Source organism: Kingella sp. (in: b-proteobacteria) (assembly GCF_030527935.1).
Lineage (GTDB): Bacteria > Pseudomonadota > Gammaproteobacteria > Burkholderiales > Neisseriaceae > Kingella_B.
The window spans coordinates 1-80,815 of sequence record NZ_JAUMZV010000003.1 but is presented as its reverse complement, the minus strand read 5'-3'; the positions used below and the strand labels follow the sequence as shown (position 1 = coordinate 80,815).

87 protein-coding genes, 2 tRNA genes and 1 pseudogene are annotated in these 80,815 nt (G+C 52.6%); 42 read left to right on the top strand and 48 right to left on the bottom strand.

The window, feature by feature from the left end; genetic code table 11:
* Window positions 1-83 precede the first annotated feature (83 nt).
* The 6 genes from Q4A85_RS01860 to Q4A85_RS01835 all read left to right on the top strand — a co-directional run bounded on the left by Q4A85_RS01860 (window position 84) and on the right by Q4A85_RS01835 (window position 5,127).
* Window positions 84-1,106: a siderophore ABC transporter substrate-binding protein gene (locus Q4A85_RS01860; protein WP_303107392.1), complete on the top strand. Its 1,023-nt coding sequence runs from the start codon at window positions 84-86 to the stop codon at window positions 1,104-1,106.
* Window positions 1,107-1,344: 238 nt separating this feature from the next.
* Window positions 1,345-1,527, top strand: coding sequence for a hypothetical protein (locus Q4A85_RS01855; protein ID WP_303107390.1), 183 nt, complete (start codon window positions 1,345-1,347; stop codon window positions 1,525-1,527).
* Window positions 1,524-1,973, top strand: coding sequence for a hypothetical protein (locus tag Q4A85_RS01850; protein WP_303107389.1), 450 nt, complete (start codon window positions 1,524-1,526; stop codon window positions 1,971-1,973). The genes Q4A85_RS01855 and Q4A85_RS01850 overlap by 4 nt, the downstream gene beginning before the upstream one ends.
* A 173-nt stretch (window positions 1,974-2,146) precedes the next feature.
* Entirely contained in the window at window positions 2,147-3,124 is a 978-nt protein-coding gene (locus tag Q4A85_RS01845) for an ABC transporter permease (protein ID WP_303107388.1), read from the top strand.
* A gap of 260 nt (window positions 3,125-3,384) precedes the next feature.
* Window positions 3,385-4,338 carry an iron chelate uptake ABC transporter family permease subunit gene (locus Q4A85_RS01840; RefSeq protein ID WP_303107387.1) on the top strand — a complete coding sequence of 318 codons (954 nt, stop codon included), beginning with the start codon at window positions 3,385-3,387 and terminating at the stop codon, window positions 4,336-4,338.
* A 30-nt stretch (window positions 4,339-4,368) separates the two neighbouring features.
* Window positions 4,369-5,127: an ABC transporter ATP-binding protein gene (locus Q4A85_RS01835; protein WP_303107386.1), complete on the top strand. Its 759-nt coding sequence runs from the start codon at window positions 4,369-4,371 to the stop codon at window positions 5,125-5,127.
* 119 nt (window positions 5,128-5,246) lie between these two features.
* On the opposite strand, the gene Q4A85_RS01830 is transcribed toward Q4A85_RS01835, so the two are convergent.
* The 14 genes from Q4A85_RS01830 to Q4A85_RS01765 all read right to left on the bottom strand — a co-directional run bounded on the left by Q4A85_RS01830 (window position 5,247) and on the right by Q4A85_RS01765 (window position 13,861).
* The gene (locus Q4A85_RS01830; RefSeq protein ID WP_303107385.1) at window positions 5,247-5,651 is read right to left on the bottom strand and encodes a hypothetical protein; all 405 of its coding nucleotides are present in this window, start codon (window positions 5,649-5,651) and stop codon (window positions 5,247-5,249) included.
* The gene (locus Q4A85_RS01825) at window positions 5,629-5,988 is read right to left on the bottom strand and encodes a hypothetical protein (protein WP_303107384.1); all 360 of its coding nucleotides are present in this window, start codon (window positions 5,986-5,988) and stop codon (window positions 5,629-5,631) included. Before Q4A85_RS01825 ends, Q4A85_RS01830 begins: the two co-directional genes overlap by 23 nt.
* Before the next feature lie 181 nt (window positions 5,989-6,169).
* A complete protein-coding gene (gene galE, locus Q4A85_RS01820; RefSeq protein ID WP_303107401.1) occupies window positions 6,170-7,186 on the bottom strand; it encodes a UDP-glucose 4-epimerase GalE in 1,017 nt (338 codons plus the stop codon).
* Between the two features lie 299 nt (window positions 7,187-7,485).
* Window positions 7,486-8,718: a sugar transferase gene (locus Q4A85_RS01815; protein ID WP_303107383.1), complete on the bottom strand. Its 1,233-nt coding sequence runs from the start codon at window positions 8,716-8,718 to the stop codon at window positions 7,486-7,488.
* Between the two features lie 85 nt (window positions 8,719-8,803).
* Window positions 8,804-8,944 carry a hypothetical protein gene (locus Q4A85_RS01810; protein ID WP_303107382.1) on the bottom strand — a complete coding sequence of 47 codons (141 nt, stop codon included), beginning with the start codon at window positions 8,942-8,944 and terminating at the stop codon, window positions 8,804-8,806.
* A gap of 210 nt (window positions 8,945-9,154) precedes the next feature.
* A complete protein-coding gene (locus Q4A85_RS01805; protein ID WP_303107381.1) occupies window positions 9,155-9,280 on the bottom strand; it encodes a hypothetical protein in 126 nt (41 codons plus the stop codon).
* The gene (locus Q4A85_RS01800) at window positions 9,261-10,100 is read right to left on the bottom strand and encodes a glycosyltransferase (protein ID WP_303107379.1); all 840 of its coding nucleotides are present in this window, start codon (window positions 10,098-10,100) and stop codon (window positions 9,261-9,263) included. The genes Q4A85_RS01805 and Q4A85_RS01800 overlap by 20 nt, the downstream gene beginning before the upstream one ends.
* A gap of 220 nt (window positions 10,101-10,320) precedes the next feature.
* Window positions 10,321-10,476: a hypothetical protein gene (locus tag Q4A85_RS01795; protein ID WP_303107378.1), complete on the bottom strand. Its 156-nt coding sequence runs from the start codon at window positions 10,474-10,476 to the stop codon at window positions 10,321-10,323.
* A gap of 22 nt (window positions 10,477-10,498) precedes the next feature.
* Window positions 10,499-11,311: a beta-1,6-N-acetylglucosaminyltransferase gene (locus Q4A85_RS01790; protein WP_303107376.1), complete on the bottom strand. Its 813-nt coding sequence runs from the start codon at window positions 11,309-11,311 to the stop codon at window positions 10,499-10,501.
* Window positions 11,308-11,439: a hypothetical protein gene (locus Q4A85_RS01785; RefSeq protein ID WP_303107375.1), complete on the bottom strand. Its 132-nt coding sequence runs from the start codon at window positions 11,437-11,439 to the stop codon at window positions 11,308-11,310. Before Q4A85_RS01785 ends, Q4A85_RS01790 begins: the two co-directional genes overlap by 4 nt.
* Before the next feature lie 171 nt (window positions 11,440-11,610).
* Window positions 11,611-12,594 carry a glycosyltransferase family 2 protein gene (locus Q4A85_RS01780; protein ID WP_303107374.1) on the bottom strand — a complete coding sequence of 328 codons (984 nt, stop codon included), beginning with the start codon at window positions 12,592-12,594 and terminating at the stop codon, window positions 11,611-11,613.
* Entirely contained in the window at window positions 12,591-13,157 is a 567-nt protein-coding gene (gene gmhB / locus Q4A85_RS01775; RefSeq protein ID WP_303107372.1) for a D-glycero-beta-D-manno-heptose 1,7-bisphosphate 7-phosphatase, read from the bottom strand. Before gmhB ends, Q4A85_RS01780 begins: the two co-directional genes overlap by 4 nt.
* A 27-nt stretch (window positions 13,158-13,184) precedes the next feature.
* Window positions 13,185-13,415, bottom strand: coding sequence for a hypothetical protein (locus tag Q4A85_RS01770; protein WP_303107370.1), 231 nt, complete (start codon window positions 13,413-13,415; stop codon window positions 13,185-13,187).
* Between the two features lie 5 nt (window positions 13,416-13,420).
* Complete coding sequence (locus Q4A85_RS01765) at window positions 13,421-13,861, bottom strand: hypothetical protein (protein ID WP_303107399.1); 441 nt, start codon at window positions 13,859-13,861, stop codon at window positions 13,421-13,423.
* Window positions 13,862-14,131: 270 nt separating this feature from the next.
* On the opposite strand from Q4A85_RS01765, the gene Q4A85_RS01760 reads away from it, so the two are divergent.
* Both Q4A85_RS01760 and Q4A85_RS01755 read left to right on the top strand, forming a co-directional pair.
* The gene (locus Q4A85_RS01760) at window positions 14,132-14,260 is read left to right on the top strand and encodes a hypothetical protein (RefSeq protein ID WP_303107369.1); all 129 of its coding nucleotides are present in this window, start codon (window positions 14,132-14,134) and stop codon (window positions 14,258-14,260) included.
* 23 nt (window positions 14,261-14,283) lie between these two features.
* Window positions 14,284-14,697: a thermonuclease family protein gene (locus Q4A85_RS01755; RefSeq protein ID WP_368500163.1), complete on the top strand. Its 414-nt coding sequence runs from the start codon at window positions 14,284-14,286 to the stop codon at window positions 14,695-14,697.
* Window positions 14,698-15,116: 419 nt separating this feature from the next.
* On the opposite strand, the gene glyS is transcribed toward Q4A85_RS01755, so the two are convergent.
* From glyS to glyQ, 4 genes are all read right to left on the bottom strand, one after another.
* The gene (gene glyS / locus Q4A85_RS01750) at window positions 15,117-17,177 is read right to left on the bottom strand and encodes a glycine--tRNA ligase subunit beta (RefSeq protein ID WP_303107368.1); all 2,061 of its coding nucleotides are present in this window, start codon (window positions 17,175-17,177) and stop codon (window positions 15,117-15,119) included.
* Between the two features lie 98 nt (window positions 17,178-17,275).
* A complete protein-coding gene (locus tag Q4A85_RS01745) occupies window positions 17,276-20,905 on the bottom strand; it encodes a glycosyltransferase (protein ID WP_303107365.1) in 3,630 nt (1,209 codons plus the stop codon).
* Between the two features lie 22 nt (window positions 20,906-20,927).
* Window positions 20,928-22,778, bottom strand: coding sequence for a lipid A export permease/ATP-binding protein MsbA (msbA, locus tag Q4A85_RS01740; RefSeq protein ID WP_303107364.1), 1,851 nt, complete (start codon window positions 22,776-22,778; stop codon window positions 20,928-20,930).
* A gap of 237 nt (window positions 22,779-23,015) precedes the next feature.
* On the bottom strand, window positions 23,016-23,918 hold the full coding sequence (gene glyQ / locus Q4A85_RS01735) for a glycine--tRNA ligase subunit alpha (protein ID WP_303107362.1): 903 nt from the start codon (window positions 23,916-23,918) through the stop codon (window positions 23,016-23,018).
* Window positions 23,919-24,099: 181 nt separating this feature from the next.
* On the opposite strand from glyQ, the gene Q4A85_RS01730 reads away from it, so the two are divergent.
* From Q4A85_RS01730 to Q4A85_RS01715, 4 genes are all read left to right on the top strand, one after another.
* Window positions 24,100-24,513 (top strand): hypothetical protein, encoded by a 414-nt coding sequence (locus tag Q4A85_RS01730; protein WP_303107361.1) that lies wholly within the window; start codon window positions 24,100-24,102, stop codon window positions 24,511-24,513.
* A gap of 97 nt (window positions 24,514-24,610) precedes the next feature.
* Window positions 24,611-25,486, top strand: a complete 876-nt coding sequence (locus Q4A85_RS01725) for a basic amino acid ABC transporter substrate-binding protein (RefSeq protein ID WP_303107360.1) — start codon at window positions 24,611-24,613, stop codon at window positions 25,484-25,486.
* A 121-nt stretch (window positions 25,487-25,607) separates the two neighbouring features.
* Window positions 25,608-26,978 carry an adenylosuccinate lyase gene (purB, locus tag Q4A85_RS01720; protein ID WP_303107358.1) on the top strand — a complete coding sequence of 457 codons (1,371 nt, stop codon included), beginning with the start codon at window positions 25,608-25,610 and terminating at the stop codon, window positions 26,976-26,978.
* A gap of 228 nt (window positions 26,979-27,206) precedes the next feature.
* Window positions 27,207-28,742: a DUF4178 domain-containing protein gene (locus tag Q4A85_RS01715; protein WP_303107357.1), complete on the top strand. Its 1,536-nt coding sequence runs from the start codon at window positions 27,207-27,209 to the stop codon at window positions 28,740-28,742.
* A 50-nt stretch (window positions 28,743-28,792) separates the two neighbouring features.
* On the opposite strand, the gene Q4A85_RS01710 is transcribed toward Q4A85_RS01715, so the two are convergent.
* The 3 genes from Q4A85_RS01710 to hda form a co-directional block, all read right to left on the bottom strand.
* Window positions 28,793-28,990 carry a hypothetical protein gene (locus tag Q4A85_RS01710; protein WP_303107355.1) on the bottom strand — a complete coding sequence of 66 codons (198 nt, stop codon included), beginning with the start codon at window positions 28,988-28,990 and terminating at the stop codon, window positions 28,793-28,795.
* 94 nt (window positions 28,991-29,084) lie between these two features.
* Window positions 29,085-29,765 (bottom strand): HAD family phosphatase, encoded by a 681-nt coding sequence (locus tag Q4A85_RS01705; protein ID WP_303107354.1) that lies wholly within the window; start codon window positions 29,763-29,765, stop codon window positions 29,085-29,087.
* Window positions 29,762-30,433, bottom strand: a complete 672-nt coding sequence (hda, locus tag Q4A85_RS01700) for a DnaA regulatory inactivator Hda (protein ID WP_303107352.1) — start codon at window positions 30,431-30,433, stop codon at window positions 29,762-29,764. Before hda ends, Q4A85_RS01705 begins: the two co-directional genes overlap by 4 nt.
* A 123-nt stretch (window positions 30,434-30,556) precedes the next feature.
* Here hda and Q4A85_RS01695 point away from each other — a divergent pair, with 123 nt between their 5' ends.
* Window positions 30,557-30,694: a hypothetical protein gene (locus Q4A85_RS01695; protein WP_303107350.1), complete on the top strand. Its 138-nt coding sequence runs from the start codon at window positions 30,557-30,559 to the stop codon at window positions 30,692-30,694.
* Window positions 30,695-30,701: 7 nt separating this feature from the next.
* Here Q4A85_RS01695 and Q4A85_RS01690 read toward each other — a convergent pair whose 3' ends face one another.
* The 10 genes from Q4A85_RS01690 to tgt all read right to left on the bottom strand — a co-directional run bounded on the left by Q4A85_RS01690 (window position 30,702) and on the right by tgt (window position 39,830).
* On the bottom strand, window positions 30,702-32,039 hold the full coding sequence (locus Q4A85_RS01690) for a sodium-dependent transporter (RefSeq protein WP_303107348.1): 1,338 nt from the start codon (window positions 32,037-32,039) through the stop codon (window positions 30,702-30,704).
* 98 nt (window positions 32,040-32,137) lie between these two features.
* Window positions 32,138-33,799: a hypothetical protein gene (locus tag Q4A85_RS01685; protein WP_303107346.1), complete on the bottom strand. Its 1,662-nt coding sequence runs from the start codon at window positions 33,797-33,799 to the stop codon at window positions 32,138-32,140.
* Between the two features lie 157 nt (window positions 33,800-33,956).
* Window positions 33,957-34,235: a hypothetical protein gene (locus tag Q4A85_RS01680; protein ID WP_303107344.1), complete on the bottom strand. Its 279-nt coding sequence runs from the start codon at window positions 34,233-34,235 to the stop codon at window positions 33,957-33,959.
* Window positions 34,229-34,570, bottom strand: coding sequence for a DUF5713 family protein (locus Q4A85_RS01675; RefSeq protein ID WP_303107343.1), 342 nt, complete (start codon window positions 34,568-34,570; stop codon window positions 34,229-34,231). The genes Q4A85_RS01680 and Q4A85_RS01675 overlap by 7 nt, the downstream gene beginning before the upstream one ends.
* A 101-nt stretch (window positions 34,571-34,671) precedes the next feature.
* A complete protein-coding gene (locus Q4A85_RS01670) occupies window positions 34,672-35,040 on the bottom strand; it encodes a hypothetical protein (protein WP_303107342.1) in 369 nt (122 codons plus the stop codon).
* A 117-nt stretch (window positions 35,041-35,157) separates the two neighbouring features.
* Entirely contained in the window at window positions 35,158-35,634 is a 477-nt protein-coding gene (locus Q4A85_RS01665) for a hypothetical protein (protein ID WP_303107341.1), read from the bottom strand.
* An 82-nt stretch (window positions 35,635-35,716) separates the two neighbouring features.
* On the bottom strand, window positions 35,717-36,967 hold the full coding sequence (glyA, locus tag Q4A85_RS01660) for a serine hydroxymethyltransferase (protein WP_303107340.1): 1,251 nt from the start codon (window positions 36,965-36,967) through the stop codon (window positions 35,717-35,719).
* Between the two features lie 124 nt (window positions 36,968-37,091).
* Window positions 37,092-37,700, bottom strand: coding sequence for a DNA glycosylase (locus Q4A85_RS01655; RefSeq protein WP_303107339.1), 609 nt, complete (start codon window positions 37,698-37,700; stop codon window positions 37,092-37,094).
* A gap of 84 nt (window positions 37,701-37,784) precedes the next feature.
* Window positions 37,785-38,561 carry a cyclopropane-fatty-acyl-phospholipid synthase family protein gene (locus Q4A85_RS01650; RefSeq protein WP_303107338.1) on the bottom strand — a complete coding sequence of 259 codons (777 nt, stop codon included), beginning with the start codon at window positions 38,559-38,561 and terminating at the stop codon, window positions 37,785-37,787.
* Window positions 38,562-38,714: 153 nt separating this feature from the next.
* Window positions 38,715-39,830, bottom strand: a complete 1,116-nt coding sequence (gene tgt / locus Q4A85_RS01645; protein WP_303107337.1) for a tRNA guanosine(34) transglycosylase Tgt — start codon at window positions 39,828-39,830, stop codon at window positions 38,715-38,717.
* A gap of 191 nt (window positions 39,831-40,021) precedes the next feature.
* Between tgt and Q4A85_RS01640 the strand changes: the two genes are divergently transcribed.
* The 11 genes from Q4A85_RS01640 (at window position 40,022) to Q4A85_RS01590 (ending at window position 47,574) form a co-directional block, all read left to right on the top strand.
* Entirely contained in the window at window positions 40,022-40,261 is a 240-nt protein-coding gene (locus tag Q4A85_RS01640) for a hypothetical protein (protein WP_303107335.1), read from the top strand.
* Window positions 40,262-40,429: 168 nt separating this feature from the next.
* Window positions 40,430-41,014, top strand: a complete 585-nt coding sequence (locus Q4A85_RS01635; protein WP_303107333.1) for a sigma-70 family RNA polymerase sigma factor — start codon at window positions 40,430-40,432, stop codon at window positions 41,012-41,014.
* Entirely contained in the window at window positions 41,011-41,181 is a 171-nt protein-coding gene (locus tag Q4A85_RS01630) for a zf-HC2 domain-containing protein (RefSeq protein ID WP_303107332.1), read from the top strand. The genes Q4A85_RS01635 and Q4A85_RS01630 overlap by 4 nt, the downstream gene beginning before the upstream one ends.
* 372 nt (window positions 41,182-41,553) lie before the next feature.
* Window positions 41,554-43,467 (top strand): threonine--tRNA ligase, encoded by a 1,914-nt coding sequence (thrS, locus tag Q4A85_RS01625; RefSeq protein ID WP_303107330.1) that lies wholly within the window; start codon window positions 41,554-41,556, stop codon window positions 43,465-43,467.
* A gap of 64 nt (window positions 43,468-43,531) precedes the next feature.
* Entirely contained in the window at window positions 43,532-44,131 is a 600-nt protein-coding gene (locus tag Q4A85_RS01620) for a hypothetical protein (protein WP_303107328.1), read from the top strand.
* 178 nt (window positions 44,132-44,309) lie between these two features.
* Window positions 44,310-44,831, top strand: coding sequence for a translation initiation factor IF-3 (gene infC, locus Q4A85_RS01615; protein ID WP_368500162.1), 522 nt, complete (start codon window positions 44,310-44,312; stop codon window positions 44,829-44,831).
* 142 nt (window positions 44,832-44,973) lie between these two features.
* Complete coding sequence (rpmI, locus tag Q4A85_RS01610; protein WP_200521663.1) at window positions 44,974-45,171, top strand: 50S ribosomal protein L35; 198 nt, start codon at window positions 44,974-44,976, stop codon at window positions 45,169-45,171.
* 12 nt (window positions 45,172-45,183) lie between these two features.
* Window positions 45,184-45,540, top strand: coding sequence for a 50S ribosomal protein L20 (rplT, locus tag Q4A85_RS01605; protein ID WP_003794776.1), 357 nt, complete (start codon window positions 45,184-45,186; stop codon window positions 45,538-45,540).
* Window positions 45,541-45,605: 65 nt separating this feature from the next.
* A complete protein-coding gene (tadA, locus tag Q4A85_RS01600) occupies window positions 45,606-46,322 on the top strand; it encodes a tRNA adenosine(34) deaminase TadA (protein WP_303107325.1) in 717 nt (238 codons plus the stop codon).
* Window positions 46,323-46,457: 135 nt separating this feature from the next.
* Window positions 46,458-47,330, top strand: a complete 873-nt coding sequence (gene rpoH, locus Q4A85_RS01595; RefSeq protein WP_303107324.1) for an RNA polymerase sigma factor RpoH — start codon at window positions 46,458-46,460, stop codon at window positions 47,328-47,330.
* 121 nt (window positions 47,331-47,451) lie between these two features.
* Entirely contained in the window at window positions 47,452-47,574 is a 123-nt protein-coding gene (locus Q4A85_RS01590; protein ID WP_303107323.1) for a hypothetical protein, read from the top strand.
* Here Q4A85_RS01590 and Q4A85_RS01585 read toward each other — a convergent pair.
* From Q4A85_RS01585 to Q4A85_RS01565, 5 genes are all read right to left on the bottom strand, one after another.
* A complete protein-coding gene (locus tag Q4A85_RS01585) occupies window positions 47,563-49,203 on the bottom strand; it encodes a sigma-54 dependent transcriptional regulator (RefSeq protein WP_303107322.1) in 1,641 nt (546 codons plus the stop codon). The two genes, Q4A85_RS01590 and Q4A85_RS01585, sit on opposite strands and share 12 nt — an antisense overlap.
* On the bottom strand, window positions 49,200-50,837 hold the full coding sequence (locus Q4A85_RS01580; RefSeq protein ID WP_303107321.1) for a sensor histidine kinase KdpD: 1,638 nt from the start codon (window positions 50,835-50,837) through the stop codon (window positions 49,200-49,202). Before Q4A85_RS01580 ends, Q4A85_RS01585 begins: the two co-directional genes overlap by 4 nt.
* A 191-nt stretch (window positions 50,838-51,028) precedes the next feature.
* Complete coding sequence (gene parC / locus Q4A85_RS01575) at window positions 51,029-53,311, bottom strand: DNA topoisomerase IV subunit A (RefSeq protein WP_303107320.1); 2,283 nt, start codon at window positions 53,309-53,311, stop codon at window positions 51,029-51,031.
* Window positions 53,312-53,341: 30 nt separating this feature from the next.
* Window positions 53,342-53,509 (bottom strand): hypothetical protein, encoded by a 168-nt coding sequence (locus Q4A85_RS01570; RefSeq protein WP_303107318.1) that lies wholly within the window; start codon window positions 53,507-53,509, stop codon window positions 53,342-53,344.
* Between the two features lie 220 nt (window positions 53,510-53,729).
* Window positions 53,730-54,491, bottom strand: coding sequence for a class I SAM-dependent methyltransferase (locus tag Q4A85_RS01565; RefSeq protein ID WP_303107317.1), 762 nt, complete (start codon window positions 54,489-54,491; stop codon window positions 53,730-53,732).
* Between the two features lie 24 nt (window positions 54,492-54,515).
* Here Q4A85_RS01565 and Q4A85_RS01560 point away from each other — a divergent pair, with 24 nt between their 5' ends.
* Both Q4A85_RS01560 and Q4A85_RS01555 read left to right on the top strand, forming a co-directional pair.
* Window positions 54,516-54,854 (top strand): hypothetical protein, encoded by a 339-nt coding sequence (locus tag Q4A85_RS01560; protein ID WP_303107316.1) that lies wholly within the window; start codon window positions 54,516-54,518, stop codon window positions 54,852-54,854.
* Complete coding sequence (locus tag Q4A85_RS01555; protein WP_303107314.1) at window positions 54,761-55,561, top strand: RNA methyltransferase; 801 nt, start codon at window positions 54,761-54,763, stop codon at window positions 55,559-55,561. Before Q4A85_RS01560 ends, Q4A85_RS01555 begins: the two co-directional genes overlap by 94 nt.
* Here the strand turns inward: Q4A85_RS01555 and Q4A85_RS01550 are convergent, their stop codons facing one another.
* Entirely contained in the window at window positions 55,562-55,702 is a 141-nt protein-coding gene (locus Q4A85_RS01550; RefSeq protein ID WP_303107313.1) for a hypothetical protein, read from the bottom strand.
* A 38-nt stretch (window positions 55,703-55,740) separates the two neighbouring features.
* Here Q4A85_RS01550 and era point away from each other — a divergent pair, with 38 nt between their 5' ends.
* Window positions 55,741-56,667 (top strand): GTPase Era, encoded by a 927-nt coding sequence (gene era, locus Q4A85_RS01545; protein ID WP_303107311.1) that lies wholly within the window; start codon window positions 55,741-55,743, stop codon window positions 56,665-56,667.
* 50 nt (window positions 56,668-56,717) lie between these two features.
* Entirely contained in the window at window positions 56,718-57,815 is a 1,098-nt protein-coding gene (locus Q4A85_RS01540) for an acyltransferase (protein WP_303107309.1), read from the top strand.
* Window positions 57,816-57,898: 83 nt separating this feature from the next.
* Here Q4A85_RS01540 and Q4A85_RS01535 read toward each other — a convergent pair whose 3' ends face one another.
* The gene (locus Q4A85_RS01535) at window positions 57,899-58,639 is read right to left on the bottom strand and encodes an SDR family oxidoreductase (protein WP_303107308.1); all 741 of its coding nucleotides are present in this window, start codon (window positions 58,637-58,639) and stop codon (window positions 57,899-57,901) included.
* Window positions 58,640-58,780: 141 nt separating this feature from the next.
* On the opposite strand from Q4A85_RS01535, the gene Q4A85_RS01530 reads away from it, so the two are divergent.
* From Q4A85_RS01530 to Q4A85_RS01515, 4 genes are read left to right on the top strand one after another with little or no spacing between them, the layout of a single operon-like run.
* Window positions 58,781-58,957 carry a hypothetical protein gene (locus Q4A85_RS01530; RefSeq protein WP_303107307.1) on the top strand — a complete coding sequence of 59 codons (177 nt, stop codon included), beginning with the start codon at window positions 58,781-58,783 and terminating at the stop codon, window positions 58,955-58,957.
* A 59-nt stretch (window positions 58,958-59,016) separates the two neighbouring features.
* The gene (locus Q4A85_RS01525; RefSeq protein ID WP_303107306.1) at window positions 59,017-59,745 is read left to right on the top strand and encodes a uroporphyrinogen-III synthase; all 729 of its coding nucleotides are present in this window, start codon (window positions 59,017-59,019) and stop codon (window positions 59,743-59,745) included.
* A complete protein-coding gene (locus tag Q4A85_RS01520; protein ID WP_303107305.1) occupies window positions 59,742-61,160 on the top strand; it encodes a uroporphyrinogen-III C-methyltransferase in 1,419 nt (472 codons plus the stop codon). Before Q4A85_RS01525 ends, Q4A85_RS01520 begins: the two co-directional genes overlap by 4 nt.
* Entirely contained in the window at window positions 61,157-62,350 is a 1,194-nt protein-coding gene (locus Q4A85_RS01515) for a heme biosynthesis HemY N-terminal domain-containing protein (protein ID WP_303107304.1), read from the top strand. Before Q4A85_RS01520 ends, Q4A85_RS01515 begins: the two co-directional genes overlap by 4 nt.
* Here Q4A85_RS01515 and Q4A85_RS01510 read toward each other — a convergent pair.
* Window positions 62,337-62,480 (bottom strand): hypothetical protein, encoded by a 144-nt coding sequence (locus Q4A85_RS01510; RefSeq protein WP_303107303.1) that lies wholly within the window; start codon window positions 62,478-62,480, stop codon window positions 62,337-62,339. The genes Q4A85_RS01515 and Q4A85_RS01510 overlap by 14 nt on opposite strands.
* A 128-nt stretch (window positions 62,481-62,608) precedes the next feature.
* Between Q4A85_RS01510 and Q4A85_RS01505 the strand changes: the two genes are divergently transcribed.
* Both Q4A85_RS01505 and Q4A85_RS01500 read left to right on the top strand, forming a co-directional pair.
* Window positions 62,609-63,340, top strand: a complete 732-nt coding sequence (locus Q4A85_RS01505) for a pseudouridine synthase (protein ID WP_303107302.1) — start codon at window positions 62,609-62,611, stop codon at window positions 63,338-63,340.
* An 82-nt stretch (window positions 63,341-63,422) separates the two neighbouring features.
* A tRNA-Leu gene (locus tag Q4A85_RS01500) sits at window positions 63,423-63,507 on the top strand.
* Window positions 63,508-63,629: 122 nt separating this feature from the next.
* Here the strand turns inward: Q4A85_RS01500 and Q4A85_RS01495 are convergent.
* Entirely contained in the window at window positions 63,630-64,592 is a 963-nt protein-coding gene (locus Q4A85_RS01495) for a tRNA-dihydrouridine synthase (protein WP_303107300.1), read from the bottom strand.
* A gap of 8 nt (window positions 64,593-64,600) precedes the next feature.
* Between Q4A85_RS01495 and Q4A85_RS01490 the strand changes: the two are divergent.
* Window positions 64,601-65,014, top strand: a pseudogene (locus Q4A85_RS01490) (aspartate carbamoyltransferase); the annotation flags it as partial.
* An 11-nt stretch (window positions 65,015-65,025) separates the two neighbouring features.
* On the opposite strand, the gene Q4A85_RS01485 reads toward Q4A85_RS01490, so the two are convergent.
* Window positions 65,026-65,178, bottom strand: a complete 153-nt coding sequence (locus tag Q4A85_RS01485; protein ID WP_303107298.1) for a hypothetical protein — start codon at window positions 65,176-65,178, stop codon at window positions 65,026-65,028.
* A gap of 316 nt (window positions 65,179-65,494) precedes the next feature.
* On the opposite strand from Q4A85_RS01485, the gene Q4A85_RS01480 reads away from it, so the two are divergent.
* Window positions 65,495-66,394, top strand: a complete 900-nt coding sequence (locus tag Q4A85_RS01480) for a hypothetical protein (protein ID WP_303107297.1) — start codon at window positions 65,495-65,497, stop codon at window positions 66,392-66,394.
* Window positions 66,395-66,807: 413 nt separating this feature from the next.
* The gene (locus tag Q4A85_RS01475) at window positions 66,808-67,053 is read left to right on the top strand and encodes a hypothetical protein (RefSeq protein WP_303107294.1); all 246 of its coding nucleotides are present in this window, start codon (window positions 66,808-66,810) and stop codon (window positions 67,051-67,053) included.
* Here Q4A85_RS01475 and Q4A85_RS01470 read toward each other — a convergent pair.
* The 3 genes from Q4A85_RS01470 to Q4A85_RS01460 all read right to left on the bottom strand — a co-directional run bounded on the left by Q4A85_RS01470 (window position 67,001) and on the right by Q4A85_RS01460 (window position 73,021).
* Window positions 67,001-68,470 (bottom strand): efflux transporter outer membrane subunit, encoded by a 1,470-nt coding sequence (locus Q4A85_RS01470; RefSeq protein WP_303107393.1) that lies wholly within the window; start codon window positions 68,468-68,470, stop codon window positions 67,001-67,003. The two genes, Q4A85_RS01475 and Q4A85_RS01470, sit on opposite strands and share 53 nt — an antisense overlap.
* A gap of 65 nt (window positions 68,471-68,535) precedes the next feature.
* On the bottom strand, window positions 68,536-71,727 hold the full coding sequence (locus tag Q4A85_RS01465) for an efflux RND transporter permease subunit (RefSeq protein WP_303107292.1): 3,192 nt from the start codon (window positions 71,725-71,727) through the stop codon (window positions 68,536-68,538).
* Between the two features lie 10 nt (window positions 71,728-71,737).
* Entirely contained in the window at window positions 71,738-73,021 is a 1,284-nt protein-coding gene (locus Q4A85_RS01460; protein ID WP_303107290.1) for an efflux RND transporter periplasmic adaptor subunit, read from the bottom strand.
* Window positions 73,022-73,200: 179 nt separating this feature from the next.
* Between Q4A85_RS01460 and Q4A85_RS01455 the strand changes: the two genes are divergently transcribed.
* The 4 genes from Q4A85_RS01455 to Q4A85_RS01440 all read left to right on the top strand — a co-directional run bounded on the left by Q4A85_RS01455 (window position 73,201) and on the right by Q4A85_RS01440 (window position 78,038).
* Entirely contained in the window at window positions 73,201-73,824 is a 624-nt protein-coding gene (locus tag Q4A85_RS01455) for a TetR family transcriptional regulator (protein WP_303107288.1), read from the top strand.
* A 414-nt stretch (window positions 73,825-74,238) separates the two neighbouring features.
* On the top strand, window positions 74,239-75,630 hold the full coding sequence (locus tag Q4A85_RS01450) for an amino acid permease (protein WP_303107287.1): 1,392 nt from the start codon (window positions 74,239-74,241) through the stop codon (window positions 75,628-75,630).
* A 509-nt stretch (window positions 75,631-76,139) separates the two neighbouring features.
* Window positions 76,140-77,381, top strand: a complete 1,242-nt coding sequence (locus Q4A85_RS01445; RefSeq protein WP_303107286.1) for a multifunctional CCA addition/repair protein — start codon at window positions 76,140-76,142, stop codon at window positions 77,379-77,381.
* Between the two features lie 162 nt (window positions 77,382-77,543).
* Window positions 77,544-78,038, top strand: coding sequence for a copper chaperone PCu(A)C (locus tag Q4A85_RS01440; RefSeq protein WP_303107285.1), 495 nt, complete (start codon window positions 77,544-77,546; stop codon window positions 78,036-78,038).
* A gap of 185 nt (window positions 78,039-78,223) precedes the next feature.
* Here the strand turns inward: Q4A85_RS01440 and Q4A85_RS01435 are convergent, their stop codons facing one another.
* The 3 genes from Q4A85_RS01435 to Q4A85_RS01425 form a co-directional block, all read right to left on the bottom strand.
* The gene (locus tag Q4A85_RS01435; RefSeq protein WP_303107283.1) at window positions 78,224-78,346 is read right to left on the bottom strand and encodes a hypothetical protein; all 123 of its coding nucleotides are present in this window, start codon (window positions 78,344-78,346) and stop codon (window positions 78,224-78,226) included.
* Window positions 78,330-78,668, bottom strand: coding sequence for an ISC system 2Fe-2S type ferredoxin (gene fdx / locus Q4A85_RS01430; protein ID WP_303107281.1), 339 nt, complete (start codon window positions 78,666-78,668; stop codon window positions 78,330-78,332). Before fdx ends, Q4A85_RS01435 begins: the two co-directional genes overlap by 17 nt.
* A 276-nt stretch (window positions 78,669-78,944) precedes the next feature.
* Window positions 78,945-79,511 (bottom strand): cytochrome c5 family protein, encoded by a 567-nt coding sequence (locus tag Q4A85_RS01425; protein WP_303107280.1) that lies wholly within the window; start codon window positions 79,509-79,511, stop codon window positions 78,945-78,947.
* Between the two features lie 163 nt (window positions 79,512-79,674).
* On the opposite strand from Q4A85_RS01425, the gene Q4A85_RS01420 reads away from it, so the two are divergent.
* Window positions 79,675-79,747 (top strand) — tRNA-Arg (locus Q4A85_RS01420).
* Window positions 79,748-80,086: 339 nt separating this feature from the next.
* Here Q4A85_RS01420 and Q4A85_RS01415 read toward each other — a convergent pair.
* On the bottom strand, window positions 80,087-80,587 hold the full coding sequence (locus Q4A85_RS01415; RefSeq protein WP_303107279.1) for a cytochrome b: 501 nt from the start codon (window positions 80,585-80,587) through the stop codon (window positions 80,087-80,089).
* Window positions 80,588-80,815: the final 228 nt, after the last annotated feature.

Sequence of the window (80,815 nt, the reverse complement as noted above, 5' to 3'; positions counted from 1 at the left end):
TCTCCCGCCAGCGGGGGAAGGAACAGCAGTGCAGCATACTTTTTAGGACACTACCTAATTTTTATCATCACAAGGAAATCCCCATGAAACACTCTTTAATCGCATTGCTCACGTTTGCCGCGCTCACCGCGTGCAATCCATCGCAACAACAAAGCAACCAAGCCGCCAGCCAAGCCAACTCCGCTTCTGCCGCATCGCAAGCGCAAGGCGGGCAAGCCGAGAAAGACAAACACGCACCGCTCAAAGCGCACGATATTCAAGGCGAAAAAGTAACCGTGAAAACCGCGCGTGGCGATACCGTTGTGCCGAAAAATCCGCAAAATGTAGCGGTTTACGATTTGGGCGCATTGGATACGCTGACCGCATTGGGCGTGCCCGTGGGCGCAACCATTGATAAATCCATGCTGCCTTATCTGCAAGGCGCATTTGATAAAGCCCAACACGTTGGCACGCTGTTTGAGCCGAACTACGAAGCCTTGGGCGCGTTTAAACCGCAGCTCATCATCATCGGCAGCCGCACCAGCAAAGCCGCGCAGCAGCTCAACGAAATCGCCCCCACCATTGACATGACCGCCGACACCCAAAACCTGCGCACCAGCGCGGAAGAGCGCATTGATGCCTACGCCCAAATCTTTGGCAAACAAGCCGAAGCAGACAAGCTCAAAGCCGACATCAACCAAGCCTTTGACGCAGCCCGCACCGCCGCACAAGGCAAGGGCAAAGGGCTGGTGATTATTGTGAGCGGCGGCAAATTATCCGCGCAAAGCCCCACTTCGCGCCTAGGCGGCTGGCTACACCAAGACATCGGGCTGCCCCCCGTGGATGCCAACATGAAAGAAGGCGTGCACGGCATGCCGATTTCGTTTGAATACATCAAAGAGAAAAACCCCGATTGGCTGTTTGTGCTAGACCGCAGCGCAGCGATTGGCGAAGAAGGCAAAGCCGCCAAAGATGTGCTGGATAACCCGCTGGTTGCCGAAAGCACCGCATGGAAAAAAGGGCAAGTGGTGTATCTGGACAGCAACGCGTATCTAGCCGCAGGTGGCGCGAAACAACTGCAAACCGTTGCCAACCAAGCGGCAGAAGCGTTTAAAAAGGCGAAATAAGGTTTCAGGCTGAGACCTTTGCAAAACCCTAGCGGCAGCCTGAAATTCAAGAAATACCGTCATTTCCGCGTAGGCGGGAATCCTGCCTGATATTCAGAAATGTATGAAAAACAATCTATTGTGTGAGTTCAATCAAGATTCCCGCCTGCGCGGGAATGACGGATGTGGATATTTCTCTTAGTGTTTTAGGTTTTGTAAAGATTTCAGGCTGCCTGAACATGAAAAGGCAGCCTGAAAAATGATTATTGCGGATGTATTCAACCATTCGCATGGCGTTGCGCCGCCATACCCACGCTTCGGTGCGCGAACAGCCACCATCCGCAGCTTGAAATCCCTTTTCAGGCTGCCTTTTGATTGCAGCACACCGCACAACCCGCCATCTTCCGCACAACACAGGCAGCCTGAAAAAGCCCCACCATGAAACCTTTACTCCCCCTACTGCTTGCGCTGTTGATACCCTTTGCCACCGCCCAAGCCCCGAAAAAACATACCATGCCCCAAGACACCCTGCCCACCGCCATTTTGATTGACGACAGCCCCATCGCCGCAGACGGCGGCAGTATGCTGCTGCAAACCCAAACCGCATCAGGCGCAAAACGCAGCTACCTGCGCCTGCTCAGCCTAGACGTGCAAGGCACGCCCGACTACAACCGCCTAACCAACGATAGCGGACACATGCTTACTGCTGCCGAAAAAGCCGCCCTGTTCGCCCGCCTGCGCGAACTGCGCGCCAAGCTAGACGACAGCGGCAAACGTTACCTAGACGATTTTTTAGACGAAACGCCACGCCGATGCCACCGTTTATCCTGCTTTTCAGGCTGCCTTGTAGCGCGTGGCAGCCTATTTTTAGAACATCATCCAATTTGATTTCAGCTTGCTCTAAAACCTACCCCCCATCCTAACCTCCCCTCGCCAGCGGGAGAAGAAACAGATTGCAGAATTTTTAATCTATGCTGCTTGTGTTCAACAGCCACCAACCAGCATCCTTATTAGACCCCACTAAGAACCCCACCCCCATAGGCAGCCTGAAAACAGAAAATATGCTCAACCACAAAATAACCCCCCAATTGCTTTATTCCCTATCCCTGCTCTTCGTAGCCCTGTTGTTTATCGCCAGCCTATCCGTGGGCGTGGCGGATTTTCATTGGGCAAATTTACTTTCAGGCAGCCTGAACGACAGCAGCCAAGTGCTCATCATCAGCCGCTTGCCGCGCACCTTTGCCATTGTGTTGGTGGGGGCTTCTATGGCGGTGGCGGGCACGATTATGCAAATCTTGTTAAAAAACAGGTTTGTAGAGCCGTCTATGGTGGGCGCAAGCCAATCGGCGGCGTTGGGCTTGCTGCTGATGGCATTGTTTGCGCCTGCGGCAGCATTGTTGGTGAAAATGAGCGTGGCAGCGGCGGCGGCGTTGCTGGGGATGCTGCTGTTTATGGCGTTGTCGCGGCGGTTGCCACCATCGGCGCAGTTGCTGGTGCCGCTGGTGGGCATTATTTTTGGCGGCGTGATTGATGCGGTGGCAACGTTTATCGCGTATGAAACCGAGATGATGCAAATGCTCAGCGTGTGGCAAAGCGGCGATTTTTCGGGCGTGCTGCTGGGGCGATATGAATTGCTGTGGGCAACGGGCGCGCTGGCGGCGTTTGCCTACATCATCGCCGACCAGCTCACGATTATGGGCTTGGGCGACAGCGTGGCGGCAAATTTGGGGCTAAACCGCGATGCGGTGCTGTGGGTGGGGCTGCTGATTGTGTCGCTGATAACGGCGTTGGTGGTGGTTACGGTGGGCGGCATTCCGTTTATTGGCTTGGTGGTGCCGAATATCGCCAGCCGTTTGCTGGGCGATAAGCTGCGGGCGAGCTTGCCTGCGGTGGCGTTGCTGGGCGCGGCGTTGGTGCTGATGTGCGATTTGATTGGGCGGCTGATTGTGTTTCCGTTTGAAATCCCTGTGGCAACGGTGTTTGGCGTGGTGGGTACGGTGCTGTTTTTGCTGCTGCTGCGCGCGCCACAACGGGGTTAGGCAGCCTGAAACCTTTGCAAAACCTAAAACGCCACAAAAAATAGTAACGTCCATCATGCCCGCGTAGGCGGAAATCTTGGTTAAACTTAAACAACAGTTTGTTTTTACAATTATTTCTGAAAATTAAACAAGATTTCCGCCTACGCGGGAATGACGACATTTCTTATTTTTCAGGCTGCTGTTAGGGGTTTACAAAGGTCTCAGCCTGAAACGCTGTTATCCGCCCCGCCTGAATAAACAAAAAAATCTATCTGAATATCATGTCTCAATCCACCAAAACCCTTTTGATTTTATCCGCCACGCTTATCCTGTCTGCCGCGCTGTTTTTAACGTGGAACGCGCAAGGTGCGTGGGATTTTGTGTTGCCGCTGCGGGCGAAAAAGCTGGCGGCATTGCTGCTGGTTGCCTATGCGGTGGGCGTGTCCACGCTGCTGTTCCAAACCATCACCAACAATCCGATTTTAACGCCGTCTATTTTGGGCTTTGACGCGCTGTATGTGTTTTTGCAAACCGCGCTGGTGGCTGCGCTGGGCGGCTTGGGCTATGCGCAGCTTGCGCCGTTGGGCAAATTTTCGTTGGAATTGGCGGCGATGCTGGGCGGCTCGCTGCTGCTGTTTAGCCTGCTGCTCAAACAAGGCGGGCGCGATTTGGCGCGGATGATTTTAATCGGTGTGGTGTTTGGCGTGCTGTTTCGCAGCTTATCCAGCCTGCTGCAACGGATGATAGACCCCGAAGAATTTATGGCTGCCCAAGCCGCCACCTTTGCCAATTTCAACAGCGTGAACACAAAAATGCTGGCGTATTGCGGCGTGTTGATGCTGGTGAGCATGCCGTTTTTATGGCGCGAGCGGCATCGGCTGGACGTGCATTTGCTCGGGCGCGACCAAGTCATCAATTTGGGCATTCATTACCAACGCCATACGCTGTGGATATTGTTTTGGATTGCGCTGTTGGTGGCTTCGGCAACGGCAACCGTGGGCGTGGTGAGCTTTTTTGGGCTGCTGGTGTGCGCGCTCACCAACGCCTTTTCAGGCAGCCTGAAACACAGCGTGCGCCTGCCGATGGCGTTTTTAATCGCAGCGGTGATGCTGGTGTTGGGGCAAACCGTGTTTGAACACCTGCTGGGCATGAAAGCCGTGTTGAGCGTGGTGATTGAATTTGTGGGCGGCTTGGTGTTCTTGTGGTTGGTGTTGAAAAAGAAACAGGCAGCCTGAAATTAACCCTTTCTATTGAAACAGCTTAATATGATTACCATCCAAAACGTATCGCATCAAATCAACCAGCAAACCATTCTGAACAACGTGAGCCTAGACATTCCGCAAGGCGGCATCACCGCGCTCATCGGCGCAAACGGCGCGGGTAAATCCACGCTGCTGTCGTTTATGGCGCGGCTGCGACCGCTGGTTTCAGGCAGCATCGCCTACAACGGGCGCGACCTTGCCAGCACGCCCACCGCCGAAGTCGCCAAAATGCTGGCGATTCTCACGCAAGAAAACAGCATCCACAGCCGCATTGCCGTGCGCGATTTGCTGCTGTTTGGGCGTTATCCGTATCACCAAGGGCAGCCCACCGCCGAAGACCAAGCCATTGTGGACAACGCGCTGGTGGAGTTTCAACTGCAAGAGCTGTCGCACCGCTATTTAACCGAGCTATCGGGTGGGCAACGCCAGCGCGCGCTGATTGCGATGGTGTTTTGCCAATCCACCGAATATGTGCTGCTGGATGAGCCGCTGAACAATTTGGATATGTATTACGCGCGCAACCTGATGCAACTGCTGCGCCGCTTGGCGCACAGCCAACAGCGCACCATTATCGTGGTGCTGCACGACATCAACATGGCAGCGGCTTATGCCGACCATGTGGTTGCCATGAAACAAGGACAAGTGCTGTTTGCGGGCAGCCCCGATGAAGTGTTTACCGTGCCCAATATTCAGGCGGCGTTTAATATGACGGTGGATGTGTTGGATTACAAAGGGAAAAAATTGATTGTGCATCATTGTTGATGATGTGGATTAGAGATAGCGCGTTGGCGGATGGTTTGTTTAACGCGCCATGATGAATTTCAGGCTGCCTTGTGTGTTTTAGGCAGCCTGAAAATGTTTGGGATGGGTTAAAGCGGGTTTCAGGCTGCCTTATCCAGCTCGGCATCAATGAATGCTTGGATTGGGTGGATTAAATCTTGCCGCTCGGTGCGGGTTAAGCCGCGAATGGTGTTGAGTGTGTCGTTTAGCAACGCGGGTGCGCCGCCGTGGCGCGGGGCGATGGCGAGAAATTTGTTGCGATAGCGGATAAGATTGGGACGGTCGGCGAAGGTAATTTGCTGTGGTACGCCGTTGATGCTGGCGGTGTAGCCGAAGGTAATTTGCTTGTATTTATTGCTCATCCAAGCCACGTCTGCCCACGGCGCAATCAGTTTCCACGGCTGGGCATCGGCGCGGTTTGGCGTGTGCAAAATGGCGCGGTTGCGCTGATATTGGCGCAGCAGGTGGGCAAAATAGCCTAGGCTAAACGCGGCTACCGCCAACATCAGGATAATGCCGTGCTTGTAATCGCTTGCTGGGTCGTTGAACAGGAAGGATAACTGCGCCTGCGATGCTGGCGGCGGCAATCAGCAACAGGGTGGGCAAAACGATAATAAGCAGGCTGGGGTGTGTGCCTTCTATTTTGCTGATAGTGAGCCGTTTGGCGGGGAAGTGGATGGGGAGTTCTTCGGATTGCATGGTGGGTGTTGGGGGGATTAAGGGGGTGGGCAGCCTGAAAATAGTGAATACAGGTTCTAAAATGGAGCGGCGATGGTTTGTTGCCAAATGGTGTATTGAATAGGCTTGGCTGGTTGGCAAGATGTCGGCAAGCCGCTGTTGCATGGGTTGCGGGTTTGGAAAAGGTTTTCAGGCCGCCGTGTAAACCGCGTGCGCAGCGAAGCTGCACACCCTACGGCTGGTTTGGTTTTAGCTTCGCTATTCTGCTTTGTTTTAGCTTCGCAACTCCGCTTTGTTTTTCAGGCTGCCTTAATACGATTAGGCAGCCTGAAAGTGTGTTTGGGGTTTAGTCGTCATAGCCGTTGGGGTTTTGGCTTTGCCAACGCCATGCGTCTTGCATCATGGTGTGTAGGTCGCGTTGGGCTTGCCAGCCTAGCTCGGCTTGGGCTTTGGCGGGGTTGGCGTAGCAGGTGGCGATGTCGCCTGCGCGGCGGGGTTGGATGGTGTAGGGGATGGTGTGCCCTGATGCGGCTTCAAAGGCGTGGACGATGTCTAGCACGGAGTAGCCTTGTCCTGTGCCTAGGTTGTAGATGTGGGTGCCTGCGGTTTGGGATTTTTGTTCTATGGCTTTTAGGTGTCCGATGGCTAAATCGACGACGTGGATGTAGTCGCGCACGCCTGTGCCGTCTGAGGTGGGGTAGTCGTTGCCGAATACGGCGAGTTGTTTGAGTTTGCCTGCGGCGACTTGGCAGACGTAGGGCAGTAGGTTGTTGGGGATGCCGTTGGGTTGTTCGCCGATTTTGCCGCTGGGGTGTGCGCCGATGGGGTTGAAGTAGCGCAGTAGGATGACGCTCCAATCGGGTTCGGCGTGTTGGTGGTCTTGCATCATGCGTTCCATCATGTGTTTGGATGTGCCGTAGGGGTTGGTGGTTGCGCCTGTGGGGCTGGTTTCGTTGATGGGGACGGTGGCAGGGTCGCCGTAAACGGTGGCGGATGAGCTGAACACGATGCTGTGCACGCCTGCTGTTTGCATTTCTTCTAGCAGGATTAGGCTGCCTGTGATGTTGTTGTTGTAGTAGCGCAGGGGTTGGCGCACGCTTTCGCCCACGGCTTTGAGCGCGGCGCAGTGGAGTACGCTGTGGATTTTGTGTTCGGCGAAGATGCGTTGCAGGATGCTGCGGTCGCGGATGTCGCCTTGATAGAAGATGGGGGCGGTGCTTGTGATTTCCTGGATACGTTGCAGCACTTTGGGCGATGAGTTGTCAAAGTTGTCTAGGATGATGGCGGTGTGCCCTGCTTGGATGAGTTCTACTGCGGTGTGGCTGCCGATGTAGCCTGCGCCGCCTGTGATTAGGATGTTCATGGGGAGTCCTTGTGGTTGGGTTGGGAGGATGGGCAGCCTGAAACGTTTTGGGGTTTCAGGCTGCCTTAATGATTGCCAAGCGTGGAGTGATGCCAAGGCGCATTTGGCGATGAGCCGTCGCCGCTCCATTTGGGGCAGCCTGAAACTTTTGCAAAACCTAAGTAGGTCGGGCATTGATGCCCGACGTTTTGAGTTGTGGCGTATCAAGATAAATAGAGCGGTGTGTGTCGGGCATGGATGCCCAACCTACTGCTACGGTTGTTTTTCAGGCTGCCTAATGGTTTCAGGCTGCCTACTGCCTATCTTGCGCCAAAGCCTGTCAAAATGGTTTTGATGGTTTTGAAGATGATAAGAATATCCAGCGAGAGCGAAAAATGTTTGATGTAGTAAAAATCGTGTTCCAGCTTGATTTGGGTTTCATCTTCGTTGCCTGCGTAGCCTTGGGTTACTTGCGCCCAGCCTGATAACCCCGGTTTAACGATGTGGCGATAGTTGTAAAACGGGATGCTGTCGTTGAACTGTTCCACAAACACGCGCTGCTCGGGGCGCGGCCCGATTAGGCTCATGTCGCCGCGCAGGATGTTCCAAAATTGCGGCAGCTCGTCTAGCCGTGTTTTGCGGATAAATTTGCCCACGCGCGTTACGCGTGCGTCGCCGATTTGGGCAAGCTGCGCGCCGTGTGCTTCGGAATTTTTTGCCATGCTGCGAAATTTGTAGACGGTGAACTCGCGCCCGCCTTGTCCGATGCGTTTTTGCGTGAACAATGCGCCGCCACGGCTTTCTAGCACCACGGCAAGCGCGGTGATGCCCATCAGCGGCAGGGTGATGGGCAGGCTGATGGTGATTAGGACGATGTCCATGATGCGTTTGATGAGCATATAGGCGGGCGGGGGCAGCAGCGAGCCTAAGTCGTTTTCGTAGAGATGGCGGATTCTCACGCGCCCTGTGAGCGATTCTTCTATTTGGCGGATGTTGTAAACGGGGATGTTGTGCAGGGTGCAATCGGCAAGAAAGCGTTGCCATGTTGCGCCTAAATCGGGGCTGTGCAAATCGGCAACGATGGCTTGCACGGGGTTGTGTGGGCGTTGGGCTTGGTCTAGGCGCAGCCAGTTGGCATGGGGGATTTGGTCGGCATCGCGGGCGCGCCCGAGCGGGATATACGCCATCAGCGGGGTGCGGCGGCTGTGGCGGCGATAATCGGCAAGGAAAAACAACGCGGCAAGGATGCCGTTGGCGAGCACGAAGCTGTTGGAAAAGGTAACAAAAAACAGCGCGGCGATGCCAAACACGCTGCTGTATGCGATGCCTACGGTGGGCAGGATGTTGAGCCAGCTTTGGCGGCCGGGAAAATAGAGCAGCTTGTTGATGGATAGCGCGGATAGGGCGTAGCCCGCCAGGCTGATGGCGGCGCTGTTGATGATTTTGATGTCGGCAAGCGGCAGGGGTTTTTGCCAGCGATACAGCGCGGTGGTGGCGGCGATGAGTAGGATGCCTGTGAGCAGGCGCAGGGTGAGCGATGGGGTGGGTTTCATGGGTTGGCGGTGGTTTGTTTTCAGGCTACCTTGGGCTATTGGGCGGTTTGCAATAATTTGCTTACGAATTTTAACACACTCTTAATTATGGCAGCCTGAAAGTCAATCCATCCAGCAAAAAACCGTTTGGCAACACGCTAAACGGTTTTGCTTTTTCAGGCTGAAACTTTTGCAAAATCTGTAACCGATGGAGCGTCGGCGGCTCGCCGACATCTTGGTAAATCATTATGTAATGTTTAATAAGAACCTGTATTCACTATTTCCATAGGCAGATTTTATGAAATAAAAGCGCGGATACAAGGCAAAAAGCGCAGTAAGGTTGGACACCTTGCGAGCATTTTTAACGCAGTAGCCACGTTTTTAGGGCATAAAATCTGCCTATGGAAATAGTGAATACAGGTTCTAAGTGTTGGCGGCAAGCCGCCGCCGCTCCATTTTAGGTTTCAGGATGCCATTGGGGTTTTGCAAAGGTTTCAGGCTGCCTATTGATGCCATGCGTTAGGCAGCCTGAAAACAAATTCCACACCAATCCACCCGCGCGATTAGCCACGCAGCTTGGCATAAATCTTGCCCAACCAGCGGGCGGGCAACAGGCGCGGTAGGCTGCGCAGCAGAAAGGTGGCGAAAGCAGGTAAGGCAGCCTGAAAACGCAGGCGGCGTTTAAGCTGCATCAATTGCCATTCGCTTTGAACGTATGCCCAGCCGCGCCGCCGTTGCAGCATGGCGTTGCCCGCGCGGGCGTGCACCAGCGTTTGCGGCAGGTTGGCGGCGGGCGTGCCATGCGCCAGCATCCGCAGCCATAGGTTGTAGTCTTCCATACACAGATGATGCTGGTAGCCGCCCGCTTGCTGCACGGCGGTTTGGGTGTAGGCAACGGTCATGTGGTTGAATGGGTTGCGCTGCTTGGCGTAGGCGATGATTTCAGGCTGCGTTTGCGGGACTTGGCGGCGGGCATGGCTTTGGCTGGGGGTGTCGGCAAATTCGGCGATTTGCCCGCCCAGCAGGGCGATTTGTGGATGGGCGGCGATGTAGGCGCATTGGTCGGCAAAGCGGGTGGGGGCGGCGATGTCGTCCGTATCCATGCGGAATATCCATTCGCAGCGGGCGTGTTGCAAGCCGTGGTTGAGCGCGCGCCCCAGCCCCACGTTTTCGGGCAGCGGCACGATATTGAGCGGCAGCTGGTGGGCAAATTCAGCGAGCACGGCTTCCAGCGCGGGCGTGATTGCGCCGTCCAGCACGATTAGCACTTCGGCGGCGGGCTGGCTTTGCGCGACAAGGCTGGCAAGGCTTTGGCGCAGGTAGTCGGGGGATTCTTTGGCGTAGAGCGAGAGTAGGGCGGTGAAGTTCATGGTGGATTTGTGCGGGGTGTTTTCAGGCTGCATCAGGTTGTATTAAGCGGATTATGTCGCCAGAGCAGGCGTTTCGCCGCCTACCACGAGCAGGGGCAAGTCTCTGCACCCCGCTGAATATCAACCTTTTTAGGATGGGTTGGGCTGTTGGTGGTGTGTTGGGCATGATGGCGACGAGCCGTCGCCGCTCCATTGGTGGCAGCCTGAAAGTGGATTTTGCGTTTTAGTTTTGCAGAAACTCGCTTCGCTCGTTTCAGGCTGCCTTGGAAGCGCGTAGGGTGGGCAACTTGTTTGCCCACCTGAACGAGCAGGATGGCGGCATGATGGTGGGCAATAAATTGCCCACCCTACGGGGCAGTGGGTTGGGGGGATGGGCAGCCTGAAAATAAAGCGGGAGAGCGTCGGGCATCAATGCCCGACCTACGGGCGGTTTATATATCTTGCTCGTATTGCAACCAGCGGGTTTGGTTTTCGGGCGAGACTTTGCGGGCGAACCATGCGCCGTTTTTTTTGGCTGTCCAGAGTTCGTCCAGCGATAGGGTGTCGGGGTGGTTTGCGCCTTGGGCGAAGCGGATATGGCGATGGTTGGCGTTGATGTGGTTCAGGCTGCCTGCAAGCTGGTGGGCGATGTGTTGGAAAAAGTGTTCGTCGGGGACGAGTTTTTTTTCAAACAGGGTGGCGTTGTCGCCTAGGCTGTGGTCAAACAGGAGTTTGAGCGCGGTGCGGTTGGCGGAGAACCATTGGCTGCCTGCTAGGCAGATTTGGCGGCTGGGCAGGATGCGGTCGGCGATTTTTAGGCTGCGGGTGAGCAGCTTGCCGATTAGGCTGCGTTGCCATGCGGTGTCGGCGTGGGGGGCGTTGAAGCGGTTGCGGTAGCGCAGTTGGGGGCTGGGCTGGCTGTGTAGCCATAGGGTGTTTTCAGGCTGCGTTTGGCATTGGGCGGCGAGTGTTTGCGGGCTTTGCAGCATGGCGCAGTCGCCGCTGATTAGGTGGTAGTGGCGCGTGCTGGGATTGGCGAGCGCGGCTTGGATTAGGGCGAGTGTGGCTTCTATCATGGTGAAGCCGCCCCAGTTTACGCGGATGCGGTGGCTAATCAGGTGGACGTTGGGCAGGGTGGTTAGGCTGCCTGTTAGGCTGGGGGATTTGGCATCGTGGTGGATGTAGTAGTGCGCTTGGGGGTGGCGGGCGGCGTGGATGGCGATGTGGGGCAGAGGGCGGTGGGATAGGATGAGGTAGGTGGTCATGGCTGGGTTTTGGAGTGAGTGTGAGTGAGTGGGTGGTTTTCAGGCTGCTTATGTAAGGGTGGATGGGGCAGCCTGAAAATGGGTTTGTGGCTGGCTTGGGGTTTTGCGACGAGCCGTCGTCGTTCCATTTTTAGAACCTGTATTCACTATTTCCATAGGCAGATTTTATGAAATAAAAGCGCGGATACAAGGCAAAAAGCACAGCAAGGTGGACACCTTGCGAGCATTTTTAACGCAGTAGCCGCGTTTCTAGGGCATAAAAGATGCCTATGGAAATAGTGAATACAGGTTCTTAGCTTTCAGGCTGCCTTTGGACAGATTTTCGCCCACAATCGTTTGCCAACCACGCCGCCAAAATAGCCCAACTGCCAGCCCCAGTTTTTCTGCGGCGCGGGCAACTGGGCGCGAAATTTGGACACATTGGCTAAATACGCCGCATCGCGGGTGCGCAAAAATTGCTTCACCGAATAGGCGATAATCAGCCGCCATGTTTTCAATTGCAAAATATGCAATTCCGCCAAATGGTTGGAATACTGCGCTTCGGCGGCGATGGCTTTTTGCAAGCCGTAGAAAATATCGGCAAGATGGCGATGCGAGACGTTGGCGGTGATGCTGGCGGCGTTTTGGCGATAGCCGAGCAGGCTTTCAGGCAGCCTGAAAATGCGTTCGGCGGCAAAATAGAGATAGGGCACGGTCATAAAGTCTTCAAACAATTTGCCCACTTCGAATTGCTGATGGGCAAACAGTTTGCGGTGATACACGCGCGACCATGCGTACCAGCGGTTTTCGGCAAAGGCGCGTTGGATTTTTTGCGTTTCAGGCTGCCCTTGCGTGGCGATGTTGGCGATGTCGGCAAAATAGGCGTGGTACAGGGTTTGCGCTGCCCAGTTTTGCTCGCCGTAAAACACGGTGGCATCAAATTCTAAAATATCGGGCTGGTGCTGCGACAAGTTGTATAATATTTTGTCTATCGCGCGGTGGTGCAGGATGTCGTCGCTGTCTAAAAACAAATAATATTCGCCCTGCGCTTGGGCGATGCCTGCGTTGCGGGCGGCGGATAAGCCTGCGTTGGCTTGGTGGATAACGCGGGTGGCGATGGGGCTGCGCTGGGCAAATTGGGTGATGATGGCGGGGGTTTGGTCGGTTGCGCCGTCGTTGATGATGATGAGTTCTAGGCGCGGGTGGTTTTCAGGCTGCGTGTTGTCCAAAATGGATTGCAACGCGGCGTGAACGTAGTCTTGCACGTTGTGGCACGGGATGATAATGGACAATTGGGGCTTCATGATGCGCTGGGGCTGGGCTGATTGGGGCGGACAAGTTGCACGGCGAAGTCTAATAGGCTGTCAAAAATTTGCGTGCCTTGCGGCAGGTGTTCGCTTTCTTTGGCTAATGTTTTCATGCCTTTGCCTGTGCGCACAAGGATGGGCTTGCCGCCCACGTTGGCGATGGCTTGCAAGTCGCGCAGGCTGTCGCCGATTAGGTAGGTGTCGGCGGCTTGGGCTTGAAATCTGTCTAAAATGTCTAAAATCATGCCCGATTTGGGCTTGCGGCAGTCGCAATGGCTGTCGGCGGTGTGCGGGCAAAACCATACGCCGCTGATTTCGCCACCCGCTTGGCGCACCAGTTTGTGCATTTTGCTGTGCATTTCGTTGAGCGTTTGCACGTTGAAATAGCCGCGTGCGATGCCTGATTGGTTGGTGGCGACGGCGATGGTGTAGCCCGCTTGGGTTAAAAAGGCGATGGCATCTAGGCTGCCGTCTATCGGTTGCCATTCTTCGGGGGATTTGATGAATTGGTCGCTGTCGTAGTTAATCACGCCATCGCGGTCTAGGATGATGAGTTTCATGGGATTTCTCGGTGGTTGAATGGATTTTCAGGCTGCCCACATCATTTCTAACAGCCATGCGGCGGCAAGCAAAAGGGCAAGCAGGATGAGTAGGCTTTTGAGCTTGGCGCGCGGCGGTTCGGGCGTGGATATGGGCGCGGACGCGGGGGTGTGGGGGATGATGAATGTGCTGCCGCAATGGTTGCATTGGTGTTGGTCGCCGTGGATGTGGCGATAGCTGGGGCTGTGGCATTGCGGGCAATGGATGGGGCGGGGCATGGCGGCTATGCTTTCAGGCTGCCTAACCATGCTTCAAAGGCAGCCTGAAACACGGCATTGAGCTTGGCTTGGTTTTCGGGGGTGTCATGGGTATGGTAGAACGCGGCTTCGCTTTGGATGCCCAGTGCGGCGAAATAGTCGGACAAAAACGCGCCGTAGCCGTCTTCTTCATCGGCGTAGTAAAACTGGGTGAATCGGTTGCCCAAAGCGTTAAAGCAGCCATCGTCTAGCCCGCCGTTGAGCTGTTCCAGCACAAATTCCGCGCCCGAAATCAAGCCAATTTGCAAGTCGTGAAACTGCGGCAGGCGGGCGGCAGCGGGGCTGTGCAGATTTTGCGAAACCGCCCATGCGTAGTAAAAGCCGATGTGATGCGCGGCATTGCGCTCGGGCAAGTCGCTGGGGTAATCGGGCTCATCGGTGTGAAAGGAAATGTGGTCGTAGTGCATTTTCAGGCTGCCTTTGGGGTGCGAGTAATGAATTGTAAACAAAAATAGGGCAGCCTGAAACGCCACTTTCAGGCTGCCTTGTTATATAGTCGGTTCCACACAGTCTTAGACAAGGCGGCGAGCCGCAGATAGTACAAGTAGTACAGCAAAACTGGCTTTGTCCAAATCTACGATTTGGCAACAAACCATTTCGCCCGTGGTGAGCGAGCCAACGTAGTATAAGGCTGTGTGGAACGACTATAATTTGGCATCACATCACAGGAGACCACCATGCGTTTTCAGGCTGCCTTTTTGCCCACATTCATGCTCACCGCGCTGCTCGCCGCCACCGCCTGCGCCAGCAAAACCCACGACCACACAGCCAGCAACGGCTACCCCGCCAGCGTAACGCCAGCGTAACCCACGTCCACGACGGCGACACCATCCGCGCCACCGATGAAAACGGGCGCAACCAGCGCATTCGCCTTGCCAACATTGATGCGCCCGAAACCAGCCAAGCGCACGGCATCGCCAGCCGCGACGCGCTGCGCCAAATGCTCAACGGACAGCGCATCAACGTAGAAGTGGTAGAAACCGACCGCTACGGACGGCAAGTCGCCCGCATCACGCTCAACGGCAAAGACATCAACCTAGCCCAGCTCGCCAACGGCAACGCATGGCACTACCGCCAATACGCCCGCCGCAACCAATCCCCGCAAGAATACCAACGCTACGCCGCCGCCGAAGCCCAAGCCCAGCAACAACGCAAAGGACTATGGGCAAACAAAAACCCGCTTGCGCCGTGGCAATATCGGCAAGCGCAGCGCGGGCAGGGGGCGGGGGAGAAGGGAGAATAGTGAGCTTTAAATGGGTTTTCAGGCTGCCTTTGAATAGCAATAGGCAGCCTGAAATCTTTGCATAAACCCAGCCATATCATCCATTTTTAACACAAGCGCACGGCTTGCAAGCAAGCCGTAGAAACGCGGGGTACGGTTTCAGGCTGCCTATATCGCGCCCGCGTTTAGGCAGTCTGAAATCTTTGCACAAACCTAAGTAGGTCGGGCATAAATGCCTGACCTATCAATAAACAATAGTTTGTTTTTACAATCAATTCTGAATGTCAAATAAGATTCCCGTCTATACTTGTTCGGGCATAAACGCGGGATGGCGGCTGATTGACCATTATCTTGTTTCATTTTAGGCATAACAAACATTTCAGGCTGCCTAATCGAAACCCCCATTAGGCAGCCTGAAAACACAACCAGCGCGTTGCAGCTTATTCACTCAACAGCGAAATATCCGCCACCGCATTCATCAGTTGCGACAATTCATTCAACAAATTCAAACGGTTCTGCTTCACCGCAGCATCATCCGCCATCACCATCACATTATCAAAAAACGCATCCACTTGCGGCTTTACCGCCGCCAGCGCGGTTAAGGCAGCCTGAAAATCATGTTGCGCCAATGCCGCTTGCACAGCAGGGCGCAAGGCTTGCGTAGCGGCGAACAACGCGCGTTCCGCGTATTCCTGCAACAGATTTTCCTGCACCGCGCCCAGCTCGGCATCGGCTTTTTTCAGCAGATTTTGCACGCGCTTGTTGGCAGCAGCCAGCGCAGCCGCTTCGGGAAGTTTTTTAAACGATTCAACGGCTTGCAATTTATCCGCCAAGTCGTCCAAACGGTCGGGACGCTGCGCCAAAACAGCGGCAACGGTGTCGTGCGCATAATCGTTTTGCAACAGCACCGCCAAACGCGCCTGCATAAAGTCCGCCACTTCGGCAACGGTGTTCTCTGCCAGCAAGCCTTGTGGGAACTGCGCCGCAACCGTATGCAGCAAATCTTGAATAGACAAAGGGCTATTCATCAGCATCCGCAGCACGCCCAACGCCGCACGGCGCAGCGCGTAGGGGTCTTTGTCGCCCGTGGGAATCAGCCCAATGCCCCAAATGCCCACCAGCGTTTCCAGTTTATCCGCCAGCGCAACAGCGGTCGCAATCGGGCTTTCGGGCAATTTGTCGCCCGCAAAACGCGGCAGATAGTGCTGCTCAATCGCCGCAGCGATTTCAGGCTGCTCGCCATCCAACAGCGCGTAATATTTGCCCATTGTGCCTTGCAATTCGGGGAACTCGCCCACCATCTCGGTAACCAAATCCGCCTTGGCAAGCCGCGCGGCGCGTTCGGTGGTGGCACGGTCTGCGCCCAACTGCTCGGCGATGTGCGCCGCGATGGTTTGCAAGCGGTCAATGCGCTGGGCTTGGCTGCCAATTTTATTATGGTAAACAACGTGTTCCAGCTTGGGCAGGCGGCTTTCCAACGTGGCTTTTTGGTCTTGCTTGTAGAAAAATTCCGCATCGCTTAACCGCGCCCGCAACACGCGCTCGTTGCCGTGGATAATGTGGCTTGGGTCGGCGGTTTGCAAATTGGAAACCAGCAAAAAGCGGTTCATCAACTTGCCGTTTTGGTCTAACAGCGGGAAGTATTTTTGATTTTGCTGCATGGTCAAAATCAAGCATTCTTGTGGCACAGCAAGAAAATGTGCTTCAAATTCTGCCTGCAAAACAACAGGATATTCCACCAGCGCGGTTACTTCATCCAGCAGCGCATCATCGGCGGCAACGCGAGCATTCAGGCTGCCTGAAACCTTGTCCAGCTCGGCTTTAATCGCAGCGCGGCGTTCGGCAAACGAAGCAATCACTTTGCCCTGCTCGGCGATTTGTTGCGCATAATCATCCGCTTGCGCCAACACAATTTCACCCTGCGACAGGAAACGATGCCCCAAAGTTTGGCGGCGGCTATCCAAGCCCAACACGTTCACAGGCACCACATCCGCGCCATGCAGCACCACCAAGCCATGCACAGGGCGCACAAACGTGTGCGTGCTGCTGCCCCAGCGCATCACTTTAGGAATCGGCAGCTTTTTAATCGCCGTGTTCACAATCTCGCCCAGCAGCGCGGCAAGCGTTTGCCCCGCTTGGGTAAACTCGTGCGCATACACATCTTGCTTGCCATCGTTGATGATTTTCAGGCTGCCGATTGCCACGCCACAAGAGCGAGCAAAGCCTTCCAATGCCTTGGTGGGCGCGCCATCTTTCATGCCCGCCGCCACAGAAACGCCTTTGCGCACAATATGTTGCTCCGCTTGCACAGGCTTCACATTCGCCACCGCCACCGCCAAACGGCGTGGTGAAGCGTAGGCGGTGAATTGCGTTGTGCCATCAATCAGTTGCGCTTTCTCCAAGCCATCGGCAATGGATTGAGCAAAATGGTTGCCCAAGCTGTTCAAGGCTTTGGGCGGGAGTTCTTCGGTTAAAAGTTCAATTAGAAGGGTTTGGGTCATTTTTTGCTTTCTTTGGGGATTGGGGTAAGGGGATTTTGGCTTTGTGCAATGGCGTTTCAGGCTGCCTAGTTGTTTAGCTGTAATAGGCAGCCTGAAACTTAACGGGCTGTTTTATCTGCCAGCAACTCTTGATACATCTGTTCCAATTCATCTTTTTGTTCAACAAATGAGCGGATATGTTTTTTGGGTAAATGAATAATTGCGCCATCGGGCATAGCTTGATAACGTTTGCACACATCACGGATGGCTTGGCTTAAATCTTCAGCATCGCTATCAAACGGAATAATCGTGCCGTTTTCGCCATCAATAATATCTTCCACCACGCCCCCGCCATTGGTAGCAATTACCCACACATTACGCAAAATAGCTTCGCGTACCGTTAAACCAAAACTTTCTTTCCATTGGGTTGGGAACAGCAGCACATCAATTTCAGCAAAGAATTGGTCAATATTATTTTGGTTATAAGCAGGCACAATTTGATAATTTTGGATACCTGCAAAATCTTCATCATAAAAAGACTTCAAACCAACATTAATCATATTGTCCACGACACACAGCCGTGCGGAGTCAAAATTGTGTTGCCTAAATGCTTCTAAGATTAAATGAATACCTTTAATGTTAGTTTTGCCACCCACATAGCCAAATCGAATCACATTAGATTTGTGTTTTTCAAATTTATGCACAGGTGGCGTAACACCATTTTTGTTTACGCGAACAGTACGATGAAGTTTTTTCTCGTGCACATCTGCAAAATATTGGCTTGGTGCAAGCAATAAATCCACCTGCGATAAAGTGTGTTCCAGCATTTTGCCGTTTGCAAATGCTACATCGTCCCAGTTTTCACGGAATTTTTCGCCATCTAGCATAAATTGGTTGGGGCAAATCCACCAAGCATCATGGAAGGTTACTACCGTTTTAATGCCTTTTTTATGACACAAATCCACCACGCCTACCCCAATACCTTGAATACAGTGGATATGTGCAATTTCAGGCTGCACCAGTTCAATAATGTCGGCAACAACTTTACTAAATAAAGGATTGTCATAATTTGCTGCATCGTGAGGCGGCACAGCCACACCAAATATAGTTACTTGCTTATATTCATAACGAATCGTGTCATAGGCTTTGAGATAATGGCTTACAGGCAGCGTGGTAATGGCATAGATTTTATGTTTTTTATCTTTGGCTAATAGCTTGTTAAGCTGTTCGGTAACAATCGTTGCTCCACCAAATGATTGAGGGTAATAGTAAACATTAAAGGTTAAAATTTTGCTTTGCTGTTGATTAAATGCTTCATTTTGTACCGCAGCGGCAAGAGTTTTGCCTATAGCAGCTGGTGCATAGCGTTGGGTTACGCGTTCATAAGCTGCTGCTGCTATGCTATGACGCAGTTGTTCATCTTGAATCAACGCATCAAACGCATCAAGCCATTGTTGTTTGTTATCTGCTAAAAATGCTGTTTTTCCATGTTCAATCGCATCAACAAAAGCAGCGCGTGGCGAGCACACTGAAGCCAATTTAGTAATCGATGCTTCAAGATATTTAATATTACTTTTGGCATCGTTGAAGACAAAATTTTCTAAGGGTGCAATACTGATGTCGCATTCAGCAAGATATGCTAAGTATTCGGTATAGTTGCAAAATGGAATATGTTCAATTTGATTTTTCACACCATCAAAATAGCTGGGTAATTCCAAATAGCCTACATAGCGAAAACGTACATTAGGATATTTTTTTAGTGTTTCTGCTAATGCGGGTGCAGCTTCCATAAAATCAATATTATGGGTTTTTGTACCCGAGCCATAAATAATGCGGATGATGTTATTTGAATGCTGCGTTTTGTTGTTGATTTCTTGCGCTGCTTTAAGCGTTTCGGCATCCAATGCATTTTCTACAATGTGTACAGTTTTTAAACCCGCTTCTCTCATAGCTTCGGCTAAACCTGATGTGGAAGCAATGCCCTCATCGCAAGCAAGCATGGCTTTGCGATAAAGTTTTGCACCATTAAGAACACCATCGCGTTCTTGCTCATCTAGCGAATTAATGGTGCTACTTATTTTTAATGTTTCTTCATCAAAAATTAAATCATCCACATCCCAATAGGTTTTGATTTTCAAACGGCGACATTCGTTAATTAATGCCATTACGCTATCAAATCCAGGCACGCGATAAAAAATTACCACACTTGCTAAAGATATTTGTTTTCTCGCTTCCTCGTAGTCCGTCCATGATGTTACCGAACAAGGAATGCCTAATTCTTTGAACATTTCTTGTTTTTGGGTAACGCGGTATTTTTTGCATTGAGGAATGCTTAATTCGGCAATAATGGCAATTTTAAGTGCACAAATTTCATTGGCATCGTGTGAAACCATGCTTTGGAAAATTTCTGGCACAGGCGGCAGAGGGACATCAGAGATAGCGATAGCGGGTTGATTGATTGATTTTAATAGCTGTTTAACCGTTTGAAATGAATGGGTTTGTTTATAGGCATGGCGCAGAAATTGATATGCCTTGCCAATACTACCTTTTTCACGCACCAAAGAAGTAAATTGTTTGCGATAGCGATTTGCTGAACTGATGGCACGCTCGGTATTGAATAAAGGTTTGAGTAAGCGAAATGTCCACAGTTTGGCTTGTCTTTTGGTTTTGCTTTCTAGGCTAGCGGTGTAATTTTGCAATCCTGCAATGTGGTTGTCTAAATTTGATATATGGTTATGTAGGTGTTGGGTTGATTGGTTGTTTTCTTTTTCTAGAAGTAGGGCTTTTTTCTCAATTTGCGCTAATTTAGTGTTCAGTAATTGAGAAAGTTCGGTTAGTTGCACCAGTTGTGCTGATTGAGTGGCAATGGTTGTTTTGTCTTGTTGATTTTGTTGCTGCGCAGCCGTGAGATTTTGTTGCATTTCATCAAGTTGTGCTTGCAAGCCAAGAATCACTTGGGTTTGTGATTGAGGATAAATTGTGTCAATTTGGCTGGGTGTAATGCTGCGTGTATGGTTAGCGGTTTTGTTTTCTACAACGGCCGCTTCTTGACCCGCAATAATTCGCACACCTAACTCATTTTCATTAGGTGTGCGTTTTTTGATGATGCACACAGAGTTGATAAATTCCACAGAATGAATGTGCGCTAGGCTATGGGGCGTGATGACGTTGTAGCGATGGCAAATTTCTTCTAGGGTTTCATTATTGCGTAGTGGCAAGCCCCAATGTTCGTGGTTTACGATGTCGGCAAGGTTTTTTAGGAAATTGATAGCAGAATAGGGGTGGTATAGCCCGCCATCAAATTCTTGCCAATAGCTGCAATGCAAGTCTTCAATAATGAATAGACCGTTATCGTTCAGACGGTCAAAGTAATGGGCGAAATTGCGCACAATGTCGCCTGATGTGTGCGAACCATCATCGATAATGATGTCAAAAGTGGGAACAATGGTAAGAATATGTTGCTTGGTGGCTTCTGTGCCTGCATCGCCGATAATAACTTGGATGCGAGGGTCTTCGTAGTGCAAGTCTTGGCATTTTTCGTCAATATCGCAGCCAATAATGTGAGTGGCTTCGGGGAAGTATTTTGACCATACTTCTAGGCTGCCACCGTTTTGCACGCCGATTTCAAGCAGGTTAATGGCTTGATTGCGATAGGGGGTTAGGATGGGGTCGTAGTCTTCCAGATAGCGTGTCCATTTATCGGATACTTTGCCTTGGTGATTTTCGTGCAGGGTTTTGAGTGTGTCCATACCTTTATCCATTAGTTTAGGGTTAGTGAGAAACTTTGGTGATGTTGTTCAACGCCGCATAATAGCCTTGTTTTTCCAGCAATTCTTGATGCGTGCCTTGCTCAATAATATGCCCTTCATCCATCACAATAATGCGATCGGCGTTTTCAATGGTGGTCAGGCGGTGGGCAACGATGATGCTGGTGCGTCCGCGCATTAGGCGTTCTAGGGCTTCTTGCACCAAATGCTCGGATTCGTTGTCCAGTGCGCTGGTGGCTTCGTCCAGCAGCAAAATGGGCGCATCTTTTAGGATGGCGCGGGCGATGGAAACGCGTTGGCGTTGTCCGCCTGATAGCTGGCTGCCATTTGCGCCGATGGGTTGGTTTAGGCCATCGGGGTGGTTGGCAACCAAATCGTTTAAATTGGCGGCTTTGAGCGCGGCAAGGATGTCTGCTTCGCTGGCATCGGGGCGACTGTATCGCACGTTGTCTTTCAGGCTGCCTTCAAACAGGAACACGTCTTGCGACACAAGGGCAAACTGTTCACGCAGGTTGGCAAGGGTTAAATCGTTGATGTTTTCGCCGTCAATCAACACTTTGCCTTGGCTGGGGATAACGAAGCGCGGCAACAAATTAACCACGGTGGTTTTGCCGCTGCCCGAACGCCCCACTAGGGCAACGCGCTCGCCCGCTTTAATTTCTAGATTGAAGTTATCTAGGGCTTTGCGCGTTTCTTGGCTGTATTGCACATCAATGTTTTCAAATTTCAAGCTGCCTGAAACGTGGTTCAGCGTTTTGCTGCCTGTGTCTTGTTCGGTGGGTTCATCTAAAAAAGCGCATACGGCATCGGATGCGATAAACATACTTTGCATGGGGATGCTGATATTGGCTAAATTCTTAATCGGGCTAAGCATTTGCAACATGGCAACGATAAACGCCATAAATTCGCCAATGGTGGTTACGCCGTTTTGGCTTTGCCACAGGGCGATAAAAATCACCACGGCAAGAGCAAGCGAAGCGATGAGTTCGCTAAACGGCGAACGCGCGGCGGTGGCTTGGGTGATTTTTTTGCCCAGCCGCACAATGGTGTTGTTCACATCGGCAAAACGGCTGGCAGCTTGCTGTTGCCCGCCAAAAAGTTTGACCACTTGATGCCCTTGGTGCACTTCGTTGACCACGTTATTCAGCGTGCCGATGGTAAATTGTGCGCTGGCAATGATGTCTTTTAAACGATTGCGGTAATAGCGCGACAGCAGCGAGAGAATGGGGAACATCAGGGCAACCACAAGGCTCAACTGCCAGTTGAGATACAGCAGCACGCACACCAAACCAAACACAATCATGGTGTCGCGCGTGAGCACGATAAACACATTGCTGGCGTTGCTGATTGAGCCTTCGGTCATTTGCACAATGCTCATCAAGACGGTGCCCGATGGGGTTTTTTTGTAAAAATCGGTGGGCAGCAGCAGCATTTTGTTGAACATATCGCGGCGCAAAGTACTGATTGCCATCACGGAAACCCATGTGAGCAAATAGGTGCTGGCGAAGCGACACACGCCGCGAATTAACACCAAAATAATAAAGAACACGGGCACAATCCAAACTTTTTCCGCCGTGCCCCAAATCAGGTAGTTAAACTGGTCTTTCCAGTTTGCCAACGTGGCGAGTATGCCTGTGTCGGTGTTGAGCGCGGGCGGCTCGGATGGCATGGCAAAGCCTTGGTTTACCAAGGGCGCGATAAAGGCGGCAAGATAGCTTTCGGTTGCTGCCACGCCCACAATGCCTATCAGCGCAAAGATGATGCGGGCTTTGTAGGGCTTGATGTAGCGCAGCAAGCGCATGAAACTTTGGGTGTCTTTTTTGGAGAATAGTCCAAAGGTGAGTTTTTCTATCATGGATGTTTCTTTGAGTGGGGGTGGGGTAAGGCAGTCCGAGAACCTGTATTCACTGTTTTCATAGGCATCTTTTATGCCCTAAAAACACGGCTACCGCGTTAAAAATGCGCGCAAGGTGTTCAACCTTGCTGTGCTTTTTGCCTTGTATCCGCGCTTTTATGCCATAAAAGATACCTATGAAAATAGTGAATACAGGTTCTGAAAAGGGATTTCAGGCTGCCTATTGCGTTTACGGCATTATTGTTTTTGCTTCAACAGCGGATAACCCAACGCTTCGCGACCGGCAACAAATTTTTGCGCCACTTGGCGGCTTAATGCGCGGATGCGTCCGATGTAGGTGGCGCGTTCGGTTACGGAAATTGCGCCGCGTGCGTCCAGCAGGTTGAAGGTGTGTCCTGCTTTGAGCACGAGTTCGTAGGCGGGCAGGGCAAGCGGCGCGTCTTCGGTTGACAGCAGGCGTTTGGTTTGGGCTTCGTAGCCGTTGAATTGGTCTAGCAGCCATGCGGCATCGCTGTATTCGAAGTTGTAGGTGGATTGTTCTACTTCGTTTTGGTGGTAAACATCGCCGTAGGTCAGCGTGTCGCCTGCGGGGGTGGTTGTCCACACCAAATCGTAAACGTTTTCCACGCCTTGCAGATACATGGCAAGGCGTTCAATGCCGTAGGTGATTTCGCCGAGCACGGGCGTGCAATCTATGCCGCCAACTTGTTGGAAATAGGTGAACTGGGTTACTTCCATGCCGTTGAGCCACACTTCCCAGCCCAAGCCCCATGCGCCGAGCGTGGGGTTTTCCCAGTCGTCTTCCACAAAGCGGATGTCGTGCACGGTGGGGTCGATGCCGAGTTCTTTCAGGCTGCCTAAGTATAGGTCTTGGATGTTGTCGGGCGCGGGTTTGAGCGCGACTTGGAATTGGTAGTAGTGTTGCAGGCGGTTGGGGTTGTCGCCGTAGCGGCCGTCTTTGGGGCGGCGGCTGGGCTGCACATAGGCGGCGTTCCACGGCTCGGGCCCGAGCGCGCGCAGGCAGGTGGCGGGGTGGGATGTGCCCGCGCCGACTTCCATGTCAAACGGTTGGATGATGGCGCAGCCTTGGTTTGCCCAATATTGTTGTAGTTTGAAAATGATTTGTTGGAATGTGAGCATGATGGTTTTGCGGGGAAATTTGAAAACGCGCTATTTTACTGTATTTTCAGGCTGCCTGAAATGCGACATACTGGATTGTGTGTTTTTGTTAAGAAATATTTGGCTATCTTGACGTTTCGTATATAATGGCTTGCGTTGTCGCGCAGTGGTTTGGCTGGCGCGTATGTTATTTGGAAACCCGATGAGCCGTCGTCATAAGAAAAAATCGCATCATCCGCATCCTGCCACGCAAGTGAGGCAACAGCAACAAGGGCAGCCTGAAAACGAGCAACAGCCTGCGCCTAAGCCGTTTAATATGCAGCGCGTGGTGGCAATCAGTTTTGCGGTGGCGGTGGCGATTGTGCTGCTGTCGTATGGCGTAAATCGGCATGAGCAGGTGGCGATGCGTGCGAATGAGCCGCCGATGGCTTCGGATACGGGCGTGATTCCCGATTCAGAAGCGCAAGCGGCGGAGCGGGCGGCGCGCTTGTCGGCATCGCAAGAGCAAGGCATGACTGCGCCTGCGGATGCGGATGATGATGCGGCGGCATCGGCGGCAAGCGAATGGGGCGCGTTGGATGCGGCTTCGGATGCGTCGGCGGCTTCGGCTTGGTAAAGCGTTTTTGATTTTCTATCCCCCTTTTCAGGCTGCCTTGTGGTAGGTTTAAGGCAGCCTGAAAACGTTAAAAAACTTCAACACAAGGAATAACACCATGTTTAAAAAACGTATTCTTACGGCAACTTTATGTTCCGCTCTTTTGCTGACGGCGTGTTCGGGCGGCAATAGCGGCTCGGGCAATTCAGGCGCATCCGCTGCCAGCGGCGCAGGCTTGGATGTGAGCCGCACTTATATCGTTGCCACCGATGCTTCTTATCCGCCAATGGAATACATGGACAACGGCAAAGTGGTTGGCTTTTCGCACGATATTTTGGACGCTGCCGCCAAATCGCAAAACGTGAAATTGGAATTTGTGAACACGCCGTTTGAAGGCTTGTTTGCCAATGTGGACAAGGGCGACAGCGATGTGGGCTTGGCGAGCATCACCATCAACGATGAGCGCAAACAACAGCTTGACTTCTCCGACCCCTATTTTGTTGCCACGCAGATGATTATCACCGACAACAAAAACAGCAACGCGGTGAAATCGTTTGCCGATTTGAAAAACCGCACCGCATCGGTTCAGGCGGCGACATCGGGCGATTTGATTTTGCAAAAATTGCAAGGCAAAGACAGCACCAAAATCAAACGCTTTGAAACCATGCCGTTGGCGTTTAAAGAGCTGGAAACAGGCGGCGTGGATGCCGTGGTGGGCGACAGCAGCGTGGTGGCGTTTTATGTGAAGCAACACCCCGATGCCAAGCTCAACGTGGTGGTGGACCCATCGTTTATCCAAGAGCATTACGGCTTTGTGTTCAAAAAAGGGCGCAACGATGGCTTGCGCGAAGCCATCAACAAAGGCATCGCCCAAATCAAAGCAGACGGCACATACGACAAAATCCACACCCAATGGTTTGGCGCACCGTCTAGCCAAGCGGGCGGTGCAGCAAGCGCACCTGCGGCATCCAGCGCATCCGCAGCCAGCAAGTAAACCGATATAAGGCAGCCTGAAAATAGCCATTCAGGCTGCCTTTGGTTATGGTTAGGCAGCCTGAAAGCCACAGGCTTCAACGAAGTTAAAACGTCTTTTCCATTGTAAACAAGGACATCCCATGATTAACCCGCTATCCGCCCTTTCCCCGTTGGATGGACGCTACGCCGCATCCGCCCAAGCTCTGCGCCCCATTTTCTCCGAATATGGCTTGATGCAAGCCCGCGTGCGCGTGGAACTGGAATGGCTCAAAGCCCTTGCTGCCGAGCCGAATATCCGCGAAGTTGCCCTGTTTTCCGCCGCCACGCTCGCCGAAATAGACAGCGTGATTAGCGGCTTCTCGCTGGACGATGCCGCCGCAGTCAAAGCCATAGAAGCCACCACCAACCACGATGTGAAAGCAATTGAATACTGGCTCAAACAACGCTTCGCCGCCAACGCCGAAATCAGCGCGGTAACGGAATTTATCCACTTCGCCTGCACCAGCGAAGACATCAACAACCTGTCGCACGCCCTGATGCTGCGCCAAGCGCGGGATGAAGTGCTGCTGCCCAAATTGGGCGAAATCGCCGCCAAGCTGCAACAGATGGCGCACGAATTAGCCGCCGTGCCGATGATGGCACGCACGCATGGGCAGCCCGCCACGCCCACCACGATGGGCAAAGAAATCGCCAACGTGCTGGCGCGTTTGCAACGCCAAATCCCGCAGCTTGCCGCGCAGGAATTTTTGGGCAAAATCAACGGCGCGGTGGGCAATTACAACGCCCATTTGGTTGCCTATCCCGATGTGGATTGGGAACGCCATTGCCAAAATTTTGTAGAAAAATCATTGGGGTTAACCTTTAATCCCTACACCATCCAAATTGAACCGCATGACTACATGGCGGAATTGTTCCAAACCATCGCTCGCATCAACACCATTTTGATTGATTTTAACCGCGATATTTGGGGTTACATATCAATGGGTTACTTCAAGCAGAAAGTGAAAGCGGGCGAAGTGGGCAGTTCCACCATGCCACACAAAGTGAACCCGATTGATTTTGAAAATTCCGAAGGCAATTTGGGCATGGCAAACGCCGTGCTGGGCTTTTTGGCGGAAAAGCTGCCCGTATCGCGCTGGCAACGCGACTTAACCGACAGCACCGTGTTGCGCAACATGGGCGTGGGCGCGGGCTACGCGCTGTTGGGCTGGGCGGCGCATCTGCGCGGGTTGAACAAGCTGGAAGCCAACCCCGCCACCATGTTGGCAGACCTAAACGCTACTTGGGAACTGCTTGCCGAGCCGATTCAAACTGTGATGCGCCGCTACGCCGTGCCGCAAGCCTACGAGCAGCTCAAAGCCCTAACGCGCGGCAAAGACGGCATCACGCCCGAAACCTTGCGCCAGTTTATCAACGGCTTGGCGATTCCCGATGCCGCCAAAGCCGAGCTGTTGGCACTCACGCCCGCTGCGTATATTGGCAAGGCGGCGGAGTTGGCACAGCGGTGTTGAGCGGTGGAAGGCAGCCTGAAAATGGAAAATGCAGTAGCCAATACGGTTTTCAGGCTGCCTTAATGCCCGCGCAATGAGCGAACGCTATTTTTATTGTTTACCTGTTCACAATCCAAACAAACTGCGGCATGGATGCCGATAACAAAGGCAGCCTGAAAACAGCAAACCCCAGTTTCAGGCTGCCTTTATGCTATGATTTCCCCATCTCAACCCCATTCCCCGCCCATCATGTCCGAACCATTTTTCCGCACCAGTTGCCCCAGCTGCGGCGCACCCGTTCAAGTCCACAGCCCCACCGCCATCACCGTAGTATGCAGCTATTGCAACAGCATGCTCGTGTTGCAAGACAACAGCCTGCGCGACACAGGGCGCGACAGCGCATTGCTGCAAGATTTCAGCCCCATCCAAATCGCCACCACAGGCACGCATCAAGGGCAAGGCTTCACCGTAGTCGGGCGGCTGCAAGCCAAATACGATGTGGGCGCGTGGAACGAATGGTATATCCAGTTTGACAACGGTGAAAACGGCTGGCTCGCCGAAGCAGGCGACATCCACGTCATCACCCGCCAAATCGCCACACCCCCCAACGCCCCCCCGTTTGAAGACATCCGCGCAGGCATCAGCGAGCTAGACTACGGCAAAACCTTTGTCGCCAGCGATGTGCGCGAAATCACCCTATCCAACGCCGCCGCACAAGGCGAACTGCCTTTCAGGCTGCCCGCGCAATACCACAACCGCGTTGCCGACTGGCGATGCGAAAACGCCTTTCTCACGCTGGATTACAGCGAAACCCCACCGCAAGCCTTTCTCGGCAGCACCGCCCAGCTCAACCAACTTTTCCTACAAAACACCCGCAGCGAAGAGCAAATCCGCCAAAGCGCAGGCAGCATCAAAGGCACGCGCCAAAGCGAAAACTGCCCCCATTGCGGCTCATCTGTGCACTGGCTGCGCGGCATCACCACCACCGTCATCTGCCCCAGCTGCGGCAGCGATTTAGACACCAGCGAAGAAAAAGCCAAACTCATCGCCGCCAACGAAATGCGCCAAGCCCAGCAAGACGCGCTGCCCCTGCCCATCGGCACAACAGGCAAAATCCACGGCGCAGCCTACACCGTTATCGGCGCAGTCCGCTACGAAGAACTCAACCCCGACGACGCACACACCGCCCTATACGGCAGCCCACTCAGCCTAACCCCCGTAGATTGGTGGCGCGAATACCTGCTATACAGCCCCAGCCAAGGCTTTCTCTGGCTGGTGGAAACATCGCAAAACAAATGGACGCTTTCCGAAACGCTCACCCAATTCCCCACGCTCACCGATAACCGCATCCCCAAAAACGCCTACAAACTCTACGACTACGGCGGGCGCGTTAGCTACGCAGCAGGCGCGTTCTACTGGCACATCCGCGCAGGCGACATCACCTATTACCAAGACTATCAACAAGGCGAAGCCAAACTCTCCGCCCAGCGCACCCTACAAGAACTCGCATGGAGCAAAAACACCCCCGTATCGCGCAAGCAGTTTGCCACATGGTTCCAATTTGACGGCAGCAACGCCCCCCGCTACACCGCGCAAATGCAGCCCGACCCCGTGTCGCGGCAAATGGTTTGGCTGATGGTCGGCATCTTTATCCTGCTCAACATCCCCGCATGGCTAAAAATGAACGACGACGACTTCGGCTTCTCGCTGGTGTTATCTGGCGTGATTGTGTACATCCTTATCCATGCAGGGCGCGACCGCAGCGAAGATGATGACGATGATTGATAATGATTGATGACAAGACAAAGGCAGCCTGAAAGTGGATAAACCCGTTTTCAGGCTGCCTTTTTATGGCGTAGAGATGGTTTGCCATCAAATGGCACGTTGCCAAGCCATGAGCAAACCCCGCTGTTCTTATTTGCCAAGCGCACGGCTTGCCAGCAAGCCGTAGGAGCGCGGGGACAGTTTTCAGGCTGCCCAACCATCCCGCCCGCGTTTAGGCAGCCTGAAACCTTTGGCAGTAGGCTGGGCATTGATGCCCGACGTTTTTCAATTTGTGGTGTATTGAGATAAATAGGCTCGTGTCTGTCGGGCATCAATGCCTGACCTACTGCCGATATGCCATTTTTAGGCTGCATCATCCAACCGCAACACCTTCCACCCCTGTGCTTGGGCGTGCGCCAACAAGGTGGCATCGGGGTTTACGGCAACGGGTTCGCCCACGATACTCAGCAGCGGCAAGTCGTTTTTGGAATCGCTGTAAAAATAGGTTTTGCCGTAGCTGGCCAGCGTTTCGCCGCGCGCGGCGAGCCATTGGTTGAGCCGTGTGATTTTGCCTTCTTGCAGGCTGGGCGTGCCGATGATGTTGCCTGTAAACAAGCCGTTGGCATCGGTTTCCAGTTGTGTGCCGATGATGTTGTGGATGCCGAAGATTTGTTGGCAGATGGGGGCGATGATGTATTCGTTGGTGGACGAGATAACCAGCAATTTGTCGCCTGCGTGGCGGTGTTGGTTCACCAAATCTTTGGCGGCTTGGCTGGCGTGTGGGGCGATGTATTGCGCTTGGAAGGCTCGGTGCAGGGCATTGCGCTGGGCGGGGGTAAGGTGGGCGATGGGGGTGATTTGGAAGCGGACGAAATCGGCAACGTTTAGGCAGCCTGAAAGGTAGTCTTGATAGAATTTTTCGTTTTGCGCGGCGGCGTAGTCGGCATCCAGCAAGCCTTGTTCAATCAGGAATTTGGGGAAGGCGTTGTCGCTGTCGGTGTGGATTAGGGTGTGGTCTAGGTCAAAGATGGCGAGATTTTTCATGGTTTGTCTTTCTGTTGTTTGAGCAGGCGGCGCAGCAGGGTGGGGGTGATGGGCTTGCCTTGGCTGATGGAGTAGTTGGCAAGGTCGTTGAATAGGGTGATGAGACTGCCTAGGTCTTGCCGCCAATGGTCTAGCAGGTAGGGGTAGATGCTGGAGTCTATGTTGAGCTGGCGGGTTTTTGCCATATTGGTGAGCGCGGTGATTTTTTCTTCGCGGCTGAGCGATTTGACTTCGTAGGCAAGGCAGTATGCCATGCGGGTGCGCAAATCTTCGCGCAGTTGCAGTTTGCTGGGCGGGGTGTCGGCGGAGAGCAAGAGATGCCCGCGTTTGCTGTTGCGAAAGTGGTTGAAGATGTAGAACAAGGTGGCTTGCTCGGCATCGCCTAGTTTTTCTATTTGGTCTATGGCGACAAAATCGGCTTGGGCGGCGGTGTCGGCGAGCGTGGTGGTGCTTGCGTCGATGTACACGGCGGTGTGCTGCTTTTGCAGGGCTTGCCCCACCCATGCTTGCAGGATGTGGCTTTTGCCTGAGCCTTGTTCGCCCCAGATGTAGAGAAATTGGTCGTGTTCTTGTTGCAGGATGTAGATAAGCTCGGCGTTGGCTGTGCCGAGCAGTTTGTCAAAGCGGGGGTAGGCGGGGTCGTTGAAATCAAAGGCGATTTGTTGCACGGCGGTTGGAGGTTTGCAGGATGGTGGGATGGGGGATTGTAATGTTTTGTGAAGGGGGGTGCAAAGGTTTCAGGCTGCCTTGGGGGTTAAGGCAGCCTGAAAATATGGAACGGGTAGGGAGTGTTGGGTATTTTTGTTGAGTGGATTGAGTTTCAGGCTGCCTTAAACAGTGTGCGCAGCAAAGCTGCACACCCTACGATTGTTCTGTTTGATGATAGGTTTCAGGCTGCCTTAAATCACCCAAGGCAGCCTGAAACCTAAATCCAACCTAAATCCACCCCAACGTATTCGCAAACACCAGCAAAATCGCAATCGGCGCAATATAGCGCACGGCGGCGTGCCAAATGCGGGCGATAACGGGCGAAAAATCGCTGCCGAGCATCATGTGCTGCAACACGCCATCGCGCTTCAACACCCAGCCCACCAGCACGCACACCGCCAGCGAGCTGAGCGGCATAATCCACGACATAATCAAATAATCCCACAAATCAAACACTGTTTTGCCGATGATTTTAAACTCCGCCAGCGCGCCAAACGACAGCGCGGAAGGAATGCCTACGATAAAAATTGCCACGCCCGCCATCCACGAAATGCGGCGGCGGCAATGCGGCTGCTTTTGCACAAAATAAGCGATGGCGGTTTCCAGCATGGAAAACGCGGACGTGAGCGTGGCAAACGCCACCAGCACCATAAACACGGCAAACAGCAGCGTGCCAAACGGCATTTTTTGGAACACGGCGGGCAGCACGATAAAAATCAAGCTGGGGCCGGCATCGGGCTTAAAGCCCAGCGCGAACACGGCGGGGAAAATCACCAAGCCCGCCAGCAAAGAAACCAGCATATTCAACCACATAATGCTGTTTGCCGAGCGGAACAAATCTTGTTTGGTACCCAAATACGAAGCGTAAGTCATCATGGTGGACACGCCTAGGCTGAGCGCGAAAAACGCTTGCCCCAGCGCGGTGAGCCATGTGGCGGGGGTTACTGCGCTGAAATCGGGTTGCAGCAGAAATTTTACGCCCACCATCGCGTTGGGCAGCGTGAGCGAGCGCACGGCTAACACCAAAAACATGATAAATAACAAGGGCATCAGGTATTTATTAGCGCGTTCAATGCCAGACGATACTCCATTTTGCACCACCCAAATGGTTACCAGCATAAAGGCAGCCTGAAAACCCAAGACCATCGCGGGATTGCTGATGGTGCTGCCAAACAGCGCGGCAAAATCGGTGGTAGGTGTAATCGCGCCGCTGATGGCGTGCCAAACGTAGGCGAACACCCAGCCGCCCACTACGCTGTAAAACGACAGCAGCACGAAACACGCCGCCATGCCCATGCGCCCAATCCACGCCCAAGCGGGATGCGGCGCGATTTCTTTGAGCGCGTTCACAGGGTTTTTGCCCGTTTTGCGCCCGATAAAAAATTCAGACAACAGCACGGGCAAGCCCACGAGCAGGGTAAACAACAGAAAAATCAGAAAAAACACCGCGCCGCCGTTGGTGCCTGCGGTGTAGGGGAATTTCCAGATTGCGCCTAAACCGATGGCAGAACCTGCGGCGGCGAGAATGAAACCGATTTTGGATGTCCAGTTGGATGGGGATGACATGGGGCTTCCTTGTGGTAGTCAAAACGTTTTCAGGCTGCCTCAGCGTTTAAGGCAGCCTGAAAGTGGGCGCGATTTTAGCAATTTTTTACAAAACGTGCTTATTCGTTATCATCCATATCATCCGCATCGTCTATTTCACGCGCCGCCATTTGCTCGGCTAGCTGGTTTAAATCCAGCTCGGCGCGGTTTTCAGGCAGCCTGAAAATAATCGGCAGCTCAGAAATGCCGTTTTCGCCGCAGGGATAAGCATAGCTGCGGCTATTGCTGCGGTGGATGATTTGGGTGTCAAACTCCATGTGCACCACTTGCTCTTTAACTTCATCAGGCAGTTTCACCAGCTTGTCGTAAGCGGTGAACAGCAGGCGATTGCGTTCCAGCTTCAATTCGTCCAATTTTTCAATTTGCTTGGCTTTGCGTTTGAATAGCTTATCCATCAAACCTTCGGGTTTATCCACCAATCTTTGCTGTGCTTCAATCGCCGCTTGGCGCTTGCGGTATTCTTTAAGATGCGTTTGGGCAACATCGTATGCGTATTGCGGGAAGGCGCGGATTTTGACGTTGTTTTGCTGCACATCGTTCCATTCCAACTGGGTGAACACATCGGCGCGGCGTTTTTCCAAGAAAGTGGCGTAGGCAACCAATTGCCCGAACAGCTCTTCGGCTTGGGCATTCATCAGCAGCGCAGGCTGGGTTTGGAAATCTTGGAATGCGCCGATGATGCTGGCAAATAGCTGGCGCATACTCACATACAAATAATCAAATTCTTCTTCGCAATTGGGCAGACGGCGAATCATGTCGCTAAACCGTTGCAAAATGCCCGCTTTAAGCTCAATGGTGTATTGCGACAGCCGTTGCGCCACTTCTTTGTTGATGCTGCCCGATGAAGCATCAAACGGCGCAAACAGCAGCGGAATCAAAACGTTTTCGTGAAAGCCGTCCAGCTCATCCATAAAATCAATAATCACTTGGCGCACATTGCCGCTGATGGTGATGATGAAGCCGATTTGCTTGCGAAACGCGGCATCCACTTGCGGATTATTGTTTTGCAACAGCGCGCTGTTGACCGCCGTACCGTTGAGCAGCAATGTGCCGCCATAGAGTTTGTCTTCCTGCAAAAAGCGGCGGATGGTGAACGGGTTGGCGCCGTATGCCACCATGGGTGCGACCACAAACCAATAGCTGGATGCGCGCACGATTTCTAGCTGGCGGGTGCGCTGCTCTTGGCGCAGAAAATCGTTGATTAGCGGGCTGGGCGATTCGGCAAGCTGGCGGTTGCGCACGGTTTTAAACCAAAAGCCGAGCAGTTGTTGTTTTAAATAAACTTCGTTGATGAACACTTTAACCGCGTTGGTGTGCAGCTTGCGCGCGTTTTCGGGCAGGATAAGCTCTTTTTTGCGGCGGATTTCATCGGCAGCAGCGTAGATAAAGGCGCTGTGCAGCTTTTGCTTCCATTTTTGCTGTTCCAAATCGCCGCGGGTGTTGGCTTCGGCGATTTGTTCCAAAATGTTTTCCAGATAATCGGCGATTTTGACGGCTTCGGCGAAGTTACGCAGCTTTTCCATGCTGTTTTGGATGTTTACGCCGAGAATTTTGACGGTTTTGAGCTTGGCGGGAATGCTGGCGACGAATTGTTCAAAAATTTGCGCTTCGGGGTCTTGGAAGCTGAATTTTTTGGCTTCGGCGTTCCATGTGATGCCCATGCGGCTTAATAGTTGTTGGGTTACGTTGGTTTGGTCTTGCGCGGAGAGTGTGGCGAACACTTCTTGCAGGTGTTGTTGCCAAAAGACGTCTAGCTTGGGATTGATTTGGGTGATTTGGGCGCGGATGGGGTAGGGGATGTAATCAGCGGGATAGCTTGTGCGGCGCGTTGGTGGTTGGTTGGCACGATTATGTTCCTAATAGCGAAGTCAAGTGATTTTACGAAAAGCAAACAAAAAAATAATGTTTAAGGCAGCCTGAAAATGGGGGCAAGCGCGGGTTTGAATATTTGAGCGAGATAGTTTGCCCACCCGCCTGCGCTTGCTGATTTTCTGTGCCATAAACGTGTGCGAATTTTAACAAAATAGGCAGCCTGAAATAGCTTTTTAACGTTTTCAGGCTGCCTGATGTTTGATTAAAACAACAATGTGCCGTTTGGGTTTTTTCAGGCTGCCTTGATGTGCGGCGAGCCGTGTTGTTTTTGGCGCGGTTTACCACTCACGTGGGGCAATCAGCTCTTCAATGTCTGCGCCTTCAAAGCCGTAGGTTTGCGCGATAAAGGCGAAATTTTCGGCGATGCATTCGCGGGCAACGGTTTCTAATTCGCTGTCGGCGGCGTCAAATTCGTCTTCCAATTCGTTGATTTTTTCGGTTGCGGCGTGGGTGATGGCGTAGAGCGCGTCCATATCGGCGGGGGGATTTTGTTCAATTTGCGCGCAGGCATCAAGCAAGATGGCTTTGATTTTGTCCACCAATTCGATGGGGAAATAATCGTCGTTATACATATCGCGCAGGAAGTCATAGGATTGGATTTGCGGGTTTTGAACGCTCATTGCGGTGCTCCTGAAAGGGGTAAACAAAAATAAAGGCAGCCTGAAAACGGTTGGTGCGCCGGATGCGCTATTCCGTTTTCAGGCTGCCGAATTATAGCGGTTTAGTTGTGCCAAGGGCTGGGCGTTTTGATGCGGAACGAGCTGCCGCTTTGCGATGAGCGCTCTTCGTAGCCAAAGCGTTGCTCGGTGCGCTCGTTGCGGTTGATTTGCTGGCTGCGCTGTCCTATTTGCGAGTTGCCGTGTTCAAACATTTTGCCATGCTCGCTGCCGTGGCGTGTTTCGTTCATGTGGCTGCTGCCTTCGGTTAGGTGGTGGCTGTGGTGTTGCTGCATTTCGCCTGTGGGGTGGTTGGCATGGAATTGGGCGCTGCTTAAACCTGTTAGCGCGTGGCGGTAGCCATCGCCTGATGCGCAGCCTGAAAGCAGGGCGGTGCTGATGCTGATGATGGCGATGTGTTTGCTTGAAATCATGGTTTGTCCTTTCGGTGAAAAAGGCGGCTTTATAGGCGATTGCGGGGGCAACGTATAGTGGGGTTGTACAAAAACGGATTAATGGTGGGTAAAGAGTAGGCAGCCTGAAATGGGTTTTCAGGCTGCCTCACTCGCCGCCAACACGGCTTTCACTTCCCGCGCAAATTTTTTCGCATACGGCGTACGAATGGCGGTGAGATAGGGTAGCAAATCATCGGGGCGGTGTTTGAGCAGGGCATACACAATCAAATTTTGCAGCAGCGTGTTTTTGCCTTGCCCCAAATTAACGATATTGTCGTCATCGTCATCGTCATCGGGGTCGGGTTCGTAGCCCTCGGGGTATTCTTGTTCATCGGGCGCATCGCGGAAGGTTTCATAATAATGCGCGACAAAATTGAGCAGCGGCTCGGCATCGCTTGCCAGTAGGCGCATCACATCATCTTCGCTTAAATGGGCGTGTGCCAAGCATTCTGTGTCAAATGCCGCCAGCACGGTTTCGTATTCGGGGTATATTTCCATGCCCGTGCGCTGTTGCAGTTGCGCTAGCAGGTTTTGATAGATTTCGGTTTCAATGATTTTTTGTGCTGTAAACATTGGGTTGTTGCTCCATTAAAAGGCAGCCTGAAAACGGAATTCCCCCATTTTCAGGCTGCCTTTATCTATCCGCGCAAGTCAATCACGCGCCGTAAACGGGATTTTTGGTGCACAAGGCTTTGGCTTTTTCGGCTACTGCTGCCAAGTTGGCTTCATCGTTGGGGTTGTCCAACACGTTTGCCAGCAGGTTGGCGAGTTCGCGGGCATCGGCTTCGGTGAAGCCGCGTGTGGTAATCGCCGCTGCGCCCACGCGGATGCCGCTGGTTACGAAGGGTTTTTCGGGGTCGTTGGGGATGGCGTTTTTGTTGATGGTGATGTGCGCCTTGCCCAAAGCTTCTTCCGCCGCTTTGCCGGTGATGTTTTTGGGGCGCAAATCCACCAAGAAAACATGGCTTTCGGTGCGACCTGACACGATACGCAAGCCGCGTTTGACCAATTCTTCTGCCATCGCTTGCGCGTTGATTTTCACTTGTTTGGCGTATTGTTTGAACTCGGGTTCTAACGCTTCTTTAAAGGCAACGGCTTTGGCGGCGATGACGTGCATCAATGGCCCGCCTTGCAGGCTGGGGAAAATGGCGGAGTTCAGGGCTTTTTCGTGCGTGTTGTCGCGGCACAGGATTACGCCGCCGCGTGGGCCGCGCAGGGTTTTGTGCGTGGTGGTGGTAACGAAATCGGCAAAGGGCACGGGGTTGGGGTATTCGCCGCCTGCCACCAAGCCTGCGTAGTGCGCCATGTCCACGAATAAATACGCGCCTACTTTGTCGGCGATTTCGCGGAAACGCGCCCAGTCGATTTGCAGGGCGTAGGCGGATGCGCCTGCCACAATCATTTTGGGCTTGTGTTCCAGCGCAAGGCGTTCTACTTCGGCATAATCCAACACTTCGTTTTCATCCAAGCCGTAGGTGATGGCGTTGTAGAGCTTGCCTGAAATGTTTACGCTTGCGCCGTGGGTTAAGTGCCCGCCGTGCGCTAGGCTCATGCCGAGTATGGTGTCGCCCGGTTTGAGCACGCTGGCGTAAACGGCTTGGTTGGCTTGGCTGCCTGAATGCGGCTGCACGTTGGCGTATTCTGCGCCGAATAGTTTTTTGACGCGGTCAATGGCAAGCTGCTCGGCTACGTCCACGTGTTCGCAGCCGCCGTAGTAGCGTTTGCTGGGGTAGCCTTCGGCGTATTTGTTGGTAAGCTGGCTGCCTTGCGCTTCCATAACGGCGCAGCTGACGTAGTTTTCGGAGGCAATCAGCTCAATGTGGTCTTGCTGGCGTTGGTTTTCGGCTTCAATGGCCGCTTGCAACTCGGGGTCGTATTTGGCGATGGTGAGGCTTTTGGAGTACATCGTGCGTCCTTTGCTTGGGTTGGGGAATGAAAGGTTAGAATTGTAACGTAAATTTTTATTAAGGGCAGCCTGAAAACGGTATTTCAGGCTGCCTTTGCTTGGCGCGCGATAACACGGTGAACGTTCACACCAACCCCGCAGCCTGAAAAAAGCACCGGTAGGCTTCGGCTTTTTTGGCAAGGCTTAACGGATAGGCGCGGGAGGTGGAGGGCAGGCGGGTGAGTTGCAACTGCCGCTCGCCGCAGGGGTAGGCGATGGTTTCGCCTGTTTTGGGCAGCTTGGTTTTGCTGGGCAGCTTGCCGATGAGCACTTCAGTGGCTTTGCCGCCTGTGGTGCCGATGCGGCGCACGTTGGGCATCTGGGCAAGGATGGCGGGCAAGTCCACGCTTTCTACTATCTGCAAAAAATCGTCCGAGGCGTTGCCGTGTTGGCGGATGGCTTTGAACACGGTGGGGCAGGAGGCGATGCCGCGCTGCCACAGGAAGTCTTTGATTTTGTCGGCATCAAATTGTTTGCCCAAGGCAGCCTGAAAATGGCTGGGGTCGTCAAAAAACACGATGCCGTACACGCGCCACATATCGTTTTGAAAATTGGGATAGTGAAACGCCATGCTGCGCTTGTCGGCGGGCGGCGGGAATGTGCCCATCAGCATCACGGTGGCGTGCGGTGGCAGAAAGGGGGGAAAGGGTAGGGATTCGATGATGAGGCTGTTTTCGGTTGCTGCGGGGGTCATTTTCAGGCTGCCTTTGGTTGGAGTTGAAAGAGTGTTTAGGCAGCCTGAAAAGCATGAATTTGTTTTCAGGCTGCCTATTATGGTTTACTCGTGCGGCTTTTTACTGCAAACGGCAATAAACCCCATACTCCGCGCGGGGTCGTTAAACGTGCGGAACATTCGTTTAAACGTTTCGCGGTTTTCCGCTTTGAGCGCGTTGCGGATAATTTTAAACGTGCGCAGCAAGCCTTCATCGTGGATTAGCCCAGCGGGCGAGAGCAGCGTCATGCCGCCGCGCAGGGTTTTCAAATCGGCAAAACCGCCTTGCTGAAACAAATCTTTCCAGCCGCTTTCGGTGAGCGGGGTAACTTTCACTTTAATCGTGTCGCGCAGGCGTTCCACAATCGCTTCGCTATCGGTGTCGCTCACCACCACATCGTGCGTGAGCAGCACGCCGTTGGGCTTCAACACGCGGAAATATTCGGCAATCGCGGCTTGTTTGTTGGCAACGGGCAGCATGGTAAGCATGGCTTCGTTGATGACTACGTCAAAGCTGTTGTCAGGGAACGGTAGCGCGGTGGCGTTGGCGTGCTGCACATGGATAAGCTGCGCCAAGCCTGCGGCGGCGATGTTGCGCTCGGCTTTTTCCAGCGCGTTGAAATCCAAATCCACGCCTTCAATATGGCAGCCAAAGCGTTGCGCCAAGCCGATGGCGGTGGTTGCCATGTTGCACGCCACTTCCAGCACTTGCGTTTGCGGCGTGAATTGCGCTTGCTCAATCAGCCAATCGGTTGCGCGGCGACCGCCAGGCCGCAGGCGGGTTTTGCCCAGCTTGGCGAGAAAGTGATGACCTGTTTGGCTTTTTTTGTCGCTATCAGACATGATGCTCTCCTGTTTAGTGTGGTTGGGGAAATAAGCATAAGGCAGCCTGAAATATTGTTTTTGTTATGCTGAAAGTGGTTGGTGGTCTGGCTGAATGGTGTTTCAGGCAGCCTGAAAAGCATCAATCCGTTTTCAGGCTGCCTTGTTGATAAATCAATCCGTGCCGCGTGCGCGGTTTTCATGGAAACGCGCTTGCCAATCGGCAAACTGCCCCGCTTCAATCGCATCGCGCATTTCTTGCATAATCGTTTGATAAAAATGCAGATTGTGAATGGTGTTGAGTTGCGCGCCCAAAATCTCGCCCACTTTGTGCAAGTGATACAAATAGGCGCGGCTAAAATGTGTGCAGGCGTAGCAAGTGCAGCTTTCGTCCAGTGGGCGTTTGTCGTGGCGATGCTTGGCGTTTTTGATTTTGATGTCGCCAAAGCGGGTAAACAGCCAGCCATTGCGGGCGTTGCGCGTGGGCATCACGCAGTCAAACATATCCACGCCATGCGCCACGCCGTAAACCAAATCTTCGGGTGTGCCCACGCCCATTAAATAATGCGGCTTATTTTCAGGCAGCATCGGTGCAAGCGCGCGCAACATACGATACATTTCGGGTTTGGGCTCGCCCACGCTCAATCCGCCAATGGCAATGCCTTTGAAGCCAATGTCTTCCAGCCCGCGCAGCGATTCTTCGCGCAAATCTTCATACATCGCGCCTTGAATAATGCCAAACAGCGCGTTGGGATTGCGTAAATCTTCAAACGCGCGTTTGCTGCGCTCCGCCCAGCGCAGGCTCATTTGCAGCGATTTTTGCGCGACAGCATGGCTGGCGTTGCCTTCGGTGCATTCGTCTAATTGCATCACGATGTCGGAATTGAGCACGGTTTGGATTTGCATGGAAATTTCGGGCGATAGGAATAATTTGTCGCCGTTAATCGGGCTTTTGAAGGTACAGCCTTCTTCGGTGAGCTTGCGCATATCGGATAGGCTGAACACTTGAAAGCCGCCCGAGTCGGTCAAAATGGGCTTGTTCCAGCCGATAAAATCGTGCAGCCCGCCAAATTGTTCTATCACTTCCAAACCAGGGCGCAGCCATAGGTGGTAAGTGTTGCCCAAGATGATTTGCGCGTTGATGTCGTGCAGATTTTGCGGGGTCATGGCTTTCACCGAGCCATAAGTGCCCACAGGCATAAACACGGGGGTTTCTATTTTGCCGTGGTTGAGTTCAACCGTGGCACGGCGGGCGTAGCCGTCTTTTTTGTGGAGCGTGAAGTTGAGCATAGGTGTTTTCCTTAAAATTAAGGCGCGATTATACCGTTTTTTGTGATTGTATTATTTTTCAATAATAATCATATAGTTAAAAATTTTTTGCGATCGAGCTGTCAGATTTTGGCGACTGATGCGTCTAATGGGGGGAATGATGCAAAGCAATGGTGCAATGCGCGTTCTTAAATTTTTTAAGGAATTTGATTATGAAAAAAGCAATCGTGTGTGCAGTATTGAGCTTGGGTTTGTTGTCTGCTGGGGCGCAAGCGCATGATATGGATATGAAATCAGACATGGGCATGGAACAACCTATGATGAATGACAACAAAATGGAACAACCCATGATGCACAAATCTTCCAGCAAAAAAACTATGATGAAAAAACGCGCTATGCATGGCAAAGGCAAACAATCTATGCGTAAAGGTGGTATGCACAAGCATATGTAATTTTGCAGGGTTACGTCCATTTAAAAAACGCAAGACGGCGATGCGTGGCAATGCCGTAGGTTTATATTAAATGGCTAATCTTTGTTTTCAGGCTGCCTTGGGGCGATAATCGCTCTAATGCAGCCTGAAATCTTATAAAATGCCCATTTTTTTTCCCTGCGGGATTTTATGTTTTTCTCCGAATTAGACGCGGCACAGTTTGCCCGCATTCGCCGCGATTTACTGCGTTTTGCTCAAATCAATTTGCCCGATCAGCCTGATACGGCGGAAGATTTGGTGCAAGAAGCGATTTTGGCTGCTTATCAGACGGAAAATGCGTTTCGTGGCGAAGCACAAATGGGCACATGGCTAATTGGCATTTTAAAGCACAAGCTCACGGATTATTTCCGCCGCCAAGCGGTGCGCCGTGCGGTGATGATGTCGCCACAAGAGCAAGCGATGGACGATGCGTTTGAAGATTGTTTTTTGCCAGATGGGCATTGGTCGGCAACGGCTGCGCCTGAATGGTGGAGCAGCCCCGAAGGCAGCCTGAATGCGAAAGAGTTTTACCAAACCTTGCAAATTTGCTTGTATGAGCTGCCTGAAAACACGGCGCGGGTGTTTATGATGGCGGAAATTTTGGGCTTGGCGCGCGATGAAATCACGCAGCAATGCGGCATTTCGGTGGCTAATTTCCACACCATGATGCACCGCGCCCGCGAAGGGTTGCGCCAATGTTTGCAAATCAAGTGGTTTAACGGGAGCGAGCAATGAAACGATGCCGAAAAGCAACTTATCTTTTATCCAAGCGATTAGACGGCATGCCATTGGAGAGCCATGAAGTTTTGTTTTTGCAAACGCATTTGCTGTTCTGTCGCCGTTGTCGCCGATATAAGCAGCAGCTGGATATGATTGATATGGCGGTGAAAGAGCTGTTTTGATGGATTTCAAGCTGCCTTATTCATGGCATTAGGTAAATTAAATATAGCGACTACTTGATAGCCTTATTTTCACGCCAAATCGCGCTTTAAGGCAGCCTGAAAAGCCTGTTTGCCTTGTTTATCAAGCCCATAATCTCTATAATTTCGCGTTTTTCGGGCACGTTTAGGGCGTGTTGGCATTCAACTTTATGAAGCGGATTTTGCGTCAGAAAATGGCAGATACAAGGCGAAAATGCGAGCCTATGCCATTCATAGGCGAGTATTTTTAACGCAGCAGATGCCGTTTTATGGCGCAAAAGCTGCCAAAATGTTGAGTGCCAATACGCCCTAATTAGGCAGCCTGAAAACGTTATATACCCACTCGGAGCAACCATGTCTCAAATCAACATCACCCTACCCGACGGCTCAGTCCGCCATTATGAAGCCCCCACCACCATCGCCCAAATCGCCGCTGACATCGGCGCAGGGCTGGCAAAAGCCACCGTAGCAGGCAAAGTAAACGGCATTTTGCGCGATGCCAGCGACCCGATTAACGAAGATGCCCGCGTGCAAATCATCACGCCCAAAGACCAAGAAGGCGTGGAAATCATCCGCCACTCCTGTGCCCACTTGGTTGGGCACGCGGTGAAACAACTGTTTCCCAACGTAAAAATGGTGATTGGCCCTGTGATTGAAGATGGTTTTTACTACGACATTTTCAGCGAAAAACCGTTCACGCCCGAAGACATCGCCGCCATTGAAACGCGCATGAAAGAGCTGATTAACCAAGACTACGATGTCATCAAAAAAATGACCCCGCGCGCCGAAGTGGTTGAAATCTTTAAACAACGCGGCGAAGACTACAAACTGCGTTTAATTGACGACATGGCGGACGACATCACCGCGATGGGTATGTATTACCACCAAGAATATGTGGATATGTGCCGTGGGCCGCACGTTCCCAATACCCGTTTTCTCAAAAATTTCAAGCTCACCAAAGTGTCGGGCGCATACTGGCGCGGCGACAGTAACAACGAGCAACTGCAACGCATCTACGGCACGGCATGGGCAAGCAAAGACGAGCTCAAAGCCTACATCACGCGTATTGAAGAAGCCGAAAAACGCGACCACCGCAAGCTGGGCAAACAGCTAGACCTGTTCCATCTGCAAGACGAAGCCCCTGGGATGGTGTTCTGGCATCCGCGCGGCTGGACGCTGTGGCAGGTAATTGAGCAGCATATGCGCCGCGAACTTTCCGCCGCAGGCTACCAAGAAGTCAAAACCCCGCAAATTCTAGACAAAACATTTTGGGAAAAATCAGGGCATTGGGCGAACTACAAAGACAATATGTTCACCACCCAATCCGAAAAACGCGAATACGCCGTCAAACCGATGAACTGCCCCGGCCATGTGCAGATTTTCAATCACGGCTTGCGCTCGTATAACGACCTGCCGATGCGCTTGGCAGAGTTTGGCTCATGCCACCGCAACGAGCCCAGCGGCGCATTGCACGGTCTGATGCGCGTGCGCGGCTTTGTGCAAGACGATGCCCACATTTTCTGCACCGAAGACCAAATCGCCGAAGAAACCCGCGCGTTTAACCAGTTAGTAATGAAAATCTACCGCCAATTCGGCTTTCACGATGTCAGCATCAAACTCTCCCTGCGCCCCGAAAAACGCGCAGGCAGCGATGAAATTTGGGACAAAGCCGAACAAGGTCTGCGCGATGCGCTTACCGCCTGCGGCGTAACATGGCAGGAGCTGGAAGGCGAAGGCGCGTTTTACGGCCCCAAAGTGGAATACCACATCAAAGACGCGCTGGGACGCTCATGGCAATGCGGCACCATCCAGCTTGATTTCGTGCTGCCCGAGCGGCTGGATGCCGAATACGTTACCCGCGACAACAACCGCGCCCGCCCTGTGATGCTGCACCGCGCCATACTAGGCTCGCTGGAACGCTTTATCGGTATCCTGATTGAACAACACGCAGGCTCGTTCCCGCTGTGGCTCGCCCCTGTGCAAATGGTGGTGATGAACATCACCGAAAAACAAGCCGACTACTGCCGTGAAGTGGTTGCCAAACTGCAAGCCGCAGGTTTCCGCGCCGAATTGGATTTGCGCAATGAAAAAATCGGCTACAAAATCCGCGACAACAGCTCGCAACGCTATCCCTACCAAATCGTGATTGGCGATAAGGAAATGGAAAACGGACAAGTTGCCGTGCGCAAAAAAGCCGAAGATTTAGGCAGCATGAGCGTGGCGGCGTTTGTCGAGCTGCTGCAAAAAGAATTGGCGCCGGCAGCGTAAAACGGCATCAAGGCAGCCTGAAAGGGTTTTCAGGCTGCCTGTAAACAAATTTAGGGAGAAAGTGATGGATTTATCTAAAATAAATCGTGAAGATTTACAAAAGGCAATTATTTTAGGCTACGACAGACTCATTGAAAATGATTGTGGGTTTATTACTAAAAATGGTGTTAAGTATATTTTAGTTAATAAATATGGTCATAAATGGATTTTCTATTTGGATAGATTAACAGTATCTTTGGCAAAAAAATATGGATGGCAAAAAGGGAAACCTTTTACCAGTCTTATTGATAATAAATATGCAGCCTATGATAAATGGCTTGCAGAACAATTAACGGTTGAACAAATTCAATATCTGGTCGAGCAAAGAAAATTCCTTTTGGAAAATATGGAGAATGAAGATTTAAACGATGAAAGTGAAGAAACCTACATTCGCAGGCAGAATTCATACTTTATTTATGATTTATGCACATTAATGGAATGCACAGACAAAGAAAGCTATGATGAGTTAATGAAATTGGCTCAAGCTAAATATGAAAATTCCACCATAACCATAAGTAGTGAGCAACAAACTTCCAATAACAATGATGGTTATGAAATTGGTGATGATAGTGCTTTGTTGGAATTGCTTTCTGTCAATGATAATGACATACAAAATATTGATTGAAAAATATTTCAGATTACCTTTGGATAACATTTGGTACGGTATGCTGTGGTAGTGCATCATTTAAACCGCACAATTCACCTTTTCAGGCAGCCTGAAAACCAGTAAAATTGTGAAAATTCTTAAAGCGCGTTTATTTCACAAACGCCAATCCGACTAACCTTTTATAGGAGCATTCATCATCGCACAGCAAGAACGCGAAGCACGAATCAACGGCGAAATCACCGCCAAAGAAGTGCGCTTAATTAGTGGTGAAGGTGAGCAACTCGGCGTTGTGAGCCTAAAAGAAGCCATGTCTATGGCAGAAGAGCAAGACGTTGATTTGGTGGAAATTTCTCCCACCGCCAAACCGCCTGTTTGCAAACTGATGGACTTTGGCAAATACAAATACGAGCAATCCAAAAAACGCGACGAAGCCAAGAAAAAACAAAAGCAAGTCCAAATTAAAGAAATCAAATTCCGCCCTGGCACAGACGATGGCGACTACAACATCAAAATGCGAAAAGTGCGCGAATTTTTGGCAGACGGCGACAAAGTCAAAATTACCTTGCGTTTTCGTGGGCGTGAAATGGCGCATCAGCAAATCGGTGCGCAGCTTTTGGAGCGCGTAAAAGCCGATGTGGCAGAAGAAGCGCAAATTGAATCCTTCCCCAAGCTGGAAGGCCGCCAAATGGTGATGATGCTTGCACCCAAGAAAAAATAACCGTATAATCTCGCGTTTTCCTGATACACGCCGCGTCAGGAAAATGTTTTTTCTAGCGGCATAAAACCGTGGTTTCGGGTTTTAAGCATTGCTGTATGGCAAACGCCCGATGCCTTATCTTAAAAATGAATGGAGTTTTCCCATGCCTAAAATGAAAACCAAGTCTAGCGCGAAAAAACGCTTTAAAGTACTGGGTAACGGTGGCGTAAAACGCGGTCATGCGTTCAAAAGTCATATTTTGACCAAAAAAACCACCAAAACTAAACGCCAATTGCGCGGCACCGCTATGGTGAATGAACGCGATATGGCTTCCATTGCTAAAATGTTACCCTACGCTTAAAGGAGTTAAACTATGCCACGCGTAAAACGCGGTGTTACCGCTCGTGCTCGTCATAAAAAAGTGATTGCGTTAGCCAAAGGCTACCGTGGTCGTCGCAAAAATGTCTATCGCATCGCCAAACAGGCGGTGATGAAAGCAGGTCAATACGCATACCGCGACCGTCGCCAACGCAAACGCCAATTCCGCCAATTGTGGATTGCGCGTATCAATGCAGGCGCACGCTTGAATGGTTTGTCTTACAGCAAATTCATGAACGGTTTGAAACGCGCTGCGATTGAGCTGGACCGTAAAGTATTGGCGGATTTGGCTGTATTTGATAAAGCCGCCTTTGCTCAATTGGTTGAAAAAGCAAAAGCTGCTTTGGCTTAATTTTAATGAAAAAACAAGGAAATCTGTTTGGCAGGTTTCCTTGTTTTGTTTTCAGGCTATCTTTTATGAAGCTGACTACGCCACCGCTTGCGCCTAAGGTTATCCAAGCCTTAGCCCAGTTGAACGTGCATACTGTGCAGGATGTGCAGGCGATGAATCCTTGTCGTACTTTTTTGTTGTTAAAGCAAGTGGGGTTGGGCGTAACGCAAAGCGTGTTTTGGCAACTGGTGGCGTTAGGCAGCCTGAAAACGGTGCAGCAGCTTTCGCCGCAAGAACGCGAATATTGGACGCAACAGCTGCGGGAAACTCCGCCCGTTGCGCTGTTTCCGCCGCAAGATGAAATGGCACAATGGATGCGCGCCGCGCTTTTTCAGGCTGCCGAAGCGGCGAAACTGGGCGAAGTGCCCGTGGGCGCGGTGGTGGTGCATCACGGCAAAATCATTGCAACGGCGTATAATCGTTGCGTGATGGATTGCAATATCAGCCATCATGCGGAAATTCAGGCGTTGGCGGCGGCGGGGCAGGCGTTGGGTAATTATCGCTTGCATGAATGCGATGTGTATGTGTCGTTGGAGCCGTGTGCGATGTGTGCGAGTGCGATGATTCAAGCGCGGGTGGCGCGGGTGATTTTTGCGGCGCATGAACCGAAAACGGGGGCGGCGGGCAGCGTGCTTAATTTGTTTGAAAACAGGCAGTTGAATCAGCATACGGCGATATTGGGCGGGGTGTTAGCCGATGAGGCGCGGCAGCAGTTGCAAGCGTTTTTCAGGCTGCGGCGTTAAGGCGGCCTGAAAAGGGATATTTGATAAAAATTCTGCTTTTTACGCGGTTTAACGATTTAAAAATTCAATCTATATGCCGATTAGCGTATAATCCGAGTAAATCAGTATGATTTTAAGAAAAGGAAAAATATTGAGATGAACAACGCTTTTGCATTATCTATTCCAAGCGGGCATGGCAGCTTGGAGCAATATATTCACACGGTAAACAGCATTCCGATGCTGACATTAGAAGAGGAAACTTCGCTGGCGCAACGCCAATTGCGCGGCGATTTGGAAGCGGCAAAACAGCTTATTTTGTCGCATTTGCGCGTAGTGGTATCCATTGCGCGTGGCTATGATGGCTATGGTTTGAATCAGGCGGATTTGATTCAAGAGGGCAATGTGGGCTTGATGAAGGCGGTGAAACGCTTTGAGCCAACGCATGGTGCGCGTTTGTTTTCGTTTGCGGTGCATTGGATTAAGGCGGAAATTCACGAATTTATTTTGCGCAACTGGCGTTTGGTGCGCATTGCCACCACCAAGCCGCAACGCAAATTGTTTTTTAATTTACGCAGCATGCGCAAAAGTTTGAGCGCGTTAAGCCCGAAAGAAGCGCAGGATATTGCGGACGATTTGGGCGTGAAACTCTCTGATGTGATGGAGATGGAGCAGCGCATGACGGGCAACGATGTGGCTTTATTGGCGGACAACAGTGATGATGACGATAACCATTTTGCGCCGATTGATTGGTTGAGCGATGGCAACAGCGAGCCGAGCCAGCAGCTGGCGAAAAAGGCGCATTATGCGTTGCAAACGGAAGGGCTGCAAAACGCGCTGGCGCAGTTGGATGAGCGCAGTCGTCGCATTGTGGAAACGCGCTGGCTGCAAGATGATGGCGGCTTGACGCTGCATGAGCTGGCGGCGGAATTTGGTGTTTCTGCGGAGCGGATTCGTCAGATTGAAGCGAAAGCGATGCAAAAATTGCGTGCGCTGCTGGCAGAGAATGCAGATGATGTGATTGAAGAGTGATTGTTGAGCAGAATAGAGAAAACCGATGATGGAGAAAATCATCGGTTTTTGTTTTGGGTGTGTGGAATATTTTTCAGGCTGCCTAATGTGTTAGGGCAGCCTGAAAACAGAATAGGGCGGTTTGTCAACGTTCTCGCGGGGTAAATCCGCATATTGGCAACAAGCCGCCGCTGCTCCATTTTGGTTTTTCAGGCTGCCTAATGCGGATGCGATTAGGCAGCCTGAAAACGCGTTACGCGCCTAAATCAATATTCAGCCGTTCTAGGCGATAGCGCATGGAGCGGAAGCTGATGCCGAGTGTTTTGGCGGCTTGGGTGCGGTTGCCTTGGGTAAGACGCAGGGCGTATTCCAAAATTTGGCGTTCAATGTCGTCCAGATAGTCTTGGATTTGGGTGGTGCCCATTTGGAAGTTGGGCAAGCCGCTGATGACTTGGTGTTGGCTGGTGCCTTCTAGCTCTACCGCTCCGCTGCCGCCGCCGAGTGGGTCGGTGGTGATTTGCAAGTCGTCCACGTCTATGGTGTGGTTGCTGGCAAGGGCAACGGCGCGTTCTAGGATGTTTTCCAGCTCGCGGAAGTTCCCTGGGTAGTTGTAGCGCAGCAGGGCTTCGCGGGCGGCGGGGGTCATGTTGATGTCGCCGCTTTGGTGTTTGCGCAGCAAGTGGGCAATCAGGTTGGCAAGGTCTTCGTGCATTTCGCGCAGGGCGGGCATGTGCAGGGTTACTACGTTCAGGCGGTAGAACAAGTCTTGGCGGAATGCGCCGCTTTCCACCAGCGCGGGGAGATTTTTGTGGGTAGCGGAGATGATGCGCACGTCTACTTTGGCTTCTTGCGCGTCGCCAATGCGGCGCACGGCTTTTTCTTGGATGGCGCGCAGCAGTTTCACTTGCATGGCAAGTGGCAGGTCGGCGACTTCGTCAAGGAACAGTGTGCCGCCGTGGGCGTGTTGGAAGAAGCCAAGGCGGTCTTGGTCTGCGCCTGTGAAGCTACCTTTTTTGTAGCCAAAAAATTCGCTTTCCATCAGGTTTTCGGGGATGGCACCGCAGTTTACGGCGATAAAGGGCGCGTCTTTGCGCGGCGAGAGTTCGTGGATGCTGCGGGCGGCTTGCTCTTTACCCGAACCGCTTTCGCCCGAGATGTAAACGGGCACGTTAGCAGGGGCGAGCTTGCGGATTAAGCCGCGCACGGTTTCAATTTGCGGCGATGAACCGAGCAGGCGCGGCAGGTCGGCTTCCATTTTGAGCTTGCTGTCGTTTACAGGAACGGCGGGCTTGCTGGCGGTGGCTTTGGGGCTGCGCTGGATTTCGCTGGGTTTGTGGTTTTCAGGCTGCCTAATCGGTGCGTGCTGTTTGGCGGCGGGCGTAACAGCGGTGGTTGTGGCAGCCTGAAAATCGTCTTTGGCATCGGTGTTGATGATGGCGGGCTGGCGTTTGGGCGCGGCGGCTTGCGTTTCGGTTGTGGCAGTTTGGGCAGCGGCGGGCGGTGCATTGTTGTCTTCTTGTACTTTGATGGCGGACTTAACCAGCGTGCGTAGTTGCGCCAGCGTGATGGGTTTTTGCAGATAATCAAACGCACCTTCTTTTAACGCTTGCACGGCTTGGTCGGCACTGCCAAAGGCGGTAATCACGGCAACGGGCACATCCAAACGCTGCTGGGTGATGTGTTGCACCACTTCCAAGCCCGAGCCATCGGGCATACGCATATCGGTGAGCACAAGAGAGTATTTGTTGCTATCCAGCTTGGCGAGCGCGGCGCGTACGCCTTCGGCGATATCCACGCGCAGGCCCATTTTCATCAGGGTCATTTCCATTAAATCGCGGATGTCGGCTTCATCATCAACAACTAATACGGGGCGGTTTAGGTTGGCGGTACTCATTTGGGGGCTCTCGGTAGGATGAGTTCAAAGGATTTGGCGTGGGGCACATAGCATAGGTCGCCGTTGTTGGCGTGGGCAAGCTCGCGGGCAACGTATAGCCCTAAGCCTGTGCCTTCGGCTTCGGAAGTGTTAAACGGTTCAAATAGATGCTCGCGGATGGTTTCGGATACGCCCGGCCCATCGTCCCACACGCGCAGACTGATGTTGTTTTTGCCAAACACACGCAGGCTTACCACGATACTGCCTTTTTGCTTGCGGCAATGTCGCCATGCGTTGTTACACAGATTCCACATAATTTGCTGCAAATGGGCAGCATCAAACAGGGCAATAAAGCTAGAACCTGTTGGCACATCAAGGCGCAGGCAGTTTTTGGCATCGGGGTTGGTAAGATAAAACTCTTGGATAAAGTTGAGCCAGAATTGGGTGAGATGGATGCCTTTGGTTTCAATGCGGTCGCTGCGGTTGAGCGAAGTGATGTCTTCCAGCATTTTGTCGATGCGGGTAATGTTTTTTTCTATGATGTCGCTGAGTTTGCGATACATGGGGTTGCTATCTTCTTCGGCGGTTTCTTGGATTAAGCCGCTGGCTTGGCGCATGGCAGATAGCGGATTGCGGATTTCGTGCGCCAGATTGGCAGTGAGCAAGCCCAAGGCGGTGAGTTTAAGGGTTTGCGCTTCGGCTTGGCGTTCGCGCTCGGCGCGTGCAAACAGCATCAGCAGCTCGGTGTCTTCTTGGATAACAGGCACGGCGCGAACATACATCAGCGTGGAATTGATGGGCGATAGGTTGGAAAACGATTCTTCGGGTTTCAGTCGCCATGTTTTGACCAGCCCGCTTAAAAAGGGGGCGATTTCGTTGCTTTCTAGCTCGGAAAAATATTGCTTGGCTTGGCGGTTGTGCGTCCAAACCAAGCAATCTTGGTCCACCACGATAATGGCTTCTTGAATGCGGTTGAGCACGATTTTGTTTAACGCGCTTAATCGCTCAAAAGCGGTGCGGTGGTTGCGGATGGAATCATCGGCGGTTACCAAATAGCGGGCGGAAAGCGAAGTGAGCAGGGGAACGATGTAGCAGGCTGCCATCAGCAGGATTTGCCCCATCAGCAGCGAGAAGTTGCTGCGGATGATGTCTATGCTAAATGGATAGAATTTCCACAGGATGTCGCCTGTAATCAGCAGGGCGGCGTAGCTGCCGTAGAGCAGGGGGTAGCGACCATAGCTGAGCACGCAAGCGGTGGCGAGAAAAGGCAGGGCAAGGATGCCAAAGCCTGATGATACGCCGCCTGCAAGCGCGGTCAGGATGCCCATCATGGTGATGTCAAACACCGCGCTGGCGTTGGGCAGGGCGCGGGTTTTTTGTTGCAGCTGCCATTTGGGGTTGGCTAGGCTGAACATGATGACTGCGCCGTACACCGCGCACCAAATTTGTAGCCAGCCTTCGTTGTTTACCAAAGGCGCGTAGGTGGCAATGGTGGCTGAGCCGCGAATGTTGTGGATGATGGCAAGGAAGATGAGCAAGGAGCAGAAGATGGAAATCCTTGCGATGTTTATCATGTTGATAACGCGCTTGCTTTGCTCGTCCCAGTCGTCGAGAATGCCGATGTCTTTGTCTTTGTCTTTGAGTGCTGCTGCCATATTGGGGCTTTCGGATGGGGTGCTGTTGGGTTGAAGGGCGTTTCAGGCTGCCTTTGGGGTGGTTGGTATTTTAGCTACGCTGAACTTCGTTTCAGGCTGCCTTTGATGGTGGGATGGAATGCACAGCCAAGCGGGGCGCGGTGTACAAGGTTTTCAGGCTGCCTAATGTGTTGTTAGCATTTTCAGGCTGCCTAACACGCTTCAATCATTTTCAGGCTGCCTGAAATATCCAACAGCTTGCCTTTGCCTGCGCGTTTGCCTGTTATATCGGCGATGCGCAGCGTTTCTTGGTTATCTGCGCCGCGCTTGCCGATGATGTGCAGCGTGTAGTGTTCGCTGGTGAGCGCGCTGGCAAGGGCAAGCGTGTCGCCGTCTGATAGCTTGATGAGTTGCAAGCCGCGCCCTTTTGCCATGATTTTCATTTCGCTGATGGCAAAGGCGAGCAGGCGTTTGTTGGCACTGGCTAGCACAATGCGGCTTTCGGGCGCAATCAGCCAATCGTGCGCGATGCGAACGGGTGGCAATGCGGTTTCGCGCTCATCCAAAGTGAGCACGGCTTTGCCTGCTTTTTGCCGCGTGAACAAGTCTTCCAGCTTGGCGATAAAGCCATAGCCGTGGCAGCCTGAAAGCAGATAATAATCATCCGCCGCGCCCGCCAACAGCGCGACCACGCTGGCTTGGCTGGGCAATTCAATCAGCGAGCCAATCGGCACGCCATCGCCGCGCCCTTTGGGGATTTCGGCGGCATCCAGCGTGTAGCTGCGCCCATGCGAATCCCACACCACCACAGGCTGCACGGTGCGCGTTTCCAGCACTTGCTGCAAGGCATCGCCTTCTTTAAACGCAATCTGCGCCGCATCCACGCCATGCCCTGCGCGGGCGCGTAGCCAGCCTTGTTGCGACAGGATTAGGGTTATCGGTTCATCGGCGGTGGTTTGCGTGAGCGTGGCGCGTTCGGCGGCTTCCACCAGCGTGCGCCGTGCATCGCCAAACTGCTTGGCATCGGCTTGGATTTCTTTGATGATGAGCTTGCGCTTTTCGTTTTCATCGCCCAACAGCGTTTTCAGGCTGCCTGCTTCTTCGCGCAACTCGTTGAGTTCGCGTTCAATTTTGATGCCTTCTAATCTTGCTAACTGGCGCAGGCGGATTTCTAAAATATCTTCAGCTTGGATTTCGGTGAGCTGAAACGCTGCCATCAATTCGGGCTTGGGCTCGTCTGCTTCGCGGATAACACGGATAACGTGGTCAATGTGCAAAAACGCAATCATGCGCCCGTCTAAAATATGGATGCGCTTTTCCACAGCATCCAAGCGGTGTTGCAAGCGGCGCGTTACCGTGGCGGTGCGATAATCCAGCCATTCTTGCAAAATGGTTTTCAGGTTTTTTTGCGCGGGGCGATTGTCCAGCCCCATCATCACAAGGTTTACGGAAACATTGCCTTCCATGCTGGTTTGCGCCATCAGCGTGTTGATAAACGTTTCAGGCTGCATTCGGCTGGATTTTGGCTCAAATACAAGGCGCACGGGGTGTTCGCCATCGCTTTCATCGCGCACTTTTTCCAGTAAATCCAGCATCAGCTTTTTGGTGTTGAGCTGGTCTTGGTTAAGCTGTTTTTTGCCCGCTTTGGGCTTGGGATTGGTTTGCTCTTCAATTTCTGCCAAGATTTTGGCGGCGGAAGTGTTGGGCGGCAATTCGCTTACAACCACGCGCCATTGCCCACGCGCCAGCTTTTCCACGTCATAACGCGCGCGCACGCGGATGCTGCCTTTGCCTGTTTCGTAAATTTGCGCGATGTCTTTGGCGGGGGTGATGATGTGTGCGCCGCCTGCAAAATCGGGCGCGGGGATGTGGTGCTGCAAATCGGCGGTGGTGAGCGCGGGATTTTTCAGCAACGCCACCGCCGCTTGCGCCACTTCGTTGAGATTATGCGATGGAATTTCGGTTGCCATGCCCACGGCGATGCCGCTTGCGCCGTTGAGCAGCACCATCGGCAGCCGCGCGGGCAGCGATTCGGGCTCTGAAAATGCGCCGTCATAATTGGGGATAAAGTCCACCGTGCCTTGGTTGATTTCGCTCAATAGCAGCTCGGCAAGCGGGGTTAAACGCGCTTCGGTGTAGCGCATCGCCGCCGCGCCATCGCCATCGCGCGAGCCAAAGTTGCCGATGCCGTCAATCAGCGGATAGCGCAGGGTGAAATCTTGCGCCATGCGTACCATCGCTTCGTAGGCGGAGCTGTCGCCGTGCGGGTGGTATTTGCCCAAAATTTCGCCGACCACGCGGGCGGATTTAACAGGCTTTGCGCCGTGGATTAAGCCCATGTCTTTCATGGCGAACAAGATGCGCCGCTGCACGGGTTTTTGCCCATCTTGCACGGCGGGCAGGGCGCGCCCTTTGACCACGCTCATGGCGTATTCTAGGTAGGCGCGTTCGGCGTATTGGGCGAGATTAAGCGTGTTTTCGGCGGCGTTGAACATGGGTTTAATGGCGTTAAAAAGTAGCGTATTTTAAACGAAATAGGGGCAGCCTGAAAACTGCGGGGGCGGGGTTAGGCTGCGTTTTGGGTTTTCAGGCTGCCGAAAGGTTGCAATCTTTGCCATCTTTGCAACCAGTGGAGCGTCGGCGGCTCGCCGACATCTTGCCAACCAATAAGAACCTGTATTCACTATTTCCATAGGCATCTTTTATGCCCTAAAAACGTGGCTACTGCGTTAAAAATGCTCGCAAGGTGTCCAACCTTACTGCGCTTTTTGCCTTGTATCCGCGCTTTTATTTCATAAAATCTGCCTATGGAAATAGTGAATACAGGTTCTAAAGTTGAATTAACCATTTGGCGACGAGCCGCCGACGCTCCATTTTAGGTTTTAGGCTGTTGTTGGGGGTTTTGCAAAGGTTTCAGGCTGCCTTTGGCAAATAAACATCAAACCGTGTGGATTTGCCTGCATACTGATATGCGGGTTTTTCGCCGCACAAAAATTCGCCCAAGCGCGGGCGTTTGACTACGATGCGTTTTTGGGTAACGGCGCGGGCAGCCTGAAACAGGGCGGCATCGTTGGCGTTTTGGCTTCGCCGAAACTCGCTGCGCTCGTTTTCAGGCTGCTCCATCAGTGCGTGAAAATACGCCATTTCTTTTTTAACGGCGGCGGATTTTGGCCGCTCGGGATACATCGGGTCAAGGTAAACCACATCGGGGCAACCGATTTGCGCGGCAAGCGTGGGCATCAGCGCGGCGGCGTTGCCCTGATGCAGCGTGATGCGTGCGGCGATGGCGGCGATTTCGGGCGACTGCGCGGCGCGGTGCAAGCCGTCTTGCAGCAGCGCGAACACGGCGGGATGCTGTTCAAACGTGTGCACGGCAAGGTTTAGGCTTGCCAACACGAAGCTGTCGCGCCCCAAGCCGCCTGTTGCATCCCACACCACAGGGCGGGCGGTGTGTTGCACGGCTTTGGCAATCAGCTCGCCGCCGCCTTGGGTGCGCCGATGCTGCGCCGCGCCGCTGGCAAAATCCACTTGCACCACGCCTTTTTCGCCTTGTTGGCACAGGCACAAGCCGTGCGCGTCGTAGCGCAAGTAAACCGCCGTTTCAGGCTGCCTGATGGCGGTGGCGTGGGCAAGGTGGGCGGGCAGGGGGATGGTGGTAACGATGGGTAAGGTCATAATCAATCAGGGGGAGGATGTGGGTTGGGTTTCAGGCTGCCTATTATATTTTGGCGCAACGGCGCGGATGATGGCATCGCGGCAAGATGGGATTTTACACGCAAGCTGCGTTTACCAGCGGGCGAAATGAGTTTCAGGCTGCCGATTGTGCTACAAAGGCTTGCCATGCAGCAGGCTGGTACAACCATCATAAAATCAAACCGCAATCTCTTTTCAGGCTGCCTACTCTTGTATAATAGGCAGCCTGAAAACCATTCCCGCACACCATCATGCCCACGCTTCCTGCCTATCTTGCCAACATCCGCATCGTCCTATCGCGCACCAGCCACCCCGCCAATATCGGCGCAGCCGCCCGCGCCATGAAAACCATGGGATTAACCCAGCTCACCCTTGTTGCCCCCAACATCATGGCAACGCCGATGACCCCCGAGCCGCCCGAGTTTATCGCCGAACACGCCGCCGCTTTCAGGCTGCCCGAAGAGAGCTTTGTGCTGTCATCAGGCGCAAGAGACGTGCTGGAACGCGCCCAAATCGTTGCCACGCTGCCCGAAGCATTGGCAGGCACAACGTTAAGCTGCGCCTTAACCAGCCGCCGCCGCGAGCTGACCACCCCTCTGCAAACCCCGCGCCAACTCGCGCCCAGCCTGCTCGCCGCCGCCCAAGCAGGGCAATGCATCGCGCTGGTGTTTGGCAACGAAACCTACGGGCTGAGCATAGACGAAGTGCAACAATGCAACCGCCTGATGACCATTGCGGGCAACCCCGATTATTTCTCGCTCAACCTTGCCCAAGCCGTGCAAGTGGTGTGCTACGAGCTGTTTAGCCATGTCAACATGGACATGAGCCACCTTATCCCCGAGCGCAATTTGGCAACCGCCGAGCAAGTGGCGGGCATGGTGCAGCATTTGGAAGACACCATGACGCAGTTAGATTTTTTCCGCCGCCGCAACCAAGAGCGCATGGTGCGTCGCCTGCATTCGCTGTTTAACCGCGCCGACACCACCACCGAAGACATTGACATCCTGCGCGGATTCTTCAACATGGTGCAGCAGAAGCTGCCGAAAGAATAGCTAGCTGTGCAACGCCGCTACGCTTTTCAGGCTGCCTAATGCGTTAAGGCAGCCTGAAAATCGTATTTCTGCTTCGCCAAACATCGTTTCAGGCTGCCTTTGACGCATCGCACACGATAAAGGCAGCCTGAAAACCCCCATTTCTATTTACCAACCCCGTTACCCAAGAAAGCCCAGCCATGAACCTAGAAGAATTTTTAGCCAACGAAAAAACCGCCGCCGAAGGTTATCGCTGCGGCTTTATCGCCATTGTTGGGCGACCCAACGTGGGCAAATCCACGCTGATGAACCACCTAATCGGGCAAAAAATCAGCATCACCAGCAAAAAAGCGCAAACCACGCGTCACAAAGTAACAGGCATCTACACCGATGACACCGCGCAATTTGTGTTCGTGGACACCCCAGGGTTCCAAACCCACCACCGCAACGCCTTGAACGACCGATTAAATTTAAACGTAACCGAAGCCGTCAGCGGCGTGGATGTGATTGTGTTTGTGGTGGAAGCGTTGCGCTTTTCCGATGCCGACCGCATTGTGCTGCAACAGTTGCCCCAAAACACGCCCGTGGTGCTGGTGGTCAATAAAATTGACAAAGACAAAGCCAAAGATGCCGCCACGCTGGATGCGTTTATCGCCGAAGTGCGCCAAGCGTTTGATTTTGCCGATTGCGAAGTGGTGAGCGCGAAGCATGGGCTGCGCATCGCCAACCTGCTGGCGAAGCTGAAAAGCTATCTGCCCGAAAGCGTGCCGATGTATCCCGATGACATGATTACCGATAAATCCAGCCGCTTTTTGGCGGCGGAAATCGTGCGCGAAAAGCTGTTCCGCTATCTGGGCGAAGAATTGCCCTACGCGATGAACGTGGAAGTGGAAAAGTTTGACGAGAGCGCGGGCATCCAGCATATCTACATCGCCGTGCTGGTGGACAAGGAAAACCAAAAGCCGATTGTGATTGGCAAGGGTGGCGAAAAGCTGAAAAAAATCTCCACCGAAGCGCGGCTGGATATGGAAAAGCTGTTTGATTGCAAGGTGTATTTGAAGGTGTGGGTGAAAGTGAAATCGGGCTGGGCGGATGATGTGCGGTTTTTGCGGGAGTTGGGGTTGTGAGAGAGCCTAGATTAGGGTTGGTTTTATTGACTTTTTTGGTAATGCTATCCATGGCATTGGTGGCATTTTTATTGGCGCGAATGCCGCAAAAAATCAGTGAAAAATTTGATTCCACCCACCGTGATTCACCATTGGATGGTTTGCGCGGCGTGTTGGCAACTTTTGTGTTCGCTCATCATTTTTATTTGATGCATCGTTGGAGTTTGCAAGGAGAGTGGGCTGTTGCTGATAACTTTGGCTTGCATTGGATGTATTTTGCGCAGAATCTTGGCGCGATTCCCGTTAGCCTGTTTTTTATGATTACAGGCTTTCTTTTTCTTAATAAACTCAAACAAAAAGAAATCAATTGGAAAAACTTATACATCGCGCGCATTCGGCGGATTATGCCGTTGTATCTGCTGTCGCTACTGTTTGTGGTGTATGCCAGCTTTAAAGCAGTGGGCGTGGAAAATGTGGCGTTTTGGGATGGCGTGGATTGGCTTTTTCACTGGGCAACTTTTCGCTATCAGCCACTCAATGGCTTTATCAGCTTTGTTTCCAATGCAGGCGTGCAATGGACGTTGCTTTATGAATGGGGGTTTTATTTCAGTCTGCCGTTTATTCATACGGCAATGCACCAATTGCCTGCGAGCAATAAAAAACAATGGGGCGTGATGGCATTATGCGGCGCATTGTTTGTTTGGATTATCACGCAAACTGATACCCACCATTATTGGCAATTTGTGCTCTCTGCTGCGGCGGTGAGTTTAAGCGATGTGTTGTTGCCGTTTATACGGCGATACAAGAAATGGTTGAATGTGGTGCTGCTGCTTTTGCTGCTGGCAACGGCGTTTTTATTTCCACCTTATACGCCAATCAACCGCATTTTGGTGGCGTTATTGTTTTTGCTGTTGGCAGGGGGCTATGATTTTGGCGGTATTTTGCGACATCGCGGCATGAAAATGTTGGGCGATATGAGTTACAGCATTTATTTAACGCATGGCGTGGTGTTGTATAGCGTGTTTGCGCTGGGTGGTTGGTTTGATTTCCAAGCACATGGTTTGTTGGTTTATATAGCAACATTCCCGCTGATTTTTGTGCTGGTGTTATTGCTGTCGTGTACTACTTATTTGGGTGTGGAACGTCCATTCTTGCGGAAGCGACAATAGAGTAGGGCATTCATCTACACCACAAAAAAGGCAGCCTGAAAATGTTTCTCCCCGTTTTCAGGCTGCCTCAATTCATGCAATGGCTATAAGTAAACAATCTCCCCGCTGCGCCCCTTGCTTTGCTCGCTCGCCCACCACACAAAAGCAGGCGTAATGTCCGCCATATCCTTGCGCTCCGCCGCCGTTTCCCCAGGGTGCGTTTTAATGCGCTGCGGCGAATTGATTGAGCCGGGTACCAACACATTCGCCCGCAAATTCGGAAAACGCTCCCACTCATCCGCTGCCACCTTGCACAAATAATTCAACGCCGCCTTGCTCGCGCCAAAGCCGCCCCAATACGCCTGCGGTGCTTCGCCGTGGCTCTCGCCCACAAAAATCACCGAAGCATCGGGCGACTCTTTCAGCATCGGCAATACCGCCCGCGTCAAAGCCATCGGCGCAACCGTGTTGATGCGATACTGGTTCACCCATTCCGCCACCGTTTGAAAATCCAGCGGCGAGAGCGCGTAAAAATAGCTCGCGCAATGAACCACGCCATCCAATTTGCCCTGCGTCGCTTCCGCCAACGTGCGCGCCAGTTGCTCAAATTCCAGCTCCTGTGCGCCCATCATGTCAAAGCAAATGGCAAACGGCTCGGCATCGCCCGCCGCCATCACCTCGTCATACACCTTTTCCAGCTTTTTCTGGCTGCGCCCCAGCAGCACCACCGTTGCCCCCGCCGCCGCGCAAGATTTCGCCACTTCCGCGCCCAAGCCCTGCGATGCGCCCGTTACCAGTATCACTTTGTTTGCTAGCGCGTTGTTTCCCAATGAATCTATTGTCATTTTAATCTCCTTGTCTTTAAAAATAATTGCAACCGAAACAGCAGCATCAGGCAGCCTGCATAGCGAAGCGAAGTTGCGAAGCTAAAACCCAAGCCCAATTTAGCATAAAATAACACGTTTTAACACAAATTTCAGGCAGCCATGAAACATGGGTTCAACCCCCAAAGGCAGCCTGAAAACCCAACCCCACCCATTTCAGGCTGCCCAATGCCTATTTTTTGCCAGAGCAGGCGTTTCGCCGCCTACCACGAGCAGGGGGAAGCCCCCTGCCACCCCACTGTATATCAATCATTAGCAGCCATCATCAAGGCAGCCTGAAAACGAGCGCAGCGAGTTTCAGCGTAGCTAAAACCCAACCGCCAGCACCCAACCCCACCATGCCCACCATCCTACTCATCCGCCCCGAAAACCGTCTCGCCGCCGACATCGCCACCTGCGCCGCCGTAGGCTGGCAAGCCATCCCCTTTTCCCCCATCCGCATCGCTCCCATCCGCGATACCCTTTTCAGGCTGCCGCACATCATCGCCCCTGCCCCCCAAGCCCTGTTTTGGGTTAGCCCCACCGCCGTAGAAATCGCCGCCCCCTATATAGGCAGCCTGAAAGCCACCACGCCCCACATCGCCGTAGGCAATCAAACCGCCCAAGCCCTGCGCCAACACGGTCTTGCCCCCATCCACGCCCCGCCACACGGCAACGACAGCGAAGCCGTCCTAACCCTGCCCATCTGGCATACCCTGCCCCAAGGCAGCCGCATCATCATCATACGCGGGCAAGGCGGGCGCGAACAGCTTGCCCAAACCCTGCGCCAGCGCGGATTCGCCGTACAATACGCCGAATGCTACCAGCGCATCAGCCAGCCGCTCAACTGGGCACAGTTTCAGGCTGCCCAACCCCAAGCCGCATGGATAACCACCGCCCAGCTTGCCCAAGAGCTGTTTACACAATGCCCACAAGCATTTAGGCAAAATCTCAAATCCTTGCTATACTTCACACAACACCCGCGCATCGCCCAAACCCTAACCGCGCTTGGAGCACAACACGTCCACAGCGTAGCCCAACTCAGCGATGCGCTTCACCATTTTTCATCACGGAGCAATCCCCAATGACCGACAACGCACAAAATCAGCAGCCTGAAAACCAAGCTGCCAACAATAAACAGCCCATTGAAAACAAAGCAACCGAACCCCAAAAGCAGCCTGAAAAACCCACCCCCGCCACACCCAAGCAGCCTGAAACACAAACCAAAAAACAAGCGGACAAATACCCCGACCCCGCCCAGCCCATCGTTATCCAACAAAAAGCCAGCAGCGGACGCGGCATTGCCACAGGCGCGCTGGTGTTATCGCTGATTGCGCTGGGCGCAAGCGGCTTTTTATTTGTGCAAGGGCAAAACGTGCTCAAACAACAAGAAATGCGCATTGGGCAAGACCTAAACCAAGCCGCGCTGGGCAACAGCGAAAACGCCGCACGACTGCAAGCCACCCTAGCCAAACAAGCCGAGCTAGACACCCAGCTTAACAAAATCCTGCAAAACGAAAGCGATACCGCGCAAACGCTAGACGGCATCCACCGCGCCTACGCCGAATTGCTCAAAGGGCGCGTCAACTGGCTGGTAGACGAAATTGAAGTAACCCTAAACACCGCATCGCAACAGCTCTTGCTATCAGGCAATGTGCCCGTTGCCACCACTGTGCTAGAAAACGTAGAACAACGGCTTAACCGCTTTGAGCAGCCTGAATTGCTGCCCATCAAACAAGCCATCAGCCAAGATTTGGCCGCGCTGAAAAATCGCCCCTATCTCAATATTTCCGCCACCGCCCTGCGCCTAGACCGCCTAGAAAGCGCGGTGGACAGCCTGCCCCTACTGGTGGACAGCACCATGAACGCCCAAAATGCCGAGCCCGCGCCCACATCCAAAGCAGGCAGCTTTTGGACACGCGCATGGGACAACACCAGCGAGCTGGTCAAAAGCATGGTAGAAGTGCGCAAACTGGATAACAACGATGCCATGCTCATCGGCTCGGAACAAGTGTTCTACCTGCGCGAAAACCTGCGGATGCGCCTATTGGACGCGCGGCTTGCCCTGCTGCAACACAACAGCGAAATCTATCAAAACGACCTAGCCGCCATTGAAGAAACCGTCAAACGCTATTTTGACGTGCAATCGCCCAACACCCAAACATGGCTTAAAGAAGTGGGCGAGCTAAAATCGGTAGAAATCCGCATGATTTCAGACGAATCGCTCAAAGCCAGCCTAGCCGCCGTGCGCGATTATCAAAACAACGTGCGCACCGCGTTGCTTGTGGTGCTGCCTGAAAGCAAATCTGCCGCGCCTGTTGCGCCCGCTGCTGCATCTGCGCCCAAAGCTGCATCCGAGCCTACGCCCGTTGCCGCGCCGCCCGCCGCCCCCGCCGCCGCATCTGCACCCAAAGCAGAAAAATCAGACAGCAAAACCGCCAGCCAGCCAGCATCCGCGCCCGCAGCTAAAACCGCCAGTGAAACCAAAGGAGCGAAAGCATGAAACAGCTCATTTGGATAATCTTCCTATTTCTCTGCGCCATCGGGCTAGCCATGCTCGCCAAAACCTACACAGGCAATGTGTATTTTGTGGTGGAAGGCTATTCGCTGCGCATGAATCTCAACTTCTTCATCATCGTTGCCTTGTTGAGCGTGTTTGTGTGGTATTTGCTGATTAAATTGCTGGTCAGCATCTTTGGCACGCCCCACCGATTAAGCCAGTTTGGCGCATCACGCCGCAGCCGCAAAGCCGCGCAGGAACTCAACGCCGCAGGCTTGGCGTATTTTGAAGGCAAATTCCAAGAAGCCGCGCAACACGCCGACAAAGTGTTGGCAAACAAACAAGCAGGCGACAATCGCATACTCGCCCTAATGCTGGCTGCCCACGCCGCCGACCAAAGCCACAACACCGATGCGCGCGACCACTATCTTGACGACATCGCCAAGCTGCCCAGCAAAACCCAGCTATCGCGCCATTTGCTGCTTGCTGAAAGCGCGTTGAATCAACAAGATTATGACACCGCCGCCACCCACCTAACCGCCGCCGCGCAAATCAACCCACGCCTTACCCGCTTGGCGCGCTTGCAACTGCGCATGGCGTTAGACAAAGGCGATGCACTGGATATTTTGGATAAAACCGAAAAATTGCACCGCGCAGGCGCAATGAACGACACCGAAGCGCAGCAAACCGCCGAAATCGCCTACCGCAAACTGCTGGATTTGGCAACCGATGCCGCAGGCATGAAAGCCTGCCTGAAACGCATCCCCGAAGCCTTGCGCAACAACGCGCTCAACGTTGCCATCGCCCGAAAATACAACGAGTTGGGTTTGTATGACCAAGCCATCGCGTGGGTGAACAGCCATTACCCCACCAGCCGCGATGCCAACTTGCTGCCGCCCTTTGTTGCCAGCGTGCGTTATCTGGACGACCGCCGCCAGCAAAAAGCCATTGACACAGGCGACGCATGGCTCAAAGACAACCCCAAAGACTCGCGCTTGCTGATGTATCTGGGCGAACTTGCCGCGCAAAAACAACTGTGGGGCAAAGCGCAAGGCTATTTAGAAGCCAGCCTTGCCTTGCACCCCACCGCGCAAACCCGCTTGGTGTTGGCAAAAGTGTACGACCATTCCGCCCGCCAAGATGCCGCGCAAGAGCAACGCCGCTTAGCGTTAAACAGCATCAGCGAAGAATAGCGCGAATGATTTGAGCTTTGCTCAATGGCATTTCAGGCTGCCTATAAGCGATTAGGCAGCCTGAAAACGTTAAACGCATCACATGGCGCAATACGGCAGCCTGAAACGCCATTTGACGCAGCAAAAACATAAACCAAGCCTGCCACCCGCCCAAAGGCAGCCTGAAAACGAGTAAGCAGCCTGAAACGCCATTTCCACATTGTGATGACGCTAAACCTTGTTTTCAGGCTGCCCCACTCCCACAAAAAAGGAATTCCCATGACCGACCCCATTCGCCTATCCAAACGCATGGCAGAACTCGGCATCTGCTCACGCCGCGAAGCCGACAGCTACATAGAAAAAGGCTGGGTGCGCGTAAACGGCACAGTCGCCATACTCGGACAAAAAGTAACCCCCGCCGACCGCATAGACCTAAACAAACAAGCCCACGAACAACAAGCCAACCGCGTAACCATCCTGCTCAATAAACCCATCGGCTTCGTAAGTGGGCAGCCTGAAAAAGACTACCGCGCCGCCGTTGAACTCATCACCGCCGAAAACCAATGGGACGGCGACACCAGCCGCATCGCCTTCCATCCCAGCCACACCCGCAATCTCGCCCCCGCAGGCAGGCTAGACATTGATTCAGTCGGGCTACTCGTGCTCACCCAAGACGGGCGCATCGCCAAACAACTGATTGGCGACAACAGCAACAGCGAAAAAGAATACCTTGTGCGCGTTAAAGGCAGCCTGAAAGAAAACGGGCTCGCCCTGCTCAACCACGGATTAAGCCTAGACGGCGAACCACTGCGCCCCGCCCAAGTAACATGGCAAAACCAAGACCAACTGCGCTTCGTGCTCAGGCAAGGCAAAATACGCCAAATCCGCCGAATGTGCGAACTCGTTGGCTTGCGCGTGGTTGGGCTAAAACGCATCCGCATCGGGCGCATCAAACTGGGCGCGTTGCCGCAAGGCAAATGGCGATATTTGCAAGCCAACGAACGCTTTTAACCGCGCCACGCCACGCCCATCCATCGCCAAAAATCACTTGCAATTTTGCCGAAAAACCGTATAATCCGCGCGTTCACACAACGCGGATGTGGCGAAATTGGTAGACGCACCAGATTTAGGTTCTGGCGCCGCAAGGTGTGAGAGTTCGAGTCTCTCCATCCGCACCACACTCAAAAAAGCAGCCTGAAAAATGGCTGTTTTTTCTTTATCTGTCATACCAAATCTATTCTTGCAACCCAAAGGCGTTCAAATCATTCTGAACGCCTTTTTGTTTACAATATCGTTGGCATTAGGCAGCCTGAAACCCCCGCAACACGCGCTGAATCTCATCTGCTTCGCGCAAGGTGCGCACGGCTTCAAACAGTTGTGTGGCTTCGGGGTAGGCTTTTTTCATCATGCCCAGCCATTGTTTGAGCCGAGCGACGGCGTATTTGCCTTGTGGTTCGTGCGCAAGGCACAAATCAAAAAACTGGCGTATCCAGTCCATGATTTCTTGGTTGAAGGTAGCGGCTTGGATGGGTTCGCCGCGCAGGTGTTGTTTGATTTGGCGGGCTAAATCGGGGCGCATCACCGCGCCGCGCCCAATCATCACGTCGTCGCAGCCGCTGGCTTGGCGGATGGCGATGTAGTCATCCAGCGTAAACACGTCGCCGTTGGCGATGATGGGGATGCTGACGCGCTCGCGAATGGTTTTTAGCCAATGCCAATGGGCGGGCGGTTCGTAGCCTTGGGTTTTGGTGCGGGCGTGGACGGTGATTTGGCTTGCGCCGCCTGCGGCGATGGCTTGGGCGTTGGCGATGGCTAGGTCGGTGTGGTCGTAGCCTAGGCGCATTTTGGCGGTTAGGGTGATGTGTTCGGGCAGCCTGAAACGTATTTCGTGCACGATTTGGTGGATGCGCTCGGGCTCGCGTAGCAAAATTGCACCGCCTTGGTGTTTGTTTACGGTGGGGGCGGGGCAGCCGAAGTTTAAGTCTATGCTTTGCACGCCAAAGCGCACGGCGGCTAGGGCGTTTTTTGCCATCATGTCGGCATTGCTGCCGAGCAGTTGGGTGGTGCAGGGGATGCCTGATGGGGTGCGGTTGTGCTGGGCGATTTCGGGGACGTGGCGCAGCCATGTGGCGCGGGAGTGGACGGTGTGGGTGATGCGGACAAATTCGCTGACGCATTCGTCATAGCCGCCGATGCGGGTGAGTAGGTCGCGCATGGGGGCATCGGTTAGCCCTTGCATGGGGGCGAGAATGAGTTTAGGCATGGTGGTTTTCGCTGGCGCAAGCCTTAAAACGCTTCGGCTGCGAATTTGCATTTGTGTCGCCGCCCAGCCTGGCCATGCCCGAATACATTACCGAAGAACTGGACGAAGCCGGCGCAAAATGGCAGATACTGCCCAATTTGGAAAGTGCGGCGGAATGGGCAGATATCCTGTATATGGCCCGCGTGCAGCGCGAACGCTTCGATGACGTGGAATTCGCCAAAATCCAAGGCAAATTCAACCTGCATGCCGCCACTTTGGCCAATGCCAAACCCAATCTGCGTGTGCTGCACCCCCTGCCGCGCGTGGACGAAATTGCGCCCGACGTAGATGGCACGCCGCATGCTTATTACTTTGAACAAGCACAAAACGGCGTATTTGCGCGTATGGCCATGCTTGCATTGGTGTTGAATGAGAATGTGTAGATATTGAGTTTTCATTCAGCTGATAAATCAATTTTTGCCAGAAAGTTCAAACGAATGTATGCGAGAAAATTATTGGTGGTGATGTGCTTGGCAGCACTTACCGCAGGCTGCAATAAAGACGAAAAATCAGGTCTGGGCACAGCAAAAGGCTTGGCCACGGTCAACTCAACCTCCGGCTCATCTTCCAATAACAATAACTATGCGAAACAATACATTTCCGCACAAACGCCTGCACCTGCCCCAAGTCCTGCGCCTGCTCCAGTGCCGACACCTAATCCGACACCGTCACCAAGTCCCGCACCTACTCCAACGCCGACGCCTAATCCGACACTGGCGCCAAGTCCCGTACCCACCCCTTCACCGACGCCGTCCCCAGCGCCAGTACCCACACCCACACCTTCCGCAAACGGCTGCGAACATCCGACCGATGAATCCGGGCAATGGCGGAGCGCGAAATGCTATGAATTCAAGGAAGGGCGCGTGCCTGACGATTGGGAAAGCAAAGAAATCCGCAATCATTTGCACAGTTATCTGTCCTACCTGTCGGACAACATCTCTTTCGTGGCCGGCGATTATGCCCAATTGACCACGCGCCGCCACTGCGTTGATAAAGAAGGAGACCCCTTGAACGACAGCAACGCCACCTCTGACGTATGTCCGGCGGGAAAAGTCACCCAATATTCCAGCGGCCGGCTGGAAACCATCGGCATGGTGGATGCAAGCCGCCCGTTCCGTGCCGAAGTCCGCGCCAAAATGAATTGGAACGGGCTGCGCGGCATGCGCACTGCGCTTTGGCTGAACAAACATAAAAACGAAGACAGCATCCGCACCTGCAAAACCCCTGGCGGCGGTAGTGCGCCTTATGGTTCGCTGCTGATTCTGGAATGGTTCTCCGCCATGCCGGATTATGCCTTCCCTGCATCCAGCGTCAGCTGCTATTATAGCACGGAGGGCAAAGAATGGCGCACGCGCGTATTCGTGCATCGCTTGGAAAACCGTATCCGCAACCGTTCCTCTTGGCTGACGCATGATTGGCATGTTTGGGCCATCGAATATGATGGCACCAAAATCCGTTATTACATGGACGGCAAGCTGATTCCCGTGCACCATTACCGCGTGAACGATTCCAGCACGGTCGATGTGACCGACTACCGCAGTTTCACGCCGGACGGCACATACGGTTCCACCATGCCCGACGAGGACTACACCAAACTGCAAATCGATCCTGATTTGGTCAACCAAGTGCTCCGAAACGACAAATGGCATTTCGTTTTGAACGATTATGTGGAATGGGAAGACAATCTGGACCCGCCGTCCCTCAGCGAGCCGTTCCCGATGCAGACCACGCAGATTGACTATGTGCGGCTGTACTATAAATAACAAATGACATCCCATGCAGGCTGCCCGAAAGCGATAGATTCGTGTATTATCGGGCAGCCTGCAATATTTCATGAGCACCATGCCCAATATGCCCGCCCGCCTGACCAACCCCCTTGGTATTATCCTTGTTGTGATGCTGCTGCTTGTCATTAGGGTGCAGGCTGCTTTGCGTTGGCGCACGTTATCGGCGTTGTCAGCACTTATGCCGTGCCTGGCCAGCCCGAACAGGTGCGCCTGCTCCAACGCCCAATCATCCGCGGAACCGGCCAACCGCGCTGCGAACTCGGCTATTGCCAAGGGAGTAGGGTGGGGCAGCCTGAAAAGGGGGCTGATGTTTCAGGCTGCCTATGGATGGAAGATGGGTTGTGTTGGGCTGTGTTTCAGGCTGCCTTACTTATGGAGCGGGCTGATGTTTGTTTAACGAATGGATGGCTGCGCTCAATCGTTTTTCAGGCTGCCGTAGTAATGAATATAAGCAACGCCAAACATCGGTTTCAGCTATTCAACCCGCAACGCAACAAGACAACGCACCAGCCATGCCGCCACACAAAATAGGCAGCCTGAAAACATCAAACCCGTTTTCAGGCTGCCTTTTGCTGGGCAAGATTATTGGGCTGCGGCGGGTGCGCTCGCTTGTGTGGCGGTTTTCACCGCGTTGATTTCTTGCTGGGTGGTGGCATCATCGGTTGAATAACGTTTCAAACCGCCGCCCAAGGCTTTATACAAATCCGCCAAGTTTTCCAGCAAGCTCAACTGGGTGGACAACACGGATGTATCCGCCGAATAGCTGCTGCGTTGCGCGTCCAGCAAATCCAACGCGCTGGCAACGCCGTGTTTGTAGCGCAGGTTGGTTAAGCGCAAACGCTCGTTGTAGGCTTTTTGTTGCGCCAAGTTGGAATCATATTGCGTGTTCATCGCGGCGCGGGCAATCAGCGCATCAGCCACATCGCGGAACGCGCTTTCCACAGCGGCTTCGTAGGCAACCACGGCTTTTTCTTGCTCAATTTTGCTCACTTTCAACTGGTTGCGGCGTTGCCCCCAGTCAAAAATAGGCAACGACAGATTGCCGCCGTAAGACCATGTTTTATTGGATGAGTTAAACAAATTGCTCAGCTGATTGCTGCCAAAGCCCAAAGTGCTGGTTAGGCTGATGGTGGGGAAGAACGCGGCGCGTGCCACGCCGATGTTGGCGTTGGCGGCTTTGAGCGTGTGTTCTGCCGCAATGATGTCGGGGCGATTGAGCAGCAAATCGGATGGCAAGCCTGCGGGCAAGTTGCGGATTTTAAACTGTTGGTTCAATGCCAACGGTGCAGGCAAGTCTTCGGGGATTTTTTGGCTAATCAGCAATTCCAAAGCGTTGCGCGCTTGTTCGCGGCTGCGCACGGCGGCGGCGTAGTTGGCTTTGGCGTTTTCAATCATCGCTTCTTGCGAGCGCAAATCCAGCGCGGAAATCACGCCTGCTTTGTGGCGCACTTTCGCCAAATCGTAGGTTTTTTGGTAGCTCGCCAAGGTTTTCTCGGATAACGCCATCGCGGCGGTGGCGTATTGTTCGTTGAAATAGGCTTTGGCAACGCTGGCAATCAGGCTTAGATGCGTGGCATCGCGGCTGGCGGCGGTGCTGAAATATTGTTGCAGCGCGGCTTGGCTGCTGTTGCGCACGCGCCCCCACAAATCCAATTCAAACGCAGAAATGCCCAAGCCTGCGTTGTAGCTTTCCACATCGCCACGGCTGCGGCTTGCGCCTGCGTTGCTGCCCAAGCTGGGGAATTGCGATGAGCGGGTAATCGCGTATTGAGCGCGGACTTGCTCCACGTTCAAATTAGCGGTGCGCAAATCGGTGTTGTTTTTCAACGCGATTTCAATCAAGGCGTGCAAGCGCGGGTCGGCAAAATAGTCTTGCCAGCCCAATGATGCAGCCTGAATAGCTTGGTCGCTGTTGCGTTGGCTATCGTATTTAAAGGTGTCGGATGGCAGCGCAACATTGGGTTTTTCGTATTTGGGCGCAAGGTTGCAAGCGGATAGGGCAACGCTTACGGCAACCGCAGTCAATGGATGTTTAAACACAGTTTTCATAATTTTCCTTACAGAATGGTTTTCAGGCTGCCTATGCTATACCTATTTTAGGCAGCCTGAAAACCGATTTAATGCTTGCTGAATGCTTGGGCATCAATGTCTTCTTCATCGTCAAACAAATCCAACTCGCCTTGAACGGGCGGTTGCTTGCCGCCTGTAAAGAAGCGGACAACAAGGTTCACGATGATATAGAACATCGGCACAAGGAACACCGATAGGAACGTGCCCACCAGCATACCCCAGAATACTGCCGTGCCAATCGCGCGTTGGCTGGCAGATGATGCCCCCGTGGCGATATACATCGGCACCACGCCCAAGATAAACGCAAACGAAGTCATCAAAATGGGGCGGAAACGCAATTTAGCGGCGCGTAATGCCGATTCGGCAATGGATTTGCCCGCGTTGTGCAAGTCTTGGGCAAACTCAATAATCAGAATGGCGTTTTTCGCGCTCAAACCCATTACCGTAATCATGCCCACCGTGAAATACACGTCATTGCTGTAACTGCGAATGATTGCGCCCAAGCCTACGCCCAAAATCCCCAGCGGCACAACCAACAGCACCGAAAACGGAATAGACCAGCTTTCATACAGCGCAGCCAATGCCAAGAACACGGCAACCGCTGCCAGCGCGTAAATCATGTTTTGTTGCGATGTGCCTTTGGCTTCTTCGCGGGATTGACCTGCCCATTCCAAGCTGTAATTGCCTTGTAAGTCGTTCACCATTTTTTGCACTTTTGCCATTGCTTCGCCTGTGGATTTGCCCGCAGCAGGCGCACCTGTAATCTGCATGGCAGGATAGCCGTTGAAGCGTTCGCTTTGCTCCACGCCTTTTTCCCATTTGGCGGTGGCAAAAGACGACAGCGGAATCAGCGTGCCATTGCCCGCAGGCACGGTTAACGCCAAGATGTCTTCAGGCTGCATCCGCGATTTGGCTGATGCTTGCACAATCACGCGCTGCAAACGCCCATTGTTGGGGAAGTCGTTGACATAAGTGGACGATAAGGCGGTGCCCAATACGCTGCGAATGCTGGCAAAGCTCACGCCATTAGAAGCCGCTTTCATGCGGTCAATCTCAATTTTTAATTGCGGCGCATCGTCCAAACCGCTGGCGCGTACGTTTGATGGGTCAAACATGGCAGGGTTTTGGCGCATTTTTTGGATTAACTCATCGCGGCGGGCAACCAATTCTTCGTGGTTGTATGTGCCACGCGCTTGCAAATAGAAGCTGAAACCCGAATCGTTACCCAATTCCATAATTGGCGGCGGGTTCAACGCTAGCGCAAAGCCGTCTTGAATTGCGCCGCTCATCATCGCGCCTGTGATTTTGCCAGCCACCGCATCGGCGGTGCTGCCTGAGCCTGCGCGCTCTTTCCAGTCTTTGAGCATGATAAAGCCCATACCCATGTTTTGACCGCTGCCTGTGAAGCTAAATCCAGACACGGTAATCACATCTTGGACTTCGGGCATAGAATGCGCCACTTGGTTGAGCGTTGCCAAGGTTTTCTCGGTGCGCTCGGCGGTTGCGCCTGTGGGCAACTGCACGGTGGTCATAATAAAGCCTTGGTCTTCGCTGGGGATAAACGAGCTGGGCAAGCGCGTAATCAACACGAATGCGCCCGCGCCCAATGCCAAGTAAATCACAAACATCACGCCAGCTTTGCGCAAGGTTTTGCCAATCCAGCCTGAATAAGTGCGCGTGCCAGCATTAAACACGCGGTTAAACCAGCCGAAGAAGCCTTTTTTGGTGTGATTATGCCCTTTGGGAATCGGTTTAAGCATGGTGGCGCACAGCGCGGGCGTGAGTGTTAATGCCAAGAAAGCGGAGAAGCCAATCGCAAACACCATAGTCAGCGAGAATTGGCGGTAAATATTACCTGCTGCGCCGCTCAACAGCGACAGCGGCACAAACACCGAAACCAACACGGCGGTAATGCCGACCACCGCGCCTGAAATTTGCGTCATCGCTTTTTTGGTGGCTTGTTTTGGGCTTAATCCTTCTTCCGCCATAATCCGTTCCACGTTTTCTACCACCACAATGGCATCGTCCACCACAATACCAATCACCAGCACCATGGCAAACATCGTCATCACGTTAATGGACATACCCATATACGAAATCATGGCAAATGCGCCCAGCAGCGAAATCGGCACAACAATGGTGGGAATTAAGGTGTAGCGGAAGTTTTGCAGGAAGATAAACATCACGATAAACACCAACACAATCGCTTCCACCAGCGTGTCCACCACTTTTTCAATGGACAGGGATACGAATGTAGAAGTGTCATACGGGGCAGACCATTTCACGCCTTGCGGGAAAAACTCTTGCAATTCGTTCATTTTGGCTTTAATCACGGTGGCGGCTGCCAAGGCATTGCCCGAATTAGACAGCGATACCGCCATACCTGCGGCTTTTTTGCCGTTCAAATACGATGATGAACCATAAGATTGGCTGCCTAAGCCAATTTCTGCCACGTCTTTCAAATAAACGTTTGCGCCATTGGTGTCGCTGCGCAGCAAAATGTTGCCAAATTCTTCGGCGGTTTTCATTTGCCCTTCTGCGCTGATGGTGGCGGTGATTTGTTGCCCTTGGCTGCTGGGCAAATCGCCCAATGCGCCTACCGATAATTGCGCGTTTTGCGCAGAAATGGCGGCGGTTACATCGGCAAACGAGATGTTGTAGCTTTTGAGCTTGGCAGGGTCCACCCACACGCGCATGGCGCGTTGCGCACCAAACAAGCGCACATTGCCCACGCCGTCAATGCGTTGCAGCTCGGGCACAACGTTGCGTTGCGCGTAGTCCAGCAATTCTTCTGATGATTTGGTATCCGATTGCAGGAACACCACCATCAGGAAGTTGGAACGCGCTTTGGAAACGATAATCCCGTTTTGTTGCACGGTAGCGGGCAAGAGCGCGGTTACTTCCGATAGCTTGTTTTGCACGTTCATTTGCGCCAAATCTTCGTTGGTTTCGGGCGTGAACGTGAGCGACACGCTGCCCGAGCCAGACGAATCGGCGGAAGTGGTCATGTAATCCAAGCCGTCCACGCCATACATATTACGTTCAATCACCGCCAGCACGCTGTCTTCCATCACTTGCGCTGATGCGCCCGGATAAGTAGCGGTTAATGTAATCGTGGGCGATGCCACGCTGGGGTATTGCGAAATCGGCAGATTGCGAATGCCGATGACCCCCGCAATCATGATGAAAATCGCAATCACCCACGCGAAAATCGGTCTATCAATAAAAAACTTAGCCATGTTTTATTCCTTATTTGGCAGCAGAGGAAGCCTGAATTTCGGGAGCGGAAGCGGCTGTTTCGACTGGCGCAGAAGCGGGCATTGCAGCAGGAGCAGAAGCTGCGCTAGATGCAGCGTTGGGCGCGGTTTGCGCGGCAGCAGCGTTTTCAGGCTGCCATTCTTTGGTTTGAACCTGTTTTGCGCCTGTCATGCCTGCAATCATGGTGCCGTCCACGATGACTTTATCGCCTGCTTTCAAGCCTTCGCTAATTACCCAGTTGGTGCCTTTTTGCCCCGTGATTTTCACCACGCGCGGCTCCATGCCGCCTTGCGCGTTTACCACCAGCACGGTGTCGGCTTGCCCGCGCGTAACCGCTTGTTGCGGCACAACAAAGGCGTTAGTTACGCCTGCCAAGGGCAGTTTCACGCGAACGTATAAACCGTTCATCAAAACGTGTTCAGGGTTGGGCACGATGGCGCGGATGGTGATTTGCCCTGTGCTTTCGTCCACCGTGGAATCGGCAAACAGCAAGCGCGCTTTGTGAGGGTATTCGCTGCCATCTTCCAGCATGATGCCCACTTCCACGCTTTCGTTTGCTACGCGGTCGCCCGCAGCAAGCTGTTTGCGCAGTTTCAGCATATCGCTGGCGGATTGCTTGATGTTCACATACAAATAATCGTTTTCGGTAATCAACGCCATTTGCGTGCTGTTGGCGGTTACCAACGCGCCTTCGGTTACCAGCGATTGCCCGATTACGCCTGAAATCGGCGCGGTGATGTGTGCATGGTTCACGTTTACTTGCGCGGCTTTAATCGCGGCGTTGGCGGATTTCACTTGCGCTTGTGCAGAACGTTGCGCGGCAAGGGCGGCATCCCATTCTTGTTTGCTGATGGCATCGGCAGACACCAAAGGCTGATAGCGCGATACATCGGCGTTGGCTTTGGCGAGCGCGGCTTGTGCGCTGGCAAGGCTGGCGCGCGCGCTTTCTAGGTTGGCAACATGGCTGGCATCATCCAGTTGATACAAAGGCTGCCCCGCGCGAACCACGTCGCCTTCTTGGAACAAGCGGCGTTTCACGATGCCTGAAACTTGCGGAATAATCGGCGCAGAGCGCACGGCTTCCAAGCGACCAGGTAAATCGTTTTCCAGTAATACATTTTCAGGCTGCACGGTTACCACGCTCACGGTGGGGGCAGGCATTTGTTGCCCTGCGCCTTGCTGCTGCGCGGCTGCGCCGTCTTTGCCGCCACAAGCAGCCAATGCCAACGAGGTGGCCGCTGCTAACACGGCGATACGCCAAGGTTTGATTGTCATGCTTCGTTTTCCTATTTTGATTGAGATGATGGAAACATTTTTAGACAGCCTGAAAAACCAAGATGCTAAAAACACGATGATTTCAGGCTGCCTTTTAAGGTTGAGTGAAATGCGGTATTATACATACATTGATGAATGTTGATTAAACTTTTTTAAAAACAAGCGATAGGGCAATAAAAATGCGAAAAACCAAAATTGAAGCGAATAAAACACGCCAACATTTGCTGAATGCGGCATTGGAAGTTTTTTGGCGCGAGGGTGTAACCCGCGCTTCATTGCAGGCGATTGCCCAGCAAGCGGGTGTTACACGCGGCGCGTTGTATTGGCATTTCAAAAACAAGGAAGATTTGTTTGAAAGTATGTTTGAGCAACAATATGCCGATTTTTTGGCGGCGTTTAACGATGAAACCTTGCGCGATAACCAAGATGTGTGGTCGCATTTGCAGCGCAATTTGAACGCCATGTTTGAAACGCTGGCTACTTGCCCTGCCAATCATAAATTTTGCAATGTGATGTTTTTAAAATGCGAGCAAACCGCCCGTAACGAAACGATTACCGAGCTGGCGCATCGCTATCATCGCTTGTTTCAAAAGCAAATTGCTTACGCGCTGCAATTGAGCCGCGAGCAGGGTAGGCTGCCTGAAAACACGGATATTGAGCTGGCGGCGATTTATCTGGAAAGCAGCTTGGTGGGCTTGATTAAAATTTGGCTGGATGAGCCTGAACGGTTTGATTTGATTGGGAAATCCCAGCGCGTGATTGTGGCGAATATGCAGGCGTTGCAGCAGGGCATTTTGTCATAACAGCGCGGGATAAATAGGCAGCCTGAAAATCTGAGAACCTGTATTCACTATTTTCATAGGCATCTTTTATGCCCTAAAAACGCGGCTGCTGCGTTAAAAATGCTCGCAAGGTGTCCAACCTTGCTGCGCTTTTTGCCTTGTATCCACGCTTTTATGTCATAAAATCTACCTATGAAAATAGTGAATACAGGTTCTGATACAGGGGTTTTTAGGCTGCCTTTTGTTAAGCTGTGTTAATTTTTTACGCCAAACGCTTGCTTATTTGTGCGGGCATCGGTTATATTTCAGCCAGTTGTACCATTTGTAGCATGGTGTAGCCGCCATGCTTTTGTTCAACACGTTGTAAAACTAAGTTAAGGCAGGCTGAAAAGCCAACAACGAAGTTTGCATCGCATTAAGAGGGAACACGTTATCATGCAACCACAACACAAGACGCAAAACGATAATTTACAGCGCAATTTGAAAAACCGCCATTTGCAACTTATCGCCATCGGCGGCGCAATTGGCACGGGCTTGTTTATGGGCTCGGGCAAAACCATTCACTTGGCCGGGCCATCGGTGCTGCTGACTTATATTCTGATTGGTTTTTTTCTGTTTTTTGTGATGCGGGCGATGGGCGAATTGCTGCTGTCTAACTTGCATTACAAATCGTTCACCGATTTCACCCACGATATTTTGGGCGCAGGCGCGGGTTTTTTTGTGGGCTGGACGTATTGGTTTAGCTGGGTGGTGATTGGTATGGCAGACATCGTCGCCATCACGGGCTATATTCAATTTTGGTGGCCCGATGTGCCGCTGTGGCTGCCTGGATTGGGCTGTATTATCTTGATTACCAGCCTGAATATGCTCACGGTTAAGCTGTTTGGCGAAATGGAGTTTTGGTTCGCACTGATCAAAATCGTGGCGATTTTATCGCTGGTGTTGGTGGGTATTTATTTGGTAAGCACAGGATTTGTGAACCCCAACACAGGCATCAAGGCTTCGGTTACGCATTTATGGGCGCGCGAAGGCGGCTTTTTCCCCAATGGCATCAATGGCTTTTTTTCCGCGTTCCAAATTGCGTTTTTCGCGTTTTTGGGGATTGAATTGGTGGGCACGGCGGCGGCGGAAGCGGAAGACCCGTATCGCAATTTGCCCATTGCCATTAACCGCATTCCCGTGCGCATTATCGTGTTCTATTTGCTGGCGTTGATGGTGATTATGACGGTTACGCCTTGGGATGAAGTGAACCCGAAAGTGAGCCCATTTGTGAATATGTTTACGCTGATTGGCATTCCCATCGCCGCGAGCTTGATTAACTTGGTGGTACTGTCGTCCGCGCTTTCTTCTGCCAACAGCGGGATGTTTTCCACTGGGCGGATGCTGTTTGGCTTGGCGCGCAACGATTCTGCGCCGACTGTTTTTGGCAAGCTGAACATCAGCGGCGTGCCTGTGCCTGCTTTGCTGTTTTCATGTATGTTTTTGTTTGTCGGATTGATTTTGACTTATTTTAAAGACAGCGATGACATCATGAAGGTGTTTACTGTTGTGAGCACCGTTTCCAACATTGGCTTTATTTTTGTGTGGAGCATGATTTTGCTGGCGTATGTGAAATATCGCAAAACGCGCCCCGATTTGCACGCGCAATCGATGTACAAAATGCCAGGGGGCGTGCCGATGGCTTGGACGTGTTTGGCTTTCTTGCTGTTTTCCATGTATTTGTTTACCCGCGATGCCGATACGCTGCAAGGGATGCTGTTTACGCCGCTTTGGTTTGGTTTCTTGTCGGTGATTTATTTGGTGAAATATCGCAAGATGGTGAAATAAGAACCTGTATTCACTATTTGCATAGGTAGATTTTATGACATAAAAGCGCGGATATAAAGCAAAAAGCACAGCAAGGTGGACACCTTGAGAGCATTTTTAACGCAGTAGCCGCGTTTTTAGGGCATAAAAGATGCCTATGAAAATAGTGAATACAGGTTCTAAGGATTTTCAGGCTGCCTTTGGATGCACAGAAGGCAGCCTGAAAATTGTTTTAACAGTAATCGTTTCAGGCTGCCTTTAATAGCACGATAAAAGGCAGCCTGAAAACAGCGCGCGTGCTCACAAATATAGTCGTTTCACACAGCCTTAAACAAGGCGGCGAGCCGCAGATAGTACAAGTAGTATAGCAAAACTGGCTTTGTCCAAATCTCTGATTTGGCAATAAACCATTTCGCCCGTGGTGGGCGAGCCAACGCAGTATTAAGGTTTAATTGGAACGACTATACTGCGTAACCCCTTTTCAGGCTGCCTTATCATAAGCAGCCTGAAAACCATTGTGAAAGGCAATCATGCAAATCTATCTTGTTGGCGGCGCAGTCCGCGACCAACTGCTCGGCTTGCCCGTGAAAGACCGCGATTGGGTGGTGGTGGGCGCGGATGCCGATGAATTGCTGCGGCAAGGCTATCAGCCCGTGGGCAAGGATTTCCCCGTGTTTTTGCACCCCAACACGCGCGAAGAATACGCCCTTGCCCGCACCGAGCGCAAAACCGCCAAGGGCTACGCAGGCTTCGCCTTTTATGCCGACAAAACCATCACGCTGGAACAAGACCTGCTGCGTCGCGATTTAACCATCAACGCCATGGCGCAAGACGTTTCAGGCTGCCTAATAGACCCCTTTGGCGGGCAACGCGATTTGCGCGACAAAATCCTGCGCCACGTTTCCCCCGCCTTTGCCGAAGACCCCGTTCGCATCTTGCGCACCGCCCGCTTTGCCGCGCGATACGGTTTTGCCGTTGCGCCCGAAACCATGCAGCTTATGCGCGATATGGTGGCGGCGGGCGAAGTGGACGCGCTGGTTGCCGAGCGCGTGTGGCAAGAATTAGCCAAAGGCTTAATGGAAGCCAACCCGCGCCGCATGATTGAAATCCTGCGCGAATGCGGCGCGCTCGCCATCTTGTTGCCCGAAGTGAACGCCTTATTTGGCGTGCCGCAACGCGCCGATTACCACCCCGAAATTGACACAGGCGAACACACCCTGCTGGTGTTGCAACGCGCCGACGCGCTGGGGCTTACCCTGCCCGAACGCTACGCCGCGTTGTTGCACGATGTCGGCAAAGCCCTAACCCCGCCCGACATCCTGCCCAAACACATCGGACACGATATGCGCGGCGTTGCGCCCATCCGCCAAATCAACCAACGCTGGCGCGTGCCCAAGCCATGCGGCGAACTGGCGGAATTGGTGTGCGAATATCACATCCAAATCCACAACATCGGCAACATCAAAAGCGCAGGCAAAATCATCAAATTGCTGAAAAAAATGGACGCATTTCGCCGCAGCGAGCGTTTTCAGGCTGCCTTAAACGTGTGCCAATGCGACCAACAAGTCAGGCTGGGCAAAAGCGAAGCCGATTATCCGCAACGCGCCCATTGCCTAGCCCTGCTTGCCGCCGCGCAAACGGTGAACGCAGGCGCAATCGCCCAGCAATACGCCCATCAGCCCGAGCAAATCCCCATCAAAATTGACGAAGCGCGCGCCGATGCTGTGCGAAATGTGCAGCGCGCATACCAACAAAAGAGTAGGGCAGCCTGAAAACGTGTAATCCAAAGTAACTATCTGAATTTAAAAAAAGATGGTATTTGCTTGTTATGCTGTAATAAGGCTATAATTGCCCCGCTTTGGCAACTCCGCCAAACGCCTGCCTTATTCACATTATCGGCAGCCTGAAAATCGTTTTTAAAAGGATTCAAAACCATGAAAAAAACCGTATTAACCCTTGCCACAGCATTAGTGTGTTCCAGCGCATTCGCCCACGGCATTGAAGCAGGCGAAGCCTACGCATTCCCCACCGTGCAAGGTATGACCCAAGGTGGCGCATTTGTTAGCCTAACCAACACCGAGAAAAAAGACGACAAACTGGTTTCTGCCACCGCCAGCAAAGACTTTGCCGACAAAATTGAGCTGCACACCCATGTGAACGACAACGGCGTGATGCGTATGCGCGAAGTAAAAGGCGGCATCCCTTTGCCCGCAGGTCAAACCCAAGAGCTCAAACGCGGCAGCTACCACATCATGTTCTTCGGCTTGAAAAAACCGTTGCAAGAAGGCGACAAATTTGACCTAAATCTCAAATTCAAAAACGCCAAACCGCAAAAAATCACCGTAACCGTGAAACCCATGCAAGCAGGCGCAGCCATGCACGACCATGAACACAACCACGGCGCAGGCGAAGCCAAACACGCGCACTAAGTTGTAAGAACCTGTATTCACTATTTCCATAGGCAGATTTGATGACATAAAAGCGTGGATACAAGGCAAAAAGCGCAGCAAGGTTGGACACCTTGCGAGCATTTTTAACGCAGTAGCCGCGTTTTTAGGGCATAATAAGATGTCTATGGAAATAGTGAATACAGGTTCTAAACCGCGCTAAACCGCTAAATCTCAATTTTCAGGCTGCCTAAGATGCTTTGATTGAAACATTTTAGGCAGCCTGAAAACACAAAAGCAGCCGTTTCAGGCTGCCTTTTCTTTGTGCTGCGCTCAATGCTCACGCGCATGGTTAATCGTGTATTTTGGGATTTCCACCACCAAATCTTCATCGCACACCTGCGCTTGGCAGCTTAACCGCGATTCCGCTTCCAAGCCCCATGCTTGGTCAAGCAAATCTTCTTCAATCTCGCTTGGCTCGGGCAAGCTGTCAAACCCCTGCCGCACAATCACATGGCAAGTGGTGCAGGCGCAAGATTTCTCGCAAGCGTGGTCAATTTCAATGCCGTTATCCAGCAATACATCGCAAATGGTTTCGCCTGATGGCGCGGCTTCAATGATTTTTCCCTCGGGGCAAAGCTCCGCATGGGGGAGAACAGTTATTTTGGGCATGGTTGTTATTTCCTTGTTGTGTGTGAACCGCGCATTATAGCGGAATTAGAACCCATGTTCATAAGCAGCATAGCCAAGTTTTTATTCATTTTGGTGCGGATACAAGGCGAGTTTCAAGTCAATAGCGAGACTATTGGCGCAGTTCAACGCCGTAGCCGTGCCCAAAGGGATAAAAATGGCGATGATGCTTGTGAATATGGGTTCTTAGGCAGCCTGAAAACGAAAAACCGCATGAAACGTATGCCCATGCGGTTTTGCGTGTGCGGCAATGCGCGATTAGCCGCCCGATTGTTTCACCATATAATGCACCGTTGCTTTGATGTCGTCATCGCTCAATGCGGTGTTGCCCCCTTTGGGCGGCATGGCATTAAAGCCATTGATGGCGTGTTGCACCAAAGTGTCTTCGCCTTGTTTGATGCGCGGTGCCCATTCATCGTTTTTGGTTACTTTGGGCGCACCGGGGATGGGCGAAGTTGCGCCGTGGCAGGCTTTGCAAGTTTTATCAAAAATTTCCGCGCCGCGCGATGCCATTTGGTCATCGCCCGCGCCACCCGATGCCGCAGGTGCGCTGGCTGCATCCGAAGCCGCCGCAGGCGCAGAAGCATCGCCAGATGCAGCAGGCGTTGCCGCAGGTGGGGGCGCAATATCTTTGGGCGCGCCCACAACCAACTGCCCTGTTGGCATAATGCGCGTTTCGGTGGCTTCTTTGGTGGTGGCGGCAACATCGGCGTAGTAACCGCTGCTGGCCAGCTTCATCAACAAGGCAACCACCGCAGCCACGATGATTACGCCGCAAACTAATGTAAACAAGGCTGAGCCTTGGGTTTTTTGTTTTGGATTCATGGGATATTTCTCACCATTGGGGGTTTGTGTTCAAAGTGTATGTTAATTGAGCTTAACATGATTTTGCGTGATTATACTGAATTTGCGGCTGGGTTTCCAAGTCAAAATAGCAGAGATTTTTTTGCGTAAATGCGGATTTTCGGGTATCCTTGCGCACTTTCTTGTACCCGTAGCTCAGTTGGAAGAGTGTCGGTTTCCGAAGCCGAAGGTCGCTGGTTCGATCCCAGTCGGGTGCGCTTATAAAAATCGCTGGTTTTGCTGGCGATTTTTTTGCGCCTGCGATTGGTGTTTACAGGTGTGCAAATTGCGTAAACAGCGAAACGCCGCAAGCAGGGATGGGCGGGCTTGCGGCGTTTCTAAATTTAAGCCCCGGTGGTTGGGGGGATAGGGCTTAAATCTGCTGCGCATTGTAGCGAAATGGGTTAATTTGTGCAAGAGAAATTTTGTGGGATGTGAAATTTTGTGAACAAATAGGTGGCTCGGCGTGGCATCCATAGGCAGCCTGAAAACGAAAAACACGCTTTGCCTGCGCAGCAAAACGTGTTTTTAGGGCGCAACCGTTTTCAGGCTGCCGATTATTTGCCAATCATGCGGTTGATGATTTTTTCCCCTTTGGCTTGGTGCACAATCGCCATCACGATATGCCCTGCCGCCAGCGCAAACAGCGCAAAGCCGAGCGTGCCGTGTAGCGCGTTGCCCAAGCCTGCCATCCATTTCACTTCCACGGGGGCTTTTTGCATGATGGTCATGCCGAATACAACCAAATCGCCGCGTGTTGAGCCTGCTTGGCGAATCAATGCCACCACGGGCACGGCAATCATCAGCGCGTAAATGGCGGCGTGCCCCAGTTTGACGATTAAATCGCCGTGCGGGCGGTTTTTGGCGTTCACCGCTGCCCAAATCGCGCGCAGCAGCACCAAGATGGTGAGCACGAAGCCTGTGGTTTTTTGCGCGCCTATCCAGCTGTAATCGTCTTGCATAAACATGATGGCGGTGAACAGCATAAAGGCAAAGGCGGCGGCCATTGTCCAGTGGAAAAAGCGGCTGATTGCGCCGTAGTATTGTGGGTTGTCCATAGTGTTCCTTGTTTATAGTGAATTGAATTTGAACGATTACTGCGTTGGCTCGTCTTACTGTACTACTTGTACTATCTGCTGTACTCGTTCAAATTGAATCCACTATATTATTGTTAAAAAAGCGGCGGATTATAGCGGAATTGGATGGCTGTGCTGTTTCTTGTTGTAAAAACTAGGGGCTGTCCTAGATAACTAGGACAAATCGTGCTTTACTAGTTGTTTTAAAAT

Coding starts and splice junctions, on each gene's coding strand:
- Q4A85_RS01805 (WP_303107381.1), bottom strand. CDS start 9,280: ATGCCAAGCTGCGTGGCTAATCGCGCGGGTGGATTGGTGTGGAATTTG.
- Q4A85_RS01725 (WP_303107360.1), top strand. CDS start 24,611: ATGTTTAAAAAACGTATTCTTACGGCAACTTTATGTTCCGCTCTTTTG.
- Q4A85_RS01745 (WP_303107365.1), bottom strand. CDS start 20,905: ATGGACACACTCAAAACCCTGCACGAAAATCACCAAGGCAAAGTATCC.
- Q4A85_RS01520 (WP_303107305.1), top strand. CDS start 59,742: ATGACCGACAACGCACAAAATCAGCAGCCTGAAAACCAAGCTGCCAAC.
- Q4A85_RS01530 (WP_303107307.1), top strand. CDS start 58,781: ATGAAACATGGGTTCAACCCCCAAAGGCAGCCTGAAAACCCAACCCCA.
- Q4A85_RS01525 (WP_303107306.1), top strand. CDS start 59,017: ATGCCCACCATCCTACTCATCCGCCCCGAAAACCGTCTCGCCGCCGAC.
- Q4A85_RS01830 (WP_303107385.1), bottom strand. CDS start 5,651: ATGTTGGCGGTAGCCGCGTTTAGCCTAGGCTATTTTGCCCACCTGCTG.
- Q4A85_RS01845 (WP_303107388.1), top strand. CDS start 2,147: ATGCTCAACCACAAAATAACCCCCCAATTGCTTTATTCCCTATCCCTG.
- msbA (WP_303107364.1), bottom strand. CDS start 22,778: ATGATAGAAAAACTCACCTTTGGACTATTCTCCAAAAAAGACACCCAA.
- Q4A85_RS01730 (WP_303107361.1), top strand. CDS start 24,100: ATGAGCCGTCGTCATAAGAAAAAATCGCATCATCCGCATCCTGCCACG.
- Q4A85_RS01540 (WP_303107309.1), top strand. CDS start 56,718: ATGGCATTGGTGGCATTTTTATTGGCGCGAATGCCGCAAAAAATCAGT.
- Q4A85_RS01440 (WP_303107285.1), top strand. CDS start 77,544: ATGAAAAAAACCGTATTAACCCTTGCCACAGCATTAGTGTGTTCCAGC.
- Q4A85_RS01550 (WP_303107313.1), bottom strand. CDS start 55,702: ATGGGGGTTTTCAGGCTGCCTTTATCGTGTGCGATGCGTCAAAGGCAG.
- Q4A85_RS01465 (WP_303107292.1), bottom strand. CDS start 71,727: ATGGCTAAGTTTTTTATTGATAGACCGATTTTCGCGTGGGTGATTGCG.
- glyS (WP_303107368.1), bottom strand. CDS start 17,177: ATGACCCAAACCCTTCTAATTGAACTTTTAACCGAAGAACTCCCGCCC.
- Q4A85_RS01795 (WP_303107378.1), bottom strand. CDS start 10,476: ATGCCCGACGCTCTCCCGCTTTATTTTCAGGCTGCCCATCCCCCCAAC.
- Q4A85_RS01620 (WP_303107328.1), top strand. CDS start 43,532: ATGGATTTATCTAAAATAAATCGTGAAGATTTACAAAAGGCAATTATT.
- Q4A85_RS01555 (WP_303107314.1), top strand. CDS start 54,761: ATGCCCACGCTTCCTGCCTATCTTGCCAACATCCGCATCGTCCTATCG.
- Q4A85_RS01825 (WP_303107384.1), bottom strand. CDS start 5,988: ATGCAACAGCGGCTTGCCGACATCTTGCCAACCAGCCAAGCCTATTCA.
- Q4A85_RS01535 (WP_303107308.1), bottom strand. CDS start 58,639: ATGACAATAGATTCATTGGGAAACAACGCGCTAGCAAACAAAGTGATA.
- Q4A85_RS01710 (WP_303107355.1), bottom strand. CDS start 28,990: ATGCCCAGCCTACTGCCAAAGGTTTCAGGCTGCCTAAACGCGGGCGGG.
- Q4A85_RS01810 (WP_303107382.1), bottom strand. CDS start 8,944: ATGATTTACCAAGATGTCGGCGAGCCGCCGACGCTCCATCGGTTACAG.
- Q4A85_RS01760 (WP_303107369.1), top strand. CDS start 14,132: ATGCGTTTTCAGGCTGCCTTTTTGCCCACATTCATGCTCACCGCGCTG.
- Q4A85_RS01785 (WP_303107375.1), bottom strand. CDS start 11,439: ATGGAACGACGACGGCTCGTCGCAAAACCCCAAGCCAGCCACAAACCC.
- Q4A85_RS01650 (WP_303107338.1), bottom strand. CDS start 38,561: ATGTCTGATAGCGACAAAAAAAGCCAAACAGGTCATCACTTTCTCGCC.
- Q4A85_RS01495 (WP_303107300.1), bottom strand. CDS start 64,592: ATGCCTAAACTCATTCTCGCCCCCATGCAAGGGCTAACCGATGCCCCC.
- Q4A85_RS01675 (WP_303107343.1), bottom strand. CDS start 34,570: ATGAGCGTTCAAAACCCGCAAATCCAATCCTATGACTTCCTGCGCGAT.
- glyQ (WP_303107362.1), bottom strand. CDS start 23,918: ATGCTCACATTCCAACAAATCATTTTCAAACTACAACAATATTGGGCA.
- Q4A85_RS01635 (WP_303107333.1), top strand. CDS start 40,430: ATGTTTTTCTCCGAATTAGACGCGGCACAGTTTGCCCGCATTCGCCGC.
- Q4A85_RS01815 (WP_303107383.1), bottom strand. CDS start 8,718: ATGAAACCCACCCCATCGCTCACCCTGCGCCTGCTCACAGGCATCCTA.
- Q4A85_RS01580 (WP_303107321.1), bottom strand. CDS start 50,837: ATGGCAGCAGCACTCAAAGACAAAGACAAAGACATCGGCATTCTCGAC.
- glyA (WP_303107340.1), bottom strand. CDS start 36,967: ATGTACTCCAAAAGCCTCACCATCGCCAAATACGACCCCGAGTTGCAA.
- galE (WP_303107401.1), bottom strand. CDS start 7,186: ATGAACATCCTAATCACAGGCGGCGCAGGCTACATCGGCAGCCACACC.
- tgt (WP_303107337.1), bottom strand. CDS start 39,830: ATGCTCAACTTCACGCTCCACAAAAAAGACGGCTACGCCCGCCGTGCC.
- Q4A85_RS01455 (WP_303107288.1), top strand. CDS start 73,201: ATGCGAAAAACCAAAATTGAAGCGAATAAAACACGCCAACATTTGCTG.
- tadA (WP_303107325.1), top strand. CDS start 45,606: ATGAAGCTGACTACGCCACCGCTTGCGCCTAAGGTTATCCAAGCCTTA.
- Q4A85_RS01630 (WP_303107332.1), top strand. CDS start 41,011: ATGAAACGATGCCGAAAAGCAACTTATCTTTTATCCAAGCGATTAGAC.
- Q4A85_RS01705 (WP_303107354.1), bottom strand. CDS start 29,765: ATGAAAAATCTCGCCATCTTTGACCTAGACCACACCCTAATCCACACC.
- purB (WP_303107358.1), top strand. CDS start 25,608: ATGATTAACCCGCTATCCGCCCTTTCCCCGTTGGATGGACGCTACGCC.
- Q4A85_RS01460 (WP_303107290.1), bottom strand. CDS start 73,021: ATGACAATCAAACCTTGGCGTATCGCCGTGTTAGCAGCGGCCACCTCG.
- Q4A85_RS01860 (WP_303107392.1), top strand. CDS start 84: ATGAAACACTCTTTAATCGCATTGCTCACGTTTGCCGCGCTCACCGCG.
- thrS (WP_303107330.1), top strand. CDS start 41,554: ATGTCTCAAATCAACATCACCCTACCCGACGGCTCAGTCCGCCATTAT.
- Q4A85_RS01425 (WP_303107280.1), bottom strand. CDS start 79,511: ATGAATCCAAAACAAAAAACCCAAGGCTCAGCCTTGTTTACATTAGTT.
- Q4A85_RS01655 (WP_303107339.1), bottom strand. CDS start 37,700: ATGACCCCCGCAGCAACCGAAAACAGCCTCATCATCGAATCCCTACCC.
- gmhB (WP_303107372.1), bottom strand. CDS start 13,157: ATGAAACTCATCATCCTAGACCGCGATGGCGTGATTAACTACGACAGC.
- Q4A85_RS01780 (WP_303107374.1), bottom strand. CDS start 12,594: ATGAAGCCCCAATTGTCCATTATCATCCCGTGCCACAACGTGCAAGAC.
- Q4A85_RS01835 (WP_303107386.1), top strand. CDS start 4,369: ATGATTACCATCCAAAACGTATCGCATCAAATCAACCAGCAAACCATT.
- Q4A85_RS01640 (WP_303107335.1), top strand. CDS start 40,022: ATGAAAAAAGCAATCGTGTGTGCAGTATTGAGCTTGGGTTTGTTGTCT.
- Q4A85_RS01665 (WP_303107341.1), bottom strand. CDS start 35,634: ATGTTTACAGCACAAAAAATCATTGAAACCGAAATCTATCAAAACCTG.
- Q4A85_RS01415 (WP_303107279.1), bottom strand. CDS start 80,587: ATGGACAACCCACAATACTACGGCGCAATCAGCCGCTTTTTCCACTGG.
- Q4A85_RS01505 (WP_303107302.1), top strand. CDS start 62,609: ATGACCGACCCCATTCGCCTATCCAAACGCATGGCAGAACTCGGCATC.
- parC (WP_303107320.1), bottom strand. CDS start 53,311: ATGTTCAACGCCGCCGAAAACACGCTTAATCTCGCCCAATACGCCGAA.
- Q4A85_RS01565 (WP_303107317.1), bottom strand. CDS start 54,491: ATGACCTTACCCATCGTTACCACCATCCCCCTGCCCGCCCACCTTGCC.
- Q4A85_RS01715 (WP_303107357.1), top strand. CDS start 27,207: ATGTCCGAACCATTTTTCCGCACCAGTTGCCCCAGCTGCGGCGCACCC.
- Q4A85_RS01435 (WP_303107283.1), bottom strand. CDS start 78,346: ATGCGCGTGAGCATTGAGCGCAGCACAAAGAAAAGGCAGCCTGAAACG.
- Q4A85_RS01450 (WP_303107287.1), top strand. CDS start 74,239: ATGCAACCACAACACAAGACGCAAAACGATAATTTACAGCGCAATTTG.
- rpoH (WP_303107324.1), top strand. CDS start 46,458: ATGAACAACGCTTTTGCATTATCTATTCCAAGCGGGCATGGCAGCTTG.
- Q4A85_RS01510 (WP_303107303.1), bottom strand. CDS start 62,480: ATGTTTTTGCTGCGTCAAATGGCGTTTCAGGCTGCCGTATTGCGCCAT.
- Q4A85_RS01670 (WP_303107342.1), bottom strand. CDS start 35,040: ATGATTTCAAGCAAACACATCGCCATCATCAGCATCAGCACCGCCCTG.
- era (WP_303107311.1), top strand. CDS start 55,741: ATGAACCTAGAAGAATTTTTAGCCAACGAAAAAACCGCCGCCGAAGGT.
- Q4A85_RS01850 (WP_303107389.1), top strand. CDS start 1,524: ATGAAACCTTTACTCCCCCTACTGCTTGCGCTGTTGATACCCTTTGCC.
- Q4A85_RS01515 (WP_303107304.1), top strand. CDS start 61,157: ATGAAACAGCTCATTTGGATAATCTTCCTATTTCTCTGCGCCATCGGG.
- rpmI (WP_200521663.1), top strand. CDS start 44,974: ATGCCTAAAATGAAAACCAAGTCTAGCGCGAAAAAACGCTTTAAAGTA.
- Q4A85_RS01855 (WP_303107390.1), top strand. CDS start 1,345: ATGATTATTGCGGATGTATTCAACCATTCGCATGGCGTTGCGCCGCCA.
- Q4A85_RS01840 (WP_303107387.1), top strand. CDS start 3,385: ATGTCTCAATCCACCAAAACCCTTTTGATTTTATCCGCCACGCTTATC.
- Q4A85_RS01765 (WP_303107399.1), bottom strand. CDS start 13,861: ATGCACTACGACCACATTTCCTTTCACACCGATGAGCCCGATTACCCC.
- Q4A85_RS01790 (WP_303107376.1), bottom strand. CDS start 11,311: ATGACCACCTACCTCATCCTATCCCACCGCCCTCTGCCCCACATCGCC.
- Q4A85_RS01800 (WP_303107379.1), bottom strand. CDS start 10,100: ATGCAGCCTGAAAACACCCCGCACAAATCCACCATGAACTTCACCGCC.
- Q4A85_RS01770 (WP_303107370.1), bottom strand. CDS start 13,415: ATGCCCCGCCCCATCCATTGCCCGCAATGCCACAGCCCCAGCTATCGC.
- Q4A85_RS01570 (WP_303107318.1), bottom strand. CDS start 53,509: ATGGAAATAGTGAATACAGGTTCTTATTGGTTGGCAAGATGTCGGCGA.
- Q4A85_RS01585 (WP_303107322.1), bottom strand. CDS start 49,203: ATGAGTACCGCCAACCTAAACCGCCCCGTATTAGTTGTTGATGATGAA.
- Q4A85_RS01445 (WP_303107286.1), top strand. CDS start 76,140: ATGCAAATCTATCTTGTTGGCGGCGCAGTCCGCGACCAACTGCTCGGC.
- Q4A85_RS01690 (WP_303107348.1), bottom strand. CDS start 32,039: ATGTCATCCCCATCCAACTGGACATCCAAAATCGGTTTCATTCTCGCC.
- rplT (WP_003794776.1), top strand. CDS start 45,184: ATGCCACGCGTAAAACGCGGTGTTACCGCTCGTGCTCGTCATAAAAAA.
- fdx (WP_303107281.1), bottom strand. CDS start 78,668: ATGCCCAAAATAACTGTTCTCCCCCATGCGGAGCTTTGCCCCGAGGGA.